Below are 111807 nucleotides of genomic sequence, written 5' to 3'. Positions count from 1 at the left end.
CCGCTTGCCGAGAAAAGCGGGCAGATCGTGGCAATCGGCGCCTGGATCATCGATGAAGCCTGCCGCTATCTCCGCGCGTGGAACGACGCAGGTTTCACCGACATCAATGTGGCGGTCAACGTGTCGGCGCGCCAGTTCCGCAGCGAGGAACTGGAATCCGTGGTGGAGAGCGCCCTTGTGCGCCATGGCGTCCCGGCGCGCCAGCTGACGCTCGAGCTGACGGAGAGCATGCTGGTGGATTCGCCTGAGCAGGCCATCGAACGGCTGCGCAGGATGAAGGGCAGCGGATTGCAACTGGCGCTTGACGATTTCGGCACGGGTTATTCCAGCCTTGGCTATTTGAGCCGCCTGCCGCTGGACCAGCTCAAGATCGACAAGTCGTTCGTGGTGGACATCGTGACCGATCGTAATGCCGCCAACATCGCCAGCTCGGTCATCGACCTGGCCCATCGCATGCAGTTGACGGTGGTCGCCGAGGGTGTGGAGACCGAAGAGCAGGTGGCCTACCTGGACCACAATCACTGCGACGAAATCCAAGGGTACTACTTTAGCCGGCCCGTGCCGGCCGATGAATTCACCCGGCAGCTGAGGGACGGGAAAACGCTTAAGAACGGGTGGCGGCACTAACCCCCCCCTGCACCTTTGCGGTGCACGATCCTCTCTGCGACGCGCCTCCGTAACGCAAAACATCCCACTTTGATGCGCACATCGCGCGCCGATCGGCAAAAAACGCCGTGAGCGCATGGCATGCCGATTGCTCAATAGCGATGGCAGGGCAATGGTGCCCTGCGTTGAGAGTCCACCGTTGGGCTCCCGTGCACTGAAATGATCGCTGCGTCGGCAGCTCGCGTGCACGCATCCGGATCGATATAACGATGCCAACGAATATCAACAGCTTCGGCCTCCCTCTGGAGCCACGCTCAAACAGCGAGCGCCAGCCAGTACTGGCAGCACACCCGACTATTCCCTTTGCCTGGCATGCAGGCACACCGTTCCGTACACATCATGCGACCGCGCGCCAGGCGCGCAGGGCGCACGCAGGTTATTGAAATCAGGACTGGGCGCATTACAGGTGCGTCATCAACATAGCGAAGAAGGAAGACTCATGAAGATCCTTGTAATTGGCCACGGCATGGTAGGACACAAATTTCTCGAAAGCCTCGACGCAGGCGGCTTGCGGGATGCCGAGGTGACGGTGTTGTGCGAGGAGCCGCGCCCTGCGTACGACCGTGTCCATCTCTCGGAATTCTTCTCCGGCAAATCGGCGGAAGATCTTTCTCTGGTGTCGCCGGGCTTCTTTGACAGGAACAACCTGCTGCTCAAGCTGAACAGCCGCGCCGCATCGATCGATCGTGAAAAGAAAACGGTCACGACCGCCGGCGGCGAGGTTCTGCAGTACGACAAGCTCGTCATGGCGACCGGTTCCTATCCCTTCGTTCCCGCCGTACCGGGCAAGGATCGCAAGGACTGCTTCGTGTACCGTACCATCGAAGACCTGGAAGCGATGCTGGAATGCGGCGCCCGCTCGAAGAGCGGCGTGGTCATCGGCGGCGGCCTGCTCGGCCTGGAATGTGCCAAGGCCTTGCGCGACATGAAGCTCGACACGCACGTCGTCGAATTTGCGCCGCGCCTGATGGCCGTGCAGGTCGATGACGGCGGCGGACGCGTCCTGCGCAAGAAGATCGAAGAGCTGGGTGTCAGCGTGCATACGCAAAAGAACACTGTCGAGATCGTCGATGGCGAGCAGGCGCGCCATCGCCTGGTGTTTGCGGATGGATCGCACCTCGAGACGGACATGATCGTGTTCTCCGCCGGCATTCGCCCGCGAGACGACCTGGCACGCCAGATCGCACTCACGCTCGGCCCGCGCGGTGGCATCGCCATTGACGGCAACTGCCTCAGTTCCGACCCCGACATTTATGCGATCGGCGAATGCGCCGCATGGAATGGGCAGATCTTCGGCCTGGTCGCGCCGGGCTACGACATGGCGCGCACCGCGGCGAAGCACATCGCGGGCGAGGCCGTCCTGTTTGCCGGCGCGGACATGAGCACCAAGCTCAAGCTGATGGGCGTGGACGTGGCGAGCATCGGCGATGCGCTCGGCAATACAGCCGGCAGCCGCGCCTACCAGTTCACCGACGAACGCAAGCAGGTCTACAAGAAGATTGTCGTCTCCGAAGACGGCAAGTACCTGCTGGGCGCCGTGCTGGTGGGCGATGCGGCCGAGTACGGCAGCCTGCTGCAGATGATGCTCAACAAGATCGAACTGCCGGAAGCGCCCGAATTCCTGATCCTGCCGCAAAGCGACGGCAAGGCGAAGCCGGGCCTCGGCGTGGAGGCGCTCCCCGCATCGGCGCAGATCTGCTCCTGCAACAACGTCTCCAAGGGCCAGTTGTGCGAAGCGGTAGCCGGCGGCGCGACCAATGTTGTCGAACTCAAGTCCTGCACCAAGGCGGGAACCGCCTGCGGCGGCTGCGTGCCGCTGGTGACGCAGGTGATGAAGGCCGAGATGAAGAAGCTGGGCCTTGCGGTCAACAACCATCTCTGCGAACACTTCGCCTATTCGCGCCAGGAACTGTTCCACCTGATCCGCGTAGGCAAGATCAAGACCTTCGAGGCACTGCTCGAAGCGCATGGCAAGGGCCTCGGCTGCGACATCTGCAAACCGGTTGCCGCAAGCATTTTCGCCTCCTGCTGGAACGATTTCGTGCTGAACAAGGATCACGCCAGCCTGCAGGATTCGAATGATTATTTCCTCGGCAATATCCAGAAGGACGGCACCTACTCGGTCGTGCCGCGCATGCCGGGCGGGGAAGTGACGCCGGATGGGCTAATGGCGGTGGCGCAGGTCGCCAAGAAGTACGGTCTGTACACCAAGATCACGGGCGGCCAGCGCGTCGACCTGTTTGGCGCGCGCGTCGAACAACTGCCCGCGATCTGGGAAGAGCTGATCGCTGCCGGTTTCGAATCCGGCCATGCCTACGGCAAGTCGCTGCGCACAGTGAAATCCTGCGTCGGCTCGACCTGGTGCCGCTACGGCGTCGACGACAGCGTCGGCCTGGCGATTGAACTGGAAAACCGTTACAAGGGCCTGCGCGCGCCGCACAAGATCAAGTTCGGCGTCTCCGGCTGCACCCGCGAATGCGCGGAGGCACAGGGCAAGGACGTCGGCGTGATCGCGACAGAGAAGGGCTGGAACTTGTACGTTTGCGGCAACGGCGGCATGAAACCGCGCCATGCCGAACTGCTGGCTTCCGACCTGTCGAAGGAAGAACTGGTGCGCTATATCGACCGCTTCCTGATGTTCTACATCCGCACCGCGGATCGCCTGCAGCGCACCAGCGTGTGGCGCGACAACCTCGAAGGCGGCCTCGATTACCTGAAGGATGTCGTCATCAAGGACAAGCTCGGCCTGGCGGCGGAACTGGAAGCCGACATGCAGCATGTGGTCGATACCTACGAATGCGAGTGGAAGAATGCGGTCACCAATCCCGAGACGCGCAAGCGCTTCCGCCAGTTCGTCAACAGCGACCAGCCGGACCAGACTGTCGTCTTTGTCGAGGAGCGCGGCCAGATCCGTCCCGCGAATGCGGAAGAACGCAAAGTCACCATTCCCATCATTGCCAAAGCAGCGTGAGGCCGAAACCATGAGCCACGAAAACAAAGCAACTACCTGGAGCGCGGTGTGTTCCGTCGACGACCTCGTTCCCAACACCGGCGTCTGTGCACTTGTCCAGGACCGCCATGTCGCGGTCTTCCATGTCAAGGATGGCACGGACCGCCTGTTTGCCATCGACAACTACGATCCCAATGCACAGGCAAGCGTGCTCTCGCGCGGCCTGGTCGGCAACCTCGGCGAGCGCATCGTCGTCGCTTCGCCGATCTACAAGCACCATTTCGATCTGCAGAATGGTCAGTGCCTTGAAGCGCCGGAAAATTCGGTCAACGCCTATCCGGTGCGCGTCGAGAAAAGAACCGTGTGGGTTGGCATCTAACCTGAATTCCATTTTGTCATCGTGACAGTGGTGCCCTTGCCCATCTCCGTGGCGATGTCGAAATCGTCCATCAGGCGTCGCGCGGCACCCAGTCCGATGCCCAGGCTGTTTCGTGTGGAAAAACCGTCGCGCAGGGCTGCGTTCAGGTTGGCGATACCCGGGCCTTTGTCTGCGACGACTACCGACAGCCCTCTGCGTTTTCCGTCTTGCAGCAGGCGCAGGTTTATCCAGGCCTGCTGCGCATGGAAGAGGGCGTTGGAAGCGATTTCCGACACAGCGGTGGCGACTTTCACCGAGTCCACCGCGTTCAGTCCGATTTCCCGTGCAAGGCGCTGGCCTTCCTTGCGCGCGCGAAGGAGGTCCACCTCGGATTTGATCATCAGCGTGATGCCTTCCTCATCCGTTGCCATGGTGCGGCAGGGTTACTTGAGATAGTGCAACGGGAAGTACAGCAGGGCAGCCATGCCGAGTGCGCCCAGGCAGGTGACCACGGCCACGATGAAACGGGACAGCCTGTCAGCCTTCGTTTCCTTGGGTGCCGGGAATTTGCCATCTTTCATATTTATCTCCATGACAGCAGTTTAGCCAAAAGCGCGCCGTCGAGATGACTTGACCGAGTCCGGCGGGAGTTATAATATGATGATCATCATATGAAATGAAATCCGCGTCATGACTTCCCCAACCCGTTCCAGCCGAAAGCAGGATTCATACGAGCGCATCCTCAATGCGGCGGCACGCGCGGTGCGCCAGGAGGGCTTTTCGCGCGTCGGCGTCGCGGACGTCATGCGCGAAGCCGGTTTGACGCATGGCGGGTTTTACGCTCACTTCAAATCGCGTGACGCCATGCTGGCCAAGGCGCTCGAACACGCGGGGCGTGCCAGTGCGGAGCGGTTGGCCCGGCGCATCGCTGTGCAGCGCGAGGCGGGCGTCAGCCCGTTCCGCGCCCTGGTGGAACGCTATCTGTCCGAATCGCATCTTTCTTCTCCTGAAACCGGCTGTCCGGTTGCGGCCCTCGGCTCCGAAATGCCGCGGCAGCAGGATGAATTGCGTGCAGCGTCGTGTGACCGGGTGCGCGGTCTGGTCGATACGGTCAAATCCACATTGCCGCCCGGGACGCCGGAAGATGCCGCGCTGACTGCGGCCAGTACCCTGGTCGGGGCGCTCCAGCTTGCCCGGACCCTGGGCAATAACGAGCAAGGCAAGGCCGTGCTCGCTGCGAACCGGAACACCTTGCTGCGCATGTACGACGAGCCGCCGCCGGCAGCCGGATGACGTTTCAGAACGGCCGCCGGGCACGGCGGTTTTTATTTCGCCAAAAATATGACGATCATCATATGATGGCGCCTCGATAGAAGGAATGATCATGGAAAAGCAGATTTCCGTCGCTCTCAACCCCGGCACGGCCCTGAGCGGCGAGGACGCGCGCAGTTCGCCCTGGCCTGTATTCTGGATCGCGAGCATTGCCGTATTCCTCGTTTCGCTGGACACGACGGTGCTGTATGCCGCGTTCGGCGCACTTCGCGAGGGATTTCCGGGCGCGACGCCGGCCGGACTTTCATGGATCCTGAATGCCTATACCGTCGTCTTCGCCGCACTCCTTGTCCCCGCAGGCGGTCTCGCCGATACGTACGGGCGGAAGCGGGTTTTCCTGTCGGGCGTGGCCGTGTTCCTGTTGGCCTCGGCGGCGTGCGGCGCGGCATCTTCCGTGGAATTCATGGTTGCTGCACGCGTGGTCCAGGCGATTGGCGCGGCGCTCCTGACGCCGTCATCGCTGTCGCTCGTGCTTGAAGCCTTTCCGAAGGAAAAACGCGCCGTCGTCGTCAGCATCTGGGGTGCGGTAGGCGGTGTCGCCGCTGCATTCGGCCCCGGCGTCGGGACGTTCATCGTCGATGCCTTCGGCTGGCCGTGGGCGTTCTACATCAACCTGCCGCTGGGAGCCATCTCCCTCGCATACGGCATCCGGCGCCTGCCGGCACTGAGCGGCGAAGGCAAGGGGCGCCGGGCAGACTGGTTCGGCGTGCTGCTGCTGATCGCCGGAGTCGGCGCGATCGCACTGGCGATCACGCAGTCGGAATCCCCTCTCTGGAGTGCGGCACAGGTGGCTTCGGCGGCGCTTGCCGGTTTTGCCATCCTCGCGGCATTCGTCGCCTGGCAACGCAAGGCGTCCTCGCCGGTGGTGGACCTGGCTCTGTTCCGCAACCGCACCTACAGCGCAGTGAATCTCGCCACGCTCGCGTTCGGTACCGCGTTCGCGATGATGTTCTTCGGCTATTTCGCCTTCATGACCGGGATCTGGCATTACAGCCTGCCGGTCGCCGGGATTGCCGTCACGCCGGGCCCGCTGACGGTTGTTCCCGTGGCGATCATCACGGGACGGCTCGCGGCGCGTTACGGCCACCGGCCATTCCTCGTCACCGGCGCGTTCATCTATGCCATGGCCGGCCTCTGGCAGCTTACCGTCCCGGGTACCGAGCCCGCCTATCTGACGCAATGGCTTCCCGGACTGCTGCTCAGCGGGATCGGTGTTGGCATGGTGCTGCCCAGCCTGTCCGGCGCGGCGGTCGCCAACCTGCCGCCGGCGCATTATGCGGTCGGGAGCGCCGTCAACCAGGCAGTGCGCCAGATCGGCACCGTGCTTGGAGTCGCATTCACTGTCGTATTTGTCGGACATGCGGGACTGGGCAGGTCCGATTTCGTACCGCTGTTCGGATTGCACGTTGCCCTTGCGCTGACCACCGGGCTGCTTTGCCTGGCCGTCAACACGCGGCCGGCTGCAAGGAGGGCATAAGGCGCCGAGGAGGAATAATCTGCGCACAAAGTAGAGGTGCTGCACGGAAATCCTCAATATACTGTCGCTTTTGGGAGCCCCCGCCACCGGGGGCTTAATCTCATCGTGATGCAGATTCAAAAGTGACAACGTATCAATACCGGGCTGCAGCTTGCGCGCTGGCGGCCGCAATTTCCATCCTTTTTCCTGGCGTATCCGCCGCAGCGGGACCGGTCGAACAGGTCCTCGACACATTGAAGGCCAATCCGGACTCCATGAGCGCGGTGCGCCTGCTGATCGGCAACGGCGCGCCGTTTTGCACCATCGGCTCGGAAGTCGACAAGGTCATCTTTGTTGACAACGATCGAACCTCCGTCCTTTACTCGCCTGCATTCCGCGCATGGCACGGCCGTGGTGCGGTAACGCGTTATACCGAGGCCAGGTCCAGCACAAAGGAGCTGTTTCAGGCGATGAAGGCCAGCCGGTGCCAGATCGTCGTCGAAAAGGCGCAAAACATCGTCGCACTCGTCAACGCACTCGACCAGGACGAGATGAGCTACTCCATCCTGCCGGCGCCGCTGGGACGGGAAGAGCTGGCGGAGGCCTTCGCCGCATCGCTCGGTTTTGCCAGTCACGCGGAGCTCGTCCTGGCGGGGCACATGATGGCCAACAGTGAGGAGCTGCGCGCGTATTCCCGGTTCGGCATCAAGACTGCGGCGGCGTACGACGAGGCGCTCGCGCGGATGCAGTTGCAGGGGTACAGCCAGGACAAGCTGCAGCTGCTTGCCTTCCTTGCCGACGAAGCCGAAGGCAACCGGCGCAACCTTGCGCCCGCAGCGATCAGGGAAGAGCGGATGGCAAAGCCTGCGGCAGCCGCGAAATAGTGCGCGCCTGCGTGTAACGATCTACTTGGACAAAGAATTCAAATGGCGGTTACGGAATGGTTCGGATGGTCGGTGCTGTGGCTCTTGCCATTGCTCTGGCGGCTGTCGAAGGCGTTTCTGCTCAAGGGCGTGCAGTTGCAGGGCCAGGGCAGCATCCGGCTATGGCTGGGCAGTGCGGCGGTCGTCAGCGCGAGCAGTGCGCTGGAAGCGTTCGTGCGCGGCGGCGATGGCGGGGGAAACAGCGTCCTTTTCGGGCAGGCGGTGGGCGGCATGGTTGTGGATGTCTTCGGCATGGCATTCGGCATCGTGCTCCTTCTCGCGACCATGGTCGTGACCTTGCCGTGGCTGTTTGGCCGTGGCGCGTTCGGATTCATCCCGCGCTTCTTCCGTTCCGGCGCGGCTTCGCCGGACACGCGCGAGAGAAGCAGCCGCGCTTCTGCGAGATACGTGCCGGAGAAACCAGCCCCCGCCGCGCCGGTTCGCGTCAATCCGCGCCCGTCTGCCGCGCCTGCTGTGCAGGGGAACGCTTCCTGGAAATTGCCGGCGACGTTCTTCGGAAAAGATGCGGTGCGCAAACGGCCCGAATCTCCGCCTGCTCCCAGCGAGAAGGGCGCTCCGGCCGCGCGCTCAACCGAGGAATGGGCTCCCTTCGAGCGCATCCGTCCCACCTCGGCCATGCTCGCGCGTGCCAAGGCGATGGAATCGGCCAAGGCCCGACAGGCGCAGCGGGAGCCGGTGCGCATCGTCGTTTCCCCTCCACATCCAGTGCGGCCGGTAGCGAGAGCGCCCGAGAGGGCGCCAATGCCGGACGTGGAAGTCAGGAATCCGGAACCGGTGCACATTCCGGTTGAGGACATCCTGCCTGCCGTGACGACGGTCCCCGTCATGGAATCCGAGGTACGGCAGGAACCGGCGATGGCTGTGGTGGAAGAGCCGCTTGCCGCCGAAGTGCGCGCAGCAGAAGTCATCGAGTGCATGACGGCGCCGCCGGCAATGCAGGAGGTGAATCAGGAGGCAAGCGTAGCGGTCATTCCCCCAACCGTATTGCCTGTGGCCCCACACGTGGCCATTGCTCCGCGCATACCGGCGGGAGAGTCTTTCGCATTCCAGGCGCCTTCGGAGATCGATGTCGACCTTCCCGGACTGGACCTGCTGGACAAGCATCCGGACGACATCGTCGAAATTTCTGCAACCGAGCTTGCAGAAACCGGCCGCCTGATCGAACAGCGGCTCAAGGAATTCAAGGTCCCGGCAACCGTCCTCGGCGCGTCCGCCGGCCCTGTCATCACGCGCTTCGAGATCGAACCCGCCGTCGGCGTCCGCGGCGCACAGATCGTGGGCCTGATGAAGGACCTGTCGCGCGCGCTCGGCCTGACGTCGATCCGCGTGGTCGAAACCATCCCCGGCAAGACCTGCATGGGCCTGGAGTTGCCCAACATGCGCCGGCAGATGATCCAGCTGTCCGAAATGCTTGCTTCCGATGCCTATCGCCATTCGCGTTCGCACCTGACGCTCGCGATGGGCAAGGACATTACCGGTACGCCCGTGGTCACCGACCTGGCGCGTGCGCCGCACATGCTCGTGGCGGGGACGACCGGTTCCGGCAAGTCGGTGGCGATCAACGCGATGATCCTGTCGTTGCTGTACAAGGCCACGCCGGAAGATGTCCGCCTGATCATGATTGACCCGAAAATGCTGGAGCTTTCGGTGTACGACGGCATTCCGCACCTGCTGGCGCCGGTGGTGACCGACATGAAGCTCGCGGCCAATGCGCTGACGTGGTGCGTGGCCGAAATGGAGAAGCGTTACCGGCTGATGTCTGCCCTCGGCGTGCGCAACCTGGCCGGCTTCAACCAGAAGATCCGCGACGGCAGGGCGCAGGAAAAGCATGTGACGAACCCGTTCTCGCTGACGCCCGACGCGCCCGAGCCGCTATCGACGCTGCCGACGATCGTCGTGGTCATCGACGAGCTGGCCGACCTGATGATGGTTGCCGGCAAGAAGATCGAGGAGCTGATCGCGCGCCTGGCGCAAAAAGCGCGTGCGGCTGGCATCCACCTGATCCTGGCCACGCAGCGCCCGTCCGTGGATGTGATCACCGGCCTGATCAAGGCCAATATCCCGACCCGCGTCGCCTTCCAGGTGTCGTCGAAGATCGATTCGCGCACCGTGCTGGACCAGATGGGCGCGGAGACCTTGCTGGGACATGGCGACATGCTGTTCCTGCCGCCCGGCAGCGGCTACCCGCAACGCGTGCACGGCGCCTTCGTGTCCGACGAGGAAGTGCACAGGGTAGTCGAATTCCTCAAGCAGTTCGGTGAGCCCGAATACGAGGAGGCCATCCTCGCTGGGGCGCCAAGCGAAGACGCTAACGGCGATCTCTTCGGGGACACCGGCGGCGCGGAATCCGACCCGCTCTATGACGAGGCCGTCGCCTTCGTCGTCCGCAGCCGGCGGGCTTCAATCTCCGCGGTGCAGCGGCAGCTGCGGATCGGCTACAACCGTGCCGCGCGGCTCGTGGAGCAGATGGAGACGGCAGGCCTCGTGTCGCCGATGTCGGCGAACGGCAGCCGCGATGTCCTTGTTCCGCCATCGTCAGGTTGAATGAATGTGGCTTCCCGGCTGCGGTGTTTTTCGGCTTTTTTGACCCGTAGCAAGGAAATCCGTAATAAGCAGCGAGGATTGTGTCGTTTCATTGCGCCAACAGTAGACTGCTGACGGAATACTCAGGAACCCACATATGAAAAAAGTGCTCAACTGCTTCCTTCTGTCGTTGTGTGCCGTCGCGTCGACCGCTTTCGCGGCAGAGCCCCAACAGGCCAGGCAAGTGGCAGAGGTGCAGAAGGACATCAACTCCATCGTTGCCACCTGCGAAAAGAAGAAGCTGCCCGCGGAGCAGGAAATCGAATGCATCGAGCAGGGCTTCCTTGAATTCATGGAAGAGATGGCCCAGCAGCGCGCCGCCTCGCTACGCTGATTCCGCAACAAATCCTTTCACGCATTCCGGCACGGCCAGTCTCGGCCCGGCATTTCTAGTCCATGCTGCCGCTGTGGTCATTTTGACCCAGATCAATGTTGCTCAAAAGTACCTGACCGTACACTTCCGGCAATGGCTCCGCTTTCACCATTGCCGCCGGCAAGTACATGAAACGCCCCTTTCTTTCCGCGCGTGAGTATCGGCCTCGATGCCCGACACGCGACGACCCCGCCAAGCGCCACCGGCGCTTCCGCACGGTTTCCGGCTTTCCATTGATCCATCTTTCGGGAGAACACACATGACGCAGGAAGACTTGAAAAAGCCGTTCGTGATCGAATGGCGTCAGGGGTTCAAGGTGAACATTGAGCAGGTGGACAACGAGCACCAGCACCTGTTTGCGCTGGTCAAGGCGCTGAACCTCGATTCGGTGCAGCAGACAGTGGAAGAGCTGCTGGATTATGTGGTGGTGCACTTCTCCAATGAGCAGGAACTGATGGAGAAGAGCGGCTATCCGGCCTTCGAGCAGCACCTGAAACTGCACGAGGATTTTGCCGGGCACGTCGCGGATTTCCTGGGCAGCAGCGATGCCTGGTCAGAGGAGCGCGTGCAGGAATTGCGCCGCTTCCTCAACAAGTGGCTGGTGGGCCACATCATGACGCATGACCTGCGTTTCGGTAAGTGGTATGCCGAGCACGCCGCCCCGGAAGGACAGCTTGAACAAAGACAGTTGTCACTTGCCGAGAAAGCGGCTGCCATCAAGCCGCAATTGCAGCCGCAGGAGCGTAGTGCGACGGAAGCAAAGCATCGCGGATTCTTCGCCACACTGTTCGGACTGCGCTGACGAGGGCGCGGACTGTCACGGACAGGACGGTAACAGCCTTCGCACGGCATCCAGCGCGCCCGGATCATCGGCGCCTGCCGCGTTCCGCGTAAACGCGCATCCGTAACTGCTGCTGCCCACGGTGGCCGGATCCAGCACCTCGTCGCCGCCCGGCTTGGTGCCCGCCAAGTCCCAGTTCACCAGCGCCTGGAAGGCTTCGACCTGTTCCGCGATCGTGAAGTCGCAATGTCCGGGTGTCCGGATCGCTCGCTGCACCAGCCACCGGTCGCTGCCGTTTGCGGCGGCCCGGCGTTTGTAGATCTGCTGCATGCTGAACGGGACGAACAGGTCCCCAAGTCCCGCCAGGGTGATGACTGGGACGTCGAACTGGCCGTTGACCTTCGGCACCCAGCGCAATCCGTCGGCGCGGCGCGGGTTGGCATCGGGTGCCGCAGCTACGCGCAGGATGGCCGCATTCATCGCCTGTTCTTCGGCAGAGAGTGCTGGGTCGCCGTCGAGCTGGTAGACGATGCCCGTGGTGTCGGCAATATTCTTGTTGAGGATGCCGTCGATGGTTCCATCGTCGCCGAACCTGCGCCATACCGGATCCTGCATCGGCTTGAGCCTGAAACTGTCCTCCGCAATCGGACGCGGTCCGCCGGTCAGGCTGACGAACGCCGCCATCAGCTTGCGTCCCTGGTCGGTAGGAACGGCCGGGAAGATGCGCCACAGCTCGCGCTTGATCCGGTCTTCCTTGCTTGCAAAGTCGGTCACGGGAAAAGTCGTGGCGGGAACGCCGGCAAGGTATTGCGCCGCCAGCTGGTAGGCGGTGGCGTAACCGAACAGGTCGGTATCGCCCACGTTTGCGCACATCGGCAGCGCGCCGTTGTAGCGCACCTTGTTGATCGCCGTGTCCAGGGTTTCCCGCTCGACTGCGGCGGCAGCGACATGGCCGCCCATCGAAGAGCCAACGATATAGGTCCGGGATGGCGCTGCCAGCGGCCGGTTGTTCTGCGCCGCGATCGCGGTGAAGGCGAGGGCGAGGGCATTCGTATCCTCGATGCCTGTCCGGACGTCATAGCCGTTCTTGCTGAAGGTCGACGCCGCCCAGGCGTAGCCGTTCTCGACCAGATGGCGGCGGATCGGAATGTCCTGCACCTTCAGCACCGGGTCCAGCCCGTCATAGCCATGTGCATACAGGACCAGCCGGCCGTTCCAGTTTTTCGGCACCTCCACGCGATATCCGGCGCCGTTCAGGACGCCGTGCCAGCGATCGGTTTCCGCCGCCACGCCCGGCATGGGACCGAACGGCAGGTGCGCCGGGTCGAGGGTATATGTCCTGGCTTCCTGCAGCCTCACCGGCTGGGCTCCTGCGACCGGTGCGGAAGGCGTCGCTGCAGGTTGCGCAGCGGCCGGAGAATCCGTCGCCGCCGCAGAAGACTCATCGTCCTCCTTGCCGCCGCATCCCGCGAACAGCAGGAGTGTCATGCACAAGGCCGTTGTTCTTTTCATTGTTCACCTTTGGTGTTGTCGGGTATGCGAACTCTCGTCCGGTCCCGTAAAGGTATTGAGGCGTGGAACCGCGGATTTATCCGGCGAGTCGGACAAGGGCTGACAATTGTCAAAGAGTGGTCCCGACGTGCTGCATTCAAAATATCGCCAGCTTGCTGCCTGTAAGCTTGCTGACAGGTAAGCGATGCTATTCTCGATACGATTTGCATGTGGACAACAACATACTGGACAAGGAGAAAGCAATGGCAACCTCGGCAGGAGAACGCATACCGGCAACCCTGATTCCCGGCGATGGCATCGGGCCGGAGGTGACCAAGGCGACGGTGGAGGTCCTGGATGCGCTGGGAGCACCCTTTGAATGGGAAACGCAGACGGCCGGGATGGCCGCCGTTGACGCCACCGGCGACCCGCTGCCCGATGCCACGCTGGAGAGCATCCGGCGCAATCGCCTCGCGCTCAAGGGCCCCCTGACCACGCCGGTTGGCGGCGGATTCCGCTCGGTCAACGTGCGCCTGCGCGAAGAGTTCAAGCTCTATGCCAACCTGCGCCCGGCCAAGACCATCATTCCGGGACGTTTCGAGAACATCGATATCGTCCTGGTGCGCGAAAACATCGAAGGTCTTTATGTCGCGCACGAGTATTTCGTGCCGGTCGGCGCCGACCCGAAGGCGGTCGCCGTTTCAACCGGCGTCAATACCCGCGAAGGATGCCGGCGCATCGCCCGCTTCGCGTTCGAGTACGCAGTGAAAAACGGGCGCAAGAAGATCACGATCGTGCACAAGGCCAATGTGCTCAAGGCGCTCACCGGCATCTTCCTCGAGGCAGCCCGCGAGGTGGCGAAGGATTATGCGGGGCGTGTCGAGGTGGACGACCGCATTGTCGATGCCTGTGCGATGCAACTGGTGCTCAATCCCTGGCAGTTCGACATGCTGCTCTGTACCAACCTGTTCGGCGACATTCTTTCCGACCAGCTGGCAGGACTGATCGGCGGCCTCGGCTTGGCGCCGGGAGCGAATATCGGTGAGCAGGCGGCCATCTTCGAAGCCGTGCATGGTTCCGCGCCGGACATTGCAGGGAAGGGCGTGGCCAATCCCGTTTCGCTCATGCTGGCGGCGGGCATGATGCTCGATCACGTCGGCAGGCCGGAACTTGCAACCCGTTTGCGCAACGCCATCCAGCAGACCCTGCTTGAGGACAACGTGCGGACGCGCGACCTCGGCGGCACGGCTTCTACCGCCGAATTCACGGCAGCATTGATCAAGCGGCTGTAACAAGACGGGGGCTGTTGCCCCCTATGCCGTCTTTCCTGTTGTCTGCGTGGCACCGCCAGACTGCTTCGCGGTGTCACTGCTCACGCGCGCCTTTCCGGGCGGCGTTCTCTTCGTGTTCCTGAATTCACTGTACTTGGTCCCGGTCTTGTCGGCGGGATACTTGTTCTTGGTGTTGGCAGCCATTGGCGTTCCTCATGGTGAAGTGCATTGCACGAAAATCATTAGTACGCCAGTCGGCTGGAAGGTTTCACACCGCCCCCTCAAGCCTGTTCCCGACATTTTTCGTATTGCGCACACGCTTTAGCGCCTCCGCAAACCTTGTATTCTTCGTGCAGGTAATATTCTCGGCACAATGCATTCTTCCCTGTGGACTATCAGGGCCATGCAGCAACGCTCCAGTTGCTTTCCGGAAGCGTATCAATGGAGCGTGATGAACAGGATGACGATGGATACGAACGACGCGGTCAATATCCTGCTCGTGGATGACGATCCCGCACAACTGCTGGCTTTGGATGCGGTGCTCGAGACGCTCGGGCAGACCTGCGTGCGCGCAGGTTCGGGCAGCGAGGCGCTGAAGCATGTGTTGCGGACCGACTTTGCCCTCATCCTGCTGGACGTGCGCATGCCCGATATCAGCGGATTCGACACGGCCCGGCTGATTCGTGACCATCCCAGGGCCAGCCATGTCCCGATCATCTTCGTCACCGCAGCCGACGACGACGACTTTCCGGTGGAAAAGGCCTATGCGCTCGGTGCGGTCGATTATCTGACCAAGCCGGTGATTCCCACCGTGCTGCGTGCCAAGGTCGCCTTCTTTGTCGACCTGCACCGGAAAACGCGGGAACTGGCGCGCATCGAGCGTGAGCGTCACGCCGCCGCGCTGAGCGCCAAGGATGAGCGTATTCACCTCATCCTCGGCAATACGAAAGAGTACGCCTTCATCGTGACCGATGCGCGAGGACGGATCGCGGAATGGGAGGGCGGCGCGGAGCGTATCACCGGTTGGTCCCCCGCGCAGGCGTTGGGCCGCTCGACTGATCTGATTTACACGTCCGACGATCGTGCAGCCGGATGTCCGCAGTACGAGATGGAGCGGGCGAGGCAGTACGGCCGCGCCGAGGGCAAGCGCTGGTACGTCCGCAAGGATGGATCGCGATTTTTCGCCGACGGTGTCACGGTCGCGCTGAAAGACCGGGTCGGTCAATTGCGCGGCTACGCCAAGATCTTCCACGATGCGACGAACGAGCGGCTGGCAGCCGATGCCCTGATGGCGAGCGAGAAGCGTTTGCGTCTGTCGACGGAAGCGGCCGAGCTGGGCCTTTGGGTCTGGGATTCCGCGACCGACCGGGTAGCGTGGGAGAACGAGCGGCTGTACGACATCTTCGGTTTTTCTCCCAAGGAGGCGCCGGCGGACATGACCGCCTTCATGTCCGGATTCCTGCACCCGGAAGACGCCCCGGCGCTCGGGCAGGCCATTGTCGATACGGTGGACGGTGGCGACCGGTTGCGTTTTCAGGGACGATTTTTTCGCAGGCCGGGCCGCGAGCTGCGCTGGATCGACATGACTGGCCTGCTTCAGATTTCTGACGATGGGGAATCGCCGCGCATCCTTGGGACGGCCGCCGATATCACCGACCGCAAGCGTGCCGAGGAAAGGCTGCGCGCAAGCGAGGAACGTTACCGCACGCTGTTCGAATCGATGGACGAGGGATTTTGCGTGCTTGAAATCCTGTACGACCGGCATGGACAGCCGGAAGACTACCGTTTCCTCGAACTCAATCCCGCCTTTGAAAAGCAGACCGGCCTCGTCGATGCCCTGGGCAAGACCATCCGCGAGCTGGTCCCGGACCACGATGCCCACTGGTTCGAAACGTACAGCCGCGTGGCGCTGACCGGGGAAGCGATGCGCTTCCAGGAGGAAGCCCGGGCAATGGGCCGCTGGTTCGACGTCTATGCGACACCTATCGGAGGAACTGGCAGCAACAAGGTTGCGCTGCTGTTTACGGACATCACCGCCCGCAAGCGCGATGAAGAAGCGCTGCGCCGCCTGGCTGAGGACCTGTCCACGGCGAATCGCCGCAAGACGGAATTCCTGGCGATCCTCGCGCATGAACTGCGCAATCCCCTGGCGCCGATCCGTTCCGGCCTCGAACTGATACGCCTTGCCGGCGATAGCGCGGAAACCGTTTCGCGGGTACGCGAAATGATGGACCGGCAACTCGGCCATCTCGTCCATCTGGTCGATGATTTGCTGGATATCGCACGCATTACGGGCAACAAGCTCGAACTCAAGATACAGCGCGCCGACCTGAAGAGCATGCTGAAAAGCGCGGTCGAAACCAGCCAGCCGCTGATCGAGGGTGGCGGCCACGTGTTTTCCGTCGACCTGCCGGACGAAGACCTGCTTCTTGATGCCGACCCGATCCGGATTTCGCAGGTGATCGGCAACCTGTTGAACAACGCGGCCAAGTACACGCCGCCGGGCGGCTTCATCAGCCTGTCCGCATCGCGCAAGGATGGCGAGGTGGAGATCGCCGTATCCGATACCGGAATCGGCATACCCGAAGAGGCGCTCGTATCGGTATTCGACATGTTCACCCAGGTGGGGCGCACCACGCACGGTGTCCACGGCGGTCTCGGGATCGGCCTCAGCCTGGTTCGCCGCCTGGTTGAGCAGCATGGCGGCACGGTGTCCGCGGCGAGTCCCGGCCTTGGGCAAGGCAGCACGTTCACGGTCCGGCTGCCTCTTGCTGCTGAAGCGGCAGCAACGGATGCTTCATCCGGCGCCAGCGTCCAGCCTTGCGCCGCAGCGCAGCCAAGGTCGCTCCGCGTGCTCGTCGTGGACGACAATGCGGACGCGGCCGGCACGCTGGCGGCGCTGCTCGAACAGGGCGGCCACACCGTCCGTCTCGCCGGCGACGGTTTCAAGGCACTGGAACTGGCGCGCGAGTTCCAGCCGGATATCGCCTTCCTCGATATCGGCATGCCGGGCATGAGCGGTTATGAAGTCGCGCTGGCTTTCCGTCAGTTGCCTGCCAACGATACCCTGGTACTGGTCGCGGTGTCCGGATGGGGCGCAGAGGACGACCGCGCGCGTTCAAAGGCGGCGGGTTTCAATCTTCATTTGACCAAGCCAGTGGCAATGGCAGAGATCGATCGCCTGCTGGTGGCGGTCATGTCGTCCGTGGCGATGACGGCGCAGTAGCAAAGCGACGTTCCCCCTCAACCCTGCTCGCCAAGCTGGTACTTCCGGATCTTGTCGTGAAGCGTGGTCTTGGCCACGCCCAGCGCTTCCGCAGTACGCGCAAGGCTGCCGCCGTTCCTGGCCAGGGCATCCGAAATCAGCGCGCGTTCGAAGGCGGCAACAGACTCTGCAAGCGGCTGCGGGCCGGACGGTATTTCCGTGGCGAATGGCGGGAAGCCGGCTTCGATGTCGAGCACGCAGCGGTCGGCCACGTTGCGCAGTTCCCGCACGTTTCCCGGCCAGTCGTAGGCCACCAGGCGGCGCAGGCGCGCCGGATCGGCGTCGGGTACCGGGCGGTCGTGGCGGGCCGCGCCCTGCAGCAGGAAATGTTCGAACAGCAGGGGGATGTCTTCCCGCCGCTCGCGCAGAGGAGGCAGCGGCAGGGTGGCGACATTGAGCCGGTAATACAGGTCGGCCCGGAAACGGCCCTGGTCCGACAATTCCTTGAGGTCGGCCTTGGTGGCCGCGATGACCCGGCAGTTCACCGGGATCGGGGTGTTGGAACCGAGGCGTTCCAGGCTGCGTTCCTGCAGCACGCGCAGCAGTTTGGTCTGCATGGCGAGCGGCATGGATTCGATTTCATCCAGGAAGAGGGTGCCGCCGCTGGCATGTTCGATCTTGCCGATGCGGCGCTTGCCGGCCCCCGTGTAGGCGCCGGCCTCGTGGCCGAAGATTTCGCTTTCGAACAGCGTTTCCGGCAGGCCGCCGCAATTGATGGCGACGAAGTTGCCCCCTGCACGCGGTCCTGCGTCGTGCAGGCAGCGCGCGACCAATTCCTTGCCGGTGCCGGTTTCGCCCGCGATCAGGATGTCGGCGGCGCTGTTGCCGAGGTCAGTCACCAGTTGCCGCACGCGCACCATGGCCGGGGCGCGGCCGATGAGGCGGCCTTCCAGCTTTTCCCGGCCCGCCAGGCGCGAGCGCAGGTGGCGCACTTCCAGCGTCAGGCGGCGCTTGTCCAGCGCGCGGCGCACCACTTCGACCAGGTAGTCCGGGGAAAAAGGTTTTTCGATGAAGTCGTGGGCGCCGTCCTTCATCGCCTGCACGGCCAGCGACACGTCGCCGTGGCCGGTGATCAGCACCACTGGGAGGTCGGGGTCGATGCTGCGCACTTCCTTGAGCAGGGCCATGCCATCCATTCCCGGCAGGCGGATATCGCTCACCACCACGCCGGCAAAATCGCGCGTGATATGGCGTCGTGCCTTTTCGGCGCTGTCGAAGCCGCTCACCGGAATGTCTTCCAGTTGCAGCGCCTGCTCGCATCCGAGGCGCACGTCCGGGTCGTCTTCGACCACCAGTACCTGCAATGCTTCCGTCATGTTGCTTGCCCTCCCGGGGCGGCGGGGATATCGAGGGTGAAGACGGCGCCGCCATCGGGGTGATTGCTCCCCGTCAGGGTGCCGCCGAAGTCGGCGACGATGCCGGCGGAAATGGCGAGGCCCAGTCCGAGGCCGCTGCCGGTTTCCTTGGTCGTGAAAAACGGTTCGAACAGGTGCGCGCGGACGGTGTCGCTGAGTCCGGGGCCGCGATCCTTGACCTGCAACAAGATGTGTTCGCCTTCGCGGCGGGCCGAGATCGACAGGGCGCCATCCGTCGCGCCTTCCATTGCATCCAGCGCATTACCGACCAGGTTGACCAGGATCTGTTCCAGCCGGTTGGCATCGCACCAGGCGTGGATGTCTTCTTCCGGCAGGTCGATGCAGGCGACAACCTGTGCCTGCCTGAAACGCTGTTCGAGCAGGAACAGGGCATTGTCGATCGCCCGGCGCAGGCTGACGGCCTGCGGCTGGCCCGAGGACTTGCGCGCGAAGGATTTGAGCTGCGCGGTGAGGTGGCCCATGCGGTCGACCAGTTCGTCGATGCGCTCCAGGTTGCTGCTGGCCGTCTCCTGGTTGCCGCGCGCGAGGAATTTGCGGGCGTTGCCGGACAGCGTGCGCAATGCGGCGAGCGGCTGGTTGAGCTCATGCGCGACGCCTGCAGCGAGCTGGCCGATGACGGCGAGCTTGCCGGCCTGGACCAGTTCGTTTTGCGCGGCACGCAGGGTGCGCTCGGCCTGAGTCCGTTCCGCGACTTCCTGCTGCAGGCGGGTATTGGCCGAAGACAGGTCGCGCGTGCGCTCGGTGACCTTGCGTTCCAGTTCGTCATGCGCTTTCTGCAACGCTGCCTGGTCGGCCAGCCGGTCTTTCAGGTGACGGCGCCGATCATTCAGCATGAGCGCGAGGATGAACAGGAAGGCCGCGCCCACAGCGGCGAGTGCAGCACGGTTTATGGCCGTGCCGCGCACCTGTTCCTGCGGCGAGAACACCGTGATGTTCCATGGCGTGCCGGGCAGGGCCTGCGTCTGGGCGAGGAAGGTGCCGGCAATCGGGAACATGGATACGGTCACCGGTTCCACCTTCGGCAACCGCACCAGCCGGGCGCCGTGATCCAGTTCGGCCATCTCGACCACGCCGAGCGGATTGAGCGCGCGCCGGTTGTATTGCTGTGTCTGGTCGAAGGCGCTGCGGGTGGCATCGTCCAGCGGCTTCAGGGTGGTGAATTTCCATTCCGGCACAGATGCCAGGATGACCACGCCGTTTTCGTCGGAGACCAGCGCCGGCGCCTCGACGGTCGCCCAGGATTTCTCCAGCTGCTTCAGTCCGACCTTGACCACCGCGACGCCGAGGGTGCCGTGATCGTCGGTCAGCGCGGAAGACAGGTAATAGCCGGGCTCTCCGCGGGTGGTGCCGATGCCGAAGAAACGGCCGGTCCCGGTATCCATGGCCTGGCGGAAATAGGGGCGGAAGGACAGGTCCTCGCCGAGAAAGCTGTCCGCACGGCGCCAGTTGCTGGACGCCAGCACCTTGCCCTTGCTGTCGAGGATGTAGATGGAAAGGGTGCCGGCCCGCTCGTTGAGTTGTTCCAGGTAGTGATTCACCTGCGCGGCCCGTTCCGGCGTTGCATCCGGCGTCTTCAGCAGTTGCAGGACGTCCCGCTCCAGTCCCAGCGTGGTGGGGAAATAGGCGTACTTGTCGATTTCCCGTTCCAGGCTGGCGGCGTACAGGTCCAGGCGGTGGCGCCCGGTCGTCTGCAACTCGGCCAGGCCCAGGGTCAGGCTGGTGCGGTAGGCGAACAGGCCGGCGCCGACAATGATGGCCAGAACGCCAAGAATCAAGGCGGAAAAACGGGGGAAGCGTTGTCTTTGAGGCATGTAAGGAAGGCGCGTTCGGATTTCCGAATTATGCCTTGAATGGGTACCCGCCCGGTTGCGCATCCAACCCGGGCGGGCCGGCTGAATCAGGCAGCCTTGACGAGTGCGACCGGTTCGGGTTCGGGAAGGATCTCATCCGCTTCCGCGACTTCCTCGCTGACCGGGTCGATGGCGTTTTCCCACTTGGCCACGACGGCGGTGGCGATCGCATTGCCCAGCACGTTGGTGACGGTGCGGCCCATGTCGAGGAAGTGGTCGACGCCGAGCACCAGCAGCAGGCCGGCTTCCGGCAGGCCGAACATCGGCAGCACGGCGGCCACGACCACGAGCGATGCGCGCGGCACGCCGGCGATGCCCTTGGAGGACACCATCAGCACCAGCAGCATGGTGATCTGCTGGCCCAGCGTCAGCGGCAGGTCGTAGGCCTGGGAGATGAACAGCGCGGCGAACGCGGTGTACATCATCGAGCCATCAAGATTGAAGGAATAGCCCAGCGGCAGCACGAAGCCGGTGACCTTGTCCTTGATGCCGAACTTTTCCAGTTGTTCCATCAGCTTCGGATACACGGATTCGCTGGAGGCGGTCGAGAAACCGACCAGCATCGGGCCGCGGATCAGCTTGAGCAGGCGGAACACGTCCTTGCCGAGCACGCAGTAGCCGGCCGTGATCAGCAGCAGCCAGAGTACGCCCAGCGCGAGGAAGAAGCTCGCCATGTAGCGGCCGTAGACGGCCAGGATGCCGAGGCCCTGGGTGGTGATGACGGCGGCGACGGCGGCGAACACGCCGACCGGTGCAAAGCGCATCACATAGTCGGTGACTTTCAGCATGACCTGGACCAGGTCTTCCGTGGCCTTCACCAGGCTGTTCGTGGTGCTGTTGTGGATCTGGCCCAGCGCGACGCCGAAGAACAGCGAGAAGATGAGGATCTGCAGGATTTCGTTATGCGCCATCGCGTCGAAGATGCTCTTCGGGAAGACGTGGGTGATGAAATCCTTCAGGTTGAGCGCCGCAGTCTTGAGGTTCGTGGCGGCGCCGACTTCCGGCAGCGGCACGCCTACGGAATCGCCCGGACGCAGTACATTGGCCATGACCAGGCCGATCGTGAGGGAGCAGAACGATGCGGCGATGAACCAGCCGAGCGCCTTGCCGCCGATGCGGCCGACCGCCTTGGCGTCGCCCATGCTCGCCAGGCCGGCCACCAGGGTGCCGAGGACCAGCGGCGCAATGATCATCTTGATCAGGCGCAGGAAGATGTCCGTGACGATGGAGAAGTAGCTGGCGATTTCTTTCGCAGCAGCCGGATTCGGCGCAAGCGAGTTGCCCACGTAGCCGACGGCAATGCCGGCAACCATGGCGATGCCAATCCATGTGGTGAGTTTGATCCTTTTCATCTTCAGAAGTCCTTCGCCGTCTCCGGGCAGTAGAAAGTCATACAGGAAATCCGTGGCGGTATCTTGGAACCACCGTCACGGGCTCGGGTGTGTTTCTACTGAGCAGGCTTCATGCCAGTGCCGGATATCGGAAGAGAAACTGTCAACTATCTGATTTTTTGAGGAAAAACTTTTTTGCGGCGTGCGGCGGGCTACGGATTTCCGAATGGCGAAGGGGGAAGGTGTTCGGATATCCGAACGGGGTGGCGCTATGACGGCTGTTCGCTCTTGCAGGCGCAGGCGGGAAGCTCGCAGACGAGCCCCGTGAACAAGCGGCTGAACTCCTCGGCGGGAACGGGTTTGCTTACCACGTACCCCTGGATTTCGTCGCAAGAAGTCGTCGACAGAAAACGCAGTTGTTCCACCGTTTCCACACCTTCGGCAACGACGTTCAGGCCGAGGGCGTGGGCGAGCTTGATGATGGACTCGGCCAGGATCAGCGGATTGACGTTCTGCATGTGTTCCTGGGCGAGGAAGGACCGGTCCAGCTTCAGGCAATCCACCGGAAACTTGCGGAGGTAGGACAGGGAGGAATAGCCGGTGCCGAAGTCGTCGATGCTCAACCGCACGCCCATGTCCCGCAACGCCTTCATTGCCTGGATGCCGGCTTCCGTGTCGGTCATCAACGCGCTTTCGGTGATCTCGAATTCGAGTATCGACCCATCCAGCCCGTGCAGTTCGAGCGCTTCCGTCACCTGCGCGACGATCCCGGGGGAATGCAGCTGCCGTGGCGAGATGTTGACCGACACGCGGAAAGGCCTTGCGCCTTGATCGATCCACAGCCGCGCCTGCCTCAGGGCTTCCCGCACCACCCAGGTGCCGATCTCGTTGATGAAACCGGTTTCCTCGGCCAAGGGGATGAATTCAAGCGGGGGAATCAGGCCGAGGGTCGGATGCTGCCAGCGGACCAGCGCTTCCATCCCGGTCAGGACGAAGGACCGGAGGCCGACGCGGGGCTGGAAATGCAGAATCAGTTCCTCGCGCTCGATCGCGTGGTGCATGTCGTTCATCAGGGCGAGACGGCGGCGGCTCTCGTCCTGCATCCGTTGCGTGAAGAAGCAGTATTGCGCGCCGCCTCCCGCCTTGGCGCGATAGAGCGCCGTGTCCGCGCAGGACAAAAGCTCGCTGCTGGACCCGGCGTCGTCGGGAAACATGCTGATGCCGATCGACGCGGAGGCGGCGATTTCCCGTCCTTCGACATAAATCGGACTAGACAATGCTGAGAGGATCTTTTCGGCGATCCGGTGCGCAGATGCGCGGCCGTGCCGGCAGTTGGCGAGCAGGATGAACTCATCTCCGCCCAGCCGCGCCAGCATGTCCTCCGGCCGCAGCGTCATGCGTATCCGGGTGGCGATTTCCTGCAACAGCGCGTCGCCGCACTGGTGACCGAAGGAATCGTTGACTTCCTTGAAACGGTCGAGGTCGATAAAGAACACGCCCTGGGGCGGTGCGCCGCGCCGGTCATGGATGCGCTCATTGAGCCTGGCGGCCATCTCGCCCCGGTTCGGCAGGTCTGTCAGCGAATCGCGCGTGGCCAGACGGTGCAGTTCACGGGCGGTCCGGACCTCGCGCGTGACGTCGCGCGCCGTCCCCCGGTAGCCCGTGCATACGCCGTCCTCGCAGAACGGTTCGCCGGAAATGCGGACATGCCGCACGATTCCCGGGTAGCCGTTCAGCGACACGGCGACGACGAGGTCGCGGAAGGGCTCGCGCGCGGCAAACCTGGCGGCAAACTCGCGCACGCCGGACTGGGCCTGATCGTGGACGGTATGCATGATGTGCGTTCCGAGGACTTCGTCGGGACGCAGGCCAAGGCGCGAGGAGATGCCTTCCGATACGAACGTGAAGCACCCGGCCGTGTCGAGCTCCCAGTACCAGTCGGTCGAGAGTTTCGTCAGGCTGCGGAAACGTTCTTCGCTCCGCGCAAGTTCCCGCTCGGCTTCCAGCTGCCTGGTGATATCCCGGGCGATCGCCACCATGCCGCGATACTCGCCGCTTTGCGGATCGCGCACCGCGCGCGTGCTGGTGCTGATCCAGAACCAGGCGCCGTCCTTGCGCTTCATGCGGACGGTGATCAGGCAACCGGGCTGGCTTGTCCAGGTGATCGCTGCCTTTGCCAGGTCATCCGGATGCAGGAAGCGGGACACGGGCTGGCCGATGAGTTCTTCCGGTTTGTACCCGGTGAATTCTTCATGCGAGGGTGAGACGTAGGCATACCGGTTCTGCGCGTCCGTATAGGACACCATGTCTCCCGCGTTTTCAGTCACAAGACGATGTTCGGCCTGGCTGCGCAGCAGCAGTTCGCGCATCGCATGATGGGCGGTGACGTCGACGATGGTGCCGGTGAAGCTGACCAGTTCTCCTGCCGGCGAAAAGCGCGGCGCCGCGGTGCTCGACACCCAGCGGATGCTGCCGTCCGAAGCGACGAGCCGGTACTCGATGCTGTATTTCTCGAGCCGTTCCCGCGCGGTGATGTTGACAGCACGCGCGCGAACCTGGTCCTCGGGGTGGATAAACCTTAACCAGTCTGCAATACGGAACGACCCGGGATCCACGACCGCGGCCGATTCGGGATCGAGGTAGAGAAAACGTCCGGACAAGTCCATTTCCCAGACGATGGTTTTGGCGCTATCGGCAAGGCGGCGCAGGGCCGTGTGTTCGTGTTCGTTCGACGGGAAAGGTGTTGTCATGGCCAGCTGAAGTTATCGCAGATGCAATACGGACAGGTGAACGTCGTAGTTGCGCGAACTTATCGCCGGGTACTATAAGGCAAATACCTTAATCGTGCTGGCGCGAGCCTCTGTTGCACAAGATGCAGCGAGCGCGGCAATCTGCCGCGCATCGGCCGGACGACCGAGCAGTTGCGGCACGGCGTTCGTCTCTTCCAGGAGTCGGACGACCGTCTCGACGAGGCTGGATTGCGAGAACCGGCGCTGGGAGAGGCTCGCGGAAATGCGCAGCGGAGGCAGTCCGGCCTGCGCCCAAGCGCGCTGCTGTTCACAGGCCGCGCGGATCAGCGGCATTGCTCTTCCGTTTGCCCGATGCGCCCGACTGGAAATGGGCCAATACGAAGCCGGTCATCGTATCCACCGCGGGATTGTTATGGTCTGCCCGCCACGCCAGGTTCAGCTCGGCAAAGATATTCGACTGCCACACCGGCTTGAACACCACATCCCGGAAGGGCAGGTTCATGGCCGACGCAGGCACGATGGCCAGGCCGACGCCGCCCCTGACCAGGGCGAGGATGGTGTGCGTCTGGCCGATATGCTGTACGTGGCGGGTCTGGATCCGGGATGACGCGAACAGGCCGACGACGAGATCGTAGAAATACTTTCCCTCGTGCGGCGCGTACATGATGAACGGTTCATCCTGCAGGTCTTCCGGCTGGACGGTCTTTTTCCGCGCCAGCCTGTGGTCGGCATGCAGGGCAAGCACCAGCGGATCGCGCATCAGCAGGCGCTGCTCGATGGATTTGTCGTTGACCAGCGGGCGGACGAAGCCGATATCGATCGCCCCCGAACCCAGGCCCTCCAGCTGCTCCTTCGATACCAGCTCCTTGAGCACGATGTCGATATGGGGCAGCGCCTGTTGCGCGGCTGAAATGATGCGCGGGAGCAGGTCGTAGCCCGCCACGGCGGTAAAACCGACCGTGACCCTTCCTGCCTCGCCTTTCTCGATCCGGCTTGCCAGCACCGCCGCCTGTTCCGCGTGGCGGAGAATCGACTGCGCATCCCGGTAAAACACCTGGCCGGCAGCCGTCAGCCGCACCGAGCGGCTGGTCCGTTCAAGCAGCTTGACTGAGAGTGCATGCTCCAGCAGCTGGATCTGGCGGCTCAGCGGCGGTTGCGTCATGAAAAGCCGTGCCGCCGCCCGCCCGAAATGCAATTCCTCGGCAAGGGTGACGAAGCAGCGTAGCTGAAAGAGTTCGAACATCGATATAAATCCTGAATCAATCAATTCAGTATCTAGCTTAGACTAATATCGTTCCATTCACTACACTTTCATCACTTGCAACAGGCATCACAGATTGATCACAGCCCCGATGAGAAAACAGATCCTGCAGAACGGCAGATTGCTGCCCGCACTCGAGTCGAGGCTCGCCGAGGAATTCGATGTGCACGGGTTGTGGAGCAAGACAGCGCCACAGGAATTCCTTGCGCAGCACGGCGCGCGCTTCTCTGGACTGGTGACTGCGGCGCCGGTCGGCGCGAGCGCGGAACTGATGGCTGCGCTGCCGAACCTCGAAGTGATTGCAAGTTTCGGCGTGGGCTTCGACAAGCTCGATCTTGAAGCTGCGAAGGAAAGAGGCGTACGCGTGTCGTACACGCCGGATGTGCTGAACGACTGCGTGGCCGACCTCGCATTCGGCCTGCTGATAGACGTCGCGCGCGGCATTGCCGCCGCGGATCGTTTCGTGCGCAGGGGCGACTGGACGAACGGGCGTTTTCCGGTGGCCTCGCGTGTGAGCGGAAAGCGGCTCGGCATTGTCGGCCTCGGCCGCATCGGGCAGGCCATCGCGAAGCGCGCAGCCGGATTCGACATGGATGTCGCCTACACCAATCGCGGCCCGGCACAGGTGTCGTACCGCTACGAGCCGTCGCTGGCGGCACGGAAGAAACACGGCGTGCGATGGGAGACCTCGTGCTGACCAATCTCCGGTCGTATTTCTCGACGAAGGAGCTGGTCACGCCACTGATCTGAACAATTACAACGAACTGCAATTCAACCAATTCAGGAGACATCAATGAAGAGATTCACCCTTGCAGCGATCGCCGCTGTCTGCACCTTCACTGCCGCATCCGCCGCGTTCGCGCAAAGCGCGCCCGCCAACTACCCCGGCAAGCCGATCAAGATCGTCGTGCCGTTCCCGGCCGGCGGTACATCCGACGTGCTGGCCCGCATGGTCGGGCAGAAACTGACCGAGGCCTGGGGCCAACCGGTGATCGTCGATAACCGTCCCGGCGCCAACGGCAACATCGGCGCGGACCTGGTCGCGAAGGCCGAACCCGACGGCTACACGCTGCTCCTGATGGACATGGGCAACCTGACGATCAGCCCGAGCTTGTATCCGAAACTGCCGTTCAACCCGATGGTGAACCTGACGCCGGTCGGGATGCTCGCCTACTCGCCGCACCTGCTCGTCACCAGTTCCTCGCTTCCGGTGAAAACCACCGCCGAGCTGGTCGCGCATTCGAAAGCGACCAAGGGTAAGCTCAATTTCGCCGCAGCAGCCGGTACGGGCAGCGCAGCGCACCTCGCAGGCGTGCTGTTCGCGCAGCGCACCGGAGCGGATTGGGGTTACATCCCGTACAAGGGCGGCGCACAGGCCATGACCGACCTCATCAGCGGCCAGATCGATGCAACCATGAACGGCATGGTGGCCACGTATCCCCATGTGAAGACCGGCAAGATCCGCCTGCTCGCGGTCTCCAGCAAGAAGCGCCTGCCGCAGTTGCCTGACGTGCCGACCGTCGGCGAGACCGTGCCTGGCTTCGTGTCCGGCAGCTGGCAGGGCGTGATGGCGCCGGCGGGCGTGCCCAAGCCGATCATCGCCAAGCTGAATGCGGAGATGGCAAAGATCGTGAAGATGCCGGACGTCGTGGAAAAGATGTCCGCGCAGGGCGCCGAACCCAACGTCACTTCGCCGGAAGAATTCTCCGCCTGGATGAAGTCGGAAATCGCTCATTGGGGCAAGGTCGTCGCCGACGCCAAAATCACGCTGGACTGATCCATCCGAATAACCCCGGGGGCTGGCACGACGGCCCCCCATCCCCGTCCACCTTCTCACGATGGCGCAACCGGCCAGGATGTTGCTCACCCTGCCGGCCAGGGGAATACACGCAATCAACCTACGTTAAAAGGCAAGCCATGCACCCTCAAGAACTGAAACGCATCCTCGAAAGCGGCCTGTTGTCCTTCCCGCTGACCGACTTCAACAACGAACTCGCATTCAACCCCGGTCGTTACGCCGAGCGCCTTGAATGGCTGATGCCGTACGGCGCCTCCGCGCTGTTCGCCGCCGGCGGCACCGGCGAATTCTTTTCGCTGGAACCGGGCGAGTATTCCGCGGTCGTCAAGACCGCCATCGACACCTGCCGCAACCGCATGCCCATCATCGCCGGCGCCGGCGGCGGCACCACGCTCGCGATCAAGTATGCGCAGGAAGCGGAACGCCTCGGCGCGCAAGGCGTCCTGCTGCTGCCGCATTACCTCACCGAAGCGAGCCAGGAAGGCCTGGTCGCCCACGTGGAAGCGGTGTGCCGCAGCGTCAAGCTGGGCGTCATCGTCTATAACCGCGCCGGTTGCCGCCTGACGCCGGAATCCCTGAAGCAGCTCGCCGACCGCTGCCCGAACCTGGTCGGCTTCAAGGATGGTATCAGCGATATCGAAGCCATGGTCGCCATCCGGCAGCAATTGGGCGAACGTTTCGCATATCTCGGCGGCCTGCCGACGGCGGAAGTCTTCGCGGGCGCCTACAAGGCGATGGGCGTGCCGGTGTATTCCTCGGCCGTGTTCAACTTCATTCCGCGCACGGCGATCGAGTTTTACAACGCCCATGCGGCCGACGACACCGAGACCACCAACCGCATCATCCGCGACTTCTTCCTGCCGTACCTGGATATCCGCAACCGCACGCAGGGCTATGCGGTCAGCATCGTCAAGGCGGGCGCGACGATTGCCGGCCATGGCGCGGGTCCGGTGCGACCGCCGCTGTCCGACCTGAAGGCATCGGAAGTGGAAGAGCTGCGCGCGCTGATCCAGAAGCTCGGCCCGCAATAAGCGCGAACCCACCTCATCAACTGGAAACATTCATGGCAATACTAGGTGAACTACTGATCGGCGGGACAGCCGTGCGCGGAACCGGCGGCATCGTCACCGCGCGTAACGCGCAGACCGGCGACGCCATCGGGCCGGAATTCGGCGGGGCAGGGGCGGAGCAGATTGCGCTGGCCTGCGCCCTGGCCGGCGAGGCATTCGATGCGTACCGGGAAACGACGCCTGCGGCCCGCGCCGCATTCCTCGAAACGATCGCGCAAAACATCCTCGACATCGGCGACGACCTGGTCACGCGCTGCATGGCCGAAACCGGGCTGCCGCGTCCGCGCATCGAAGGCGAACGCATGCGCACGGTCAACCAGCTGCGCCTGTTCGCCGGCGTGGTGCGCGACGGCGCCTACCTCGATGCGCGCATCGATCCGGCGCAGCCTGCACGCCTGCCCCTGCCGCGTTCGGACCTGCGCCTGCGCCAGATCGCACTCGGCCCTGTTGCGGTCTTCGGTGCGAGCAATTTCCCGCTCGCGTTCTCCGTCGCCGGCGGCGATACCGCATCCGCGCTTGCGGCCGGCTGCCCGGTGATCGTCAAGGCGCATTCCGCGCACCCCGGGACATCGGAGCTGGTGGGCCGCGCCATCCAGGCGGCGGTCAAGACTTGCGGCATGCCGGAAGGGACGTTCTCGCTGCTGTTTGTCAGCGGTTACGAGCTCGGACAGAAACTGGTTACGGACCCGCGCATCAAGGCGGTCGGATTTACCGGCTCGCGCCGTGGCGGCACGGCATTGATGCATGCCGCGGCGTCGCGTCCCGAACCGATTCCGGTGTATGCGGAAATGAGCAGCATCAATCCCGTCCTGCTTTTCCCGAACGCACTGGAAAGGCGAGGGCAGGACATTGCGAAGGCTTTCGTTGCTTCGCTCACGCTCGGCGCCGGCCAGTTCTGTACCAACCCGGGACTGGTGCTGGGCATCGAAGGCCCTGCGCTGGATGACTTCGTTGCGGCTGCCGGAAAGGCCGTTGCCGAAACAGCGGCTGCAACGATGCTGACGCCCGGGATTCATGATGCCTTCGCCTCCGCAGCCGAGAGGATGGGACAGCATCCGAAGGTGGACACCGTTGCGCGCGGCCAGTCAGGCGGACGCTACCAGTACCAGGCCGCGATCTTCTCCACGTCCTCGCAGGACTTCCTCCGCAACCACGATCTGCAGGAAGAAATGTTCGGCGCGGCTTCGCTCATCGTGCGCTGCCCTGGCGAGGCCGCCATGCGCGAAGTGGTGGATGCGCTGGAAGGGCAACTGACTGCCGCAATGCACATCGACGAGGAAGACCACCCGGCGGCACGCCGTTTCCTGCCTGTGCTGGAACGCAAGGTCGGACGCATCCTGGTGAACGGCTTCGGGACCGGGGTGGAAGTCTGCCATGCGATGGTGCACGGCGGGCCGTATCCCTCCACGGCGGACGGACGATCGACCTCGGTGGGCAGCCTGGCCATCGCGCGCTTCCTGCGTCCGGTCTGCTATCAGGACTTGCCGCAAGCCTTGCTGCCGCCCGCACTGCAGGACGGCAACGCGCTGGGCATTCCCCGCCGCGTGGATGGCAAGCCGGAATAGGTTCACGTTATCTGTTGCTGCCCGGACGGCCTGCCTTGTGCGCAGGCCGTACTTGCATGGCCATGATGAAAATGGTCGACAGAACCATACAACAAGAGGAAACAACATGTCTTCAGTCATTCTTGAAGAAGCAAGCTCGCCACCGATCCAGTAAGGTAGAGTCCGAATCCGAAGATCGCATGCGTGACGATGCTGTTGAAGCGCGCCGCGTTAGGACGTGGCGTGCGACTGGCGGCGATACCGGACCCCATGCCCGGCTGCATCAGCAGGAAGGGGGCCGCCACGGTGCCGAGCCCGACGATCAGCGCGGGACCGATCGTCGGCTGGCGCGCCCATTCGATTCCCCAGGCGCCGAGCAGCAGGGCCGCGAACGCGGTGCCGGTCAAATAATGGGCTGTCCATCCGATCAAACGCTCGCCGCGAACGGGCAGGGTGGCGGAAATGGGTTCATGACGAAAACGTCCGCGCGGCAGATAGGCGAGCCAGCGGCCCACCAGGCCATAGTCGGGTAAAGGAATGGCGAACAGGCGCTTGCGGACAAGCGTCCAGATATCCATCACCGCCGTTGCACCCGCTCCGATCGGCAGTGCCAGCACCAAATATTCCGCAAGCTCAGACATTTTTCCGCTCCTCCGCCAGGGGCGACACGGCGGTCACCATCCAGCATGCCGCGGTGTAGCGGACTTCCGATCCATGCACATAGGGTTCAAAGGCGGCACGGACTGTTTCGATGACCCGCGTGCGCGTCCGTTCATCCGCCTCCCGCAGCGCCAGTCCGACGGGACCGAGCAGGCTCAGGTAAGACACCAACTCCGCCTCGGGGAAAGTGCAGGCCACATCGATCGGCTGGATGTCGATCGCGGTCCAGCCGCTCTCCGCCAGGATGCGCTGAACCTTGTCCGGATCCGCGAACGCGAACTGTCCGGGCGCACCCGGCCGGCGGGCGGGAAGCTTGGGCAGGAGCGGCGCCGCGGCGCGCTCGGCCGTCGTCATGAAGGGGTTTTCCGCTGCGCTTCGCCACGCGGCGAACCGGAGTTCTGCGCCCTCGCTTGCTGCACGCCGCAGGTTCGCAAAGGCGCGGACGGGATCGTCGAAGAACATGACGCCAAAGCGTGAAATGATCGTGTCGAAGCTCGCGGCCTCGAAGGCACAGGTCTGCGCATCGGCGCAAATGAAACTTGCCGGAACACCATCCCGTTCCGCACGCGTCCTCGCGCTGGCGATCATCGGCTCGGAAATGTCGATGCCGACACAGTTGCCCTTCGGACCGAGCTTCCGGGCGGCCGCGATCGTGGTGCTGCCGGTGCCGCAACCGATATCCAGCACCCGCCTGCCGCTTACCGCGGAAATTGCTTCGACGAGCATGTCCTCGAACGGTTGGAACATCCGGTCGAGCACAGCTTGCGCCTCGACCCAGGCCAGTCCCGAGGGGCCGTTCCACAGCTTCGCTTGTTCGCTGACGGTCTGTTGCATGGCATCCATGATCTTCTCCTTTTGTGGCTTTCAAGTACCGGAAGCTGTATTGTGCAAGTTCAAGTCAACTTGAGGTCAAGGGGAAAATGCACATGGATATCACCGAGGTGGCGCGGGAGTCCGGCGTGCCGGCATCGACGTTGCGTTACTACGAAGAAAAGGGGTTGATTGTCTCCATCGGGAGGCGTGGCCTGCGACGAGTGTTCGATTCCGGCGTCCTGGAAAGGCTGGCACTGATCGCGCTGGGGCGCGCGGCCGGTTTTTCGCTCGATGAGATCGCGCACATGTTTGCGCCGGACGGCAAGCCGGATATCGACCGGCAGTTGCTCGCTGCCAAGGCGGAGGAGCTGGACAGGACGATCCGCAAGCTGAGCGCGATGCGTGACGGCTTGCGGCACGCCGCTGCCTGCAAGGCGCCCAGCCATATGGAGTGCCCGACCTTTCGCCGGATCCTCGCTGCGGCGGGATCCGGCGCTATCGGTGGAGGGCGAAGGAAGGGGGATCGGATCGGCAAGAGGTGAGCCTCGCCAGTTACGCATCCTGGCCGGCAGATTGAAACGCCTGGCCTGAATGGCGCGCCAGTTCGATGAACGATCTCATATAGTCGATATCGGCATCGGTGTCGCGCGTCCCCAGAAATATATGTTTGGCGATGCCCTGCCGTCCCAGCCGAACCGAGGCGATGGCCGCTTTCCCGGCATATTCAGCAGCCAGCCAGCCCGGCAAGGCTGCCACGCCCCGGCCGCTTGCCACCATCTGCAGCATGATATCGGTCGTTTCGATCACCTTGCGTTTCCTGGGCATGCAGCCGGCGGGTAACAGGAACTGGCTGTAAATATCCAGCCGCTCGATCTCGACGGGATAGGTGATAAGAACTTCTTCTGCGAGCTGCTTCGGCTGGATATAGGCTTGTCCAGCCAGGTGATGATGCCGGCCCACGACCAGCACTTGTTCATAGTCGAAGACCGGCTCGAAGCACAGCCCCGGCCTGGGCAACGGGTCCGGCGTGACAAGAATGTCGATTTCATACCCGAACAGGGCGCCGATGCCGCCAAATTGAAATTTCTGCTTGACGTCCAGATCTACGTCCGGCCACTTGGCGAGGAAAGGAGATACCACTTTCAGCAGCCACTGGTAACACGGATGGCATTCCATGCCGATCCGCAAGGACCCGCGCTGGCCTTCCGCATATTGCTGCATGATCTGCTCCGCATGTTCCAGTTGCGGCAGCAGCCGGTTGGACAGGCCCAGCAGGTATTGTCCCGCCTGGGTGAGGCGCAGATTGCGTCCCTCTCTTTTCCAGACAAGAACGCCCAGTTGCTGCTCCACTTTCTTGATCGTATGGCTGAGCGCCGATTGCGTCAGGCATAACACATCGGCGGCGGCCGTCAGTGAGCCTTGCCGGTCAACTTCCCGGATTACGGCCAGGTGGATACGCTCAAGCATCAATAATCCTATGAATGAAAGTAATGGATCAATGAAATAATGCCACTTTTTTTCATTGATTGAAAATTCTATGATGAGCGCCATTCATATCAGGAGCGATTCATCATGGTGACGACACACAATCTTGGTTTCCCTCGTATCGGCGCAAAGCGCGAATTGAAATTCGCACTGGAGAATTATTGGAAAGGGCTGTGGTCGCGGGATGAGCTGGTAGCGGCAGGCGCGCAACTGCGTCAACTGCATTGGCAAGATCAGGCGACGCTGGATTTCGTCCCGGTCGGCGATTTTTCGTTCTACGACCAGGTCCTCGACATGAGCTTCACGCTGGGCAATATCCCTGAACGCGTACGCAATCTCGAAGGAAACGTGCTCGACAATTATTTCCGTGTCGCCCGCGGCCGTTCCGCAAAGGATTCCGGCTGCGGTTGCGTCCACGCGGGCGAGATGACCAAGTGGTTCGATACGAATTATCACTACATCGTGCCGGAGTTTACCGCCGGGACGGAATTCTCTCTCGACGCATCTCGCTTGCTGGACCAGATCGATCAGACGCGTCAGCTTGGCGTGAATGCCAAATCGGTCATCATCGGGCCAGTGACCTATCTGTGGCTGGGAAAGGCCAAGGATGGTTCCGACAAGCTGGCGTTGCTGCCGCGCTTGCTGCCGGTTTACGCGGCGTTGCTGGAGCGGTTGGCCGAGCAAGGTATCGAGTGGGTGCAGATTGACGAACCGGCGCTGGTGACGGAATTGAACTCTGACTGGCAGCGCGCATTTGTCACTGCCTATGAGGCGCTGGGGAATAGCAAGGTGAAGCTGCTGTTGGCCACGTATTTTGGCCAATTGCAGGACAACCTGGCGTTGGCTTGCAAGCTGCCGGTGCAAGGACTGCATATCGACGCCATTAACGCCCGCGAAGAAGTGGATCAGGCCGTACGGCAACTGCCGGCGGATAAAGTGCTGTCGCTGGGGGTGATCAATGGCCGCAATATCTGGAAGACCGACCTGCATGCGACGCTCCAATGGCTGGAGCCGCTTCATGCGGCCTTGCTCAACCGCTTGTGGATTGCGCCGTCCTGCTCCCTGTTGCATGTGCCGGTCGATCTGGACAGCGAACAAAAACTGGATGGTGAAATCAGCTCCTGGCTCGCATTCGCCAGGCAGAAGCTGGATGAGTTGCAGATTCTGGCCAAGGCCTTGAACAAGGGGCGCGTGTCGGTGCAGGAAGCGCTTGTCGCGAACAATGCGGCAATTGAAAGGCGGCGCATCTCCAGCCGCGTGCACAATCCCGCGGTCAAGGCAGCAGTCGCCGGGATTGATGCCGCGATGGGAAAGCGCGCCGTCGCATACGAATTGCGCGCAGCGAAGCAGGCCGCCTTGCTGAAGCTGCCGGCTTACCCGACGACGACCATCGGTTCATTCCCGCAAACGGCCGAGATCCGGCAGGCGAGGAACCGGCGCAAGCAAGGCGAACTGGACGAAACGGCGTACAAAGCCGCAATGGAGGCAGAGATCGCGCGTTGCGTGCGTGAGCAGGAAGCACTCGGCCTCGACGTTTTTGTGCATGGCGAAGCAGAACGCAACGACATGGTCGAATACTTCGGCGAACAGCTCGACGGTTACGCATTCAGCCAGTTCGGCTGGGTGCAGTCCTATGGTTCCCGCTGCGTGAAGCCGCCTATCCTGTTCGGCGACATCAGCCGCCCGAACCCCATGACCGTGGACTGGACAAGGTATGCGCAGTCGCTGACCGACAAGCCGATGAAGGGCATGCTGACCGGGCCAGTCACCATCCTGAACTGGTCATTCGTCCGCGACGACCAACCGAGATCGGTGTCCTGCTACCAGTTGGCGCTGGCGATGCGGGAGGAGGTGCTTGACCTGGAGAGGGCTGGCGTGCGCGTCATCCAGATCGACGAAGCCGCGTTGCGTGAGGGTTTGCCGCTGCGTCGTTCGCAGTGGAACGATTATCTGCAATGGGCGGTGGAGTCTTTCCGCATCACGGCGAACGGCGTGCAGGATGAAACCCAGATCCATACGCATATGTGCTACTCGGAGTTCAACGACATCATCGCGTCGATCGCCGACATGGATGCGGACGTGATCACGATCGAGACTTCCCGTTCCGACATGGAACTGCTCGAAGCGTTCGATCATTTCAACTATCCGAACGAAATCGGCCCGGGTGTCTACGACATCCACTCTCCGAACATCCCGAGCCAGGAGCATATCGTGCAATTGATGCGCAAGGCGGCGGAACGCATTCCTGCCGAGCGCCTCTGGGTCAATCCGGACTGCGGATTGAAGACGCGCGGCTGGGAAGAGGTGATTCCGGCTCTGAGGAATATGGTTGCAGCGGCGAGAACGCTTCGCGAGGCGGCCTGACTGATTCTCAGCCCGCCGTCGTTTCCTTCAGCCCGCCGCCCAGGGACCGGTACAAGTCCACCGCATTCGTCAGCCGCAGCAGCCTCGCCTGCACCAGCGCCTGCTCCGCCGAAAACAGTTCGCGCTGGGCATCGAGCACGTCGAGCGCGCTGGCCACGCCGTTCTGGTAACGCAGTTCCGCCAGCTTCATCCGCTCCCGCTGCGCGTCCAGAACACGTGCCTGCGCATCGATCTGTTCGTCGATGGCGCCGCGCGCGACCAGCGCGTCGGCAACCTCGCGGAAAGCCACCTGGATCGCCTTCTCGTAATCGGCCACTGCGATGTCCTTGCGCACTTCGGCGATGTTCAGGTTGGCGCGGTTGCGGCCGGCGTCGAAGATGGGCAGGACGAGTTGCGGCACGAAAGACCAGGTGCGGGTGCCGGCATCGAACAGGCCGGACAGCTCGCCGCTGGCGCTGCCGACGCCCGCCGTCAATGAAATCCGCGGGAAGAAGGCCGCGCGCGCGGCACCGATGTTGGCATTGGATGCCTTCAGGCGTTGTTCGCTGGCCCGGATATCCGGACGGCGCGCGAGCAGGTCGGACGGCAGGCCTGCCGGCAGTTCGGCGACGATGCCTTGCGACGACAGGGGAAGGGCTTGCGGCAGGTCGTTCAAGGGCCGGCCCACGAGCAGCGTCAGCGCGTTGAGAGCCTGGGCGCGCTGGCGCTGCAGGGTTGCCAGCGACGCGCGGGCGCTTTGCACCAGGATTTCATTCTGGCGCAGGTCGAGCGCGGACGATGCGCCGACTTCGAAGCGTTGCTGTGCAAGCTTGTAGGCGGATTCGCGCGACGCGAAGGTGCGGCGGGCAAGTTCCTCCTGTTCCGCCAGCGCTCGTTCCGACAGGTAGGCCTTTGCGACTTCGGCAACGAGACTGATATGTGCCGCGCGCCGGGCTTCCTCGGTCGCCAGGTATTGCGACAGGGCGGCGTCGTTGAGGCTGCGCACGCGGCCGAAGAAATCCAGCTCGAATGCCGGAATCGACAGGCCGACCTGGTAGGCGCTGCCGACGACCGACGTGCCGGTGGGCGAGGTCGCCGCCGAGGTGCGCGACCGCGAACCGGATGCTGTTCCCGAGACGTTTGGCAACATGTCCGCGCCGGTGATGTTGTACTGCGCACGGGCTTCTTCGATGCGCAATGCGGCAATCCGCAGGTCGCGGTTATGCGCCAGCGCGGCGTCGACCAGGGCTTGCAGGCGCGGGTCCTGGAAGAATTCGCGCCAGCCGCTGTCGGCGGTGACGTAGGCGATCTGACCGCCCTGCGGTGCGGCTTCCGCAGGATAGGCGGTCGCAATCGGCGCATCGGGCCGGTCATGCACCGGGGTCAGCGAGCAAGCCGACAATACGGCGGCAGCCAGCAGCGGCAGGGTGAGTTGCGGAATGTTCAACTTGTTCATGCTCCTTCTCCCTCGGCGCTGACATGGTGCGAGTGGGCAGCCCAGAAACGGTTCTGGCGCTCGCTGCCCTTGAAAACACGGCGGACCACGACGAAAAACACCGGCACCATGAACACGGCCAGCACCGTGGCAGTAATCATGCCGCCCATGACGCCGGTACCGATCGCACGCTGGCTGGCAGAACCGGCCCCGGTCGCAATCACCAGCGGCAGGACGCCGAGGATGAAGGCGAGCGAGGTCATGACGATCGGACGGAAGCGCAGCTTCGCCGCTTCGAGCGCCGCCGTCACGGCGTCCTTGCCTTCGGCCTGCAAGTCTTTGGCGAACTCGATGATCAGGATGGCGTTCTTGGCGGACAATCCGATGATGGTGATCAGGCCGACCTTGAAATAGACGTCGTTCGCCATGCCGCGCATGGATACGCCGAGCAGTGCGCCGAGAATGCCCAGGGGCACGACCAGCATCACCGACAGCGGGATCGACGTGCTTTCGTACAGCGCGGCCAGCACCAGGAACACCGCCAGCAGCGACAAGGCCATGAGCATCGGCATCTGTGCGCCGGAAATCTGCTCTTCGCGCGACTGGCCGGTCCATTCGAAGCCGAAGCCGGGCGGCAGCTGGTTCACGAGCTTTTCCATTTCAGCCATTGCTTCGCCGCTGCTGTGGCCGGGCGCCGCCTGGCCGGCGATCTTCATCGCCGGATAGCCGTTGTAACGCACAACCTGCACCGGACCGGTGATCCACTTCAGCGTCGTGAAGGTCGCCATCGGCACCATCTCGCCGGCGACATTGCGCACGTAGAGCTGGCGCAGGTCTTCCGGCTGCATGCGCTGCGACGGCTCGGCCTGCATGATCACGCGCTGCTGGCGGCCTTCGTTCGGGAAGTCGTTCAGGTAGGACGAGCCGAGCGCTGCGGTCAGGGTGGCGTTGATATCGGCGAAGGCCACGCCCAGCGCACTTGCCTTGTCGCGGTCGATGTCGACCTGCAGTTGCGGTGCGTCTTCCAGTCCTTCCGGACGGACGCCGGCGAGGATGGGGCTCTTCGCCGCCATGCCCAGCAACTGGTTGCGCGCCGCGAGCAACGCGTCATGGCCACGGCCGGTACGGTCTTGCAGGCGGAAATTGAAGCCGGTTGCGTTACCCAGTTCCGGGATCGGTGGCGGGTTGAGTGCGAACACGATTGCATCCTTGATCTGCAGCAGCACGCCCATCGCCTTGCCGGAGATCGCATCCGCGGTATTGGCGGCGTCGCGCTCGCTCCAGTCCTTCAGCGGAACGAAGGCAATGCCCGCGTTCTGCCCGCTGCCGGAGAAGCTGAAGCCGGTGACGGCGACGGTATGCTCCACGCCGGGCTGCTTCAGGAAATAGCCTTCCACCTGCTTGACGACGTCGAGCGTGCGGTTGGCGCTCGCGCCCGGCGGCAGCTGGATGTTGGTCAGGATGTAACCCTGGTCCTCGTTCGGCAGGAAGGAGGCCGGCAGGCGCATGAACAGCAGGCCGACGCAGGCGACGATGACGCCGTAGACAAGCATGTAACGCGTGGTCTTGCCCAGCATGCCGACCACGATGCGCTGGTAGCTGTTGGTCGTGTTGTTGAACTTGCGGTTGAACCAGCCGAAGAAGCCTTTCTTCTCATGGTGATGCCCGGCTTCCACCGGCTTGAGCAGGGTGGCGCACAAGGCCGGCGTAAGGGTGAGCGCCATGAGGGCGGAGAACGCCATCGAGGCCACCATCGACAGCGAGAACTGGCGATAGATCGCGCCGACCGCACCGCCGAAGAAGGCCATCGGGATGAACACCGCGATCAGCACCAGGGTGATGCCGACGATGGCGCCGGTGATCTGGCCCATGGCTTTCCTGGTCGCGGCGGCGGGGGAGAGTCCTTCCTCGCTCATGATGCGTTCCACGTTCTCGACGACGACGATGGCGTCGTCGACCAGGATGCCGATGGCCAGCACCATGCCGAACATGGTCAGCACATTGATCGAGAAGCCGAACGCATACATGGCGGCGAAGGTGCCCATCAATGCCACCGGCACCACGATGGTCGGGATCAGCGTGTAGCGGATGTTCTGCAGGAACAGGTACATCACCAGGAACACCAGCAGCACCGCTTCGAGCAGCGTCTTGACCACTTCCTCGATGGAGATCTTGACGAACTTGGAGGTGTCGTACGGGATGTCGTATTGCACGCCGGCCGGGAAGAACTTTTGCAGTTCTTCCATCTTCGCGCGGACGAGGCTGGCCGTGCCGAGCGCGTTCGCGGTGGGCGAGAGCTGGATGCCGATAGCCGAGGACTGCTTGCCGTCGATGCGCGCGGATGTGGCGTAGGCCTGGCCGCCGAGTTCGACGCGGGCAACGTCACGCAGGCGGATGACCGAACCGTCCGTATTGGCGCGGAGAACGATATTGCCGAACTGCTCTGGACTGGATAGCTGGCCGGTGACGACAATGGGCGCCGTCACCTGCTGCGTGCCGGGGGAGGGCAGTTCGCCCAGCGTGCCGGAGGCGACCTGCGCGTTTTGCGCGCGGATCGCGTTGGCGATATCCGCAGGCGTGAGTTTGAAGCCGACCAGCTTTTCCGGATCGATCCAGACACGCATCGCGCGCTCGGTGCCGAACAGGATCGCTTCGCCAACGCCGTCCACGCGCTTGATTTCGTTGAGCACGTTGCGCGACAGGTAATCGCCCAGCGCGACCGGGTCCATGCTGCCGTCCTTCGACGACAGGGTGACCACCATCAGGAAGTTGCTGCGCGCCTTGGTGACCTGCACGCCCTGCTGCATCACGGACTGCGGCAGGCGCGATTCGACGCGGCGCATCCGGTTCTGCACTTCCACGGCCGCAAGGTCGATGTTCGTGCCTGGCTTGAAGGTGGCGGTGATCTGCGCCTGGCCGTTGCCCTGGCTCTGGGATTCCATGTACTGCAATCCCGGTGCGCCGTTCAGTTCCTGCTCGATCAGGCTGGTCACGCTGTTCTCGAGCGACTGGGCGGTCGCGCCGGGATACATCGCGGTGACGACTACCGACGGCGGTGCGATCGTCGGATATTGCGCCACCGGCAGTCCGGTAATGGACAGCGCGCCGGCGATCAGGATGAAGATGGCGAGCACCCAGGCGAACACCGGGCGCTCAATGAAGAATTTTCCCATTCGCTTGCTCTCTTATTGATTGACAGGCTGCGCCGTGTTTTTGACCTCGGATTGCGCCACCGGAGGATGTCCGGCCTGCTTCCAGGGGACGGCATTGACGACGGCGCCGGGCGGGGCTTTCTGGAACCCCTCGACGACGACGCGTTCGCCCGCCTTCAGCCCCTCGCTGACGATCCATTTGTCGCCGGCGGCGGTGTCGGCCTTGACCGGGCGCGGCGCGACCTTGTTGTCCTGCCCCACGACCATGACGACGGCCGCATTGGCTTGGCGCTGCACGGCCTGCTGCGGCACGGTGATCGCGTTTTCCTGCACGGCCTGTTCCACGCGCGCGCGGACGTACATGCCGGGCAGCAGGAAGCGCTCCGGATTCGGGACGACGGCGCGCAGGGTAATCGCGCCGGTGCTCGGGTCGACGGTCTGGTCCGAGAACAGCAGCTTGCCGGCATGCGGATAGACCTCGCCGTCTTCCATCACGATGCTGACCTTGACTTCATTCTTGCCGGCCTTCTGCAATTTGCCGTCGCGCATGGCGCGCTGCAGCTTCAGGGCTTCGGACGCGGGCTGGGTGATGTTGACGTATAGCGGGTCGAGCTGCTGGATGGTGGCCAGCGGCGTCGCCGCACCCTGGCCGACAAGGGCGCCCTCGGTGACAAGCGCGCGTCCGATGCGGCCGGAAATCGGCGCATTGACTGTCGCGTAGCCGAGGTTGAGGCGCGCGGTTTCCAGCGCAGCCCTGGCCGATGCCACATCGGCGGCGGCCTGTTTCTGCGCGGTCAGCGCATCATCATATTCCTGCTTGCTGATGGCATTGGTCTCGACCAGCGGCTTGTACCGCTGGGCCTTGAGCGTGGTCTGGGCAAGGTTCGCCTCCGCTTTTGCCAGGACGGCCTGCGCGCTGCTGGCCGCCGCCTGGAAAGGGGCGGGGTCGATGCGGAACAGGACATCGTTCGCCTTGACTTCGGCACCTTCGCGGAAGATGCGCTGGGTGACGATCCCGGCAACACGGGCCCGTACTTCCGCCACGCGGGTCGCTTCGAGACGGCCGGGAAGTTCGTTGGTCAGCGCAACGCGCTCGGGCGCAACGGTGACGACAGCGACTTCCGGCGGCGGCATGCCGCCCGGTGCCTGGGCCTGGGCGCTGCGAATCTGCTCTCCGCAGCCGGTGAGGGCCGCCACGGCAAGGGCGATAGCGGCGATGGAGGCATTCTTTTGATGTGCAGTCATGGAATTCTTTGAGAAAGATTATCGAACGGCACCTTTTTGCTGGCCCTGGCCGGCTGTGCGCGGTACCTTTTCGCTTCAACAGGCGTATTATATATACGTGCGTGAATGTATGTTTGTATCGATTTGTGTCGTTATGTTTTTGCAAGGAAACAAATATGGCGAGAAAGACCAAGGAAGAGGCACTTGAAACGCGCAACCAGCTACTGGATGCCGCCGAGGATGTGTTTTATCGGCTCGGTTACGCCCGTACGACCCTGGACGCCGTCGCGGAAGCCGCCGGCATGACCCGGGGGGCGATTTACTGGCACTTCAAGAACAAGAGCGACCTGTTCAACGCCATGTGCGATCGTGTGCATCTGCCGATGGAGCAACTCGCCGAAACGGTCAACCAGGAGACAGCGGGCGATCCGCTAGACCACATGCGCAAGGTTGCCGTGTTCTTTCTCAAGGAATGCGACCAGAATCCGCATTTCCGCAAGATCATTGAAATCCTGTGGAAGAAGACAGAGTTCGTGGATCCGACGGATGTGATGTATATCCGGCAGCAAGAGGCAGCGTTGAACGGAAGGGAGCATATCCGCAAGTCGCTCACCCGCGCCGTCGAAACCAAACACCTGTCGCCGGAAACCGATATTCGGCTTGCCGGCGTGCTCTTGCAGGCGAGCATAGAAGGGATTTTGCAGAACTGGCTATTGGAGCCCGATTACTTTTCGCTTGCCGAAGAGGCGGAACGGCTGGTCGATGCATGCTTCGACATGATACGCAGCGCAGCCAGTCTCAGAAAAACAGCGCACCAGATGCGCCTCGAAAAAGGCGCTTGACAATTATCATCCGGTCACAGTTGTTCACACAGGAGGGCGCTTGCGTTCCTGATATGAATCACAATTGGTCGAAACAGGGCTCGGATCGGGTATTTCGCCTAAGTCATTGATTCCACGGATGTATTTCTTTTGCTTAATTCTTGGGCAAATTATCGGAAAGCGCGAAAAATAGGGGTTGATGAAACACAAAAGGGGGTTATTCACAAACTTATCCACAGGAAATGTGGATTGTTGGAAAAAAACCTTTGTCGACAATGACTTATGGCAATTTCTTAAGCGAGTGAGAGAGTTGATCGCGCCCCCGGATCGGATTCGGCCTGACTGTACAGGAGCCAGGGTCGGACCTGGACAGTCAGGGTAGGCGCGCCCTAATGGCTCGTCCCCGCCGAGCGCGTGACCTTGTTATAGACATTGTATTTGCCTGACGGCTTGTTCATCGGGAGGCGCTTGACCTCCTTCAAGGTATTGGCGTCATAGATGACAAGTGCGCCATCCGTGTCCCAGACGCTGACCAGCGCATATTTTCCGTCGCGTGTGAACTCGGTGTGCGCGGCAACCTTGCCCGGGCTTGGACGCAACTCGGCGACCACTTCTAGCGTCTGCTTGTCGAGAATCTGCATGACGTCGCGGTGCGACGTGCTGTTAAATGCATCAACCCAGGCATGGCGCGCATTTTCATGGCTGCGCATGAAGAAGCCGGGACCTGCTGTCTTGACCTGCTTGACCGTCTTCCAGGATTTCATGTCAACCACCGTCACCACACCTTCCTTCAGGTTAGGCGTAGCCAGCACCGGCCGGCCCTGGTAATCCCAGGTGATGCCGGAACCGAGGTGCGGCATGCCGGGCAGGTCGATGCTGGCGACCTTGCGCTTGAGGTCGAGGTCAACGATCTGGCTGCGTCCTTCCCGCGAGGTGCCAATCAGGTATTCGTAGGTGCTGTTGAAGAAGAAATCGTCAAGGTAGTCTTCCAGCTTGATGCGCAGCGGCGGGAACGGTCCCTGCACTGGGATGCCTTCGCCCAGCTTGTAATCGTGCACGAGTCCGGCATAGACCGGCGGCGCCTTCTCGTCGTAGCTCATTTCCCATACCTCGGGAATGTCCTTGAGGGCCGCGACGAAGCTCTTGCGCGGCGCCGCGTCGTAGACCGCCGACACGCGCGAGGTCTTGCCCTTTTCGTCTTTCACCTCGATGACCCGGATCGGCGTCAGGTCGCGCGTATCCAGCGCGACCAGCGTATGGGGCAGGTAATTGGCGACCATCGCGAAACGGCCGTCACTCGATATGGCAAGGTTGCGGGTGTTGATGCCGGCACGGACCTCGGCGACCAGCTTCAGGTTCCAGATGTCGTACTTGGCGATCCAGCCGTCACGCGACGCGAAATACACGTAGCGCCCGTCCGGCGAAAATTTCGGACCGCCGTGCAGCGCGTAGCGCGTCGGGAAGCGGGTGATCGGCTCGAACTTGTCACCGTCAAGGATGGTGGCGTGGTGATCGCCGAGTTCGACCACCACGAACAGGTTGAGCATATCCGCGTTGAACACCGGCTTGTCGTCCAGGCTGCCGGGCTGCTGATGCTGGATGCGGGAAGCGCGGATCTCGTCCATGCCCCATGCCGGCGTCGTCGCCAGCGGGGTATAGATCAGGTCGGTCAGCGCCGCCACCTCGCCGGCGCTCAGTTTGCCGGAAAAGCCCGGCATTTGCGTGGCAATCCGGCCTTCGGTGATGGTCGTAATCGCCGCCGGCTTGCGCAGCCGTTCCAGGTTGCCGGGCAACAGCGCCGGGCCGGTGCCGCCAAGACGGTCGGCGCCATGGCACGCGGCGCAATGCGCCTGGTACAGGCTCGCGGTGTCCGGCGCGGCCCAGGCCGAGCCATACCATAAGGCCAATGCTGCTGCGACACCGGTCAACAATGTGCGCCCGATCATGATGCGCTCCCTGCACGGATCTTGAAATACGGTTTCAGCTGTACGCGCTCGCGCTCGCCGGACAGGCCGATTTCCTCGTCCGACATGTAGCACGCCGGGTCTTCCTGCCACGGGTCGCCGGTCAGCTGCAAGGCGCGCACCCGGGTGTTGCCGCCGCATACGTCGAAATAACTGCACTCGCCGCAGCGTCCCTTGATCTTGCGCGGGCTAGCTTTCAGCCCCGCCATCAGCGGGTCGGAAGTGTCGGCCCAGATCTCGGAAAACTTGCGGTCCCGCACATTGCCCAGGTTGTGGTGCCACCACATCGTGTCGGGATGCACGTTGCCGAGATTGTCGATGTTGGCCACATTCACGCCCGAGGAGTTGCCGCCCCATTGCGCCAGCTTGGCGCGCAAATGCGCTTCGCGTTCGGGCATGCGGCTTCTTACCCATTGCAGCAGGTAGACGCCGTCCGCGTCGTTGTTGCCCGTCACGAATTCCTTTTGTCCGCCGCGCTGCACATCGTCCCAGCAGGTGTCGAACAGCAGGTCCATGGCATTGCGGGTGGTTTGCAGGAACGCGTCGTGTCCGCGATTCTTGTTGCCGCGGCCGGCATAGTTCAGGTGCGACAGGTAGAACTTGTCGATGCCCTCGTCGTCGATCAGCTTGAGCAGGGCCGGCAGGTCGTGCGCATTGTCCTGGGTCAGCGTGAAGCGCGCGCCGACCTTGATGCCGGCGTCGCGGCACAGCCTGACACCCTCCAGCGAGGCGTCGAAGGCGCCTTCCTTGCGCCGGAAGACGTCGTGCGTGGCGCGCATGCCGTCCAGGCTGATGCCGACATAGTCGAAACCGGCGGCGGCAATCGGATCGATGTTGCTCTTGTCGATCAGCGTCCCGTTGGTGGACAAGCCGACGTAGAAGCCCATCTTTTTGGCGCGCTGTGCGATATCGAAGATATCGGGGCGCAGCAGCGGCTCGCCGCCGGACAGGATCAATACCGGCACGCGGAAAGCACGCAGGTCGTCCATCACGGCATAAATTTCATCCGTCCGAAGTTCGCCGGCAAAATCCTTGTCGGCCGAAATGGAGTAGCAATGCTTGCAGGTCAGGTTGCAGCGCCTGATCAGGTTCCAGATCACTACCGGGCCGGGCGGATTGCGCGTCGGGCCGAGCGGTGTGGGAGCGGCGATTTCTCGCATGTACTGGCTGATACGGAACATGTCGTTTCCTTTACCTTTACCCCGGCAGTCGCAGGCCGGTTTTTTTCAAAATTCGGGTGCTGTACAGCACATCATGGCCGCGCACGTGGTCGCCCAGCAGCGCCTTGATCTGCGCGATCTGCACTTCCACTTCCTCGCGCGTGCGTCCATGCACCATGGCGAACAGGTTGTACGGCCACTGCGGCAGATGGCGCGGACGGCGATAGGAATGCGTGACGAAGTCGAGCCGGCCCACTTGTTCGCCCAGCGCGTCGACGTGCTCGTCCGGCACGTCCCACACCGTCATGCCGTTGTTGCGGTAGCCGATCGCATAGTGGTTCGGGACCACGCCGATACGTCGGATCACGCCCGACGCCTGCATGCGCCGCACGCGCGCCATGACCTCATCGGCATCGAGGTTCAACTGTTCGGCGATCGCATGGTAAGGGCGCGCGGTCAGCGGCAAGCCCTGCTGCGTGGCGACCACGATCGCGCGGTCGACTGCATCGATGACTGGCGGTTCGCTCATGGCTAGACTTTCAATTTCATTTCGACGAAGTACTCGCGCGACTTCGGGAAGTTGAATACCTTGCATCCGGTGTCTGCCTCGATCCTGGCTATCACCGTTGCAATCTCTCCGGGGGTCTCGGTGGCGATCACGAACCACATGTTGAGCTCGTGGGTGCGGGCATAGTTGTGCGCGATTTCCGGCAGGGCATTGACGCGCTCGGCGACGCGCTCGAACTCGCCTTCCGGTGCATGCAGCGCCGCCAGCGTGAAAGCGCCGCCCATGCGCTCGATCTGGAACATCGGACCGATGCGGGTCAGTACGCCGCTTTCGCGCAGATGCGCGAGCCGCGCCAGCAGTTCATCTTCCGCAATGCCAATGCGCTGCGCCGCTTCCAGGTACGGCCGCTCGCACACCGGCAGGCCACCCTGCAGGTTGTTGATGATGGCGCGATCGATCTCATCCATGAGCAGCCTCCGCCGGCACCGCGTAATGCGCGCCGCATTGCTTGAAACGGCGGCTGCTGAACAGCACCTCGCGGGGGAATGCGTCCAGCCCGCAAGCCTCGGACAAGGCGGCCAGGCGCGCGCCAACCTCGACGCGGTCCTTGCCATGGATCATGCAGAAAAAGTTGTACGGCCATTCGGGCAATTGCCGCGCGCGGCGATAGCACAGGCTGACGCGGCCGCTGGCTGCGACGTATTCGCCGACCCGGCTGACCACTGCGTCAGGCACATTCCAAACCGCCATCGCGTTCGCGGTGTATCCCAGCTCGTGATGCCGCACGACGACGCCGAAGCGCTTGATGGTGCCTTGCGCCTGCCAGCGCGCGATGGTGTCGAGCGCCTGTTCTTCGCTCAAGCCCAGGCACGCAAACGGCCGGGCCACGAACTGCAGGCCGCCCTGCAGCGAGGCGACGAGGACTTGTTCGTCGGCATCCAGGCTGATTTCGGCAGGGCGAATGGCGGCTGCGGCCCGCGGCGTGGAGGAACGTCCGGATGCTGTCAGGTCGAAACCGAGGTCAATGTGATATTGCTCGCGCATCGGCAGTTTCAGCACCGGCCCGCATTGGCATGCGCTTTCGACTTCCTGCAATACCGCGTGCAAGCGCTCGGACGAGCAGGCGGTCACGACGAACCACAAGTTGTACTCGTGTTCACGTTCGTAATTGTGGTTGACTTCCGGGATTGCGCTGACCTGGCGGGCGACCTGTTCCAGGCGCTCTGCCGGCACCCGCAATGCGGCAAGGGCGCTCGCACCGATCGCATTGGCCTGGAACACCGCACCGACGCGGCTGACCGCACCGGATTCCTGCAGACACTGCAGCGTTTCGATGACAGTTTGCTCATCGCTGCCGAGTTTTTCCGCCAGTGCCGCAAACGGGCGCGGCAGCAAGGGGAAATCGCGTTGGAAGGAATTCAGCAGTGAAAATTCAAGATCGCTGAAGGGAGATGTCGGCTCGGGGTGCATGACGCGGTTGTTTCCTTCTCTCATCGAAACCAGGATCGGGCTACGCCCGAACGCCTGTATTTCGTGTTGGTGGAAGCATGCCGGAGGGGAAGCGCCAATTCCTTAATTCACGTCAACTTTTCCCGAACGGCTCGGGCCCGCGCCGGGCGAGGGCGCGGCGGTTCACAAACCGGTGCGATGCGCGCGTGGCGTGAAGAAGATGCCGCTCGGCTTGTCGGAGGGCAGTTCTGTCATCTGTTCGAAGGTTTCGGAGTCGTAGATTTTCACGCGATCCTCATCGCGCACCGATACCCAGATGTGCTCGCCGCGCGGCGTGAATTCCATGTGCAGCACACCCTTGCCAGGCTTGAGCGTCTTGATGATCTTGCGGCTGGGGACATCGATCACCTGCACCACTTCGTTATGCGGGAAGGCATAGTTCACCCATACCTGCCGATTGTCGGGACGTGCCACGACGAAAACAGGTTGGCCATGCACCGGAATGCGGCCGACTTCCTTCCAGCTGCCCTGGTCGACCACCAGCACTTCATTGCGGCCGACTGCCGGCACCAGCAGTTCCGTGCCGGTCGCCGCCCATCCTTCGAGGTGCGGCATCTTGTACACCGGCAGCTTCTGCTCGCCCTTGCCGTAGCCGTTGAGCACGCGCTTGACGCCGTCCTTCTGGTTCCACATGTCGAGCATTGCCAGTCCATCTTCACCAAACAGGCCGGCGAGATAAAAGCGGCCATCAGCGGTAATCATGCCGTCATAGGGCTCCTTGCCGATGTTCTTGAATTTGGTGACCACGGGACTGGACGGCGCCTTCATGTCGACCAGCCAGATCTCGCCTGCCTCGAACAGGCTGAACAGGAAGCGGTTGCCGGGCAGATCGACCAGGCCGATCACCTTGGACGACTTGCCGCTGTCGTCGATCGCGGGAATCTCCGCGACGAGATCGAGCGTACCGGCATTGAAAAACTTGACGCCGCCCGGTGTATAGTTCGCCACGCCGATCAGTTTGCCGTCCTGCGAGATCGCGCCGCCGATGCTGTTTCCGCCCTGGATCACACGCTTGACGATGCGTTGCTCCAGCATGTCGATCTTGGTCAGTCCGCCGTCGCGGCCGAACACATAGGCGTAGCGTTCGTCGCGCGAAAAATTGACGGATGCGTGGGACAGATCGCCGAGACCGGTCACCTGCGCGAGGCGGGTGCGGTTGGTGGTCTCTACGATCTGCACACTGCCGGTGGCGCGCTCGATCACCACGCCGAGATCGCCCGTGCTGCGCAATTGCGGCGCCGCACATCCGGCGAGAACAGCCGCGCAGGCGATTCCTGCCAGTAGGCGCCCCCACTTGCGCAGGGCAACAGAAAAATCAGCGCGCATCGGGCAATCCTTTCTTCAACATATCAACAATCCAGCCTGCCTCTTCCTCCGTCATGAACGGATTCCAGGGTGGCATGGTGGTGCCGTAGCGGCCTTGCATGATGGTTATTGCGAGGCTGTCGCGGTCTTTTCCTTCGAGTGCTTGCGGCGTCAGCGGCAGGCCGAGTCCGCCTTCCATGCGCAGCCCGTGGCACGAGCCGCAATCCTGCACGACGAGGTTCAGCAGTTCCGCGCGCCGCGCAGGAGCGGGTTCTGCCCGCGATGCCGGCGACAACAATGCCAGCACGAGGGGCGCGCCAAGGCAGGAGAAGGCGATGAGTTTTCTCATGGCTCGACTTCGATGATGCCGATCATTTCGGGATGGGGATCGCAGATGTACTTGTAGACACCGGGTTTGTCAAAGGTGCGTTGCCAGGATTCGCCGGGAAACAGGCGCTCTGACTGTGGTTCGCCGTCTGGCTGGAAACGCACCGAATGACTGGTGCGTTTTTCGCTGTTGGTCCACTTGACTGTGGTGCCGGGCTTGACCTTGACCCATTGCGGCGCGAAGGCCATCTTGTCAATGCGCACTTCCACCGTCTGGCCCGCTTCTGCCAGTGGAATGGAAAACGCAATCATGGCAATGGCTGCCGCGGATGCCGCCTTGAGCATGATTGCCAGTCTTTTCGTATCCATCATCGACCCGTTTCAATCGACCGGCGGTCTATCAGGGATAACCGCCGCGTTTTTTCTTGTTCTGCTTCCTGTGCTGCGAATGCGGCGGATGCGAAACCGGTTTTCACATCCGCCGAGGGAACCCACTTCGCAATCAGTCAGCCTTCACCGCGTTGATGGCAGCCTTCGCGTTGTCCAGGCCGAGGGTATAGCCGAACGACACGTAGTGATAACGGCCTACGGTATGGTCGTCATGGATCGCGAAGCCGAAGTTGTACAGCTTGCCCGATTCCAATTTGACGTCGCCTTCGCCGCCGGCGAGCTTGCGCTTGAAGTCGACAGTCCAGGTGTCGCCCTTCAGTTCGCCCTTGGCTTCGACCAGTGCCTTGCCGCCTTCCATCACGCGCTTGTCGGCGATGTGGCCGTCGACTGCCTTCTGCCCCTTGCCGCTCTTGTACTGGAGCAGGTCATAGAACTTGCCGGCGCCGACATTGCCGTCCTTGACGTACTTGGTCTTGTTGTCATCCTTGATGCCGGGCATGGTGCGCACGTCGTTGTGGCAGGTCGCCCAGCAGCCGCCGGTATTGTCATACTCGAGAGTACTCTGCTCTTCCAGCATGAACGCCACCTTGACCGGGTTGGCGGCGTCCATCTTCTTGCCGCTGGCGAAACCGGTGTTCGTCCACGTAAAGCGCAGGTACAGATGGGTGCCGTCATGCGCCGCCTGCACGTTGACCGGAACGCTGCCCGGCTTGCCCTTGATCGGTTCCGGTTCGAGGATCGTGTTCTTGGACTGCGCGCCCGAGACGATCTTCTTGCCGAATTCGACGGCTTCCTCGGTGCCTTTCTTCGGATCGACGTGGCAATCGACACAGGCGTCGCCCTTCTTGACCGCCTTCGCGCCGCCATGCTCGGTGCCTTTCAATACCCATTCCATGCCCGAGGAGCCTGGATAAAACACCGTGATTTTCTTCGACGGTGCCTTGCTCGCGTCGGCAGCAAACGCCGCGCCGGCGCCCAGTGCCATAATCAGTCCCAGGGACGAAACAGCAATCATAGACTTGTTCATCGTGTTCCTCTTCTCAAGTTGATTTCTCATTCAATAATCTTTGGAGGTGCGGCGGTTCAGGAGTCCTCGTCGTCTTCAGGCATGTTCTTCGGCTTCTGGTGCGCGATGCCCTTGTGGCAATCGATACATGTCTGCTTGTCGCGCACTGCGTTCTCATGCTGCTTGCGCGCACGCTGCTGCTGCTTGTCGCCATTCATGCCGTCGAAGCTGTGGCAGTTGCGGCATTCGCGCGAGTCGCCCGCTTTCATCCGTGCCCATTCGCGCGTGGCCAGTTCCAGGCGCTTTGCTTCAAACTTTTCCTTGGTGTCGATGGTGCCGGTAATCTTGCCCAGCACTTCCCTGCTGGCCTGGATCTTGCGCACGAGCTTGTGCGACCAGTCTCTTGGCACGTGGCAGTCCGAGCAAAGGGCGCGCACACCGGTGCGGTTCGAGTAATGGACGGTCTGCTTGTATTCCTGGTAGACCGTGTTTTTCATTTCATGGCAGCCAATGCAGAACTCCAGCTGATTGGTCGCTTCCATGCCGGTATTGAAGCCGCCCCAGAACAGGATGCCGGCAATGAAACCGCCGCCCAGCAGGGTCAGTATCGAATAGCGGACGCTCGGCTTGCGCAGCGTGGCCCACCAGCCGCCGAATGAGTTTTTTTTGTCTGACATGGCTACTCCTTGTTGCGTATGAGCCTGGGTCGATGCGTTGTTGTCTGCCACTACCCTTGGCGCATTGCGTATTTATCTTTTCTTCCTCAAATGCCTTGTAAGGCCCGAAGAGCGCCTGCTCTCCGGGCATCATCACGATTAATAGATGTCGTGCTGGGTGTTCAGGATGTTGAACTTGCCGGTCGGCGTGATCAGCTTCGGATCCTTGATCACGTGCTTCAGCTTGCGAGTCTTGTCATCCAGGATCACGATCGCGGACGGTTCGGTCTTGCCGGCCCACAGCGAGAACCAGACTTCATCGCCCTTTTCGTTGTACTCGGCGTGTACCGTGCGCTTGATCGCCTTGCTTTCCGGCAGGCCGGCCATCTTGGCGACGTTGATGACTTCAGGTCCCTTGGCCAGGTTCTTGATGTCATACACGGTGACCGATTCGGCCAGTTCGCGTTCCGGATTCAGCGGAGCGTCCGCCCACAGGTTGTTGGACTTCGGATGCGTCTTCACGAACAGCGAACCGCCGCCGTGATTCTTCAGTTCCTCGACCACTTTCCATGCGTTCTTCGGATGCTTCACAGGATCGGTACCGATCAGCGAGATCACATCGGCGCCCAAGTGCGAGGTTGCCCACACCGGACCGAATTTCGGATGCACGAAGTTGGCGCCGCGACCCGGGTGCGGTTTGGACTTGGTATCCACCAGTCCGGCCAGCTTGCCGAGCTTGGTGTCGACAACCGCAACCTTGTTCGATGCATTGGCCGCCACCAGGAAGTAGCGCTTGGTGGCGTCCCAGCCGCCGTCATGCAGGAACTTGGCGGATTCGATGGTCGTTTCCTTCAGGTTCTTGATGTCGGAGTAGTCCACCAGCTTGATCATGCCGGTTTCCTTGACGTTGACCACCCATTCCGGCTTGTGCGGAGTCGCAACGATGGATGCGACACGCGGTTCCGGATGGTATTCGCCATCGTGGGTCTGGCCACGGGTCGACACGATCTTCAGCGGCTTCAGGGTGTCGCCTTCGGTGATCACGTATTGCGGCGGCCAGTAGGAACCGGCGATCGCGTACTTGTCTTCGTAGCCCTTGAACTTGGACGTCTCAACCGAGCGTGCTTCGATACCGGTCTTCAGGGTAGCGACGATGGTCGGCTTGTCGAACCACATGTCGATCAGATCGAGCTTGCCGTCGCGGCCAATCACGTATACATAGCGGCCCGATGCGGACACGCGGGAGATGTGCACGGCGTAGCCGGTCTTGACGATGCCCCAGATCTGCTTGGTGTCGCCGTCGATCAGCGCCACTTCGCCGGTGTCGCGCAGGGTCACCGAGAACACGTTCTTCAGGTTGACCTTGTTCAGCTGCTTCTTCGGACGATCTTCCGGCTTGATGTGCAGCTTCCAGCTGTCCATCATGGCCTTCATGCCGAACTCGGGCGGTGCATCCGGCGTCATCTGGATGTAGGTCGCCATCATCGAGATTTCCTCTTTGGTGAGGATATCGTCGAAGTTCACCATGCCGCCTTCAGTACCGTAGGCAATGATTTTTTCCAGACGGCCCTGGCCCAGCTTCGCGGAGTTTTCCGGTTCCAGGTTCTTGCCGGTGGCGCCTTTACGCAGGATGCCGTGACAACCGGCGCAGCGCTCGAAATAAATCTTGCTTGCCGCAGCTTTCTGTTCTGCTGAAAGAGTCGGTTCGTCGGCGGCGTGCGCCATCCCGGCCATCAACGGCAATGCTGCAAGCACTGCCGTCAGGGGACGGGAAACGGACTTCATGTAACTCATGTTGATACCTCCCTTATTAGGATGATTAACTACCTCTGATGAGGCTGCCTGCATTTATGTCGCAACGTTGAAGTCGTGACACGAATTGACGACTCTTGTTTCTTGGGTAGCGGTAGGTTGCGCTTCAACAGTCCTTATTTCCTTAACTCGTATCAATTTTTTTTGGACTGTCCAGGGATAGATTGATGACCGTTGCAAAAGAAAACCTCTAAGGCATCGAAGGAGCATCCATGAGCAAGCGTCCACCCGTCTTTCATTCGCTATATCGGAGCTCCGGTCGCCTGCGTGCCGGCACTGTATATCTTGTCGGCGCCGGTCCGGGCGACCCCGATCTGCTGACGCTGCGTGCAGCCGAACTGCTGCGTCATGCCGACGTCGTGGTGTACGACCATCTGGTAGGAGAAGGCATTCTTGATATGGCGAATGCGGCCGCCGAACGGATCTATGTAGGCAAGAAGAAAAACCTGCACCTCGTGCCGCAGGATGGGATCAACGCGCTGCTGGTGAGCTTGGCAAAGCAGGGTAAAAGTGTGGTGCGCCTGAAAGGCGGCGATTCGTTCATTTTCGGGCGCGGCGGCGAGGAAGCCGAAGTACTTGTCGCCGAGGGTATCCGTTTTGAAGTCGTTCCCGGCATTACCGCTGCCAGCGGTGTGACGTGCTACGCCGGCATTCCGCTCACGCATCGCGAGTATGCGCAATCTTGCATATTTACTACGGGCCACCTGAAGGACGGCAGCCTCGACCTGGATTGGGAAACGCTGGCAAGGCCGCGCCAGACGGTAGTGATTTACATGGGGCTGTCCGCGTTGCGCGAAATCTGCACGCGGCTGGCGGAGCATGGGCAGCGGCGGGACATGAAGGTCGCCGTGATCGAACGCGGTACTACGTCACGGCAGCGCGTTGCATGCGGAACTCTGGAAACGATTGCCGATATCACGACGGCGATGGGATTGGAGTCACCTTGCCTCATCGTTGTCGGGGAAGTCGTCGGGCTGCGTCAAACCTTGCATTGGTTTAGCGAGGAAGCCGGAGAAGAGACCCTTGTGGCGACAAAGTCTGCTTGCATCGATCCGAAAGATATCGATGCCATCAACGTTGCCAACTAAGGCATCGCCGATGATCGTTGGCGAGGTGGTCTCGCTATACGCAAAATTGCGGCAGCAGCACACCTCGGCTCACATCTCCATTCCCGATGCCGCAAATGCTTCGATAGCGTATTCGTAAAAGCGGTTCGAGGCGCTCACAGCGCGGAGATGATGCCGGCAGCGCCGGAAACGATCAGGCTGGCGGCCCATACCCGGTCGAGGTTGAACCAGGCGCGCCGCAGGAAGCGCAAGCCGAGGTAGCGATATGTCGCCCATGCCATTCCCATTCCGGCAGCCAGCATGGCAAGCGTATGGATCGTGGCCACCAGCAGCGCGACATGAATGCTGGAGCGTGCCAGATAGTCCATTACCGTGGCATGCCCTGCGATTCCCGTTTCAGCCGGCCCTGCAGTGCACAGCCCGAGCATGAACGGCACAAGCATCAGGCCCGCGCCATGCAATGTGGCGATCAGGAACGACCACCAGGCGAGCTGCGTCGGCCGGATCCGCGACAGGAATCGCGGGTGGCCGCGCGCGATGAGCATGCGGATGCCGAAGGCGAGCACCAGCACGCCGGCCGCAAGCCGGACCTGCAGATTCCATGCCAGATACCAATCGAGCCAGGCGAACGGCACCAGCACAACAGCCATCGCCAGAAAATGCCCCGTAGCCAAAGGCAGCAATGTCGCGAAGACAGCGCTTGCCCGGCGCACGGTCATGCCGTTGGCGACGGCCAGCGGCCATCCCATTGCCGGATTGAAACCGTGGTACAGACCCAGTACAACGATCGTCATCCACAGCGATGCGGTTGCGTTCAAGCCGAGGGGTAGCAGAATGAGTCGGTGGAACAGTCGCCACCCTGCAGCCGGATCTGGTGTGCCCCATAGTCCGGCCCGAAGTCGACATAGAAATCCGAATCCAGCTTCATACCGCCGCCCGGACTCACCTTGCACATCACCTGCACACCCGGCACGCCGTCGGGATAGAACTGCCTGTCCCAGGTGCTGTACAGTGAATTGGTGAAATAGACCCGCTTGCCGTCGCGGCTGATCTCGGTCATCTGCGGACCGCCGCGGAACGGCCTGCCGCTCGGATGCGCGGTATTGCGCGCGATGCCGCCGATGCGTACGCTGCCGGCCAGCTGCGGCTTCATCGGATCGGTCACATCGTATTGCCGCAGCTCGCCGGTGCCCCAGCAGGCCACGTAGAGATAACGGTCGTCCAGTGAGAGGTCGATGTCGCTGATCAGCGGCGGCACCGCGCCGAAGCCCTTGAGAAGAGGCGGCAGCTTGTCCGCATCGGCCGGTTCGGCGGGGATGACCGCGGTTTTCCTGGCATGGAAGCTGCCGTTCTCGCGGTACCAGGTCCAGATCGATGCTTCCAGGTTGGTCGTGTCGATAACCACGCCGACGAAGCCGTATTCCCGCGTCGGGTCATGCGCCGGGCGAACCTCGAGCGGCATCTGGTGGTTGGCGCCGAAGTCGATGGTCTGCACATGACGGCGGTCGCGCAAGTCCCAGAAGTGCAGGGCGTGGCCGTATTTGTTGCCGAGCAAGTCTTCTGCGACGATGCCGTTTTCGAATTGCGGCGGCAGCCCCCATTCGCTGGACACCATGTAGTCGCGCGGAAGATTCCACCAGAAATCGTAGTGAAGTTTCTGCGGGCCACGATCGATTTCCCAGCGCCCGAGGATGTCGAAGCTCTGGCAATCGAGGATGAAGATCCCGGGCGGGCCATCGGTACCGCTCTCGCCGCCGCCGAGCGTGCTTATGTAGATGCCCTCGGGGCCGCAGTGGACGGTGTGGGGGCGCGAGTAGCCGGTCTTGCGCATCACTTCTTCCGGTTCGATAGTCTTCACCAGCGTCGGCGCGGCAGGATCGGGGCGCGTATCGATGATGTAGATGCGGGACGATCGGATTCCCGGAACGATCAGATAGCGCCGTTGCAGTGCTGCATGGGCCGATATCGGCGAGAGCGCGGAGCTGCACGCATTCCAGCCGAAGTGATGAAATTCGTCTCCCGTAAACGGCATGTCGAGCCGGTTCAGCACCGAGCCATAGGTTGACGACTTCGGATCGACATCCACCACGGCAAGGGCATCGGGCCGGGACCGGTCCGGAGAGAGCAGGGCGGTATAGGACAGGTGTTCCGCTTCGGCTTCCATCGCCAGTTTTGGCGATGGGTAGAAGCTGGGGTCGGGACGCAATGTTTCCAGCATGACCGTTCTCCTTCATGAGGCCGCAGCAGGCGTCATATGCGGGATTTTCATCGTGTATGCCGGTCATGCCGAAGTCAAGCCAAGACGTCGTGCGCATGATCTGCGTCGATTGCGCTTCGATTCATCGTGTTGCCGCTGCACGCCCTGGCATTCAAAAGTATGGAAAGACTACCTATACTGAATTTGTGCTTTCAGTACTGCGAGGGGTTGCCATGCGACATCGACTTTATTATTTGCTTCCGGATATGGAAAGTGCGCGGCATACGCTGGATGATTTGCTGCTGAACCGGATCGAGCAAAGACATATTCACTTTCTTGCCAGAGGGGCGTTGCCGGAAGGCATGCCGGAAGCGAACTTCCTTCAAAAAACCGACGTGGTTCACGGTGCCAAGGCCGGCATGCTTACCGGCGCGGTGCTGGGAATGGCCCTGGGTTTTCTGCTGGTCTACTATTTTTCGCTTTCGTCAGGAGCACTGACGGTGACGGCTACTACCCTGGTCGGGGTTCTGTTCGGCGGCTGGGCGGCGAGCCTTGTCGCGGCGGCCATCCCGAACACACGGCTTGCGGCATTCTTCCCTGAAATAGAAAAGGGAAGGGTGCTGTTGATTGCCGATGTGCCTGCGCGGCGTATCGAACAAATCGAAAAGACACTCGCCGAACGTCATCCGGAAATCAACTTCCGCGGCGAGGAACCGACTATTCCGGCTTTTCCATAATTCGTCGACACAGGGAGCGATGTAACGTTGCAAACGGCATGCACCTCATGCCGGCAGGAGATGATTATGGAATTGCATTTGCATTCGCATCATCTGGAGCATCGCCGCCCGGACTGGGTTGCCGCGGCAGCTTCAGGCTTTGTGGCCGGCGCAATCCTGATGGTGCTGGAATTGTTCTGGTCGGCCATCGTTCAGGACAGCAATCCGTGGGTCACATCGCACAAGATTGCCGCGATCGTTCTGGGGACTGACGTGTTGCGATCCGCCGACTTCAGTGTCGGCATCGTGGGCGTCGCACTCATCATTCATTATGCGCTGGGCATTGCTTTCGGGGTTGTCCTTGCTTCGATCATTGCACCGTTCCGTTTCGATTCAAGTATCGGTATGGCGTTGTTGGTAGGCGCCGTATTCGGCTTGCTACTGTATCTGATCAATTTTTATGTCTTGACCAGCGTTTTTTCCTGGTTTGCCGACATGCGCGGCTGGGCAACCCTGATTGCGAACCTGCTTTTCGGGATGGCACTGGCGGTGATGTACATGAAGCTCGAGCGCCCCGAGATTGCTCGATAGCGCCGGTTCTTCTCCGGATCTGATTGCGCTTACCGGCTACGCTGCCGGGAAAGAGGATCGATATGGTCATGGCTGTCGCGCTCATCGTGATAGTCGCCGCCTCTCTGGTGTTTCATATTGCCAGTCCATGGTGGATCACGCCGCTCGCCTCGAATTGGCAGACGATGGACGACACGCTTGCCATCACCTTGCTGGTCACCGGCATCTTCTTCATAGGCATCAATCTTTTTGTGGCATTCGCACTTTGGCGATACCGTCACCGGGACGGCATGCGGGCGGCTTACGAACCCGACAACAGAAAAGTGGAGCGGCGGCTGCTTGTCGGCACGACGGTCGGCATCATGGCGCTGCTGGCCCCAGGCCTGTTTGTGTATGCGGACTATGTTCGTGCACCGGACGATGCGCTTGTCGTTGAAGTGCTGGGCAAACAGTGGGAGTGGCATTTCCGCTTTCCCGGCGCCAGCGGCAAACTCGGCATGACCAACATCAGTCATGTCACCGCGTCCAATCCTTTCGGGCTCGATCCCAAGGATCCGGTCGGCCAGGACAATCTCCTCGTCGCGGGCGATTTGCATCTGCCTCTCAACAAGCCGGTCAAGGTATTGTTGCGCTCGCAAGATGTGCTGCACGATTTTTACGTGCCGCAATTCCGCGCCCGCATGAATATCGTGCCTGGCATGGTGACCTCGTTCTGGTTCACGCCGACCAGGGCAGGCCGCTATGAAATCCTGTGTGCCCAGTTATGCGGTGTCGGCCACTACAACATGCGCGGCTACGTGGTCGTGGAAGATGAAGCGACCTTCCTGAAGTGGCTCGAAGCGCAGCCGACCTTCACGGCCACCCTGGACAAGCCGCGTGTCGCCATGGCGGCGGGAGGCCGCGATGCACTGCCGGCACAGGGGCAGGCACTGGCCCAGGCAAAGGGTTGTATCGCCTGTCATTCGACCGATGGCAAGCCCGGTGTCGGTCCGACATGGAAAGGCTTGTACGGCAAGACGGAAACCATGGCCGACGGGTCCTCAATCCGCGTTGACGATGCTTTCCTGAAAGATGAAATCCGCAATCCGCAGGCGCGCGTGGTGAAAGGCTTTGCATCGATCATGCCAAAGGTTGATCTGACCGATGACGAACTGGCCGCGCTTTCAGCCTATATCCAGTCCCTTGGAAGTCCGGGGCAGCCGCCTGCAAAGTGAGGAGGAACACACCATGGATTACGCTCACGGTTCGCAAAGCTTCTGGACCAAATATGTCTGGAGCCAGGACCACAAGGTGATCGCGATCCAGTATGCCTGTACCGCCATCGCGGTCGGCCTGGTCGGCGTTGCGCTGTCCAACCTGATGCGGCTGCAGCTCGGGTTTCCCGGCCGTTTTGAATTCATCGATGCGCAACGGTACTATCAGTTCGTCACCATGCACGGGATGATCATGGTGATTTATCTCCTCACCGCCTTGTTCCTCGGCGGCTTCGGCAACTACCTGATCCCGCTGATGGTCGGCGCGCGCGACATGGTTTTTCCGTTCCTGAACATGCTCAGCTTCTGGGTCTACCTGCTGTCGGTACTGGTGCTGCTCGCCAGCTTCTTCGTGCCGGGCGGCCCCACCGGCGCCGGGTGGACGCTCTATCCGCCGCAGGCCATTTTGCCCGGCACGCCGGGCTACGACTGGGGCATCATCCTGATGCTGGTATCGCTGGTGATCTTCATTGTCGCCGCCACCATGGGCGGTTTGAATTATGTGACGACAGTGCTGCAGGCACGCACCGAAGGCATGACCCTGATGCGCATGCCGCTGACGGTCTGGGGCATTTTCGTTGCAACGATTCTTGCACTGCTGGCGTTTCCTGCGTTGTTCGTAAGCGGCGTGATGATGCTGCTCGACAAAACGCTGGGCACCAGCTTTTTCATGCCATCGCTGGTATCGATGGGACAGGTGACCAATTACAAGGGCGGCAGTCCGCTGCTGTTCCAGCACCTGTTCTGGTTCTTCGGCCATCCGGAAGTCTATATCGTGGCGCTGCCGGCATTCGGCATCGTGTCCGACCTGATCAGCGTGCATGCACGCAAGAGCATCTTCGGCTACCGCAACATGGTGTGGGCGATTATTGCCATCGGCTTGCTGTCGGTCGTGGTCTGGGCACATCACATGTTCGTCAGCGGGATGAATCCGTACTTCGGTTTCTTCTTCGCCACCACCACACTGATCATCGCCGTGCCGACTGCAATCAAGGTGTACAACTGGCTGCTGACGCTGTGGCGCGGCGACATCCATCTTTCCGTGCCGATGCTGTTCGCGCTGGCCTTTGTCAGCACCTTCGTCATCGGCGGATTGACCGGCCTGTTCCTTGGCAACGTCAGCGTGGATATCCCGCTATCCAACACTTACTTCGTGGTTGCGCATTTTCATATGGTGATGGGCGTGGCGCCGATTCTCGTGGTCTTCGGCGGGATCTACCACTGGTTCCCGAAGGTCACCGGCCGCATGCTCGACGACCGGCTCGGCAAGTTCCATTTCTGGATCACTTTCCTCGGCACCTATGCCATCTTTTTCCCGATGCATTACCTCGGCGTCCTTGGCATGCCGCGCCGCTACTACGCGTTCGAGCACTATGACTTCATCCCTCAGTCGGCGCATGACTTGAACACATTCATCAGCGTGGTGGCATTGATCGTTGGCACTGCGCAACTGCTCTTTGTTTTCAACCTCGTATGGAGCGCATTTCGCGGCAGGAAGGCCGACGGCAATCCATGGCGCGCAGCATCGCTCGAATGGCAAACGCCGCAGACTCCGCCCGGCCATGGCAACTGGGGACCGGCATTGCCGGTCGCCTATCGCTGGGCTTATGCGTATAGCGTACCCGGCGCACCGCAGGATTTCATTGCTCAGAATGCCGCGCCGGAAGCAGGCGGATCCGAACCCGAACCCTATGGCGGCAAGGAGGCTTTGGCATGACTACACCTTTGATGGTTCTCTCGGCGATGGATGACGGCGATCATGCCCCCGCTCGCGGCGCGACCGGTTGGGATAGCGGCCGCCGGGAACCTGCCGCCGGCGTGGCGCTGTGGATATTCATGGCGGTGGCAACATCCTTGTTTTCACTGTTCATCGCATCGTACGTCATGCGCATGGAGGGAACGGACTGGTCCGTGATCGCCATGCCATGGCAGCTGTGGCTCAGCACTGCGCTGCTCATTGCCGGTAGCGCAAGCCTGCAAATGGCCAGCGCCTTCGGAGGCCGCAGGCGCTGGAACGGTGCGCATGCCCTGCTGCTGGCGGGTGGAATTTGCGCGTTCGCCTTTCTGGGCGTGCAGCTCTGGGCATGGCAGGCACTCCTGGCGAATCACGTGGTTCCGGCAGGGAATCCGGCCGGCAGTTTCTTCTATCTGTTGACTGCGATGCATGCTCTGCATGTCGCAGGCGGATTGGCCGGGTGGGGCGTTGCATTGTCCGGCTTTCATCGGCAGGTTGACTCGGTTCGTGTCGCGCGGCGCATGACACTGTGCGCCCGCTACTGGCATTTCCTGCTGGCGGTGTGGCTGGTGCTGTTTGGCACACTTGGCTGGCTGACGCCGGAAGCGGTGCGCTTCATTTGCGGCACGCGCTGAAGACAAGGCTACGGAGGCGGTATGAGCGCGCAGTTGTCTCCATCGAAGGATGCATCGGTTTCGCCGGGCGGATGGCGCGGACTGGTGGCCGACTGGTCATCCGACAAGGAAGTCTTCTCGGTATCGTGGGGCAAGGCGATGATGTGGATTTTCCTGCTTTCCGATACCTTCGTCTTCAGTTGCTTCCTGACCGGTTACATGACGGTGCGTGTTTCGACGCCGGCACCGTGGCCGAACTCCAGCCATGTGTTCGCATTGGATATCGGCGGCGTCGAGGTGCCGCTGATTCTCATTGCCATCATGACGTTCGTGCTGATCACCAGCAGCGGCACGATGGCAATGGCCGTCAATTTCGCCTACCGGCGCGATCGCCTGCGCACCGCAGTATTGATGATGGCGACGGCTGCGTTCGGCGCCTTGTTTGTCGGTATGCAGGCCTTCGAATGGACCAAGCTGATCGTGGAAGAGGGCATCCGTCCATGGGGCAATCCGCTGGGGGCGGCGCAGTTCGGCGCCACCTTCTTCATGATCACCGGTTTTCACGGCATGCATGTGTCGGCCGGCGTGATTTACCTGCTGATCGTGGCGCTTCGCGTGCTGCGCGGGCGATACGAGAAAAGCGGCAATTACCAGATCGTCGAGATCGCCGGGCTCTACTGGCACTTTGTCGACCTGGTCTGGGTATTCATTTTTGCGCTGTTTTATCTCTGGTGAGGCTAGCCATGAGTTCTCCCGGCGGACAACAACATCCGGTCAGCCTGTACCTCAAGATCTGGGGATTGCTGTTTGTGCTCAGCACCTTGTCCTATCTGGTTGATTATTTTCACTTTCAGGGCTACCTGCGATGGGCCCTGATTATCGTCTTCATGTTGCTGAAAGCTGGATTGATCGTCGCGATTTTCATGCACATGGCCTGGGAGCGCATGGCATTGGTATACGCGATCCTTGTTCCGCCGCTGTGCCTGCTGGTCCTGGTGGGGCTGATGGCGTCGGAGGCGGATTACACCCTGGTCACTCGGCTGTCGTCCTTTCGGTGAGACACCTGCGGGAGCCGATAACCGGAAAATCCACCGGACTCAGTCGCCCGCGCTTTTCATCTGTGACTGCAGGTAGTTCTGCAGCCCGACATCCTTGATCAGAGTCTGCTGGGTTTCGAGCCAGTCGATGGAGCCCTCGCAGTGCTCCAGCAGTTCTTCCAGCAGATCGCGGCTGACATAGTCATGGACGACCTCGCAATTGGCGATGGCCTGCACCAGCAGCTGGTGATGGGTCTTTTCGTGGCGGAGATCGCAATCAAGGCATTCCGCAGCGTCTTCGCCGATCAGCAGTTTGCCCAGGTCCTGCAGGTTGGGCAGGCCTTCCAGGAACAGGATCCGTTCGATCAGCTCGTCCGCTTCTTTCATGACGCGGATGGATTGCTTGTACTCGTACTTGCCGAGCTGTCCCAGCCCCCAGTGCCCGAACATGCGTGCATGGAGAAAATACTGGTTGATCGCGGTCAGCTCGTTCTTCAACACCTTGTTGAGGAGGGTCAGGATCTGCGCATCGCCTTTCATCGCTTGCTCCTTCAGGTCGTAGCAGAAGAGGACGAGCCCATCTGGCTTTGCTGGTAGTTCTGCAGGCCGACGAGTCCGATCAACCGGATTTGCTGCTCGAGCCAGTAGGCATGGTCCATTTCGGTATCTTCCAGCTGCTGGACGAGCATGTCCCTCGTCACGTAGTCCTTGGCCGACTCGCATGCGGCGATGGCTTTCTTCAATTCGCCGACGACGTGGTATTCGACATCCAGATCCGCTTGCAGCATCTCCGGGACGGTGCTCCCCACCTTGAGAGCCTGCCGTTTGCTCAGATCCGGCGTGCCCTCCAGGAAAAGAATGCGCTGGATCAGCAAGCGCGCATGGTGGCGCTCATGGTCGGATTCGTGGAGGCTGTGCTCGGCGAGATGCGGAAAGCCGAAGTTGGCGTACATCTCACCATGGATCAGGTACTGGTCGACTGCGGTCAGTTCACCGGCAAGAAGGCCGTTGAGAATATCAATGATCGCCGTATCGCCTTTCATGGGTGCTCCTGATGAGTAATTTATCCATTAAGCGTGGCATGCGGCAGGGTCATGGTCAAGGTACGCCATGCATTTCGTTATTGATTCTCATTTTGGATTAGGACGCAGACCGCTTGAGATCCGGAAGCGATGGCGGCAACAAGGCTTCATTGGAAGGAGAGGCGAAGCAGTCGGGCTAATGACTAATGGCAAACGAAAGAACTTCGTCGCCCGCCTTTGTCAGCCGCACGCGTTCTTCCTGTTGCCAGGTTTGGTAATACGCCGTCTTTACTGGCCATACTTCGTCGGCGCGAACGAAGCGGTTTGCAATTGGGTATGCATTTGCTTCTCAGGCGATAAACGGGGAAGGTGCATAAAGGTTTTTCGAGAGAAATAGCCTCGGTCATTTGCGGGCCCGAAAATTTAATTTCCGTTTCAATTAAGCAAGTATTTTGTAACCAAGTGCAACCGACGGAGGGACTGGATTCGCCAAGTCTCCAAACATTTTCTCCGCGCAACATCACGCCCCGCCTCAAAAACACGACGTTCTTCTTTTCTCTTCCCCGCAAGATCCGCTCGCTTCTCGAATACTTATAGTCGACAAGTATCGTTGCCAATTTTCAATTCAGTGCCTAAATTCATTTTTGTTGCTGGAAACCAAGCTGATGATTTCGGGTCTTGCGTAGCATGGTCAACTGCTTTCCTCAACGCAAGCAGATGACACGAGTCTCACAGGCGCGACTTGCAGTGGCAAGACCAGCGGCCTGACTTTCCATCCCGACCAGAAGATTTCACTAATTGAGAAAAGGAATCGCCATGAACAACCAATCCATCCACGTCACCTCATCCGCTGCAAAATTCATCAGTGGCGGTATCGGATTTCCGCGTGCCGGCACGACGAAGGTCGAACGCTTTCCGTTCACCATCCGGGTTGTCCAAAGCGAGACCGATCTCTTCAAGGCGATCCGCGTGCGGCACTCCGCATACTCCCGCCATCTTCCCGAACTGGGCGATACCTTGAAGGAACCTGAGGCGCTCGACTATGACAGCGCCGCCGTCGTGCTGCTTGCCGAATCCAAGCTGGACGGCTCCCCGCTGGGAACGGCGCGCATCCAGACCAATATGGAGCGTCCGCTGTGCGTCGAACGCTCCATCGTTCTGCCCGCATACATGCAGGGAGAACGCCTTGCGGAAGTCACACGCCTGGGCGTGGAGAGCGGCCGCGTTGGTCGCCTGGTGAAGATTGCACTGGTCAAGGCCAGCTTCATGTATTGCGAGCTCAATCGCGTACGGTGGGCCATCGCCGCCGGGCGCGCACCCATCGACAAGCAATATGAGGCGCTCCTGTTTTCCGACCTCTACCCGGAGCAGGGTTTCGTACCGTTGCAGCATGCCGGTAACATTCCGCACCGTGTCATGGCATTCGAAATCGGTACCGGCCATGCGCGCTGGACTGCGGCCAAGCACCCTTTGATCGACTTCTTCAGTCATACTGATCACCCCGATATTTCCGTCGATCGCCGGGAAACCCTGAGTGGATCGACAGTGTCTGACAAGCAGAAACCTGCCTTTGCGTCGACACCGTTGCCGCAGTAACAGCGGCGATTGGGGGCGTCCACAAGAAGGATGCATCCAAGGCCATTTTTTTACCGCAACACTATTTCGTTTGATCCGGATGCGAACGCATATCCAACTTCCGAACGGTGCCAAAGGCATGAAGGAATCGCTTCGTCAGCTGCTCGCCGCGATGTCCTTTTATCTCGTTCCGCTGGCGATTGCAGTGTTTTCCGTCATCGCGCTCGCGCTTTGGAACAGCCAGTATCGCGCCGAGCCGGATCGGCCGCTGCGTGTGCACGTCGTCCAGTCAGCAGCCATTCAAGCCCCCAATGAAGCGCTTGCGCGGCTCGCCGCTGTCGAGCCGGTGTATGAGTACGAGACGAAGCTGTCGGAAGCGCCGGTGTGGTTTTCGCTGAAACGATCTTTCGATACGAAAACCCCAACCGTCATCGAGTTCCCGTCACGCCACGCCGTAGAGATGGTGTGCTGGAATGGGGAAACCCTGGAGCTGATCGGCAAGTCCACCAAGTCAAATGCCGAAGGCGGACTGGCGCCAGCCAAGAGCGGCTTCACGCTGCAATCGTCCGCGGCCCAGGCGGTATGCCGTGCCGAGTTCGTCGGTCCGGCAAGGCTGACGGCACTGCAGTGGTCGCAGCCGCAGTTTGCGATGTCGGAAGCGCACTTCCATCGCAAGTCCGGATTGCTCGATGGCGGGCTGGTGGTACTGGCGATGTTCGTACTGATGATTGCGCTCATCAACCGGGAAAAGCTCTACGTCCTGTTCGCCGTCTGGCTGTGCCTGAACTTGCGTGTGGGCGCGCTCTCCGCCGGCTGGGACGTGCAATGGCTGGGCCAGCATGTGCCGGAAGAGTGGCTATTGCCGATGCGCACCGTGACGATCGCGCTCTATGCCCTCGTCACGCTGGAGCTGTATTCGAAGCTGTTCGAGGAGCAGATTCCGCGCACCCGCTTTGCCCGTCCGCTGTCCATCACGCACTGGATGTGCCTGCCGCTGCTGGCCGCGGCGGTCTTCCTTCCGTTCAGGACCTTCCTGCCCGTCATGTGGCTGCTGGCCGGGGCAGGGCTGCTGGTGATGGTCGCCAGCCTGCTGGGCATACTCGCCCGCACGCGTTCCATGGTCGCGTTCTGGCTGGTTGCTGCATTCGGCGTGACTTTCATGTCCAGCCTGTCCGAAGTGATTGCCGCCGCTCTCGGCGTCCGCGATTTCGTCGGCGTGGTCAATAGCGTGACCGCTGCACTTGCCTCAAGCCTGCTCGCAGCCCTGGCAATTGCGGAACGCATGCGCCAGGAGCACGACCAGCGCGTCGAGGCACAGCGCGAACTCGAGCATACCTACCAGGTCATGCCCATCGGCCTGTTTTCCCTGGATACCCAAGGCAATGTCTTGAGCTGCAACCCGGCCCTGCGCGACATGATCGGCATGGACTGCGCCGACCAGAAGCAGTGGATGCGGCATTTCACGCCGGACACCTGGACGACGCTGCACGAGAGCGTGCACCGCCAGAGCGACGCGGAGATGGAAGTCTGGAACGCGGACGGAAGCCGGCGCTACCTGCTGAAGGCGACGTTGTCGCGCGGGAAGATCGAAGGGTTCCTGCAGGACATTACCGAGCAGGCCAAGGCAACCGAGGACCTTCGCTTCATGGCCAACAACGACCCGCTGACGAAGGTGTACAACCGGCGCGGCATCGAACAGATCTTCAACCTTGCCGAGGGCATGGGCCGGTCGATGACGCTGGGTTATCTCGACCTGGACCGTTTCAAGCTCATCAACGACCTCTTTGGCCACGCCGCCGGCGACGAAGTGCTCAAGCAGGTCTGCGAGCGCATCTCGTCCATCCTGCCAACAAGCCACAAGATCGGGCGCGTGGGCGGCGACGAGTTCCTGATCGTGATGCCGGACACGGGGATTCCGCTTGCGTCCCTTATCTGCCAGGGGATCGTCACCGGTCTCGGCAAGCTGCCATATCGCGTCGGCGACAAGGCATTCCACGTGCGCGGTTCGATCGGCCTGATCGAGGTTAGCCCCGGCATGTCGATAAAGGAAGCGGTGTCGGCCGCAGACCGCGCGTGCCGCGAGGCGAAGGCGCGGCAGGGGGAGGGACTGGTTGTCTACGAACGGAATGCATCCGCCTTCCACGAGCGGCAGGCAGAACTCGACCTGGTCGAGCAGTTGTCGCACGGCGATGCCACGCGGCACCTGTTTCTCGAAATGCAGCCCATCATGGCCTTCAACAACCCGTGCGGATCGCTCAATTTCGAAGTTCTGCTGCGCATGCACGGCCCGGACAATAGCGTGATCACTGCGGGCCGCATCATTGACGCGGCCGAGAAGAGCGGCCTGACCGGCATGATCGACCGCTGGGTGCTGGCGACGACGCTGCAGTGGATCGAAGAAAATCTTCCTGCCTTGCAGAAGACCCAGTTCATCTGCATGAACCTGAGCGGCGCATCGCTCAACGATGAACACTTTATCCAGGATACGCTCGTCACCCTCGAAGAGTATCCGGTCGGCGCACGCTATCTGTGCATGGAAATCACGGAAAGCGTGGCGCTGCACGACCTCGACAACACCCGCCGCTTCATCGACCAGATCCGAAGCTGCGGCGTGCGCGTGGCATTGGACGACTTCGGAGCCGGTTACACCTCGTTCTCCTATTTGAAGGAACTGCCTGCCGACGTCCTGAAAATCGACGGAAAGTTCGTCCAGAACATCAATGCGCATCCGGCCGACGTGGCGATCGTGGAGGCGATCGTAAAACTGGCGATGAACCTTGGCATGAAGACGATTGCCGAATGGGCCGAGGATGCCGCCACCGCAAGAACGCTGGCAGAGATCGGTGTCGACTATGTGCAGGGCTTTGTCGTCGCCCGCTCGCAGCCGGCACAGCGGATTATCGAGGCGGACTCGGCGGCAAGCTTCATCATCGACGGGGAAATGCTGGCGCTGATACAGGATCTGGAGGATTCGCGAAACAATTATTCGCCCGGTTCCGGCAAGGTGCTGAGCTTTCGGGATATAAGCTGAGATCCCTGCCTATGCCTGTAACTGCGTCGCAGTCCACATGGCCCTGCGTATTTCCGCAAACGGCTGCGCCGTCCGCACGCGGTCGATCCACCATTGGAGCGCGGCGCCTTCGTCTCCGGTACGCCACGCCAGATAAAAGGTTTCATCGGGCTTCGGCTCTTGTACTTTCTTTTCGACCAGCAAGCCGCTTTCGATTGCCGGTCGGGCGCAATCCTCGGGCAAAAAGCCGAAGCCAAGACCGGCAACCTGGAATTCATATTTTGTAAGCATGTCCGGCACGGACAGCGTGTCCTGGCCAAACAGGAGCCCGACGGTGCGCGCTTCCAGCTGGCGTGCCGAATCGGACACGGAAACGGCGCGGTAGTCGTGCAGGTCGGTCTTCGAAAGAGGCCGTCTTGCCTTTGCCAGCGGGTGCGCCGGGGAGACCGCAAATACAAATGCTATTGTCCCGATCGGCTCGGCCGTATAGCCGCCACCGGAGGGGCCTTCTCCCGCCGCGCCGATCAAGAGATCGACGCGCCGGTCCAGCAGCGCCTCCCATGTACCGGACAAGGCCTCCCGGACAATCCGCAACCGCGTCTGGTCCGCGACAGCGTAGAACGCCTCGATATCCTTCCTCAGGCCGATCGGGGAGAGCAGGGAGTCCATTCCGATGGCGAATTCTGTCTCCCAGCCATCCGCGACACGCCGGACACGGCACTCCAGGTCGCCCGCCGCCTTGAGCAGGTAGCGGCCTTCCTTCAGCAATTCCTCTCCTGCCGGCGTAAGCACGACCTTGGGGCCGGACCGCTCGAACAACTGGACGCCGAGGTCGTCCTCGAGCTTGGACACGGTGTAGGAAATCGTCGACGGCACCCTGAACAATTCCTTGCCCGCTGCAGAGAAGGAGCCGCGCCGTGCGATTGCATCGACGATTTGAAGGGCTTCAAGGCTTAGTCTGAGTTTCATTTTCGAAAATTTCGAAAGAAGAGCGGTAAATTTTCCGTTTTTTATTCTCGATGTTGATCCCCATAATACAACTCGTAGGGCGTTTTGGTTGCAAGTGAGTATTCGACTGGCTCGAATATTGAAATCAGAAATTGTTGAACAGGACAAGGAGTGAAACATGCTGAAGATTCGCAAAGGTAACGACCGCGGCGTAGCCGACTTCGGCTGGCTGCATTCGCAGCACACCTTTTCTTTCGGGCATTACCACGACCCGGAGCACATGGGTTTCGGGCCATTGCGCGTGATTAACGACGATCGGGTAGAGCCGGGCTACGGCTTCGATCCGCACGGCCACAAGAACATGGAAATCATCTCCTATGTTCTCGATGGTGCGCTCGAACACAAGGACAGCATGGGGAATGGTTCGGTGCTGCGTTACGGCGATGTGCAGCGCATGAGCGCGGGTACCGGGGTGGTGCATAGCGAATACAACCATTCGCGGGAAGAGCCCGTGCATTTCCTTCAGATCTGGATCATGCCGGAGACCGCCGGCGGTGCTCCCGGATATGAAGAGAAGCACTTTGATGCCGAATCAAAGAAAGGACAACTGCGCCTGATCGCATCGCAGGAAGGCCGCGACGGGTCGGTATCGCTGCGCCAGGATGCGGCGATCTACGCATCCATCCTGGATGGTGATGACACACTCGAATACCGGATCGAGGGCGGCCGCAATATCTATGTGCATGTGGCACGCGGCAAGCTGCTGGTAAACGGCATCGCACTGGCGGCGGGAGATGCATTGAAAGCCACCGACGAGACGCTTGTCACGCTGTCCGGGGCAGAAGCTGCGGAAGTCTTGTTGTTCGACTTGCCGGATTAATGCCCTCGAACGCGCCCCTGCCGGGATGGAGGGGCGCGCTTGTCCTCAGCGCATTGCGCGATGCGTTCAGACTGTAGTCCGGTTGCCCCACTTGCCATGCACATTGCAGTCCGTGACTGCCAGCAGCTTGTCGCCCGCCTTGAGCCGCTGCACGAAGGTCACGGCCGGCAGCGATGCGTCGGCCAGGGCCTTGTTCATCGTGTGTTCGGCAACCAGCTTGCCGTTCAGGTACAGCGCGATCGCACCGATGTAATGCTCGTTGGTCGCCTCGTGTCTGGCCTGGACGGTGACACGATAGAACTCGCCTGGCGGCGTCTTGCCGTACGCGACCGCCTTGCTGTCGACTTTCTCCAGCGCGATGGATGGCGTGTGCGAGGTTTCCTGCCCCGGTTTCAGATTCGTCGGATCCTCGGCGAACTTCACTTCCTTGATGTCGTCCGCAGCCAGTGCCGGACGGGCCAGCGATGGACCGACGGCGGCGAATGCCGCGCCGGCGAGGGCGCTCCTGACGAATGAGCGGCGAGTCTCGTTTTGCATGTGTATTGCTCCTTGTGCGTAATTGGAATGGGGACGCGCCGCATATGGCTGCGTCGAAGCGGCTAGTGCAGGCAGCGTGCCAGTGCCGCGCAAGGCGTATGCGGTGACGCGGAAGTGATTGAATAAACAGGGGAAATTTTCAATGGCGGAGGTGCCGGCCTGCCATCCGGTCACGGTGCTGTCGATGGTTTTGTTGCGACACTCCGGGGCGTTCCGTTCGGCCGGGCACAACACGTTCAGCCGCGATTCCGGCCATTCCATCCGTTCGCAGTGCATCGCTTTCCGAATTTGCGTGCCTGTTTCGCATTAATGCTTTTAAATGCGAATGATTCTCATCATACTCTGTCGACTCAACGCATTTCGCTCCGCTTCAAGAGAGTTGCTTCCTTGACATCGAAGGGGATACCCATGTGTGATCACGATAAGAGTCAACCACAGGCTGCTGCACTGTCAGCGTCACTGCCGATGCTTTCCCGGGGGACGCCGCATACCCGGCATCCAGGTCCAGGCAATTAGCGCTGTGGGACGAATCCCTGCAGCAGGGTAACGGCGTAGCGGGCGCCCTGTGGGCGACGCTGTCGCACCCGCGTTGCGACGAGGAGCTGTGCGAGAAGGTATGCCAGGACATCCACATGTTCCAGCACCAGATGGGGGCCTGCAACCGTGCCGACCTGCAACGGCTGGAGCAGTTGCAGGAGGAAAACGCGACTCTGCGGCGCGAGCTGGCGGAGCAGAAGGAGCGTCACTTGCTGTCGGCCGCGGGCCGCACCGCCGAGATGAATCGCATGAATGCCGATCTCTTGCGCTTGAGAGGGCAATTGATCGCCCGCGATTCCGCACTGGCTTTACTGCAGGAAGAGCTTGCATCGCTGCATGCCGCGGTGCCGGGCTTGCAGGCGCGGCTGGAACTCCTCCAGCACATGGAAGCATTGCAGTTGCGGACACAGGAGCTTGAGCGGATCCGGACCGAATGGCAAAAGCGTGCCGAACAGGAGATTGCGCGTGTGCAGAAGCTGGAAGAGCAGGTCGCCGTCATGCGCCGCCGGGAAGAACAGCGGGAAGCGGCAGCAGGATCGGACGATCCCGCCTCCCTTGCCGACTTGCGCGACAAGTCCGTGCTGTGCGTGGGCGGGCGCACAGCCAGCGTGCCGGTATACCGGCAGTTGATCGAATGCACGGGCGGCCGTTTCCTGCACCATGACGGCGGCGAGGAAAACAATCCCGCGCAGTTGGAGGCCAGCCTGGCGGCGGCGGACCTCGTGATCTGCCAGACCGGATGCATCAGCCATGACGCCTACTGGCGTGTGAAGGATCATTGCAAGCGCAGCGGCAAGCGTTGCGTATTCGTCGACAAGCCCAGCGCCAGCAGTCTCGAGCGTTGCCTGCGGGGACTCGGGCAATGTGAAGGGCATGAGGGAGTCGAGGGTATCCAGTCTGGCGGTTGAGCAGGTGCCGATGTTCCACCGATACGGCCGTACAGCATGCAATGCGGTCTCGACATTGCCGTCATGACCCTGTTGGTTCAGCTCCTTGCATGCATCGTGCTTGACATTACTTGCCTAGGCAAGTAAATTAAACAAGTGCTTCAGGAGTGTGGAATGGAACTATCCAGTCTTTCCGATGGTGTTCGGTCGTGCAGCAGGAACGGCCTCGGCTATCTGGTCAACTCGGTGCGTAATGCGCTGTACGCTGCCCTTGAGCAGGATCTCGCAAGACTCAATCTCACTGCAGCGCAACTTGTCGTTGTGATCGCCATCGCGCGGGACCAGATCCAGACGATCGGCGAGCTGGGGGCGTATGCGGGAATCGACATGGGCGCCATGTCGAGGCTGATTGGCAGGCTCGAAGAAAAAGGGATCGTGCGGCGCACGCGCAGCGAGTCGGACAAGCGGGCGATGCTCGTCGAGTTGACGCCCTCCGGACGCCGCCTGTACCCGCAGATTGAACCTATCCTGGTCGGCATCAACAGCCGTTTCCTGCAAGGTTTTTCGCCCCAGGAGTCGGAACAGTTGCAGAAAATGCTCGAGCGCCTGCTTGCCAATGCGAATCGATTGCCCCCGGGTCTGCAAGGAGCGGCACGTGACGAATGATCATATGAACATGCCGGAACATGTCTGGCAGGTCGGCCGCTTTTGCTTTCCCGTCAGCGGACCGCGATCCCGCACGCTGGTCGTCGGCATCCTGAACGTCAATCCCGATTCGTTTTCCGATGGCGGGCGATTTGACTCTGTCGAAAAGGCTGTAGCCCGCGCAGAGGCAATGATCGCGGAGGGCGCCGACATGATTGAAATCGGCGGCGAGTCGACCCGGCCCGGCGCTGCCTCCGTATCGAGCACCGAAGAACAGCGCCGGATCCTTCCCGTCATTGCCGCCTTGCGCGACTGCGGTGTGCCCATCGCGGTCGATACATTCAAACCCGATGTCATGCGCGCCGCGCTCGCTGCCGGGGCCGACATGATCAATGACGTGAGCGGATTTCGCACGGCGGAATCCATGCAGGCGGTGCGCCAGGGCGACTGCGGACTGTGCATCATGCATACCAATGGCCCTGCGGACAAGCTGCATGCTCCTTCTCCTGCAAAGAATGTCACGAACGAAGTCAGGCAATTCTTCTACCAGCGCGTGCGCGCAATGGAAGAGGAGGGAATCGCAAGGAACCGGTTGTGCATCGATCCGGGATTCGGCTTCGGAAAGACCGTCGCACAGAATCTGGCGCTGCTGTCCGGCATTGACTACATCAAATACGATCTTCACGTCCCGCTGCTGGCCGGCCTGTCGCGGAAATCCATCCTGGGCGAGATCACCGGAAAACCGGTGCACGCGCGCCTTGCAGCCAGTATCGCAGCAGCCCTGGCAGCGGCAGCACACGGCGCAAGCATCGTCAGGGTGCACGACGTTGCGGAGACGGTGGATGCGCTCAAGATATGGCAAGCTGCTGCGTAACGGTTGTCCGCGTCATACCTTAAAGATATCGCCGCGGACCCAAATGATATTGGACGGTCCAGGCGTGTCCCAATACCATGGCTTCATCATCTGTTATCGGCGAGCGTGTCGCCCAGCATCCCGGGCGCTGCGAGCGCGCTGTTTCCTGAACCGCCGCACAGTCCGCACTCTTGTCATCCATGATCGATAAAATCTTTCCATCCCTGTCCGCCGCCGTCGCCGGTATTCACGACGGCGCCACGGTCATGATCGGCGGCTTCGGAACCGCCGGCATGCCGGCGCAGCTGATCGACGCGCTCATCGAGCAGGGCGCGCGCGAACTCACCATCATCAACAACAATGCCGGCAACGGCGACACCGGCCTCGCGGCGCTGCTCAAGGCGAAGCGGGTGCGCAAGATCATCTGTTCCTTCCCGCGCCAGACCGACTCGCATGTTTTCGACGAGTTGTATCGTCGTGGCGAGATCGAGCTCGAACTCGTCCCGCAAGGCAACCTGGCGGAGCGGATTCGCGCGGCGGGCGCCGGCATCGGCGGATTCTATACGCCGACCGGTTATGGCACGCTGCTCGCGGAAGGCAAGGAATGCCGGGAAATCAACGGCCGGAACTATGTCTTCGAATTGCCGCTGCATGCCGACTTCGCGCTGATCAAGGCGCTCAAGGCAGACCGCTGGGGCAATCTCGTGTACCGCAAGACCGCACGCAACTTCGGCCCGATCATGGCGACGGCGGCAAAGACAGCCATCGTCCAGGTGGACAGCGTGGTGCCGCTGGGCGAGCTTGATCCCGAAGCCGTCGTCACCCCGGGCATCTTCGTGCAACGCGTAGTGCGCGTAACGGACAAGGAGCAAGCATGAAACGGCTGACACGAGACGAAATGGCGCAGCGTGTGGCGCGCGACATACCCGAGGGTTCCTATGTCAACCTCGGCATCGGTGTACCGACGCTTGTCGCGAACCACATCGGTGACCGCGAGATCATCCTCCACAGCGAGAACGGCGTGATCGGGATGGGGCCTGCGCCGGCTCCCGGCGAGGAGGATGGTGACCTGATCAATGCCGGCAAGCAGTTCGTGACGCTGCTGGCGGGCGGAGCCTACTTCCACCATGCCGACTCGTTCGCCATGATGCGGGGCGGCCATCTCGACTACTGCGTGCTTGGCGGATTCCAGGTCTCCGTGCGCGGCGACCTGGCCAACTGGCATACCGGCGCACCCGGCGCCATCCCCGCCGTGGGCGGCGCGATGGACCTGGCGATCGGCGCGAAGAAGGTGTTCGTGATGATGGAACATCTGACCAAGCAGGGCGAGAGCAAGATCGTGGCGCAATGCACCTATCCGTTGACCGGAATGAACTGCGTCAGCCGCATCTACACCGACCTGGCGATGATGGAGGTCGCCGAGGATGGCCTGCACGTCCGTGAAATCTACTCTGACATCGGCTTCGAGGAACTGCAGGAACTGAGCGGCGTGCCGCTCGTTGACAGCACGGCACAGGGAGGCACAGGACGATGTGCGTAGGAGTAGGGCAGGGAATTGCCGTTGCAATCGAACGCGTTCAGACGAGGAAATAATGCCTGTTGCCGAACTTGGTGATACCCGTATCCACTATCGCATCGAGGGCGAGCAGGGCAAGCCCGTGCTCGTCCTGTCGAACTCGCTCGGCACGAACCTGGAGATGTGGGCGCCGCAGGCCGGCAAACTGAGCGAGCATTTCCAGGTCTTGCGGTATGACACGCGGGGGCATGGCCAATCCGGCGTGCCGGCCGGCCCTTACACGATGGCGCGGCTTGCTGCCGACGTCGTCGACCTGCTGGATCATCTCGGCATTGCCAGGGCGCATTTTTGCGGGTTGTCCATGGGCGGAATCACGGGCATGCGGCTGGCGCTGGATTTCCCGGATCGCATCGACCGTCTCGTGCTCTGCAATACCGCTGCATTCATCGGACCGCCGGAAAACTGGACTGCGCGCGCGGAGAAGGTGCGTGCGGAAGGCATGGGCGCGATCGCGGATGCCGTGGTGGCGCGCTGGCTGACGCCCGACTTCGCGCAGACGCATCCGGAAATGGTTGCCGGAATGCGGAACATGCTGGTCGCAACCAGTCCCGAAGGATACGCAGCCAACTGCTGCGCGGTGCGCGACGCCGACTTGCGCGAGGAAGTCAAAAACATCGCGGCACCCACCCTGGTCATCGCCGGCAGCGGCGACATTCCGACCCCACCGTCGGACGCTGCATATCTTGCCGGCACCATTTCAGGCGCGCAGTATGTGGAGCTGGAAGCGGCCCACATATCCAACCTGCAACAGCCCGCGCGCTTCACCGAAGCTTTGCTGGCTTTCCTGAAGCCCTGAAGGACGATGCGGCATGAATCCGTGCCGCATCGATAAACCGTTGCAAGTCCGGGTTGGCGTCGCCGGCCCGCGTGTTCATGATGACCGGTGACGCCACGTCTTTCTCATGCAGCGGGCGGTAGACGATATCGTCCCGCTGCAATCGCTGCACCGAGCCCGGCACCAGGGTGACACCCAATCCCGCCGCGACGAGGCCGATTGCCGTCTGCATTTCATTGGCATCCATCACGTTTCTCAGGTTCAAGCCCCGCAGGCGGAAATGCTGCAGCACCTGGTCGGCATAACTTGGGCGCGGACGCGCCGGGTAGAGAATGAACGGTTCGGAGGCGAGCATGGCCAGTGTAATGTGTCTCTCCTTGATCAACGGATGATTGCTCGGCAGCGCGACGGCCAGCGGTTCCTGCGCAATCACTTCGCATACCAGTTGCGGATCGTCCAGCGGCAGGCGGCCGAAGCCGGCATCGATGCGGCCCGCTTTCAAGGCTTCTGCCTGCTGGATGGAGGTCATCTCCGACAGCACGACTTCAACGCCTTCGCTGTCTTCCCTGAAGCTCCGGATCAGCCCCGGGAGGAAGCCGTAGAGCGCCGACGGCACGAAGCCGATACCGAACCAGCGCCGCTGGCCGACGCTGATGCGGTGCGTCGCCGCCTTGACCTCGTCGAGCCTTGCCAGCACCTGCGTGCATTGCTCCAGAAAGAACACGCCGGCCTTGGTCAGTGCCAGCGGCCGTGCCTCGCGGTCGATCAGTTCCGCACCGAGCTCGTCCTCCAGCTGCCGGATCTGGCGCGACAGCGGCGGCTGGGCGATGTGCAGCTGCTCCGCCGCGCGCGTGAAATTGAGGGTGCGCCCGAGCACTTCGAAGTAGCGCAGTTGCCGCAGTTCCATCGATACCTCCTGAGTATGGCGCAGGACGGAAATGATATTGGACGCGTGAGGATGCCGCACCTAACATGCACTTATCCCGCTTGGACTTTCTGATCCCATGGACTCTAACATCAAACCTGTTTCCGTCACATCGCTCGAAGCCGTGATCGTCGACCTGCCGACCATACGCGAGCACCGCCTGGCGATGACGACCATGCGCACGCAGACGCTGGTCATCCTGCGCCTGAAATGCGCCGACGGCATCGAAGGCATCGGCGAGGCGACGACCATCGGCGGACTCGCTTACGGCGACCAGAGCCCGGAGTCGATCAAGCTCACGCTCGACCGCTATGTGGCGCCGCTGGTCGTGGGCATGGATGCCCGCAGCGCCAATGCGGTCATGGCGCGTGTCGGCCAATCGGTGCAGGGCAACGCGCTTGCCAAGTCGGCGCTCGAAACCGCCTTGCTCGACGCCCAGGGAAAACGCCTCGGCGTACCGATGCACCAGCTTCTCGGCGGCGCGGTGCGCCAGTCGGTTCCGGTGCTGTGGACGCTCGCCAGCGGCGACAGCGCACGCGACATCGCGGAAGCGGAGCAGATGCTCGAGCTGCGCCGTCACAAAGTATTCAAGCTGAAGATCGGCAAACGCGAACCACGGGATGACGTGAAGCATGTCGCCGCAATCAAGGCCGCACTGGGCGACCGCGCCGAGCTGACGGTCGACGTCAACCAGGCATGGAGCGAGGCCACCGCTTACCGCTTCATTCCCGAACTGGAAACCGTCGGCGTGATGCTGGTCGAACAGCCGATCGCGCGCGGGAACCGCCGCGGACTGGCGCGACTTGCGCAGCGTTTCGACGTGCCGATGATGGCGGATGAAGCCGTCCATTCCGCCTTCGACATGTTCGATTACGCGCGCGATGAGGCCGCGGATATCGTCGCGCTGAAGATCGGCAAGTCGGGCGGGCCGCTCGGTGTGCTGCGCACTGCCGCCGTCGCGGATGCGGCGGGTATCGGCTGTTATGGTGGCACGCTGCTGGAAGGGAGCATTGGGAGCCTCGCCTCCGCGCATGCGTTCGCCGCGTGCGAAACGCTTGAGTGGGGCACCGAATTGTTCGGCCCCTTGCTGCTCAAGGACGACATCGTCGTTGAACGTCCGAGCATCGTGAATTACGAACTTGCCTTGCCCCAGGAACCCGGCCTCGGCCTGGCGCTGGACGAGGACAAGCTGGCGCATTACAGCAGAAAGCACTAAGGAGATAGTCATGTTGTTTCTGGTCCGGATGGATGTAGACATTCCGCGAGACATCGCGCCGCAGGTCGCCGACGATATCAAGGCGCGCGAGAAGGCGTATTCGCAGGAGCTGCAGCGCAGCGGCAAGTGGGTGCACCTGTACCGGGTGGTCGGGGAGTACGCGAATTACAGCGTTTTCGACGTCGAATCCAATGACGAACTGCACGCGATCCTGTCCGGGCTGCCCTTGTTCCCCTTCATGAAAATCAAGGTGACGCCGCTGGCAAAACATCCGTCCTCGATCGCCTGAACCAATACATCTACCTACTGGAGATAGCATGAAATCCGCAATCGCAAAAATTCTTTCCGCGAGCGTGCTGGCGTGTACCGCATTCGGCGCCTCCGCCAACGACAACTTCCCGAACCGTCCGATCAAGTGGGTCGTCCCGTTCACGCCGGGCGGCGCGATGGACAGCATGGCGCGCGCCATCGGAGAGCGGCTTGCGCAGAACGTCGGGCAACCGGTCGTCATCGAGAACCGGCCGGGCGCCGGCGGCACCATCGGTTCGGCACTGGTGGCGAAATCCGAGCCGGACGGGCACACGATGATGATCGTCTCGATCGGTCACGCGGTGAACCCGGCGCTGTATCCCAAGCTGTCCTACGATCCGGTCAAGAGCTTCGAGCCGGTGAGTCTGGTGGCGATCGTGCCGAACGTCCTCGTGGTCGGCCCCGGCGTGAAAGCGAACAATGTGAACGAGCTGATCGCGGCCGCGAAGGCGCAGCCCGGAAAACTGACCTACGCATCGGCCGGCAACGGCACGACCATCCACCTCGGCGCCGAGCTGTTCAATGCCATGGCCGGCGTCGACATCATGCACGTCCCGTACAAGGGCAGCGCGCCGGCAATGACCGACCTTCTCGGCCGCCAGGTGGACATCATGTTCGACTCCGTGTCGTCTGCCAAACCGCACATCGACTCGGGCCGCCTCAAGGCGCTCGCGGTGACCACGACGAAGCGTTCCAGCGTCCTGCCGAACGTGCCGACGCTGAATGAAGCAGGCGTGAAGGGGTATGAACTCAACGGCTGGTATGCGGTGTTCGTTCCTGCAAAGACCCCACGCCCGATCGTGGACAAGCTCAACGCGGAAATCACCAAGGCCATCAAGCATCCTGACGTTGCTAAACGCTTTGTGCAACTGGGCGCCGAACCGGTCGGATCCTCGCCGGAGGAGCTGGCGAAGTATCTCGGCTCGGAAATCCCGCGCTGGTCCGAGATCATCAAGGCGAGGGACATCAAGGCGGATTGAGTTCCGTGCGGCACCGGATTGAAAAACATGGTAGTCTTCATGGAAATCTAGTTACACGAATTCGGCGCCACGCCGAACTTCGATCGGGAGAGAACGCCGGGAGACCGGCGGCGCCGAAGGAGCAACCGCCCCGGAAACTCTCAGGCAAAAGGACCGATCGGATCAATGAACTCTGAAGAGCTGCCGGAAGTCGTCGCCCGGCACACCGCAGGAGCAAGCACCACTTCCCAGTGGCGTGAATCTCTCAGGTACCAAACAGAGGGGGCGTACGTTGCGCATGTCGCGCACGTGCCTCAACCCCATGACCTGTTTGGAGCCAGCACCCATGAAATCCATCGCAGTGATCGGCGGCGGTATTACCGGCGTCACGACCGCTTACGCCCTCGCCAAACGCGGCTTTGCCATCACCCTGTTCGAAAAGCACCGCTATGCGGCCATGGAGACGTCGTTCGCCAATGGCGGGCAACTCTCCGCGTCCAACGCCGAGGTATGGACGCACTGGAGCACCATCCTCAAGGGCCTGAAGTGGATGCTCAAGAGCGATGCGCCGCTGCTGGTCAATCCCAAGCCGAGCTGGCACAAGCTGTCCTGGTTTGCGGAGTTCATCGCCAACATTCCGCAGTACCGCCAGAACACGATCGAAACCGCGCGCATGGCCGTTGCCGCGCGCGAGCACCTGTTCGCGTGGGCCGCGGCGGAAGGCGTGGATTTCGACCTCAAGAAAGAGGGCATCCTGCACATCTACCGCGACAAGAAAGGCTTTGACCATGCCGGCGAAGTATCCAAGCTGCTGGCCGCCGGCGGACTGCCGCGCCGCGCGGTGACGCCGGACGAGATGCGTGCCATCGAACCGACGCTGGCCGGCAGCTACTATGGCGGCTACTACACCGAGAGCGACTCCACCGGGGACATCCACAAGTTCACGGTCGGACTGGCCGCGGCCATTGAACGCCTCGGCGTGCGCTGCGTGTACGGGCAGGATGTGCTGGCCCTGCAAAGCGACGACGAGACAGCCAGCGTGGTTGTCAGCGACGGCATTTCCGGCACTTCGCAGACGCACCGCTTCGACGGCCTGGTCGTCTGTGCCGGGGTGAACAGCCGCGCGTTCGCGGCCCAGCTGGGGGATCGCGTCAATATCTATCCGGTCAAGGGCTATTCCATTACCGTCAACCTGCTCGATGAGCGGAGCCAGGCAGCGGCACCAACGGTCAGCCTGCTTGACGACGAAACCAAGCTCGTCACCAGCCGGCTGGGCGCCGACCGCTTCCGGGTGGCCGGCACCGCCGAATTCAACGGGTACAACAAGGACATCCGCGCCGACCGCATCCGCCCCTTGATCGACTGGGTCAACCAGTGCTTCCCGGATGTGAACACACGGCAGGTGGTGCCATGGGCGGGACTGCGTCCGATGATGCCGAACATGATGCCCCGCGTCGGCCGCGGGCGGGCCCCGAACGTGTTCTACAACACCGGCCACGGCCATCTCGGCTGGACGCTGTCGGCCGTCACCGCCGACATGATTGCGGGCGTCGTGAAGGGCAGTTTCGACGCGCGGACCTACGTTCCATTGCAATTCCAGGGCGCGTGACCGTCAACTTTCCAGAAGGCCGTGGCTGTCGCCCGATCCGAGGGACAGCCAAAATTAATTATTTCAGTAGCAGGAGCGTAAAACATGCAGTTCACGACAAAAATGATTCCGTTGGCAGGCGCAGTGGCGTTTGCTTTTGCAGGTGCAGCATCGGCACAGGAAGTGGTCAGGATCGGCCACGTCGGCCCGATCTCCGGCGGCATCGCCCACCTGGGCAAGGACAATGAAAACGGCGCCCGCATGGCGATCGACGAACTGAACGCCAAGGGCGTGACCATCGGCGGCAAGAAGGTCAAGTTCGAGCTGCTGGCCGAAGACGATGCCGCCGATCCGAAGCAGGGAACTGCAGCTGCACAGAAGCTGGTCGATGCCAAGGTCAATGGCGTGGTGGGTCACATCAACTCCGGAACCACCATCCCGGCATCGAAGATTTACCACGACGCCGGCATCCCGCAGATCTCCCCGTCCGCGACCAACCCGAAATACACGCAGCAAGGCTTCAAGACCGCCTTCCGCGTGGTGGCCAACGACATCCAGCTGGGCGGCGCGCTGGGCCGTTACGCGGCCGAGCAGATCAAGGCAAAGAAGGTGGCTGTCATCGACGACCGTACCGCCTACGGCCAAGGGCTGGCACAGGAATTCATCAAGAACGTCAAGGCCAAGGGGGTGGAGATCGTTACGCAGCAGTACACCAACGACAAGGCGACCGACTTCAACGCGATCCTGACCGCGGTCAAGGCCAAGAAGCCGGACACCATCTTCTTCGGCGGCACGGACCCGGTGGCCGGGCCGATGCTGCGCCAAATGAAGACGCTGGGCATCAACGCCAGGTTCATCGGCGGCGACGGCATCTGCTCCGAGCAGTTGGTCAAGCTGGCCGGGGACGCGCTGGCCGACGGCCAGGTGGTGTGCGCCGAGGCAGGCGGTGTGGAAGAAAATCAGAAGAAGGGCATGGAAGAATTCCGCGCCGCGTTCAAGAAGAAGTTCGATACCGAGGTGAAGCTTTATTCGCCGTACACCTACGACGCGGTGATGATCCTGGCCGAAGCAATGAAGAAGGCCAACTCGGCCGAGCCCGCGAAATACCTGCCGGAACTGGCCAGGACGAAGTACAAGGGCGTGATTGGCGAGATCGAGTTCGACGCCAAGGGCGACATGAAGAACGGCACGCTGACGCTGTACACCTTCAAGGGCGGCAAGCGCACCCAGATCGCCGTTGTCCGGTAATCACGCCCCCGGTCGCAGTTGCTTGTCAGCGCAGGCGAATGACCACCGCCCGGTCCATTCCGACGGGCTTGCGCCAAGGGCCGCTGAACCACAGCGCGCCCACGGCGGCGGTGATCGCGAGGACGGATCCCGCGGTAAAGAGCGTGACGGCGAGGATGAGCGCCCCCACGACCAGGCTGAGGAAGGAGACGACGATCAGTCCGACGCTGGAGGAGGCGAGGAGGGTGTATTGGGAAAGTGTCATGGCCGTCATTCGGGTTTGTGGATGGACGGAGTGCCGTCCCTGTCCGTTACGGATTGGCATGATGCACAGGCGCCTAGTTCGTTTTAGCACAACGATGACAACCGGCAAGCCGATCGCGCAGCGGCTGTTGCTGCCGTTGATATAAAACTGACGATGTCCGTCACGAAAAGTTCTGCCGCGGCGTGCAAACGGGCGACGGCGGCTTGCGGGAAAGACCTTTCTGTTCAAGTGGGCATGCCGCCGCTCATTCCAGTTCCGGCAGCAATTTCCTGATCGATTCGAAGGTGAGGTTGATGTGGACCTCCAGCGCCGCCCTGGCGCGCTTGACGTCGCGCGCCAGCGCCGCTTCATAGATGGCGCTGTGCTCGGCGTGGACGTCCCGTGCCACGGAACGATGTGAAATGACCGTGTGCCGGTAACGTTCCGACTGGCGGTAGAGCAGGCCGATCAGGTAGCGCAACCAGCGCGAATCGCATCCGCCGATCAGTGCCTCATGGAAGTCGCGGTTGCGCGCCTCCCATTCCCGCACCGTGCCGGTCTCCCGTTCGCCGAGCTTTTCTTCCGACTTGCTGAGCTTGTGGAAGGCGGCGACGAGTGCGGCTTCCCAGTCGTCATTGCCGGCGATGATGGACTGTCGAAGCGCCTCGCCTTCGACGAGGATGCGGGTGCGGGTGATGTCTTCCAGGTCGGACATCGACATGGGAGCGACATGGAAGCCGCGCTGGCCTTCGCTGACGACGAGGGCGTCCGACAGCAGCAGCGACAAGGCCTCGCGCAATGTGCCTGCACCGACGTTGTAACGGTCTTTCAGGTGTTCGACGCGCAGCTTTTCACCCGGCGGCAGCCGCCCTTCGATGATGTCGCGGCGAAGCTGCAGGTAGGTGCCCTCCGTGAGGGTGCTCGGTTCGGTGTCGGCGTCGGCAAACGCAGCGTTGAATTTTTGTGAGTGAAGCATGGGGTGTTACTCCTCCGACGGAGTCGTATCCTTGTTGCGTTTGAGTCGGTAAGTCAGTTGCGGACGGGTGAGGCCGAGCAGGCGCGCGGCGCCGGCCAGGTTGCCGCCGGAGCGGTCCACCGCTTCCTGGAGCAGCAGGCTTTCCACCTCGTCCAGCGACAGGCCGCTATTGAGGATGGCGTCGCACAGCCTTGCCTGTTCCGGGCCTTCGTCCACGGAAAGTTCTCCCTGCTGCGACAGGCCGATACCTTCCGGCGCGGAACCATCCAGGCTCGGAAAAAGGTGGTCGAGCTCGATCCAGCCGTCGGCGGGTGCGAGAATGATGCCGCGCTCGATCATGTTTTCCAGCTCCCGCACGTTGCCCGGCCATTGATAGGCTTTCAGCGCCTTCATCGCCTTGTCGGTGATCCCGGCGACACGCTTGCCGTGCACGGCATTGAACTTGTCGATCATGGCATTCACGAGCGGCGGTATGTCGAGCGCGCGCTCGCGCAGCGGCGGAATGGAGATCGGATAGACATTCAGTCGGTAGAACAGGTCAGCGCGGAAGCGGCCGTCCTTGACCGCCTGCATCAGCTCGACGTTGGTCGCCGCCACGATGCGGACGTCGACCTTGCGCGTCCGGTCGTCGCCCAGGCGCTCGATCTCGCCTTCCTGCAGCACGCGCAGGATCTTGGCCTGCGCCGCAAGCGGGAGTTCGCCGATCTCGTCGAGGAAGAGGGTGCCGCCTTCCGCGCGTTCGAACTTGCCGGTGCGCGAAGCGTGGGCGCCGGTGAACGCGCCTTTCTCCACCCCGAACAGTTCCGATTCCACCAGGTCATGGGGGAGGGCGGCGCAGTTGATGGCGACGAAGGGGCGCCCGGCGCGCAGGCTCATGTCGTGGAGGGCGCGAGCGAATCGTTCCTTGCCCACGCCTGTTTCACCGGTCAGCAGGACGGTCACGTTGGTCTTGGCGGCTTTGACGACGAGTTCGTAGGCCCGCTGGAAAGCGGTTGAACTGCCGATCAGGTTTTCCATCTGGCGCTGCTGTTCGATGGACGAGCGCAGCACTTCCACCTGCGTTTTCAATTCAAGGAGGCGCGAGACGATGGAATCCGCTTCGTAGTAGGGCGTGTGTTCCGCGGCGTCGTGCCATTCCTCGACCGGCTTCCCGATGATGCGGCAGTGCGATGCGCCGCAGGCCACGCACTCCACTTCCTTGAACAGGATGAAGCGTCCCATGAAGGCGGTTGTGTACCCCGACGCGTAGCCGAGCAGCATCCAGCACACCGGGTCCTTCTGCGGGCCGAACTCCTTCACATGCGATTCGGCCTCCCAGGAGTTGTCCCATTCGAACTCGCCGAGGAAAGTGCCGGCCGCGACATCCATGTCGATGCGCACGGGCTTGACCTTCACGCTGCCCTCCAGCATGTGGAGCTGTGGGCCGACCACGAAGGCGTCGATCGGGTTCTGGTCGCCGCGCAGCTTCCGCGCCAGTTCCGCGTCGCGCATGCCTGAGGCGTAGCCCATGCGCGTCAGCACGCGGCGGGCGTGTTCGGGGCCGACAGAGCCAAGCAATTCCTTGCGCAGGCCGGCGAGGGCGGCCGTGTGGACCAGCACCATGCGGTGTTCCGCCAGCCAGATCGTGCCGTCTTCCGCGGAAAACCGCACCAGGCGACGCAGGTCGAGGTCCTTCGGATATTTGATCATTTCAGCCCGCCTTTTCAAGTCAGGACGGCCGCGCTTTCCGAGAAGGGTGCAGCCAATAATCTCGAGATTCTACATGATCATCAGAAATTATTGATCATTTGGTGATACGGGAAATCGGATTTGATCATTTCAGCAGTTGACCCGAATCAATTCTCGCCTTGCGGCGTCGCAGCATTAATTTTTACTCTGGAACGGCTTCTTGGCGGGAAGGCTCGCCAGCACTCAAGACCGTCCTCCACGCACCGCAGCAAATTAAATAATCTCGAGATTTTTTGGTGTGCTCCTACATTTTGGCACGCTGGTTGCTAAATGATCCCCATCAAACAAGAAAGTGGTGGAGACATGGGCAACGACGCTTTTGACACGGCGCGCAAGTTCGTTCGCGTCATCGAGAAGAGGGAAAACGGCATGGTCGAGTTCGAGTTCGCCATCGGCGAGCCGGAACTCTTCGTCGAACTCCTGTTGCCCGGTCACGCATTCGCCGAATTCTGTTCCGCCAACGCCGTCACCGTCCTCGACGGGCCTTCGCCGCCGACCGGCGCCGAGGCCTCCGAGTGGGACTGGAACCTGCGGCAGGCCACACACCAGCGCTTCAAGTAAGTCCGAACCCGGCACCGGGTTCCGGGCCGGCCATTACAACAGGAGGAGTCCGCAATGCAAATTGACCTACGTACCGTCAGCATCAAACCGCTGCGCCAGACGTACGACAACGTCGCCCGCCGCATCGGTGGCGACAAGCCGGCGTCACGCTACCAGGAAGGCACGCTCGACGCGCAGGCCACCGCCAACTTCCATTACCGCCCGCTGTGGGATCCCGACCACGAACTGTTCGACGTCACCCGCACGGCGATCAGGATGGCGGACTGGTACACGTTCAAGGATCCGCGCCAGCTCTATTACGGCACCTACACATTGGCCCGCGCCCGCATGCAGGAAACCGCGGAAGGCGATTTCGAGTTCGTCGAATCGCGCGGCCTCGCAACGGCCCTGCCGGAAGTGACCCGCAAGCTGGCCCTCGATGTGCTGCTGCCGCTGCGCCACCTGGAGTGGGGGGCCAACATGAACAACTCATTCATCTGCGCCTACGGCTACGGCACCGCGATCACCCAGCCCTGCATCTACCAGGCGATGGACCACCTCGGCATCGCGCAATACCTGACCCGCACCGGCCTGCTGCTGGAGGACGAAACCGCGCTCGATGCGGCGAAGGAAGCCTGGCTCGCTGATCCGAAGTGGCAGGAGTTGCGCCGTTACGTCGAAGACAGTTTCGTGGTGAAGGACTGGTTCGAACTCTTCGTCGCGCAAAACCTCGTCCTCGACGGCCTGCTGTATCCGCTGGTGTACCAGCACATCGATAACGCGATCTCCGGCCGGGCCGGCCCGACAGTCTCCATGCTTACCCGCTTCCAGACCGAGTGGTTTGCCGAAACCCGCAAGTGGGTCGACGCCAGCATCAAGACGGCGGCAGCGGAATCGGCGGAGAACAAGGCGCTGCTGTCGCAATGGGCAAAACAGTACCGCGACAAGACGATGAACGCACTCGCACCGCTGGCAAGGCATGCGCTTGGCGAACAGGCCGACGCCGTCATGGCCGAGCTGCAGGAAGAATTCAACGCCCGTGCCGCCAAGGCCGGCCTCGCGCTGTAAGGAGACATGATGTCCAACGTATTCATCGCATTCCAGACCAATGAAGAGACGCGCAGCATCATCGACGCGATCGCCGAAGACAACCCCAACGCTGTCATCAACGAGCAGCCCGCCATGGTGAAGATCGATGCCCCCGGCAGCCTGACCATCAGGCGCGGCACCGTGGAAGAGAAGCTTGGCCGCGACTTCGACCTGCAGGAACTGCACGTGCACCTGATCACGCTGGCCGGCCACATCAGCGAAACCGACGACGAATTCACGCTGAGCTGGAAGCACTGAGCCAGCACATCAAGGAGACAAGACATGGACATGAAAGCGACCAAGAAGCTCGGCCTGAAAGAGCGCTACGCCGCGATGACGCGCGGCCTCGACTGGGAAACCACCTACCAGCCTATGGATGCCGTCTACCCGTACGACAAGTTCGAGGGCATCAAGATCCACGACTGGGACAAGTGGGAAGACCCGTTCCGCCTCACGATGGATGCCTACTGGAAGTACCAGGCGGAAAAGGAGCGCAAGCTGTACGCGATCCTCGACGCCTTCAACCAGGGCAACGGTCATCTCGGCGTGACCGACGCGCGCTACATCAATGCGCTCAAACTCTTCCTGACCGGCGTGTCGCCACTGGAATACATGGCGCATCGCGGCTTCGCCCATGTCGGCCGCCAGTTCCGCGGCGCCGGTGCGCGCGTGGCCTGCCAGATGCAGTCGCTCGACGAGATGCGCCACTTCCAGACGCAGATCCACTCGCTGTCGAACTACAACAAACACTACAACGGTTTCCACGACTGGCGCCACATGCATGACCGCGTCTGGTACCTGTCCGTGCCGAAGTCCTTCTTCGACGATGCGATGACGGCCGGTCCGTTCGAATACATGGTCGCGATCGGTTTCTCCTTCGAATACGTGCTGACCAACCTGCTGTTCGTGCCGTTCATTTCCGGCGCGGCCTACAACGGCGACATGGGCGCGATGGCCTTCGGTTTCTCGGCGCAGTCGGACGAAGCGCGCCACATGACGCTCGGCCTGGAGATGATCAAGTTCATCCTCGAACAGGACCCGGACAACCTGCCGATCGTGCAGAAGTGGATCGACAAGTGGACCTGGCGCGGCGTGCGCATGCTGACCCTGGTCGGCATGATGATGGACTACATGCTGCCCAAGCGCGTGATGAGCTGGAAGGAAGCCTGGGAAGTGTATTTCGAGGAATCCGGCGGCGCGTTGTTCAAGGACCTCGCGCGTTACGGCATCAAGGTGCCGAAATGCGTCGAGCAATGCACCATCGACAAGGAGCACATCTCCCACCAGGCATGGGCGACCTTCTACCAGTACGGTGCCGCGGCCGACTTCCATACCTGGATGCCGACGCCGGAAGAGATGGACTGGCTCTCCGCCAAGTACCCGGACACCTTCGACAAGTACTACCGCCCGCGTTTCGAGCATTGGGCGGAGCAGGCCAAGCAGGGCAAGCGTTTCTACAACAAGACGCTGCCGATGCTGTGCCAGTGCTGCCAGATCCCGATGCTGTTCACCGAGCCGGACGACCCGACCAAGATCTGCTACCGCGAGTCCGACTACAAGGGCGAGAAGTATCACTTCTGCTCCGACGGCTGCAAGGAGATCTTCGACAACGAGCCGGAGAAGTACGTCCAATCCTGGCTGCCGGTGCACCAGATCTACCAGGGCAACTGCTTCGAGCCGGACGTCAATCCGGGGGCGGAAGGCTTCGATCCGCTGATGGAGGTGCTGCGCTGGTATCGGCTGAACTTCGGGCGCGACAACCTGGACTTCGAGGGATCGGAAGACCAGAAGAACTTTGCGCAGTGGAAGCAGATGGCGACGTCGAATACATAGAAGCTCCCCTCTCCCGCCCGCGGGAGAGGGGGTATCAAGTGCGCGACAACACACGAGGAGACAAAACATGCCAGTCACAGCAGTCAAACCCTACATCGGCGAAGTCAAGGACAGCGCCGACAAATTCCACGGCAACCAGTTGCTCTACATCGGCTGGGAAGACCACCTGATGTTCTGCGCGCCGTTCGCCTTTCCGTTCCCTCCCGCGATGCGCTTCGGCGACATCGTCGAGAAAGTCCTGCCAGGCGCTTTCGGCGAACACCCGGATTTCGAGAAGGTGGAGTGGAGCAAGGCCGAATGGCTCAATTCCGGCAAGCCGTGGACGCCTGACGTCAACAAGTCGCTCGCCGACAACGGTCTCAAGCACAAGGACGTGATCCGCTTCCGCACCCCGGGCCTCACCGGCATCAAGGGTTCCTGCAGCTAAGAAGGAACCGAGCCCTTCGAGCAAGAGAGAATGACATGAGCTACCAGCTGACCATTGAACCGCTAGGCCAGACCATCGAGGTGGAAGACGGGCAGACCATCCTCGATGCCAGCCTGCGTGCCGGCATCTACCTGCCGCATGCCTGCTGCCACGGCCTTTGCGCAACCTGCAAGGTGGAGGTCGTCGACGGTGAAGTCGACCACGGCGAGGCATCCAATTTCGCCCTGATGGATTACGAGCGCGAGGAAGGAAAAACGCTGGCCTGTTGCGCCACGCTGCAATCCGACGTTGTCCTGGAGGCCGAGATCGAGGTCGATCCGGACGCGCAGAACCTGCCGGTCAAGGATTTCCACGGCACGGTGACCCGCATCGAAAACCTGACGCCGACCATCAAGGGTGTGTGGATTGCCCTCGATGAACCGGAGGGCATGGCGTTCCAGGCGGGCCAATACCTGAACCTGCACATCCCGGGTGAAAGCCTGACGCGCGCGTTCTCGCTGGCGACCCCGCCGTCCGGCAAGGGAGAAATCGAACTGAACATCCGCATCGTCCCCGGCGGCAAGGCGACCACCTGGATCCACGAGACCTTGAAGGAAGGCGACCAGGTGAAGCTGAGCGGACCATATGGCCGGTTCTTCGTCCGCAAGTCGGCCGGTCAGCCGTCGATCTTCCTGGCAGGCGGTTCCGGCCTGTCGAGCCCGCGCTCGATGATCCTCGACCTGCTGGAAGAGGGGTCGCCGCTGCCGCTCACGCTGGTCTACGGCGCCCGCAACCGGGAGGAACTGTACTACCACGATGAGTTCGCCGCACTGGCGGAGAAGCATCCGAACTTCAGCTACGTGCCGGCGCTGTCGCACGAGCCGGAAGGGAGCGCATGGACGGGATTCCGCGGTTTCGTGCACGACGCGGCAAAGAACCATTTCGACAATGACTTCCGCGGCCACAAGGCCTACCTGTGCGGCCCGCCGGTCATGATCGACGCCTGCATCACGACCCTGATGCAAGGCCGGCTGTTCGAGCGCGACATCTACACCGAAAAGTTTTTCTCGGCGGCGGATGCGCAGCAGGTCAGGAGTCCCTTGTTCAAGAAGATCTGACATGACCACTTTCACCGTCACGATCGAGGATACCGGCGAGACTTTCCGCTGCTCGGACAGGCAGTCCTTGCTGGTCGGCATGGAATCGCTGGGCAAGAAGGGCATACCGGTTGGTTGCCGCAGTGGCGGCTGCGGCGTCTGCAAGATTGCGGTGACAGCCGGGGATTATCAGAAGCGCAGGATGAGCCGCGAGCACGTCACCGAGGAAGAAGAGGCGCAAGGCACCCTGCTGGCCTGCCGGGTCGTGCCGGCCAGCGATGTCAGGCTCAAGGTAGTAGGGATGATGAAGAAGAACGTGTGCCGGCAGGCTTGCACGTCCGAATGATGATTGTTTTGTTTAACCAGTCTGTACATAGGAGGAGATAACCATGGCAATGACAGGCGTTTTGCGTCCGGGACATGCGCAGTTGCGCGTGCTGGATATGGAAGAATCGGTCAAGTTCTACACCGAGGTGATGGGCTTGCTTGAGGTAGGGCGCGACGACCAGGGCCGCGTGTACTTCAAGTGCTGGGACGAGCGCGACCACCACAGCGTGGTGCTGCGCCAGGCAGACCGCGCGGGCATCGATTTCTTCGGCTTCAAGGTGCTGAACAAGGACGTGCTCAACAAGTACGAGCGCGACCTGAAGGAATACGGGGTCAAGACCGAGCGTATCCCTGCGGGCGACCTGCTGGAAACCGGCGAGCGCGTGCGCTTCCAGATTCCTACCGGCCATACGATCGAGCTCTACGCGGAAAAGAAGGATGTCGGCAACGGCATGTCCTACACCAATCCCGAAGCCTGGGTGCCGAACATCCCCGGCATTGCTCCGATCCGCATGGACCATGCGCTGCTGTACGGCGGCGACATCGACGGCGCGCATGACCTGTTCTCGAAGGTCTTCGGCTTCTCGCTGGTGGAGCGCATCAAGCTGGAAGACGGCAAGACCGACCTCGCCATCTGGCTGACCTGCTCGACCAAGGCGCATGACGTCGCCCTGGTGCGCCACGGCGAGGACAACAAGCTGCACCACCTGTCCTTCCGCCTCGAAAGCTGGGAACAGGTGCTGCGCGCCGCCGACCTGATGTCGATGCTCCGTGTGTCCATCGACGCCGGCCCGACTCGCCACGGCGTGACCCGCGGCACCACGATCTACTTCTTCGACCCGTCCGGCAACCGCCTGGAAACCTTCTGCGGCGGTTACGACTTCTATCCGGACATGCAGCCGATCACGTGGACCTGGGACGAGGTGGGGGCCGGCGTGTTCTACCACGACCGCAAGCTCAACGAGCGTTTCCTGACGGTGGTGACCTGAGATGGACGTCCGGACTGCCATCCCCGGCATCACCTGGGAAGCAGCCAGCGCCGCCGCGCAAGCGGCGGTGCGGCACGCGGAAAAGAACGGCTGGCGCATCAACGTCGCGGTGGTCGACCGCGGCGGCAACCTGATGTCCTTCCTCCGCATGCCCGGCGCCTTCCTGCACTCGATCAACATCGCGATCGACAAGGCCTACACGGCGGCAGGCTTCGGCTTTTCGACCAAGGACTGGATGGCGGCCGTCGGCCATGACGACGGCATGAAATTCGGCTTCTCCGCGCAACCGCGCCTGATCGTCTTCGGCGGCGGCTTGCCGATGCGCGTGGAGGAGGGCGGCGAATGGATAGGTGGCATCGGTGTGTCCGGTGCCTCGGAAGCCCAGGATGAAGAATGCGCGCGCGCCGGACTCGCGGCGGTCGGTTTGCAGTCCTGACACAGATTGAAAGCAACGGAGAAAACTTAAATGAAGCAGATCAACAATTTCATCAACGGCGAATTCGTCTCGACCGCGAAGCTGTTCGACAAGCGATCGCCGCTGAACAACGCGGTGATCGCAAAAGTCGCCGAAGCCGGCCAGGCGGAAGTCGATGCCGCCGTGCAGGCCGCGCGACGGGCGCTGTCCGGGCCGTGGGGCAAGATGGCGGTCAACGAGAGGGTTGATCTGCTCTATGCCGTGGCGAACGAAATCAACCGCCGCTTCGACGAGTTCCTGGACGCCGAATGCGCGGACACCGGCAAGCCGCGCAGCCTTGCCAGTCATATCGACATTCCGCGCGGCGCGGCCAATTTCAAGATCTTCGCCGACGTGGTGAAGAACGTCCCGACGGAATTCTTCGAAATGGCGACGCCGGACGGCCGGGGCGCCCTGAACTATGCCACCCGTTCGCCTGTCGGCGTCGTCGGCGTGATCTGTCCGTGGAACCTGCCGCTGCTGCTGATGACCTGGAAGGTCGGCCCGGCCCTGGCCTGCGGCAATACCGTGGTGGTGAAGCCGTCGGAGGAAACGCCGCAGACCGCTGCGCTCCTCGGCGAAGTCATGAACAGCGTCGGCATGCCCAAGGGCGTCTACAACGTCGTGCACGGCTTCGGCCCGAATTCCGCAGGGGAATTCCTGACCACGCACCAGGGTGTGAACGCCATCACCTTTACCGGCGAGACGCGCACCGGCGCGGCCATCATGAAAGCCGCCGCCGAAGGCGCCCGCCCGGTGTCGCTGGAAATGGGCGGCAAGAATCCCGCGATCGTCTTCGCCGATTGCGATTTCGAAGCCGCGATCGAAGGCACGCTGCGCTCCGCCTTCGCCAACTGCGGCCAGGTGTGCCTGGGCACGGAAAGGGTGTATGTCCAGCGCCCGATCTTCGAGAAGTTCGTCTCCGCGCTGAAGATCGGTGCCGAGGCGATGAAGATCGGCGTGCCGGACGATCCGGACACCGGCATGGGCCCCTTGATCAGCCTCGAGCACAAGGCCAAGGTCCTGTCGTACTACAGGAAGGCCGTCGAAGAAGGCGCAACCGTCGTCACCGGCGGCGGTGTGCCCGACATGCCCGGCAATCTCGCCGAGGGCGCGTGGGTGCAACCGACCATCTGGACCGGGCTGACCGACGATGCCGCAGTCTGCCGGGAAGAGATCTTCGGCCCGTGCTGCCACATCTTCCCGTTCGATACCGAGGAAGAAGTGATCCGCCGCTCCAACGACACCACCTACGGCCTAGCCGCCTCGGTGTGGACTACCAACCTGCAGCGCGGCCACCGCGTCGCCGCAAAGATCGAAGCGGGCCTGGTCTGGGTCAACAGTTGGTTCCTGCGCGACCTGCGCACGCCGTTCGGCGGCGCCAAGCAATCGGGCATCGGACGGGAAGGCGGCGTGCATTCGCTCGAGTTCTATACCGAGCTGAAAAACGTCTGCATCAAGCTGTGATCGGGAACGCCATGAACGCCAATCCTGAAATCGCTTACAGCATCCGCGCCAACGGCATCCTGACCAACTTTCACGACACAGGAAACGGTTTTCCGGTCCTGTTGATCCACGGTTCGGGCCCGGGCGTCTCCGCCTGGGCCAACTGGCGGCTGACCATGCCGGAACTCGCCAGGCGCTGCCGCGTGATCGCGCCCGACATGGTGGGGTTCGGCTTTTCGGAGCGGCCGGACGGCATTGCGTACAACCTGGACACCTGGGTCGCGCAAGCGGTCGGCCTGCTCGACGCGCTCGACATCCGGCAGGCGGACGTTGTCGGCAACTCCTTCGGCGGCGCGCTGGCGCTGGCGCTGGCCATCCGCCATCCGAAGCGCGTGCGCCGCCTCGTCCTGATGGGCAGCGTCGGTGTGCCTTTCCCGATCACCGAGGGCCTGGACGAGGTATGGGGCTACCAGCCGTCGTTCGAATCCATGCGGAAGATGCTCGACATCTTCGCCTGGGACCGCGCCCTGGTGAACGACGAACTCGCCCAGGTGCGTTACGAGGCAAGCATCCGTCCCGGCTTCCAGGAATCGTTTTCGGCCATGTTCCCCGCGCCGCGCCAACGCTGGGTGGATGCCATGGCGAGCCGCGAGCAGGACATCCGCGCCTTGCCGCACGAAACGCTGATCGTCCACGGCCGCGAAGACAAGGTCATTCCCTTGTCGAACTCGCTCACCCTGGCGCAATGGATAGCACGTTCCCAGCTGCATGTGTTCGGCCGTTGCGGCCACTGGACGCAGATCGAGCACGCCGCGCGCTTTTCCCGGCTGGTGGGCGACTTCCTGACTGAACCCGCCCAATCCTGATTTCACTTTTTCGGACACGACAATGGACAAGACACTGATCAACCAGCTCGGCGACGAGCTCTACAACGCCCTCTGCAGCCGCGAGGTGCTCACGCCGCTCACCGAGCGCCATCCGGACATCACGATCGAGGATGCGTACCACATCCAGCAGCGCATGAACGTGCGGCGGCTGGAGAAGGGCGCGCGCGTCGTCGGCAAGAAGATCGGCGTGACCAGCAAGGTGGTGATGGACATGCTCAACGTGCACCAGCCCGACTTCGGCTACCTGCTCGACACGATGATCTACAACGAAGGCGAAACCATCCCGATGGATACGCTGATCCAGCCCAAGGCGGAAGGCGAGATTGCATTCGTCCTCAAGCGCGACCTCATGGGACCGGGCCTTAGCAACGCCGACGTGCTGCGCGCGACCGAATGCGTGATGCCGTGCTTCGAGATCGTCGATTCCCGCATCCGCGACTGGAAGATCAAGATCCAGGACACGGTGGCTGACAACGCGTCCTGCGGCGTCTTCGTGCTCGGCGACCGCGCGGTCGACCCGCGCAAGGTCGACCTGACGACCTGCGGCATGGTCCTCGAGAAGAACGGTGAGATCGCTGCGACCGGCGCGGGCGCGGCGGCCTTGGGCAGTCCGGTCAATGCCATTGCATGGCTGGCGAACACGCTCGGCAAGCTGGGCATTCCACTCAAGGCCGGCGAAGTGGTCCTGTCCGGCTCGCTCGCGGCGATGCTCCCGGTCAAGGCCGGCGACAACCTGCGCGTCACGATTGGCGGCATCGGCGGCTGCTCGGTGCGTTTCAACTAATCCCGAAGGAAAACGGCAATGAAGAAAATCAAGTGCGCACTGATCGGTCCGGGCAACATCGGCACCGACCTGTTGTACAAGCTGCAACGCAGCCCGGTGCTGGAACCGGTGTGGATGGTCGGCATCGACCCGACTTCCGATGGCCTCAAGCGTGCCGCCGAGATGGGCTTGAAAGTGACGGCGGACGGCGTCGACGGACTGCTGCCGTACGTCGAGCAGGACGAGATCCGGATCGCTTTCGACGCGACTTCCGCCTACGTGCACGCGGAGAACTCGCGCAAGCTCAACGAACTCGGCGTGATGATGATCGACCTGACGCCGGCCGCCATCGGTCCGTATTGCGTGCCGCCGGTCAACCTGCTGGAGCATCTGGGCAAACGTGAAATGAACGTCAACATGGTCACCTGCGGCGGCCAAGCCACCATCCCGATGGTCGCGGCCGTCTCGCGCGTGCAGCCGGTCGCCTACGGTGAAATCGTCGCCACCGTGTCGTCCCGCTCGATCGGTCCCGGCACCCGCAAGAACATCGACGAATTCACCCGCACTACCGCCGGCGCGGTCGAAAAGGTCGGCGGCGCGAAGAAGGGCAAGGCGATCATCATCGTCAACCCGGCCGAACCGCCGCTGATCATGCGCGACACCATCCACTGCCTGACCGAGTCGGAACCGGACCGCGACACAATCACCGAATCGGTCCACTTGATGATCAAGGAAGTGCAGAAGTACGTGCCCGGTTACAAGCTGGTCAACGGCCCGGTATTCGACGGCAACCGCGTGTCGATCTTCATGGAAGTCGAAGGGCTGGGCGACTACCTGCCGAAGTACGCCGGCAACCTCGACATCATGACCGCCGCCGCCGCGCGCACCGCGGAAATGTTCGCCGAAGAAATCCTCGCCGGAAAACTCACGCTTCAACCTGTTGCCGCATAAGGAACCACCATGACACTCAAAGGCAAGAAAGTCACCGTCCATGACATGACCCTGCGCGACGGCATGCATCCGAAGCGCCACTTGATGACGCTGGAGCAGATGAAGTCCATCGCCCAGGGCCTGGACGCCGCCGGCATCCCGCTGATCGAAGTCACGCACGGCGACGGCCTGGGCGGTTCCTCGGTCAACTACGGCTTCCCGGCCCATTCCGACGAGGAATACCTGGGCGCGGTCATTCCGCTGATGAAAAAGGCCAAGGTATCGGCCTTGCTGCTGCCGGGCATCGGCACCGTCGAACACCTGAAGATGGCGCGCGAACTGGGCGTCGACACGATCCGCGTCGCCACCCACTGCACCGAGGCGGATGTGTCCGAACAGCACATCGGCATGGCACGCAAGCTCGGCATGGATACCGTGGGTTTCCTGATGATGAGCCACATGGCGCCGCCGGAAAAAATCCTGGAGCAGGCGAAGCTGATGGAAAGCTACGGCGCCAACTGCATCTACTGCACCGATTCCGCCGGCTACATGCTGCCGGAAGACGTCAAGGCGCGCATCGGCCTGCTGCGCGAGAAGCTGAATCCGGAAACAGAACTGGGCTTCCACGGCCACCACAACCTGGCCATGGGCGTCGCCAACTCCGTGGCGGCCGTCGAATATGGCGCCAACCGCATCGATGCGGCGGCAGCGGGATTGGGCGCGGGCGCGGGTAATACGCCGATGGAAGTGTTCATCGCCGTCTGCGCGCGCATGGGTATCGAAACCGGCGTCGATGTGTACAAGATCCAGGACGTGGCCGAAGACCTGGTGGTGCCGATGATGGATTTTCCGATCCGCATCGACCGCGATGCGCTCACGCTCGGCTATGCCGGCGTGTACGGCTCCTTCCTGCTGTTCGCCAAGCGCGCGGAACAGAAATACAAGGTGCCGGCACGCGACATCCTGGTCGAAATGGGCCGGCGCGGCATGGTCGGCGGACAGGAAGACATGATTGAAGACACGGCACTGACGCTCGCCAAGGCGCGCGGCCTGGCCGCATGAGAGAAGGAACAAGGGAATGAAACTCGACAGGAACACCATCGACAGACTCGCGGCGCATCTCGAAACCTGCGAGCTCGAAGCGCGCGACACGCTGAAGATCACCGACGAATATCCGGACATGGACTGGGATGACGCCTATGCAATCCAGGACGAGATCAAGCGGCGCAAGGTGGCGCGCGGCGCGCGCATCGTCGGCCTCAAGGCCGGCCTGACCTCGCACGCGAAGATGAAGCAGATGGGCGTGGAAACGCCCGTGTTCGGCTTCCTCGCCGATTACTTCGCCATTCCGGAAGGCGGCGAGGCGAAAATGTCCGAACTGATCCACCCGAAGGTCGAACCGGAGATCGCGTTCGTGACCAAGGCGCCGCTGCGGGGCCCCGGCTGCCACATCGGCGCGGTGCTGGCGGCGACCGATTTCGTGATGCCCGCGATCGAAGTGATCGACTCGCGCTACCGCGATTTCAAGTTCGACCTGAAGAGCGTGGTCGCGGACAACTGCTCCTCATCGCGTTTCGTGGTGGGCGGCCGCATGGCACCGGTCGACAACCTTGACCTGCGCACGCTCGGCGTCGTCATGGAGAAGAACGGGCGGGTCGTGTCGCTTGGCGCGGGGGCCGCCGTCCTGGGCCATCCCGCGGCGGCCATCGCCATGCTGGCCAATCTGCTCGGCGAACGCGGTGAAGAGATTCCTGCCGGCACGCTGATCCTGTCCGGCGGCATCACCGAAGCCGTGGCGGTCGAGGCAGGCGACAATGTCACCCTGCGCATCCAGGATCTCGGGTCCGTCAATATGCGCTTCAGCTAAGGAGAACACCATGCCCATCTGCCAGATCCACCTGCTCGAAGGCCGCACCGTCGAGCAGAAGCGCCTGCTGATCCAGAAAATCACCGAAGCCATGCACGAGGCCATCGGCGCCAAGCCGGAATCCGTGCGCGTGATCCTTACCGAGATGCCGAAGGAACACTTCGGCATCGGCGGGAAGAGTGCAGGGGAGTTGGGGCGGTAGCACGTCGGGCCAAGGCGAACCCTGCAGGCCGATGCTTATTGCCGCAGGGTTCGCCTGAGCGAAAGAACGTCCTCGCCCGCCATCGTCAGCCGCAGGCATTCTTCCTGCTGCCAGGCACGGTAATACGCCGTCTTCACTGGAATGAGCGTCCTCGGGTGCGGGATCGCGACCCATACATTGCGTCCGTCGCCTTTCGACAGCCGCTTGTGGAACTGGGGTGTAAAGTCGATAGCCATGGTTGCTCCCACTGCATGCCGGACCGGCATGGATCAGGAGTGGCATTGTAGGGCGGCGCTCGCCTGGGGCGAACGAATTGTTTCGCAATTGGATATGCGATTCGACGTTGTGCCGCCGTTGTCCGGCGAGGCGTCCGGCCACGGCAACCAGGCGGCCCACTTCCTTGCCGGTGTCTTAGGATCGGCTGGTACAATCCGGTGCGCGCTTTGTCGACCTGCCGATCAATCCACTCAACCCCCATGCCAACACCTATCGTCGATGCCAACTACCGGTTCATCGCGGCCTACAACGAAGTCAATGCGCGCGTGGCGCAACGGCAGCAGGCGCTGACGCTCTACGTCAGCTTGATCGTCAGCCTCCTTGCCGCCCTCGTTGCACTCCGTCCATCTTCCGCTGCGGCACCGGCGCCCGTCGAATGGCTGATTCTCGGCTTTCCGGTCGCGTCAATCTGCTTTGCGCTGCTCAATTACAAGGCTGAACGCGCCATTACCAATCTGCGCACCTTTCTCTCGGTCCTGGAAAAGCTCGGCGGAGCCAGCGAACATCTCCCGAGCTACAACACCGACCCGATGTGGTCGCGCAATGCCAACAAGGCCCGCCGTTACCATGACTATGCGGTCGCGGTGCTTGTTGCGGGCGGCAACCTGCTCGGCCTCGGCGCCGCGCGCGCGATTTATCCGCAACGCTTCGCGGAAACCCCGGGATTCATGGTCTTGTCGGCCGCACTCGCATTCGCCGCGCTCCTGGTTGTGCTGCTGACGCCGCGCTGGAGCTACGCACCGGAATAAGCGTCCGTCACGGATGCTAAGCCATCGGCTTTCCGGGGCGATCTCGACGGTGGCGCCTTGCGGTGCAGCCTGCGACATATCGCATCTTTTTTGCACTGCGAATTGACATTTATCGGTCTGGCTCCCAGAGTCTATGGAGAAAATCTGTAAAACAAGACAGATGCAAGGAGATCGCCATGTCAGACGTTGCCCACACCCCGCCATCTGTTCCGCCCGCTCCGGAAGAAATTTCCGACTCTTCCCTGATGCCTGAACTCCGGTCCGTGGGCCTGGGCGCGCCGTTCCGCTGGCTGGCCGCCGGGTTGAAGGACATGGGGGCGACACGGCTGCGTGCTTCCTTTTACGGCCTGGTGTTCATGCTGATGGGGTTTGCGATTGCGGCGGTGTATGAAACCCGCTGGCAACTGACAATGGGGCTGACGGCCGGATTCTTCCTGGTCGGGCCATTCCTCTTCTGCGGCATTTACTGGCTGTCGCGGCAACGCGAACGTGGTGAGAAACCCAGCCTGACGGCCTCCCTGTTCTGCTGGAAGGACAATCCGGCGTCAATCGGCTTCTTCGCTGCGATCCTGACCTTCCTGATGGTGGTATGGGCGCGCGTGTCGGTCGTGATCTTCGCTCTGTTCTCCACCAGGGATTTCCCGACGATGCAAGGCGTGCTTTTCCAGATCTTCTCAATGACGAACATCCCGTTCGTCGTTGTATGGTTCGGCGTCGGCTTTGTTTTTGCCTCCATCGCATTCGCCATATCGGTTGTTTCGGTACCGCTCATGCTGGACCGGAACACGGACACGATGATTGCGCTGTTCACCAGCGTGCGCGTGTTGTGGAAGAACGCGCTGCCGCTTTATCTGTGGGCTGCGCTGATCGTCGCCCTTGTCGGTGCCAGCCTGCTGCTGTCCTTCATTCCGTTGTTGCTTACTGCGCCGCTGGTCGGGCATGCGACCTGGCATGCCTATCGTGACCTGGTTGCCCAGCCCGGCAGGGCGGGGAGCACGCAGTAAGTGGAATACAAGCGAACGGCTCTGGCGAAGGATGTCCACCCTGTTTTTCGGATGCTGTTCAACCGTGGGCAGATCGAAGAGTGGCGCTTACGCTCCATGCGACGCGGCGTTAAGCTGGAGTCGGGATGACGAGCGACAATCCAGCTTAAGTGAACCGTAGCGAGCTTGCCCATGCCTGATTGCGGAATATTGCTGATCTTGCATCGACTCAGAAGGTTTACTTTTTAAGACGACTGGTCATATAATTTACCCATGGCACGCATCGCAGGAAAATCCAACGTCCCCAACCAGCTGATCGACGCCGGTCGCGAGCTGTTCTTGACCCATGGCTACAACGCCACGGGCATTCAGCAAATTACCGATCTTGCCAGTGTGCCCAAGGGGTCGTTCTACAACCACTTCGACAGCAAGGAAGCATTCGCGGCAACGATCATCGACCAGTACGCAGAAGAATTGCGGAAGAACTGGTCCGAGATGATGCGTGCTGCGCCGCCTGAACCGCTGGCGGCAATACGGTATGCATTTGCACAGTTGATCGCACGCCACGAATCCAATACCTGCTGGAAGGGCTGCCTCATCGGCAATTTCGCCGCCGAGATGGCGGAAGCCAGCGACCTGTGCCGTCAAAGGCTGGCGTCGGCCATGGAAGGTTGGCGCGCCGCCTTGGCGAAGCTGATCCGGCAGGCGCAGGAGGCGGGCGAAATACGTGCGGACATGAATGCATCGGCAACGGCGGCACTCGTCTGGGACGTGTGGGAAGGCGCCATATTGCGCATGAAAGTAGAGCGGTCCACCGTGCCGCTGCGCGAAAGTACGGACCTGGTTTTGAATCACCTTTTGCGGCCGGCATGAGCGGCCGCATCCATCACCTCAACTGACAGGCAGGGAGAATATGAGCAAGCAAACCGAGCAATTCCTCGCAGATGTCCTGTTCCAGCCGGTCGCGCTGGGCAAGCTGCAGCTCAAGAACCGGATCGCCATGGCGCCGCTGACGCGCAACCGCGCGGAGGCCGGCAATGTTCCGGGAGCGATGACGATCGAATACTATGCCCAGCGCGCAGGCGCCGGCCTGATCATCGCCGAGGCAACGCAGGTATCCGACACCGCCCAGGGATATGCCAGCACGCCGGGACTGCATACGCCGGAGCAGATCGCCGGCTGGAAAAAAGTCACCGATGAAGTGCACAGCCGCGGCGGCCGCATCTTCGTGCAGCTGTGGCATACCGGCCGCATGTCGCACACCGCCTTCCAGCCCGATGCCCAGGCGCCGGTAGCACCGTCGGCCATCGCGGCAAAGGCAAAAACCTTTGTGCCGGGCGCCGGCTATGTCGATACCTCTGTGCCGCGTGCACTGGCGACGGAAGAGATCGCAGGGATTGTCAATGATTTCCGCACCGCGGCGGCCAATGCGATCGAGGCGGGCTTTGACGGCATCGAAATCCATGGCGCGCACGGCTACCTGATCGACGCCTTCCTGCGCGATGGTTCGAACAAGCGCACCGACCAGTACGGCGGCAGCATCGAGAACCGTGCCCGCTTCCTGCTCGAAGTCATGCAAGCCGCAATCGACGAAATCGGCGCCGACCGCGTCGGCATCCGCATCTCGCCGGTATCGCCGGTCAACGATTCCTCGGAAAGCGCGCCGCAGCCGCTGTTCGAGTATGTGGTGCGGGAGCTGGAGAAGCTGCATCCGGTGTACATCCACGTGGTGGAAGGCCACACCGGCGGTCCGCGCGACAATGCGCCGTTCGATTACGAAGCGCTGCATCGCCTGTATTCCGGTACCTGGATGCTGAACAACGGCTATACCAAGGAGATGGCGGTAGAGGCGATTACAAGCGGTCGCGCGGATGTCGTGTCGTTCGGCCGGCCATTCATCACCAATCCGGACCTGGTGCGCCGCTTCCGTGAAAGCGCGCCGCTCAACAACCTGTTCGAGGATGCCCCGCTCTATGGCGGTGTCGGGCCGCACGGCTATATCGATTATCCTGCGCTTGCGGATTAAGCCTCTCTTGAATTCCGGCGGCCATTCGGAAACGATGGCCGCCGTTCAAGCATCAAGTTCAGTCCCGCAGCATTTGCTGGCATTGCGGTCTCAAGCAGATCCGCGGTCGCCAACCGGTCTGAACAAGGTCACCACGCTGGCTGTGACCAGTTACCTTCGTCCCGTTTGCGCTGAATCAGTTTGATCAGGCGTTGTGTTGCCGGCGACAGGTAGGCGTCACGACGGTAGGTCAAGCCCATCGGACGGTGCATGGTCGTCAAGGGGAAAGGCACCTCCATCAAATGCGTTCTGCCCGTGTGCAGGTTCAGGTGCGAGGCGAAACCCAATAGCCCGGTTTCCTCGACCAGGGGCAGGATCATGTTCAGCACCGTGGGCGAGATCTTTACCCTTGGCCGGGACAAACCGTGGCTGTCAAAGACGCTGTCCAGCCATTGGCGGCTGGCGACAGTTGGGGCAGGCAACACCCATTCGTATTCAAGCAGCGTCTCCAGCGTGATTTCCCTAGAAAAGATCTCATGCCGCGGACTGGCCATCACCACCATCTTGTCCTGCACGATCTCCTCGGAAACGAATGCGGCATTGGTTTGTGTGACCGGTCCGAGCACCAGGTCGAGCTCGCCGGCGCGCAGGCCCTCCAGCATCACGTCATTCATCGATACCTTCAATTCAATCGTGACCTTGTTGGCCTCGACGAGGAGTTCCTTGCACACCTGGGTCAGGAAGTGTTCGGCGAGCGTCGGGGTGCAACCCAGGCGGATGTGCCCCTCGACACCCTTGGCATAGTCACTGATTTCCCGGGCGGTTTCGTCCATCATCACGCCCATCTGCCGGGTTCGCGCCAGGAGCACTTCGCCAACCGGGGTCAGGCGCAAACCCCGGCCGACACGCTCGAACAGCTTGGCGTCCAGCTCTTCTTCCAGGCGATCGATGCATTTCGTCAATGCAGGCTGGGTGCGGAACAGGCGTTCGGCGGCCCGTCCCAGGTGTCCCTCCTCGGCAATGGCTTCGAAATACTTGAGATCCCGGAAATCCATGACATATTCCTCATAGTTATGGAAAGTCAAAAAAAAGAAAATATACATTATGGATTTCAGTTCGTACACTTCCTCTCCAGATAGCCCGTCACCTGGATGGTGGGCCCATACAAGGAGACACTGATGCAAGCCTTTAAAGATGTACGCCGAACCTCCCTCGTCGAGGAGATTTTCATGAAAGCAATCAAGCACGTGCTCCCGCGCGTGGCGATTGCAGTCTGTTCCGTTGCCGCCGTCTCCGCCAGTGCCGCGGATGCATATCCTGCCAAGCCGATCCGCATGATCGTGCCGTTCCCGCCGGGCGGCGGCACCGATATCCTCGCGCGTGTCGTGGGAAATAAATTGGCGGAAACCAGGAAGTGGACCGTCGTGATCGACAACCGCCCCGGAGCAGGCGGCAACATTGGCATCGACCTCGCAGCGAAATCGCCCGCGGACGGCTACACCATCGTCATGGGGCAGACCAGCAACCTCGCCGTCAACGCCACGCTGTACTCCAAGCTGCCCTACAACCCGGAAAAGGATTTGACACCGATTACCACGGTGGCGACGGCTCCCCTGGTGCTTGTGGTGCCGGCGAACTCGCCATTCAAGACCATCGCCGACGTCATTGCCGCGGCCAAGGCCAAACCGGGCGACATTACCTTCGCTTCCCCCGGCAACGGGACTGTCGCGCACCTGACCGGCGAAATGATGCAGAAGGCAGCGGGAATCAAGTTGCAGCATGTTCCCTACAAGGGCTCGAACCAGGCAATCACCGACCTTATCGGCGGGCAGGTCCAGCTCTACATGTCTTCGATTCCTTCGGCGATCGCCCAGATCAAGGGCGGAAAAATCCGTGCCATCGTCGTAACCTCCGCGAAGCGCGCCGATGACCTTCCGCAAATTCCAACCCTTGCCGAATCGGGCTACAAGGACTTCGACGCGACCACCTGGTTTGGCTTCCTGGCCCCTGCGGGCACGTCGCCCGCCGTCATCGGCATGTTAAACGCCGAGATCAATAAGGTCCTGAAGCTGACGGACGTCATTGAAAAGATCGGTTCCGAAGGCGGCGACGTCACCGGCAGTACGCCGGAGCAATTCGCGGCATTGATCAAGTCCGACATCGCCAAGTGGGGCCGCATCGTCAAAGAGTCCGGCGCAAAGATCGACTGACCCGGCCGGCTCCTGACGCACCGAATACAGCGCCGGGCTTCCTGCGCCCGGTCATCGCTTGACCAACATATCCAACAGATCGAGAAGCAAAATGACTGAACTCACCAACCCATTGCCGGATGTCGTACGGGAGATCGAACGCGTGCCGGCGGATGTCGTCGCCCAGGCGGCCAAGTTCCAGGCAGCCATCCTGGCCGATGTCAACGGACGCCGCGGGGCGCTGCATGGACGCATCTCGCCCGTGTCGCCGACGATGAAAGTCGCGGGCCCGGCCATTACCGTCGATGTCCGTCCCGGCGACAACCTGATGGTCCATGCCGCCATGGCGATCGCCCAACCCGGCGATGTCCTCGTCATTGACGGCAAGGGCGACCAGACGTCGGCGCTGATGGGCGCAATCATGATGAACCAGTGCAAGGCCATGGGGCTTGCCGGCGTCGTGGTCGACGGCGCCATCCGCGATGTGGAAGAACTGCGTGAACTGGGATTCCCGGTGTTTTCCTTCGGTTCAAACCCGAACGGCCCGACCAAAGCCGTGTCGGGTCGCGTGAACTGGCCGGTCACGGTCGGTGGCGTGTCGGTGAAGCCGGGCGACCTGATCGTCGGCGACGCGGACGGCGTGGTGGTCATCGAGCGCGAAAAGGCGGCGTCGCTCCTGGCACCGGCTGCAAAGAAGCTCGACGACGAAACCAAGCGCATTCAAGGCATCCTGGAGCGCAAGCAACTGCGTCCGGGCTGGCTGGATGGTGCACTGCGCACCGCCGGCGTCCTGAAGGAAGGCGAAACGCTATGAACGGCGCGCACAAAGACGTCATCCTCGTCACTGGCGCCGACCTCGCGGCCGAAGCAGTCGCCATGCTTGGAGACTATGAACTGGTTTTTGCGGGCAAGGCGCCCGACGAAGACTGCCTGGTTGCGTTGTGCGAAAAGCATCAGCCGGTCGCGATCATCGTGCGTTACGGGAAGATCCCGGCACGCGTGATGGACGCCAGCAAGAAGCTGCGCGTGATTTCCAAGCATGGAACCGGGATCGATACCATCGATACCAAGGCCGCAGGCGAGCGCGGCATTGCGGTCAAGGCCGCCGCCGGGGCAAACGCGCCAGCCGTCGCCGAGCACACATGGGCGCTGATCTTTGCCTGCGCCAAGGAAGTCGTCTACCTGGACCAGCGCATGAGGGCAGGGCACTGGGACAAGGCGACCCACAAGAGCCTCGAGCTCAAGGGCAAGACGCTTGGCCTCATCGGCCTCGGTGCGATCGGGCTGCGCGTGGCCGAAGTCGGTGCCGCCCTTGGCATGAAGATCATTGCCCATGATCCATATGCCAGGACCACCCCTGACGGCGTGAGCAACTGTCCACTGGCAGATCTCTACAGGGAAGCCCATGTCGTGTCGCTGCATTGTCCGCTGACGGCGGACAACAGGAACATGATCAACCGGGAAAGCATCGCCATGATGCGCGACGGCGCCATCATCGTGAACACCGCGCGCGGCGGCCTGATCAACGAAGCCGACCTGATCGAAGCCCTGAACGCCCGCAAGCTGCGCGCGGCCGGCCTCGACAGTTTCCAGACCGAGCCGCTCGTGGGCGAACATGCCTTCAGCAAGGTCCCCAACGCCATCCTGTCGCCCCACATCGGCGGCGTGACCACGGACGCCTACATCGGCATGGGAACCGGCGCCGCCGGCAACGTGCTTGCCGTTCTCGACGCAGCTACGCCAACCTGAAAAAGAAGCGGGGATCCAACCCGCTCAAGTTCAACTTTCCAATACTGGATGAGACACCATGTCTATTCGCACTCTGCTCGCAGCGTCGATCGCTGCGCTTGCCTCCCTGAACACGTACGCAGCCGGCTACCCGGAAAAGCCGGTACGAATTGTCGTTCCCTACTCGCCCGGCGGTGCAGTTGACGTCGTCGCGCGCAAGGTCGCGCAGAAACTGCAGGAGCAGACCGGACAACCGTTCGTGATCGAAAACAAGCCGGGCGCGACCGGAACCATCGGAACCCAGGCCGTCGCGCGGGCCGAGCCGGACGGATACACGTTGCTCGCCATCGACAATACCTACTCGGTGCTGCCCTATGTGTTCAAGAAACTGCCGTGGGATCATGCCAAGGCGCTGACCCCCATTACGGTGGCGGCGTTCACACCAGTGGTGATCGCTGTACGCGGCGACTCGCCTCACAAGGACCTGAAATCCCTGGTGGCCGACGGCCGCGCCAACCCCGCGAAGCTCACTTACGGCACCGGCGGCGCCGGCAGCGCACCGCATTTCTCCGCCGAGGCGTTTGAACTGGCGGCCGGTGTCCAGTTCATGCACGTACCGTACAAAGGCGCGGGCGAAGCCATGACCGGTCTCATCTCCAATCAGATCGACATGCTGTTTGTCTCGACGCCGTCCGCAAGCTCCCAGATCAAGGGCGGCAAGGTGAAGGCGCTCGCGGTGAGCGGCAACAAACGGCTTGATGCCTTCCCGGCTATTCCGACCTTCGCCGAGGCCGGCTTCCCGGCATTTGGCGTCGTCAACTGGTCGGGCCTGGCCGCGCCGGCCGGAACACCGGACGAGGTCGTCAAGCGCCTGCATACCGAAGTCAGGAAGGCGCTTCAAACTCCGGACATGAAACAGTTCCTTGCATCGATGAGCGCGGAACCAGGGGGCATGGAACCTGCGGCATTCAGCAAGCTGATCAGTGAAGAGACCGCGCGCTGGCAGCCAGTCGCGGCCAAGGCCAACATCGAACGTCAATGAGCAAGCGCCATGTTTCTGCTCCAACAGCCGCTGGTAAGGACGGCGGAAACCTCTACGTCCATGCCGGACGAATTTCGAAAGAAGGGTACGCCCTCAGTGTGGGCCAATGCCAATCGCGGCGGCGCCCATATCGACTCCTTCCTTGAAGGGCCGGTGTTCGACGACGAAGGCAACCTCTTCGTCACTGACATTCCATTCGGACGCATCTTTCGCGTTAGCCCGCAGGGACAGTGGACGCTGGTTGCCGAATATGACGGCGAACCGAATGGCATGAAGTTCCTCGGTAAGTCGAGCCTTCTCATCGCCGATTACAAGAATGGCCTGGTCAATCTCGATGTTGCGAGCGGAAAAGTTGAACCTTACCTGGAGCGAAGGAATACGGAGCGCTTCAAAGGGATCAACGACCTGGTGTTCGATTCGAAGGGAAACCTGTACTTCACGGATCAAGGACAGACCGGGATGAGCGACCCCACCGGAAGGGTTTTCCGGCTCAGCCCATGCGGGCGGCTCGACGCGCTGATCACCAATGGGCCAAGTCCCAACGGAATCGTACTGTCCCCTGACGAGAAGTTTCTTTATGTGGCCATGACACGCGGGAACAGCGTCTGGCGCATGCCCCTGCTTGATGACGGCTCCGTCGGAAAGGTGGGGCAGTTTTTCACATCCTACGGCCCCAGTGGACCGGATGGGCTTGCGATGGATACGGAGGGACGCCTGATTGTCGCCAATCCCGGACTCGGCTACGCATGGGTGTTGAATCACCGTGGCGAGCCGGTCGAAGTCATTCGCAGTCCCCTGGGCGCATCGCTCACCAATATCGCGTTCGGAGGAGCCAACCGTATGACCGCATTCTTCACCGAGTCTGTGTCCGGCAGCGTATTGCAGGCGGAAATGTCGGTTCCCGGCAGTCCGGTCCATCGGCGTATCCAATGAGCGAAGGCTGGTTCTTTATGCCGTGAAATCGGCGCAATTTTTCTGATAAATCAAAAAGGGAGAGGCTGAATGAAGCAAAAACTGACGGTGATGGCGATCGGTGCCTTGATGGCTTCCGGCGCCGCCGCACAAACCAATGTCCAGATCTATGGCATCGCCGACATCGGCGTCGAATATCTCACCAACGCTGGCGGTACGCCGGCAAACGGCGAAAACCTGGTTCGCGTGGCAAGCGGCAACCTGTCGGGATCGCGTATCGGTTTCCGCGGCACCGAAGACCTCGGTGCCGGACTCAAGGCGATTTTCACGCTGGAGAACGGCTTTGAAGCGGATACCGGAGCGTTGGCGCAGGGCGGACGCCTGTTCGGGCGCAATGCATTCGTCGGGCTGCAGTCCGGCCTGGGCACGCTGACCTTCGGCCGCCAGCAGAATGCGCTGTACGACCTGATGATCAAGTATGACCCGATGACGTTCTCCGCGCGCTATTCCGCGCTCATGCATGACGCGACCTTCACCGGCCGCATCGACAACACCGTCAAGTACACCGGCAATGTTGGCGGGTTCACCGCGCAGGCATTTTATAGCTTCGGCCGCAATCTCGATGGCGAGGTTGCCGGCAATTCCCGCGTCTCGCGGAACATCGGGGGCGGGGTGAATTATGCAAACGGTCCGTTCGGCACCGGTGTCGCGTATGACCAGTTCCAGGGCAATACCATCGCGACACAAGGCCAAAGTGCAAAGCGGATCATGGCTGGTGCCAGCTATGCCCTCGGTGATGTCAAGCTCTTCGGCGCGTACCGCTGGCTCAAGGACGAAATCGTTGCCGCAGGCACGCCGGCAACGCGTGCGGACATGTACTGGATCGCCGCCTCCTACAAGGCGACGCCTGCGCTCGTCGTCAACGGCGCAGTGTACCGGACCGATCGCAAGGGGTCGCAGGCCGATCCGACCAGCTATGTCCTTTCGACCGTCTACTCGCTGTCGAAGCGCACGGATGTCTATGGCAATCTCGGCTTGTCCCGCAACAAGTCGGGATCGAACCTTGGCTTGAGCGGATTCGGTTCGACGATCCTGGCGGGAGAGAACCAGACGGGTGTCCTCCTGGGCGTACGTCACCGTTTTTGATTCCTTGCCGCTCGATATGCCGCGCGCGTCTCGCGCGCGGCGAAATTGCAGTTCAATCCAAAAAGTTGGAGACACAGTGAATCCATCCCATTCGACCGACACCCGGCCGGTTCCCTGCGGAGGCATCCGATGACCTCTGCCATTAAAGGTCCGCGCGACTTCTGGACCGGTATCTGGTATGCCGCCTTTGGCAGCGCGACCGTCCTGACAGGAAGCGAATACGGCCTGGGTACCGCCACCCGGATGGGCCCGGGCTATTTCCCTGTGATGCTCGGCAGCCTTCTCGTCGTCATCGGGATCGTCTCCTTGATCAGGTCGTTCTTGCGACGTGGCGAGCCCATCGGAAAGTTTGCCTTGAAACAGGCGGCCCTGATCCTGGGATCCGTATTGCTTTTTGGCCTGCTCGTGCGTCCCGCAGGCTTGGTGATTGCGCTCATTGTGCTGGTCGTCGGCGCGTCCTTTGCCAGCGAAAAATTCAACTTTAAAACGGCGCTGCTTTTGTCCGCAGGACTGGTCGCGTTCAGCTCGCTGGTCTTCGTCAAGGGGCTCGGCGTGCCCTTGCCTTTGTTCGGTTCGTGGTTTGGCGCGTAAGGAAAGATCGAAATGGAATTGCTTGCGAATCTCTCGCTCGGTTTTGACACCGCGCTGACGCTCACCAACCTTGTCTACTGTCTTGGCGGCGTCTTCCTTGGCACCGCGATTGGCGTTCTTCCAGGCCTCGGTCCGGTGGCGACGATTGCGATGCTCCTGCCCGTCACATTCGGCCTTCCGCCGGTCTCGGCACTGATCATGCTCGCCGGGATCTTCTATGGCGCGCAGTACGGGGGATCCACTACCGCCATCCTGGTGAACCTCCCGGGTGAAGCGGCATCGGTCGTCACCGCGCTCGACGGCTACAAGATGGCGCGAAAGGGCCACGCCGGCAAGGCGCTGGCGACGGCCGCCATCGGGTCTTTCATCGCCGGGACAATTGCGACCCTGCTGATCGCCCTGTTTGCACCGCCCTTGGCGGAAGTGGCATTGAACTTTGGCCCGGCGGAATACTTTGCGCTGATGGTGCTTGGCCTGGTCGCCTCCATTGTCCTTGCGCACGGATCGCTGCTGCATGCCGTCGGCATGATCGTCGTCGGTCTCATCCTTGGCCTGGCGGGCACCGACGTGAACTCGGGCACCGCACGTTTCAACTTCGGCCTGCCCGAGCTGTCCGACGGCATCGGCTTTGTGACCGTTGCCATGGGCATGTTCGGTATCGGCGAAATCATCCGCAACCTCGAGCACGATGAGCACCGCAGCGTCATGATCAGCAAGGTAACCGGGCTGATGCCGACCAGGGAGGATTGGAAAGCGATCATCGGACCGATCCTGCGCGGCACCGGGCTGGGTTCCTTGCTCGGGATCTTGCCTGGCGGAGGCGCACTGCTGGCCTCGTTTGCCGCCTATTCGTTCGAAAAGAAATACTCGAAGAATTCGGCGCAGTTCGGCAATGGCGCCATCGAAGGCGTCGCGGCACCGGAGGCCGCGAACAACGCCGGCGCCCAGACCTCGTTCATTCCGATGCTGACGCTCGGAATCCCCTCGAATCCGGTCATGGCGCTCATGGTCGGCGCAATGATCATCCAGGGAATCCAGCCGGGACCGGCGGTGATGACCGAGCAGCCTGCGCTGTTCTGGGGGCTGATTGTCTCGATGTGGATAGGCAACGTATTCCTCGTCATCCTGAACCTGCCGATGATCGGCCTTTGGGTCAAGATGATCACCGTTCCCTACCATGTCTTGTATCCGGCCATCCTCGTTTTCTGCGGTATCGGGGTCTTCAGCTTGAATAACACCGATTTCGACATCTTCCTGATGGTCCTGTTCGGCGTGGTCGGGTACTTTTCCTCCAAGCTCGGCGCGGAACCGGCGCCCATGTTGCTTGGCTTCATCCTCGGCCCCATGATGGAGGAATACCTTCGCCGCGCCATGCTGCTGTCCAAGGGCGATGCCACGGTCTTCATCTCGCGTCCGCTCAGCGCCGTCCTGCTGTCGCTGGCGTTGGCCGCAATGGCAATGGTCTTGCTGCCGGCGATGCGCAAGCGGCGCGAGGAAGCGTTTCAGGAAGAATGACGAGAGGCGAGGGCGGTCCCAATGCAGGCGCCCGGCCAATGTGCCGGGGCCGTGTCGTGGAGCCGCCGAGGATCAGGCAGCGGCGGCCCTGGCGGCCGCATTGGCCGTCTTCCGCCGGTGCGTCCCGGCAAGCACGGCAAGTTCACCGACAATGCCGCGACGGAAGGCGAGCACGCAGACGATAAAGATCAGGCCGGTAACGATGGTGACTGACTCACCAATCGAGCGGAACCACTCGATGCCGGTCACCACTGCCATCCAGTTGCCGAAATCGCCGAGCTTGTTTTCCAGGGCGATGATGACCACCGCGCCAACGATGGGCCCGGTAAGCGTGCCGAGACCGCCGACCAGCGTCATCAGAACCACCAGACCTGACATCGACCAGTGTACGTCGGTGAGCGTTTCAAAACCCAGCACGACGGTCTTGAGCCCGCCCGCGAGACCCGCAAGCGCGCCGGAGAGTACGAAGGCCAGCAGCTTGTAACGGTGCACGTCATAACCCAGCGAGACCGCACGCGGCTCGTTTTCCTTCACCGCTTTCAGGACCTGGCCAAAGGGTGAGTGGACGATGCGCATGATCATTGCAAACGCGCCCACAAAGATCGCGAGAACCAGGTAATAGAGCACCATGTCATTGCCCAGGCTGATCGCGCCGAGGAGGTTGCCGCGCGGCACGCCCTGCAGTCCATCCTCGCCACCGGTGAAGGGCGCCTGCAGCGCAACGAAGTACAGCATCTGCGCCAGAGCCAGCGTGATCATCGTGAAGTAGATGCCCTGGCGGCGGATAGCGAGTCCGCCCATGATCAACCCAATCAGTGCGGCCACCGCCATCCCCGCCAGCAAGCCAAGCTCGAACGGCCATCCCCATACCTTCAACACATGGCCGGCAACATACCCCGCGCCGCCGAAGAAGGCGGCATGGCCGAAGGACAGCAATCCCGTAAATCCGATCAACAGGTTGAATGCGCAGGCAAACAGGGCAAAGCACAGCACCTTCATCAGAAAGACCGGATAGATGAACGTCGGTGCGATCAGCGCCGCCAGGAGGACAATGCCGTAGGAATATTTCTTGTTCATGCGGAACTCCTTATTTCTCTTTGCCAAACAGTCCCGCAGGACGCAGCATGAGGACAATGGCCATGATGATGAATACCACCGTGGCCGACAGTTCTGGATAAAACACCCGGGTAAGGCCTTCGATCACGCCAAGGCCCA

109 protein-coding genes and 1 riboswitch (2 of these 110 only partly in view) are annotated in these 111807 nt (G+C 61.8%); of the genes, 68 read left to right on the top strand and 41 right to left on the bottom strand.

Annotated features, from left to right (window positions below):
• The 3 genes from AC3WOY_RS00810 to nirD form a co-directional block, all read left to right on the top strand.
• Positions 1–627, top strand: the 3' end of a protein-coding gene (locus AC3WOY_RS00810; protein ID WP_492420377.1) for an EAL domain-containing protein. It extends 2277 nt beyond the left edge of the window; 627 of the gene's 2904 nt are visible here — the last part of the coding sequence; its start codon lies beyond the left edge, outside the window; the stop codon is at positions 625–627.
• A gap of 478 nt (positions 628–1105) precedes the next feature.
• Positions 1106–3637 (top strand): nitrite reductase large subunit NirB, encoded by a 2532-nt coding sequence (nirB, locus tag AC3WOY_RS00805; protein WP_492420376.1) that lies wholly within the window; start codon positions 1106–1108, stop codon positions 3635–3637.
• Positions 3638–3647: 10 nt separating this feature from the next.
• Positions 3648–3995 (top strand): nitrite reductase small subunit NirD, encoded by a 348-nt coding sequence (gene nirD, locus AC3WOY_RS00800; RefSeq protein WP_492420374.1) that lies wholly within the window; start codon positions 3648–3650, stop codon positions 3993–3995.
• Here nirD and AC3WOY_RS00795 read toward each other — a convergent pair.
• Entirely contained in the window at positions 3992–4405 is a 414-nt protein-coding gene (locus AC3WOY_RS00795) for an anti-sigma regulatory factor (protein ID WP_492420372.1), read from the bottom strand. The genes nirD and AC3WOY_RS00795 overlap by 4 nt on opposite strands.
• A 12-nt stretch (positions 4406–4417) precedes the next feature.
• Entirely contained in the window at positions 4418–4555 is a 138-nt protein-coding gene (locus AC3WOY_RS00790; RefSeq protein WP_492420371.1) for a hypothetical protein, read from the bottom strand.
• 109 nt (positions 4556–4664) lie between these two features.
• Between AC3WOY_RS00790 and AC3WOY_RS00785 the strand changes: the two genes are divergently transcribed.
• The 6 genes from AC3WOY_RS00785 to AC3WOY_RS00760 all read left to right on the top strand — a co-directional run bounded on the left by AC3WOY_RS00785 (position 4665) and on the right by AC3WOY_RS00760 (position 11464).
• On the top strand, positions 4665–5267 hold the full coding sequence (locus AC3WOY_RS00785; protein WP_492420369.1) for a TetR/AcrR family transcriptional regulator: 603 nt from the start codon (positions 4665–4667) through the stop codon (positions 5265–5267).
• Positions 5268–5358: 91 nt separating this feature from the next.
• Entirely contained in the window at positions 5359–6783 is a 1425-nt protein-coding gene (locus tag AC3WOY_RS00780; protein ID WP_492420367.1) for an MFS transporter, read from the top strand.
• 122 nt (positions 6784–6905) lie between these two features.
• On the top strand, positions 6906–7646 hold the full coding sequence (locus tag AC3WOY_RS00775; protein ID WP_492420365.1) for a hypothetical protein: 741 nt from the start codon (positions 6906–6908) through the stop codon (positions 7644–7646).
• A gap of 42 nt (positions 7647–7688) precedes the next feature.
• Positions 7689–10250, top strand: coding sequence for a DNA translocase FtsK (locus AC3WOY_RS00770; protein WP_492420363.1), 2562 nt, complete (start codon positions 7689–7691; stop codon positions 10248–10250).
• A gap of 136 nt (positions 10251–10386) precedes the next feature.
• Positions 10387–10623 (top strand): hypothetical protein, encoded by a 237-nt coding sequence (locus AC3WOY_RS00765; protein WP_492420361.1) that lies wholly within the window; start codon positions 10387–10389, stop codon positions 10621–10623.
• 298 nt (positions 10624–10921) lie between these two features.
• A complete protein-coding gene (locus AC3WOY_RS00760; protein WP_492420359.1) occupies positions 10922–11464 on the top strand; it encodes a bacteriohemerythrin in 543 nt (180 codons plus the stop codon).
• A gap of 15 nt (positions 11465–11479) precedes the next feature.
• Here AC3WOY_RS00760 and AC3WOY_RS00755 read toward each other — a convergent pair whose 3' ends face one another.
• Complete coding sequence (locus tag AC3WOY_RS00755) at positions 11480–12955, bottom strand: alpha/beta fold hydrolase (protein ID WP_492420357.1); 1476 nt, start codon at positions 12953–12955, stop codon at positions 11480–11482.
• A gap of 242 nt (positions 12956–13197) precedes the next feature.
• On the opposite strand from AC3WOY_RS00755, the gene AC3WOY_RS00750 reads away from it, so the two are divergent.
• Positions 13198–14226, top strand: coding sequence for an isocitrate/isopropylmalate dehydrogenase family protein (locus AC3WOY_RS00750; RefSeq protein WP_492420355.1), 1029 nt, complete (start codon positions 13198–13200; stop codon positions 14224–14226).
• A 21-nt stretch (positions 14227–14247) separates the two neighbouring features.
• Here the strand turns inward: AC3WOY_RS00750 and AC3WOY_RS00745 are convergent, their stop codons facing one another.
• Positions 14248–14409: a hypothetical protein gene (locus AC3WOY_RS00745; RefSeq protein WP_492420353.1), complete on the bottom strand. Its 162-nt coding sequence runs from the start codon at positions 14407–14409 to the stop codon at positions 14248–14250.
• Positions 14410–14656: 247 nt separating this feature from the next.
• Here AC3WOY_RS00745 and AC3WOY_RS00740 point away from each other — a divergent pair, with 247 nt between their 5' ends.
• Positions 14657–17431 (top strand): response regulator, encoded by a 2775-nt coding sequence (locus AC3WOY_RS00740; protein WP_492420351.1) that lies wholly within the window; start codon positions 14657–14659, stop codon positions 17429–17431.
• Between the two features lie 17 nt (positions 17432–17448).
• Here AC3WOY_RS00740 and AC3WOY_RS00735 read toward each other — a convergent pair whose 3' ends face one another.
• The 6 genes from AC3WOY_RS00735 to AC3WOY_RS00710 all read right to left on the bottom strand — a co-directional run bounded on the left by AC3WOY_RS00735 (position 17449) and on the right by AC3WOY_RS00710 (position 26020).
• Complete coding sequence (locus AC3WOY_RS00735; RefSeq protein ID WP_492420349.1) at positions 17449–18786, bottom strand: sigma-54-dependent transcriptional regulator; 1338 nt, start codon at positions 18784–18786, stop codon at positions 17449–17451.
• Positions 18783–20657 carry a sensor histidine kinase gene (locus AC3WOY_RS00730; RefSeq protein WP_492420347.1) on the bottom strand — a complete coding sequence of 625 codons (1875 nt, stop codon included), beginning with the start codon at positions 20655–20657 and terminating at the stop codon, positions 18783–18785. Before AC3WOY_RS00730 ends, AC3WOY_RS00735 begins: the two co-directional genes overlap by 4 nt.
• A gap of 86 nt (positions 20658–20743) precedes the next feature.
• Positions 20744–22048 carry a dicarboxylate/amino acid:cation symporter gene (locus tag AC3WOY_RS00725; protein ID WP_492420345.1) on the bottom strand — a complete coding sequence of 435 codons (1305 nt, stop codon included), beginning with the start codon at positions 22046–22048 and terminating at the stop codon, positions 20744–20746.
• Between the two features lie 248 nt (positions 22049–22296).
• Entirely contained in the window at positions 22297–24777 is a 2481-nt protein-coding gene (locus AC3WOY_RS00720) for a sensor domain-containing protein (RefSeq protein ID WP_492420343.1), read from the bottom strand.
• A gap of 72 nt (positions 24778–24849) precedes the next feature.
• Positions 24850–25110, bottom strand: a complete 261-nt coding sequence (locus AC3WOY_RS00715; protein ID WP_492420341.1) for a hypothetical protein — start codon at positions 25108–25110, stop codon at positions 24850–24852.
• Entirely contained in the window at positions 25085–26020 is a 936-nt protein-coding gene (locus AC3WOY_RS00710; RefSeq protein WP_492420339.1) for a LysR family transcriptional regulator, read from the bottom strand. The genes AC3WOY_RS00715 and AC3WOY_RS00710 overlap by 26 nt, the downstream gene beginning before the upstream one ends.
• A 109-nt stretch (positions 26021–26129) precedes the next feature.
• On the opposite strand from AC3WOY_RS00710, the gene AC3WOY_RS00705 reads away from it, so the two are divergent.
• The 4 genes from AC3WOY_RS00705 (at position 26130) to AC3WOY_RS00690 (ending at position 30471) form a co-directional block, all read left to right on the top strand.
• The gene (locus AC3WOY_RS00705; protein ID WP_492420337.1) at positions 26130–26735 is read left to right on the top strand and encodes an NAD(P)-dependent oxidoreductase; all 606 of its coding nucleotides are present in this window, start codon (positions 26130–26132) and stop codon (positions 26733–26735) included.
• A gap of 96 nt (positions 26736–26831) precedes the next feature.
• The gene (locus AC3WOY_RS00700) at positions 26832–27815 is read left to right on the top strand and encodes a Bug family tripartite tricarboxylate transporter substrate binding protein (protein WP_492420335.1); all 984 of its coding nucleotides are present in this window, start codon (positions 26832–26834) and stop codon (positions 27813–27815) included.
• Between the two features lie 140 nt (positions 27816–27955).
• Complete coding sequence (kdgD, locus tag AC3WOY_RS00695) at positions 27956–28867, top strand: 5-dehydro-4-deoxyglucarate dehydratase (RefSeq protein WP_492420333.1); 912 nt, start codon at positions 27956–27958, stop codon at positions 28865–28867.
• 32 nt (positions 28868–28899) lie between these two features.
• Entirely contained in the window at positions 28900–30471 is a 1572-nt protein-coding gene (locus AC3WOY_RS00690) for an aldehyde dehydrogenase (NADP(+)) (RefSeq protein WP_492420331.1), read from the top strand.
• A gap of 116 nt (positions 30472–30587) precedes the next feature.
• On the opposite strand, the gene AC3WOY_RS00685 is transcribed toward AC3WOY_RS00690, so the two are convergent.
• Positions 30588–31091, bottom strand: a complete 504-nt coding sequence (locus AC3WOY_RS00685) for a DUF2938 domain-containing protein (RefSeq protein WP_492420329.1) — start codon at positions 31089–31091, stop codon at positions 30588–30590.
• A complete protein-coding gene (locus AC3WOY_RS00680; protein WP_492420327.1) occupies positions 31084–31953 on the bottom strand; it encodes a class I SAM-dependent methyltransferase in 870 nt (289 codons plus the stop codon). The genes AC3WOY_RS00685 and AC3WOY_RS00680 overlap by 8 nt, the downstream gene beginning before the upstream one ends.
• 77 nt (positions 31954–32030) lie before the next feature.
• Here AC3WOY_RS00680 and AC3WOY_RS00675 point away from each other — a divergent pair, with 77 nt between their 5' ends.
• Positions 32031–32465, top strand: a complete 435-nt coding sequence (locus tag AC3WOY_RS00675; RefSeq protein ID WP_492420325.1) for a helix-turn-helix domain-containing protein — start codon at positions 32031–32033, stop codon at positions 32463–32465.
• Between the two features lie 10 nt (positions 32466–32475).
• Here the strand turns inward: AC3WOY_RS00675 and AC3WOY_RS00670 are convergent, their stop codons facing one another.
• Positions 32476–33390 carry a LysR family transcriptional regulator gene (locus tag AC3WOY_RS00670; RefSeq protein WP_492429119.1) on the bottom strand — a complete coding sequence of 305 codons (915 nt, stop codon included), beginning with the start codon at positions 33388–33390 and terminating at the stop codon, positions 32476–32478.
• A 105-nt stretch (positions 33391–33495) separates the two neighbouring features.
• Here AC3WOY_RS00670 and metE point away from each other — a divergent pair, with 105 nt between their 5' ends.
• Positions 33496–35772 (top strand): 5-methyltetrahydropteroyltriglutamate--homocysteine S-methyltransferase, encoded by a 2277-nt coding sequence (gene metE / locus AC3WOY_RS00665; protein ID WP_492420323.1) that lies wholly within the window; start codon positions 33496–33498, stop codon positions 35770–35772.
• 7 nt (positions 35773–35779) lie between these two features.
• Here metE and AC3WOY_RS00660 read toward each other — a convergent pair whose 3' ends face one another.
• Genes AC3WOY_RS00660 through AC3WOY_RS00650 form a run of 3 tightly spaced genes read right to left on the bottom strand, consistent with a single transcriptional unit; the run spans position 35780 to position 41583 of the window.
• A complete protein-coding gene (locus AC3WOY_RS00660; RefSeq protein WP_492420321.1) occupies positions 35780–37207 on the bottom strand; it encodes an efflux transporter outer membrane subunit in 1428 nt (475 codons plus the stop codon).
• Positions 37204–40359 carry an efflux RND transporter permease subunit gene (locus tag AC3WOY_RS00655; RefSeq protein WP_492420319.1) on the bottom strand — a complete coding sequence of 1052 codons (3156 nt, stop codon included), beginning with the start codon at positions 40357–40359 and terminating at the stop codon, positions 37204–37206. Before AC3WOY_RS00655 ends, AC3WOY_RS00660 begins: the two co-directional genes overlap by 4 nt.
• 12 nt (positions 40360–40371) lie before the next feature.
• Entirely contained in the window at positions 40372–41583 is a 1212-nt protein-coding gene (locus tag AC3WOY_RS00650) for an efflux RND transporter periplasmic adaptor subunit (protein WP_492420317.1), read from the bottom strand.
• Positions 41584–41738: 155 nt separating this feature from the next.
• On the opposite strand from AC3WOY_RS00650, the gene AC3WOY_RS00645 reads away from it, so the two are divergent.
• Positions 41739–42404: a TetR family transcriptional regulator gene (locus AC3WOY_RS00645; protein ID WP_492420315.1), complete on the top strand. Its 666-nt coding sequence runs from the start codon at positions 41739–41741 to the stop codon at positions 42402–42404.
• Positions 42405–42772: 368 nt separating this feature from the next.
• Here the strand turns inward: AC3WOY_RS00645 and AC3WOY_RS00640 are convergent, their stop codons facing one another.
• The 11 genes from AC3WOY_RS00640 to AC3WOY_RS00590 form a co-directional block, all read right to left on the bottom strand.
• Positions 42773–44329: a cytochrome D1 domain-containing protein gene (locus tag AC3WOY_RS00640; RefSeq protein ID WP_492420313.1), complete on the bottom strand. Its 1557-nt coding sequence runs from the start codon at positions 44327–44329 to the stop codon at positions 42773–42775.
• Positions 44326–45528: a heme d1 biosynthesis radical SAM protein NirJ gene (gene nirJ, locus AC3WOY_RS00635; RefSeq protein ID WP_492420312.1), complete on the bottom strand. Its 1203-nt coding sequence runs from the start codon at positions 45526–45528 to the stop codon at positions 44326–44328. The genes AC3WOY_RS00640 and nirJ overlap by 4 nt, the downstream gene beginning before the upstream one ends.
• Positions 45529–45544: 16 nt before the next feature.
• Positions 45545–46036 (bottom strand): siroheme decarboxylase subunit beta, encoded by a 492-nt coding sequence (ahbB, locus tag AC3WOY_RS00630; protein ID WP_492420310.1) that lies wholly within the window; start codon positions 46034–46036, stop codon positions 45545–45547.
• 2 nt (positions 46037–46038) lie between these two features.
• Positions 46039–46482 (bottom strand): Lrp/AsnC family transcriptional regulator, encoded by a 444-nt coding sequence (locus AC3WOY_RS00625; protein ID WP_492420308.1) that lies wholly within the window; start codon positions 46480–46482, stop codon positions 46039–46041.
• Positions 46475–47485 carry a siroheme decarboxylase subunit beta gene (ahbB, locus tag AC3WOY_RS00620; protein WP_492420306.1) on the bottom strand — a complete coding sequence of 337 codons (1011 nt, stop codon included), beginning with the start codon at positions 47483–47485 and terminating at the stop codon, positions 46475–46477. Before ahbB (AC3WOY_RS00620) ends, AC3WOY_RS00625 begins: the two co-directional genes overlap by 8 nt.
• 162 nt (positions 47486–47647) lie before the next feature.
• Entirely contained in the window at positions 47648–48850 is a 1203-nt protein-coding gene (locus tag AC3WOY_RS00615) for a cytochrome D1 domain-containing protein (RefSeq protein ID WP_492420304.1), read from the bottom strand.
• Entirely contained in the window at positions 48840–49178 is a 339-nt protein-coding gene (locus AC3WOY_RS00610; protein WP_492420302.1) for a c-type cytochrome, read from the bottom strand. Before AC3WOY_RS00610 ends, AC3WOY_RS00615 begins: the two co-directional genes overlap by 11 nt.
• Positions 49175–49528 carry a cupredoxin domain-containing protein gene (locus AC3WOY_RS00605; protein ID WP_492420300.1) on the bottom strand — a complete coding sequence of 118 codons (354 nt, stop codon included), beginning with the start codon at positions 49526–49528 and terminating at the stop codon, positions 49175–49177. The genes AC3WOY_RS00610 and AC3WOY_RS00605 overlap by 4 nt, the downstream gene beginning before the upstream one ends.
• Before the next feature lie 130 nt (positions 49529–49658).
• Positions 49659–50573 carry an ethylbenzene dehydrogenase-related protein gene (locus tag AC3WOY_RS00600; RefSeq protein ID WP_492420298.1) on the bottom strand — a complete coding sequence of 305 codons (915 nt, stop codon included), beginning with the start codon at positions 50571–50573 and terminating at the stop codon, positions 49659–49661.
• A gap of 56 nt (positions 50574–50629) precedes the next feature.
• Entirely contained in the window at positions 50630–51229 is a 600-nt protein-coding gene (locus tag AC3WOY_RS00595; protein WP_492420296.1) for a NapC/NirT family cytochrome c, read from the bottom strand.
• Positions 51230–51367: 138 nt separating this feature from the next.
• Entirely contained in the window at positions 51368–52993 is a 1626-nt protein-coding gene (locus AC3WOY_RS00590) for a cytochrome D1 domain-containing protein (RefSeq protein ID WP_492429117.1), read from the bottom strand.
• 239 nt (positions 52994–53232) lie between these two features.
• Here AC3WOY_RS00590 and cobA point away from each other — a divergent pair, with 239 nt between their 5' ends.
• The gene (cobA, locus tag AC3WOY_RS00585; RefSeq protein WP_492420294.1) at positions 53233–54108 is read left to right on the top strand and encodes a uroporphyrinogen-III C-methyltransferase; all 876 of its coding nucleotides are present in this window, start codon (positions 53233–53235) and stop codon (positions 54106–54108) included.
• 134 nt (positions 54109–54242) lie between these two features.
• Here cobA and AC3WOY_RS00580 read toward each other — a convergent pair whose 3' ends face one another.
• Both AC3WOY_RS00580 and AC3WOY_RS00575 read right to left on the bottom strand, forming a co-directional pair.
• On the bottom strand, positions 54243–54881 hold the full coding sequence (locus AC3WOY_RS00580) for a hypothetical protein (protein WP_492420292.1): 639 nt from the start codon (positions 54879–54881) through the stop codon (positions 54243–54245).
• 20 nt (positions 54882–54901) lie between these two features.
• A complete protein-coding gene (locus tag AC3WOY_RS00575; protein WP_492420290.1) occupies positions 54902–56305 on the bottom strand; it encodes a selenium-binding protein SBP56-related protein in 1404 nt (467 codons plus the stop codon).
• Between the two features lie 56 nt (positions 56306–56361).
• Here AC3WOY_RS00575 and AC3WOY_RS00570 point away from each other — a divergent pair, with 56 nt between their 5' ends.
• The 7 genes from AC3WOY_RS00570 (at position 56362) to AC3WOY_RS00540 (ending at position 62230) form a co-directional block, all read left to right on the top strand.
• On the top strand, positions 56362–57021 hold the full coding sequence (locus tag AC3WOY_RS00570) for a DUF1269 domain-containing protein (RefSeq protein WP_492420288.1): 660 nt from the start codon (positions 56362–56364) through the stop codon (positions 57019–57021).
• A 66-nt stretch (positions 57022–57087) separates the two neighbouring features.
• Positions 57088–57591: a hypothetical protein gene (locus AC3WOY_RS00565; protein WP_492420286.1), complete on the top strand. Its 504-nt coding sequence runs from the start codon at positions 57088–57090 to the stop codon at positions 57589–57591.
• A 62-nt stretch (positions 57592–57653) separates the two neighbouring features.
• Entirely contained in the window at positions 57654–58784 is a 1131-nt protein-coding gene (locus AC3WOY_RS00560; protein WP_492420284.1) for a cytochrome c oxidase subunit II, read from the top strand.
• Positions 58785–58797: 13 nt separating this feature from the next.
• Positions 58798–60540: a cytochrome c oxidase subunit I gene (gene ctaD, locus AC3WOY_RS00555; protein ID WP_492420282.1), complete on the top strand. Its 1743-nt coding sequence runs from the start codon at positions 58798–58800 to the stop codon at positions 60538–60540.
• Positions 60537–61193, top strand: a complete 657-nt coding sequence (locus tag AC3WOY_RS00550) for a cytochrome c oxidase subunit 3 family protein (RefSeq protein WP_492420280.1) — start codon at positions 60537–60539, stop codon at positions 61191–61193. Before ctaD ends, AC3WOY_RS00550 begins: the two co-directional genes overlap by 4 nt.
• Before the next feature lie 21 nt (positions 61194–61214).
• A complete protein-coding gene (locus tag AC3WOY_RS00545; protein WP_492420278.1) occupies positions 61215–61907 on the top strand; it encodes a heme-copper oxidase subunit III family protein in 693 nt (230 codons plus the stop codon).
• Between the two features lie 8 nt (positions 61908–61915).
• Positions 61916–62230 (top strand): cytochrome C oxidase subunit IV family protein, encoded by a 315-nt coding sequence (locus AC3WOY_RS00540; RefSeq protein ID WP_492420276.1) that lies wholly within the window; start codon positions 61916–61918, stop codon positions 62228–62230.
• Between the two features lie 39 nt (positions 62231–62269).
• On the opposite strand, the gene bfr (AC3WOY_RS00535) is transcribed toward AC3WOY_RS00540, so the two are convergent.
• Positions 62270–62749 carry a bacterioferritin gene (bfr, locus tag AC3WOY_RS00535; protein WP_492420274.1) on the bottom strand — a complete coding sequence of 160 codons (480 nt, stop codon included), beginning with the start codon at positions 62747–62749 and terminating at the stop codon, positions 62270–62272.
• 11 nt (positions 62750–62760) lie between these two features.
• The gene (gene bfr / locus AC3WOY_RS00530; RefSeq protein ID WP_492420272.1) at positions 62761–63252 is read right to left on the bottom strand and encodes a bacterioferritin; all 492 of its coding nucleotides are present in this window, start codon (positions 63250–63252) and stop codon (positions 62761–62763) included.
• 795 nt (positions 63253–64047) lie between these two features.
• Here bfr (AC3WOY_RS00530) and AC3WOY_RS00525 point away from each other — a divergent pair.
• Positions 64048–64827 (top strand): hypothetical protein, encoded by a 780-nt coding sequence (locus AC3WOY_RS00525; protein WP_492420270.1) that lies wholly within the window; start codon positions 64048–64050, stop codon positions 64825–64827.
• A 118-nt stretch (positions 64828–64945) separates the two neighbouring features.
• Positions 64946–67837 (top strand): putative bifunctional diguanylate cyclase/phosphodiesterase, encoded by a 2892-nt coding sequence (locus AC3WOY_RS00520; RefSeq protein ID WP_492420269.1) that lies wholly within the window; start codon positions 64946–64948, stop codon positions 67835–67837.
• A 9-nt stretch (positions 67838–67846) separates the two neighbouring features.
• Here AC3WOY_RS00520 and AC3WOY_RS00515 read toward each other — a convergent pair whose 3' ends face one another.
• Positions 67847–68785, bottom strand: a complete 939-nt coding sequence (locus tag AC3WOY_RS00515) for a LysR substrate-binding domain-containing protein (RefSeq protein ID WP_492420267.1) — start codon at positions 68783–68785, stop codon at positions 67847–67849.
• Positions 68786–68942: 157 nt separating this feature from the next.
• Here AC3WOY_RS00515 and AC3WOY_RS00510 point away from each other — a divergent pair, with 157 nt between their 5' ends.
• The gene (locus tag AC3WOY_RS00510; protein WP_492420266.1) at positions 68943–69644 is read left to right on the top strand and encodes a pirin family protein; all 702 of its coding nucleotides are present in this window, start codon (positions 68943–68945) and stop codon (positions 69642–69644) included.
• A 66-nt stretch (positions 69645–69710) separates the two neighbouring features.
• Here AC3WOY_RS00510 and AC3WOY_RS00505 read toward each other — a convergent pair whose 3' ends face one another.
• Complete coding sequence (locus AC3WOY_RS00505) at positions 69711–70181, bottom strand: desulfoferrodoxin family protein (protein WP_492420265.1); 471 nt, start codon at positions 70179–70181, stop codon at positions 69711–69713.
• Between the two features lie 632 nt (positions 70182–70813).
• Between AC3WOY_RS00505 and AC3WOY_RS00500 the strand changes: the two genes are divergently transcribed.
• The 6 genes from AC3WOY_RS00500 (at position 70814) to pcaD (ending at position 75475) form a co-directional block, all read left to right on the top strand.
• Positions 70814–71626 carry a DUF2325 domain-containing protein gene (locus AC3WOY_RS00500; RefSeq protein ID WP_492420263.1) on the top strand — a complete coding sequence of 271 codons (813 nt, stop codon included), beginning with the start codon at positions 70814–70816 and terminating at the stop codon, positions 71624–71626.
• Between the two features lie 153 nt (positions 71627–71779).
• Positions 71780–72271, top strand: a complete 492-nt coding sequence (locus AC3WOY_RS00495; RefSeq protein WP_492420261.1) for a MarR family winged helix-turn-helix transcriptional regulator — start codon at positions 71780–71782, stop codon at positions 72269–72271.
• Positions 72261–73124, top strand: coding sequence for a dihydropteroate synthase (folP, locus tag AC3WOY_RS00490; RefSeq protein ID WP_492420259.1), 864 nt, complete (start codon positions 72261–72263; stop codon positions 73122–73124). Before AC3WOY_RS00495 ends, folP begins: the two co-directional genes overlap by 11 nt.
• A 179-nt stretch (positions 73125–73303) precedes the next feature.
• On the top strand, positions 73304–73981 hold the full coding sequence (locus tag AC3WOY_RS00485; RefSeq protein ID WP_492420258.1) for a 3-oxoacid CoA-transferase subunit A: 678 nt from the start codon (positions 73304–73306) through the stop codon (positions 73979–73981).
• Positions 73978–74643 (top strand): 3-oxoacid CoA-transferase subunit B, encoded by a 666-nt coding sequence (locus AC3WOY_RS00480; RefSeq protein ID WP_492420256.1) that lies wholly within the window; start codon positions 73978–73980, stop codon positions 74641–74643. The genes AC3WOY_RS00485 and AC3WOY_RS00480 overlap by 4 nt, the downstream gene beginning before the upstream one ends.
• Positions 74644–74695: 52 nt before the next feature.
• A complete protein-coding gene (gene pcaD, locus AC3WOY_RS00475) occupies positions 74696–75475 on the top strand; it encodes a 3-oxoadipate enol-lactonase (protein WP_492420254.1) in 780 nt (259 codons plus the stop codon).
• Here pcaD and AC3WOY_RS00470 read toward each other — a convergent pair.
• The gene (locus tag AC3WOY_RS00470; protein WP_492420252.1) at positions 75441–76361 is read right to left on the bottom strand and encodes a LysR family transcriptional regulator; all 921 of its coding nucleotides are present in this window, start codon (positions 76359–76361) and stop codon (positions 75441–75443) included. The genes pcaD and AC3WOY_RS00470 overlap by 35 nt on opposite strands.
• A 97-nt stretch (positions 76362–76458) precedes the next feature.
• Here AC3WOY_RS00470 and AC3WOY_RS00465 point away from each other — a divergent pair, with 97 nt between their 5' ends.
• The 5 genes from AC3WOY_RS00465 to AC3WOY_RS00445 all read left to right on the top strand — a co-directional run bounded on the left by AC3WOY_RS00465 (position 76459) and on the right by AC3WOY_RS00445 (position 81699).
• Positions 76459–77595 (top strand): muconate/chloromuconate family cycloisomerase, encoded by a 1137-nt coding sequence (locus AC3WOY_RS00465; RefSeq protein ID WP_492420251.1) that lies wholly within the window; start codon positions 76459–76461, stop codon positions 77593–77595.
• 10 nt (positions 77596–77605) lie between these two features.
• Positions 77606–77884, top strand: coding sequence for a muconolactone Delta-isomerase (gene catC, locus AC3WOY_RS00460; protein ID WP_492420249.1), 279 nt, complete (start codon positions 77606–77608; stop codon positions 77882–77884).
• A gap of 28 nt (positions 77885–77912) precedes the next feature.
• Complete coding sequence (locus AC3WOY_RS00455) at positions 77913–78884, top strand: tripartite tricarboxylate transporter substrate binding protein (RefSeq protein ID WP_492420247.1); 972 nt, start codon at positions 77913–77915, stop codon at positions 78882–78884.
• 74 nt (positions 78885–78958) lie between these two features.
• Positions 78959–79050, top strand: a riboswitch (glycine riboswitch).
• 159 nt (positions 79051–79209) lie between these two features.
• Positions 79210–80472 carry a D-amino acid dehydrogenase gene (locus tag AC3WOY_RS00450; protein WP_492420245.1) on the top strand — a complete coding sequence of 421 codons (1263 nt, stop codon included), beginning with the start codon at positions 79210–79212 and terminating at the stop codon, positions 80470–80472.
• A gap of 84 nt (positions 80473–80556) precedes the next feature.
• Positions 80557–81699 carry a branched-chain amino acid ABC transporter substrate-binding protein gene (locus AC3WOY_RS00445; RefSeq protein ID WP_492420243.1) on the top strand — a complete coding sequence of 381 codons (1143 nt, stop codon included), beginning with the start codon at positions 80557–80559 and terminating at the stop codon, positions 81697–81699.
• Between the two features lie 25 nt (positions 81700–81724).
• On the opposite strand, the gene AC3WOY_RS00440 is transcribed toward AC3WOY_RS00445, so the two are convergent.
• From AC3WOY_RS00440 to AC3WOY_RS00430, 3 genes are read right to left on the bottom strand one after another with little or no spacing between them, the layout of a single operon-like run.
• The gene (locus tag AC3WOY_RS00440; RefSeq protein ID WP_492420241.1) at positions 81725–82171 is read right to left on the bottom strand and encodes a hypothetical protein; all 447 of its coding nucleotides are present in this window, start codon (positions 82169–82171) and stop codon (positions 81725–81727) included.
• A gap of 16 nt (positions 82172–82187) precedes the next feature.
• Positions 82188–82898 (bottom strand): GntR family transcriptional regulator, encoded by a 711-nt coding sequence (locus tag AC3WOY_RS00435; protein ID WP_492420239.1) that lies wholly within the window; start codon positions 82896–82898, stop codon positions 82188–82190.
• A 6-nt stretch (positions 82899–82904) separates the two neighbouring features.
• Positions 82905–84587, bottom strand: a complete 1683-nt coding sequence (locus AC3WOY_RS00430; RefSeq protein WP_492420237.1) for a sigma 54-interacting transcriptional regulator — start codon at positions 84585–84587, stop codon at positions 82905–82907.
• A gap of 342 nt (positions 84588–84929) precedes the next feature.
• Between AC3WOY_RS00430 and AC3WOY_RS00425 the strand changes: the two genes are divergently transcribed.
• The 16 genes from AC3WOY_RS00425 to thmT all read left to right on the top strand — a co-directional run bounded on the left by AC3WOY_RS00425 (position 84930) and on the right by thmT (position 97456).
• Entirely contained in the window at positions 84930–85187 is a 258-nt protein-coding gene (locus tag AC3WOY_RS00425; protein WP_492420235.1) for a phenol hydroxylase subunit, read from the top strand.
• 54 nt (positions 85188–85241) lie between these two features.
• Complete coding sequence (locus AC3WOY_RS00420; RefSeq protein ID WP_492420233.1) at positions 85242–86234, top strand: aromatic/alkene monooxygenase hydroxylase subunit beta; 993 nt, start codon at positions 85242–85244, stop codon at positions 86232–86234.
• Positions 86235–86243: 9 nt separating this feature from the next.
• Positions 86244–86513, top strand: a complete 270-nt coding sequence (locus AC3WOY_RS00415; RefSeq protein ID WP_492429115.1) for an MmoB/DmpM family protein — start codon at positions 86244–86246, stop codon at positions 86511–86513.
• Positions 86514–86537: 24 nt separating this feature from the next.
• Positions 86538–88088 (top strand): aromatic/alkene/methane monooxygenase hydroxylase/oxygenase subunit alpha, encoded by a 1551-nt coding sequence (locus AC3WOY_RS00410; protein WP_492420231.1) that lies wholly within the window; start codon positions 86538–86540, stop codon positions 88086–88088.
• Positions 88089–88155: 67 nt separating this feature from the next.
• Positions 88156–88515: a phenol hydroxylase subunit P4 gene (locus tag AC3WOY_RS00405; protein WP_492420229.1), complete on the top strand. Its 360-nt coding sequence runs from the start codon at positions 88156–88158 to the stop codon at positions 88513–88515.
• 35 nt (positions 88516–88550) lie between these two features.
• Complete coding sequence (locus AC3WOY_RS00400) at positions 88551–89612, top strand: NADH:ubiquinone reductase (Na(+)-transporting) subunit F (protein WP_492420227.1); 1062 nt, start codon at positions 88551–88553, stop codon at positions 89610–89612.
• 1 nt (position 89613) lies between these two features.
• Positions 89614–89937, top strand: a complete 324-nt coding sequence (locus AC3WOY_RS00395; RefSeq protein WP_492420225.1) for a 2Fe-2S iron-sulfur cluster binding domain-containing protein — start codon at positions 89614–89616, stop codon at positions 89935–89937.
• A 43-nt stretch (positions 89938–89980) separates the two neighbouring features.
• Positions 89981–90907 (top strand): catechol 2,3-dioxygenase, encoded by a 927-nt coding sequence (locus tag AC3WOY_RS00390; protein WP_492420223.1) that lies wholly within the window; start codon positions 89981–89983, stop codon positions 90905–90907.
• A gap of 1 nt (position 90908) precedes the next feature.
• Positions 90909–91343 carry a GlcG/HbpS family heme-binding protein gene (locus AC3WOY_RS00385; RefSeq protein ID WP_492420221.1) on the top strand — a complete coding sequence of 145 codons (435 nt, stop codon included), beginning with the start codon at positions 90909–90911 and terminating at the stop codon, positions 91341–91343.
• A 30-nt stretch (positions 91344–91373) separates the two neighbouring features.
• Positions 91374–92828 carry a 2-hydroxymuconic semialdehyde dehydrogenase gene (locus AC3WOY_RS00380; RefSeq protein ID WP_492420220.1) on the top strand — a complete coding sequence of 485 codons (1455 nt, stop codon included), beginning with the start codon at positions 91374–91376 and terminating at the stop codon, positions 92826–92828.
• An 11-nt stretch (positions 92829–92839) separates the two neighbouring features.
• A complete protein-coding gene (locus AC3WOY_RS00375) occupies positions 92840–93673 on the top strand; it encodes an alpha/beta fold hydrolase (protein ID WP_492420218.1) in 834 nt (277 codons plus the stop codon).
• Between the two features lie 22 nt (positions 93674–93695).
• Entirely contained in the window at positions 93696–94478 is a 783-nt protein-coding gene (gene dmpE / locus AC3WOY_RS00370; RefSeq protein WP_492420216.1) for a 2-oxopent-4-enoate hydratase, read from the top strand.
• 18 nt (positions 94479–94496) lie between these two features.
• Positions 94497–95408 (top strand): acetaldehyde dehydrogenase (acetylating), encoded by a 912-nt coding sequence (locus tag AC3WOY_RS00365; RefSeq protein WP_492420214.1) that lies wholly within the window; start codon positions 94497–94499, stop codon positions 95406–95408.
• Positions 95409–95417: 9 nt separating this feature from the next.
• The gene (gene dmpG / locus AC3WOY_RS00360; protein ID WP_492420212.1) at positions 95418–96449 is read left to right on the top strand and encodes a 4-hydroxy-2-oxovalerate aldolase; all 1032 of its coding nucleotides are present in this window, start codon (positions 95418–95420) and stop codon (positions 96447–96449) included.
• Between the two features lie 16 nt (positions 96450–96465).
• A complete protein-coding gene (gene dmpH, locus AC3WOY_RS00355; RefSeq protein WP_492420211.1) occupies positions 96466–97254 on the top strand; it encodes a 2-oxo-3-hexenedioate decarboxylase in 789 nt (262 codons plus the stop codon).
• A 10-nt stretch (positions 97255–97264) separates the two neighbouring features.
• Complete coding sequence (thmT, locus tag AC3WOY_RS00350) at positions 97265–97456, top strand: 2-hydroxymuconate tautomerase (protein ID WP_088707154.1); 192 nt, start codon at positions 97265–97267, stop codon at positions 97454–97456.
• A gap of 35 nt (positions 97457–97491) precedes the next feature.
• Here the strand turns inward: thmT and AC3WOY_RS00345 are convergent, their stop codons facing one another.
• Positions 97492–97692 carry a hypothetical protein gene (locus tag AC3WOY_RS00345; protein ID WP_492420208.1) on the bottom strand — a complete coding sequence of 67 codons (201 nt, stop codon included), beginning with the start codon at positions 97690–97692 and terminating at the stop codon, positions 97492–97494.
• A gap of 240 nt (positions 97693–97932) precedes the next feature.
• On the opposite strand from AC3WOY_RS00345, the gene AC3WOY_RS00340 reads away from it, so the two are divergent.
• The 4 genes from AC3WOY_RS00340 (at position 97933) to AC3WOY_RS00325 (ending at position 101490) form a co-directional block, all read left to right on the top strand.
• On the top strand, positions 97933–98481 hold the full coding sequence (locus AC3WOY_RS00340) for a hypothetical protein (protein ID WP_492420206.1): 549 nt from the start codon (positions 97933–97935) through the stop codon (positions 98479–98481).
• 176 nt (positions 98482–98657) lie between these two features.
• A complete protein-coding gene (locus tag AC3WOY_RS00335) occupies positions 98658–99485 on the top strand; it encodes a DUF2189 domain-containing protein (protein WP_492420205.1) in 828 nt (275 codons plus the stop codon).
• 252 nt (positions 99486–99737) lie between these two features.
• Entirely contained in the window at positions 99738–100337 is a 600-nt protein-coding gene (locus tag AC3WOY_RS00330; protein WP_492420204.1) for a TetR/AcrR family transcriptional regulator, read from the top strand.
• A gap of 40 nt (positions 100338–100377) precedes the next feature.
• Positions 100378–101490: an alkene reductase gene (locus tag AC3WOY_RS00325; protein WP_492420202.1), complete on the top strand. Its 1113-nt coding sequence runs from the start codon at positions 100378–100380 to the stop codon at positions 101488–101490.
• Positions 101491–101618: 128 nt separating this feature from the next.
• Here the strand turns inward: AC3WOY_RS00325 and AC3WOY_RS00320 are convergent, their stop codons facing one another.
• Complete coding sequence (locus AC3WOY_RS00320; protein ID WP_492420200.1) at positions 101619–102524, bottom strand: LysR family transcriptional regulator; 906 nt, start codon at positions 102522–102524, stop codon at positions 101619–101621.
• Positions 102525–102698: 174 nt separating this feature from the next.
• On the opposite strand from AC3WOY_RS00320, the gene AC3WOY_RS00315 reads away from it, so the two are divergent.
• The 8 genes from AC3WOY_RS00315 (at position 102699) to AC3WOY_RS00280 (ending at position 110592) form a co-directional block, all read left to right on the top strand.
• The gene (locus tag AC3WOY_RS00315; RefSeq protein ID WP_492420198.1) at positions 102699–103679 is read left to right on the top strand and encodes a Bug family tripartite tricarboxylate transporter substrate binding protein; all 981 of its coding nucleotides are present in this window, start codon (positions 102699–102701) and stop codon (positions 103677–103679) included.
• Positions 103680–103770: 91 nt separating this feature from the next.
• Entirely contained in the window at positions 103771–104472 is a 702-nt protein-coding gene (locus AC3WOY_RS00310) for an RraA family protein (RefSeq protein ID WP_492420196.1), read from the top strand.
• Positions 104469–105407, top strand: coding sequence for a hydroxyacid dehydrogenase (locus tag AC3WOY_RS00305; RefSeq protein ID WP_492420194.1), 939 nt, complete (start codon positions 104469–104471; stop codon positions 105405–105407). Before AC3WOY_RS00310 ends, AC3WOY_RS00305 begins: the two co-directional genes overlap by 4 nt.
• 58 nt (positions 105408–105465) lie before the next feature.
• Positions 105466–106428 (top strand): Bug family tripartite tricarboxylate transporter substrate binding protein, encoded by a 963-nt coding sequence (locus AC3WOY_RS00300; protein ID WP_492420192.1) that lies wholly within the window; start codon positions 105466–105468, stop codon positions 106426–106428.
• Between the two features lie 9 nt (positions 106429–106437).
• Positions 106438–107361 (top strand): SMP-30/gluconolactonase/LRE family protein, encoded by a 924-nt coding sequence (locus tag AC3WOY_RS00295; protein WP_492420190.1) that lies wholly within the window; start codon positions 106438–106440, stop codon positions 107359–107361.
• A 69-nt stretch (positions 107362–107430) separates the two neighbouring features.
• Complete coding sequence (locus tag AC3WOY_RS00290) at positions 107431–108486, top strand: porin (protein WP_492420189.1); 1056 nt, start codon at positions 107431–107433, stop codon at positions 108484–108486.
• A gap of 129 nt (positions 108487–108615) precedes the next feature.
• The gene (locus AC3WOY_RS00285) at positions 108616–109077 is read left to right on the top strand and encodes a tripartite tricarboxylate transporter TctB family protein (protein ID WP_492420188.1); all 462 of its coding nucleotides are present in this window, start codon (positions 108616–108618) and stop codon (positions 109075–109077) included.
• Positions 109078–109089: 12 nt separating this feature from the next.
• On the top strand, positions 109090–110592 hold the full coding sequence (locus AC3WOY_RS00280) for a tripartite tricarboxylate transporter permease (RefSeq protein ID WP_492420187.1): 1503 nt from the start codon (positions 109090–109092) through the stop codon (positions 110590–110592).
• Between the two features lie 72 nt (positions 110593–110664).
• Here AC3WOY_RS00280 and AC3WOY_RS00275 read toward each other — a convergent pair whose 3' ends face one another.
• Together AC3WOY_RS00275 and AC3WOY_RS00270 are read right to left on the bottom strand one after the other, a co-directional pair.
• Complete coding sequence (locus AC3WOY_RS00275) at positions 110665–111669, bottom strand: branched-chain amino acid ABC transporter permease (protein WP_492420185.1); 1005 nt, start codon at positions 111667–111669, stop codon at positions 110665–110667.
• A 10-nt stretch (positions 111670–111679) separates the two neighbouring features.
• Positions 111680–111807, bottom strand: the 3' end of a protein-coding gene (locus AC3WOY_RS00270; RefSeq protein WP_492420183.1) for a branched-chain amino acid ABC transporter permease. The gene runs 757 nt beyond the window's last position; the window shows 128 of its 885 coding nt (coding positions 758–885); the start codon falls outside the window, past its right edge — the gene reads right to left on this strand; its stop codon occupies positions 111680–111682.

The organism is Noviherbaspirillum sp. FW303-A3, from assembly GCF_058788695.1.
This window is presented reverse-complemented; position numbering and strand designations above follow the sequence as displayed.

Bases quoted from the DNA above. Each gene is read 5' to 3' on its own strand.
- AC3WOY_RS00390 (WP_492420223.1), top strand. From the start codon at position 89,981: ATGGCAATGACAGGCGTTTTGCGTCCGGGACATGCGCAGTTGCGCGTG.
- AC3WOY_RS00655 (WP_492420319.1), bottom strand. From the start codon at position 40,359: ATGGGAAAATTCTTCATTGAGCGCCCGGTGTTCGCCTGGGTGCTCGCC.
- nirB (WP_492420376.1), top strand. From the start codon at position 1,106: ATGAAGATCCTTGTAATTGGCCACGGCATGGTAGGACACAAATTTCTC.
- ahbB (WP_492420310.1), bottom strand. From the start codon at position 46,036: ATGAGCGAACCGCCAGTCATCGATGCAGTCGACCGCGCGATCGTGGTC.
- metE (WP_492420323.1), top strand. From the start codon at position 33,496: ATGGTGACGACACACAATCTTGGTTTCCCTCGTATCGGCGCAAAGCGC.
- AC3WOY_RS00425 (WP_492420235.1), top strand. From the start codon at position 84,930: ATGGGCAACGACGCTTTTGACACGGCGCGCAAGTTCGTTCGCGTCATC.
- AC3WOY_RS00380 (WP_492420220.1), top strand. From the start codon at position 91,374: ATGAAGCAGATCAACAATTTCATCAACGGCGAATTCGTCTCGACCGCG.
- bfr (WP_492420272.1), bottom strand. From the start codon at position 63,252: ATGAAAGGCGATACGGCGATCATTGATATTCTCAACGGCCTTCTTGCC.
- AC3WOY_RS00595 (WP_492420296.1), bottom strand. From the start codon at position 51,229: ATGTCAGACAAAAAAAACTCATTCGGCGGCTGGTGGGCCACGCTGCGC.
- AC3WOY_RS00455 (WP_492420247.1), top strand. From the start codon at position 77,913: ATGAAATCCGCAATCGCAAAAATTCTTTCCGCGAGCGTGCTGGCGTGT.
- AC3WOY_RS00385 (WP_492420221.1), top strand. From the start codon at position 90,909: ATGGACGTCCGGACTGCCATCCCCGGCATCACCTGGGAAGCAGCCAGC.
- AC3WOY_RS00700 (WP_492420335.1), top strand. From the start codon at position 26,832: ATGAAGAGATTCACCCTTGCAGCGATCGCCGCTGTCTGCACCTTCACT.
- dmpG (WP_492420212.1), top strand. From the start codon at position 95,418: ATGACACTCAAAGGCAAGAAAGTCACCGTCCATGACATGACCCTGCGC.
- AC3WOY_RS00605 (WP_492420300.1), bottom strand. From the start codon at position 49,528: ATGATGGATACGAAAAGACTGGCAATCATGCTCAAGGCGGCATCCGCG.
- AC3WOY_RS00525 (WP_492420270.1), top strand. From the start codon at position 64,048: ATGAACAACCAATCCATCCACGTCACCTCATCCGCTGCAAAATTCATC.
- cobA (WP_492420294.1), top strand. From the start codon at position 53,233: ATGAGCAAGCGTCCACCCGTCTTTCATTCGCTATATCGGAGCTCCGGT.
- AC3WOY_RS00790 (WP_492420371.1), bottom strand. From the start codon at position 4,555: ATGAAAGATGGCAAATTCCCGGCACCCAAGGAAACGAAGGCTGACAGG.
- kdgD (WP_492420333.1), top strand. From the start codon at position 27,956: ATGCACCCTCAAGAACTGAAACGCATCCTCGAAAGCGGCCTGTTGTCC.
- AC3WOY_RS00780 (WP_492420367.1), top strand. From the start codon at position 5,359: ATGGAAAAGCAGATTTCCGTCGCTCTCAACCCCGGCACGGCCCTGAGC.
- AC3WOY_RS00300 (WP_492420192.1), top strand. From the start codon at position 105,466: ATGTCTATTCGCACTCTGCTCGCAGCGTCGATCGCTGCGCTTGCCTCC.
- dmpH (WP_492420211.1), top strand. From the start codon at position 96,466: ATGAAACTCGACAGGAACACCATCGACAGACTCGCGGCGCATCTCGAA.
- AC3WOY_RS00680 (WP_492420327.1), bottom strand. From the start codon at position 31,953: ATGGATGCCATGCAACAGACCGTCAGCGAACAAGCGAAGCTGTGGAAC.
- AC3WOY_RS00325 (WP_492420202.1), top strand. From the start codon at position 100,378: ATGAGCAAGCAAACCGAGCAATTCCTCGCAGATGTCCTGTTCCAGCCG.
- ahbB (WP_492420306.1), bottom strand. From the start codon at position 47,485: ATGCACCCCGAGCCGACATCTCCCTTCAGCGATCTTGAATTTTCACTG.
- AC3WOY_RS00410 (WP_492420231.1), top strand. From the start codon at position 86,538: ATGGACATGAAAGCGACCAAGAAGCTCGGCCTGAAAGAGCGCTACGCC.
- ctaD (WP_492420282.1), top strand. From the start codon at position 58,798: ATGGATTACGCTCACGGTTCGCAAAGCTTCTGGACCAAATATGTCTGG.
- AC3WOY_RS00650 (WP_492420317.1), bottom strand. From the start codon at position 41,583: ATGACTGCACATCAAAAGAATGCCTCCATCGCCGCTATCGCCCTTGCC.
- AC3WOY_RS00590 (WP_492429117.1), bottom strand. From the start codon at position 52,993: ATGAAGTCCGTTTCCCGTCCCCTGACGGCAGTGCTTGCAGCATTGCCG.
- AC3WOY_RS00710 (WP_492420339.1), bottom strand. From the start codon at position 26,020: ATGTTCGAACTCTTTCAGCTACGCTGCTTCGTCACCCTTGCCGAGGAA.
- AC3WOY_RS00435 (WP_492420239.1), bottom strand. From the start codon at position 82,898: ATGCTTCACTCACAAAAATTCAACGCTGCGTTTGCCGACGCCGACACC.
- AC3WOY_RS00545 (WP_492420278.1), top strand. From the start codon at position 61,215: ATGAGCGCGCAGTTGTCTCCATCGAAGGATGCATCGGTTTCGCCGGGC.
- thmT (WP_088707154.1), top strand. From the start codon at position 97,265: ATGCCCATCTGCCAGATCCACCTGCTCGAAGGCCGCACCGTCGAGCAG.
- AC3WOY_RS00740 (WP_492420351.1), top strand. From the start codon at position 14,657: ATGAACAGGATGACGATGGATACGAACGACGCGGTCAATATCCTGCTC.
- AC3WOY_RS00500 (WP_492420263.1), top strand. From the start codon at position 70,814: ATGTTCCAGCACCAGATGGGGGCCTGCAACCGTGCCGACCTGCAACGG.
- AC3WOY_RS00540 (WP_492420276.1), top strand. From the start codon at position 61,916: ATGAGTTCTCCCGGCGGACAACAACATCCGGTCAGCCTGTACCTCAAG.
- AC3WOY_RS00640 (WP_492420313.1), bottom strand. From the start codon at position 44,329: ATGATCGGGCGCACATTGTTGACCGGTGTCGCAGCAGCATTGGCCTTA.
- AC3WOY_RS00505 (WP_492420265.1), bottom strand. From the start codon at position 70,181: ATGCAAAACGAGACTCGCCGCTCATTCGTCAGGAGCGCCCTCGCCGGC.
- AC3WOY_RS00305 (WP_492420194.1), top strand. From the start codon at position 104,469: ATGAACGGCGCGCACAAAGACGTCATCCTCGTCACTGGCGCCGACCTC.
- AC3WOY_RS00285 (WP_492420188.1), top strand. From the start codon at position 108,616: ATGACCTCTGCCATTAAAGGTCCGCGCGACTTCTGGACCGGTATCTGG.
- dmpE (WP_492420216.1), top strand. From the start codon at position 93,696: ATGGACAAGACACTGATCAACCAGCTCGGCGACGAGCTCTACAACGCC.
- AC3WOY_RS00515 (WP_492420267.1), bottom strand. From the start codon at position 68,785: ATGAAACTCAGACTAAGCCTTGAAGCCCTTCAAATCGTCGATGCAATC.
- AC3WOY_RS00275 (WP_492420185.1), bottom strand. From the start codon at position 111,669: ATGAACAAGAAATATTCCTACGGCATTGTCCTCCTGGCGGCGCTGATC.
- AC3WOY_RS00625 (WP_492420308.1), bottom strand. From the start codon at position 46,482: ATGGATGAGATCGATCGCGCCATCATCAACAACCTGCAGGGTGGCCTG.
- AC3WOY_RS00575 (WP_492420290.1), bottom strand. From the start codon at position 56,305: ATGCTGGAAACATTGCGTCCCGACCCCAGCTTCTACCCATCGCCAAAA.
- AC3WOY_RS00430 (WP_492420237.1), bottom strand. From the start codon at position 84,587: ATGATCAAATATCCGAAGGACCTCGACCTGCGTCGCCTGGTGCGGTTT.
- AC3WOY_RS00755 (WP_492420357.1), bottom strand. From the start codon at position 12,955: ATGAAAAGAACAACGGCCTTGTGCATGACACTCCTGCTGTTCGCGGGA.
- AC3WOY_RS00405 (WP_492420229.1), top strand. From the start codon at position 88,156: ATGCCAGTCACAGCAGTCAAACCCTACATCGGCGAAGTCAAGGACAGC.
- AC3WOY_RS00400 (WP_492420227.1), top strand. From the start codon at position 88,551: ATGAGCTACCAGCTGACCATTGAACCGCTAGGCCAGACCATCGAGGTG.
- AC3WOY_RS00495 (WP_492420261.1), top strand. From the start codon at position 71,780: ATGGAACTATCCAGTCTTTCCGATGGTGTTCGGTCGTGCAGCAGGAAC.
- AC3WOY_RS00715 (WP_492420341.1), bottom strand. From the start codon at position 25,110: ATGCCGCTGATCCGCGCGGCCTGTGAACAGCAGCGCGCTTGGGCGCAG.
- AC3WOY_RS00645 (WP_492420315.1), top strand. From the start codon at position 41,739: ATGGCGAGAAAGACCAAGGAAGAGGCACTTGAAACGCGCAACCAGCTA.
- AC3WOY_RS00290 (WP_492420189.1), top strand. From the start codon at position 107,431: ATGAAGCAAAAACTGACGGTGATGGCGATCGGTGCCTTGATGGCTTCC.
- catC (WP_492420249.1), top strand. From the start codon at position 77,606: ATGTTGTTTCTGGTCCGGATGGATGTAGACATTCCGCGAGACATCGCG.
- AC3WOY_RS00690 (WP_492420331.1), top strand. From the start codon at position 28,900: ATGGCAATACTAGGTGAACTACTGATCGGCGGGACAGCCGTGCGCGGA.
- AC3WOY_RS00485 (WP_492420258.1), top strand. From the start codon at position 73,304: ATGATCGATAAAATCTTTCCATCCCTGTCCGCCGCCGTCGCCGGTATT.
- AC3WOY_RS00615 (WP_492420304.1), bottom strand. From the start codon at position 48,850: ATGCGCGCTGATTTTTCTGTTGCCCTGCGCAAGTGGGGGCGCCTACTG.
- AC3WOY_RS00395 (WP_492420225.1), top strand. From the start codon at position 89,614: ATGACCACTTTCACCGTCACGATCGAGGATACCGGCGAGACTTTCCGC.
- AC3WOY_RS00330 (WP_492420204.1), top strand. From the start codon at position 99,738: ATGGCACGCATCGCAGGAAAATCCAACGTCCCCAACCAGCTGATCGAC.
- AC3WOY_RS00770 (WP_492420363.1), top strand. From the start codon at position 7,689: ATGGCGGTTACGGAATGGTTCGGATGGTCGGTGCTGTGGCTCTTGCCA.
- AC3WOY_RS00725 (WP_492420345.1), bottom strand. From the start codon at position 22,048: ATGAAAAGGATCAAACTCACCACATGGATTGGCATCGCCATGGTTGCC.
- AC3WOY_RS00705 (WP_492420337.1), top strand. From the start codon at position 26,130: ATGAGAAAACAGATCCTGCAGAACGGCAGATTGCTGCCCGCACTCGAG.
- AC3WOY_RS00520 (WP_492420269.1), top strand. From the start codon at position 64,946: ATGAAGGAATCGCTTCGTCAGCTGCTCGCCGCGATGTCCTTTTATCTC.
- AC3WOY_RS00465 (WP_492420251.1), top strand. From the start codon at position 76,459: ATGGACTCTAACATCAAACCTGTTTCCGTCACATCGCTCGAAGCCGTG.
- AC3WOY_RS00570 (WP_492420288.1), top strand. From the start codon at position 56,362: ATGCCGGTCATGCCGAAGTCAAGCCAAGACGTCGTGCGCATGATCTGC.
- AC3WOY_RS00610 (WP_492420302.1), bottom strand. From the start codon at position 49,178: ATGAGAAAACTCATCGCCTTCTCCTGCCTTGGCGCGCCCCTCGTGCTG.
- AC3WOY_RS00420 (WP_492420233.1), top strand. From the start codon at position 85,242: ATGCAAATTGACCTACGTACCGTCAGCATCAAACCGCTGCGCCAGACG.
- AC3WOY_RS00340 (WP_492420206.1), top strand. From the start codon at position 97,933: ATGCCAACACCTATCGTCGATGCCAACTACCGGTTCATCGCGGCCTAC.
- AC3WOY_RS00415 (WP_492429115.1), top strand. From the start codon at position 86,244: ATGTCCAACGTATTCATCGCATTCCAGACCAATGAAGAGACGCGCAGC.
- AC3WOY_RS00750 (WP_492420355.1), top strand. From the start codon at position 13,198: ATGGCAACCTCGGCAGGAGAACGCATACCGGCAACCCTGATTCCCGGC.
- nirJ (WP_492420312.1), bottom strand. From the start codon at position 45,528: ATGTTCCGTATCAGCCAGTACATGCGAGAAATCGCCGCTCCCACACCG.
- AC3WOY_RS00765 (WP_492420361.1), top strand. From the start codon at position 10,387: ATGAAAAAAGTGCTCAACTGCTTCCTTCTGTCGTTGTGTGCCGTCGCG.
- AC3WOY_RS00310 (WP_492420196.1), top strand. From the start codon at position 103,771: ATGACTGAACTCACCAACCCATTGCCGGATGTCGTACGGGAGATCGAA.
- AC3WOY_RS00670 (WP_492429119.1), bottom strand. From the start codon at position 33,390: ATGCTTGAGCGTATCCACCTGGCCGTAATCCGGGAAGTTGACCGGCAA.
- AC3WOY_RS00745 (WP_492420353.1), bottom strand. From the start codon at position 14,409: ATGGCTGCCAACACCAAGAACAAGTATCCCGCCGACAAGACCGGGACC.
- AC3WOY_RS00550 (WP_492420280.1), top strand. From the start codon at position 60,537: ATGACTACACCTTTGATGGTTCTCTCGGCGATGGATGACGGCGATCAT.
- nirD (WP_492420374.1), top strand. From the start codon at position 3,648: ATGAGCCACGAAAACAAAGCAACTACCTGGAGCGCGGTGTGTTCCGTC.
- AC3WOY_RS00315 (WP_492420198.1), top strand. From the start codon at position 102,699: ATGAAAGCAATCAAGCACGTGCTCCCGCGCGTGGCGATTGCAGTCTGT.
- AC3WOY_RS00795 (WP_492420372.1), bottom strand. From the start codon at position 4,405: ATGGCAACGGATGAGGAAGGCATCACGCTGATGATCAAATCCGAGGTG.
- AC3WOY_RS00445 (WP_492420243.1), top strand. From the start codon at position 80,557: ATGCAGTTCACGACAAAAATGATTCCGTTGGCAGGCGCAGTGGCGTTT.
- AC3WOY_RS00510 (WP_492420266.1), top strand. From the start codon at position 68,943: ATGCTGAAGATTCGCAAAGGTAACGACCGCGGCGTAGCCGACTTCGGC.
- AC3WOY_RS00335 (WP_492420205.1), top strand. From the start codon at position 98,658: ATGTCAGACGTTGCCCACACCCCGCCATCTGTTCCGCCCGCTCCGGAA.
- AC3WOY_RS00685 (WP_492420329.1), bottom strand. From the start codon at position 31,091: ATGTCTGAGCTTGCGGAATATTTGGTGCTGGCACTGCCGATCGGAGCG.
- AC3WOY_RS00450 (WP_492420245.1), top strand. From the start codon at position 79,210: ATGAAATCCATCGCAGTGATCGGCGGCGGTATTACCGGCGTCACGACC.
- AC3WOY_RS00760 (WP_492420359.1), top strand. From the start codon at position 10,922: ATGACGCAGGAAGACTTGAAAAAGCCGTTCGTGATCGAATGGCGTCAG.
- AC3WOY_RS00375 (WP_492420218.1), top strand. From the start codon at position 92,840: ATGAACGCCAATCCTGAAATCGCTTACAGCATCCGCGCCAACGGCATC.
- AC3WOY_RS00320 (WP_492420200.1), bottom strand. From the start codon at position 102,524: ATGGATTTCCGGGATCTCAAGTATTTCGAAGCCATTGCCGAGGAGGGA.
- AC3WOY_RS00730 (WP_492420347.1), bottom strand. From the start codon at position 20,657: ATGCCTCAAAGACAACGCTTCCCCCGTTTTTCCGCCTTGATTCTTGGC.
- AC3WOY_RS00660 (WP_492420321.1), bottom strand. From the start codon at position 37,207: ATGAACAAGTTGAACATTCCGCAACTCACCCTGCCGCTGCTGGCTGCC.
- AC3WOY_RS00470 (WP_492420252.1), bottom strand. From the start codon at position 76,361: ATGGAACTGCGGCAACTGCGCTACTTCGAAGTGCTCGGGCGCACCCTC.
- pcaD (WP_492420254.1), top strand. From the start codon at position 74,696: ATGCCTGTTGCCGAACTTGGTGATACCCGTATCCACTATCGCATCGAG.
- bfr (WP_492420274.1), bottom strand. From the start codon at position 62,749: ATGAAAGGCGATGCGCAGATCCTGACCCTCCTCAACAAGGTGTTGAAG.
- AC3WOY_RS00295 (WP_492420190.1), top strand. From the start codon at position 106,438: ATGTTTCTGCTCCAACAGCCGCTGGTAAGGACGGCGGAAACCTCTACG.
- AC3WOY_RS00580 (WP_492420292.1), bottom strand. From the start codon at position 54,881: ATGACGATCGTTGTACTGGGTCTGTACCACGGTTTCAATCCGGCAATG.
- AC3WOY_RS00345 (WP_492420208.1), bottom strand. From the start codon at position 97,692: ATGGCTATCGACTTTACACCCCAGTTCCACAAGCGGCTGTCGAAAGGC.
- AC3WOY_RS00735 (WP_492420349.1), bottom strand. From the start codon at position 18,786: ATGACGGAAGCATTGCAGGTACTGGTGGTCGAAGACGACCCGGACGTG.
- AC3WOY_RS00560 (WP_492420284.1), top strand. From the start codon at position 57,654: ATGGTCATGGCTGTCGCGCTCATCGTGATAGTCGCCGCCTCTCTGGTG.
- AC3WOY_RS00565 (WP_492420286.1), top strand. From the start codon at position 57,088: ATGGAATTGCATTTGCATTCGCATCATCTGGAGCATCGCCGCCCGGAC.
- AC3WOY_RS00600 (WP_492420298.1), bottom strand. From the start codon at position 50,573: ATGAACAAGTCTATGATTGCTGTTTCGTCCCTGGGACTGATTATGGCA.
- AC3WOY_RS00280 (WP_492420187.1), top strand. From the start codon at position 109,090: ATGGAATTGCTTGCGAATCTCTCGCTCGGTTTTGACACCGCGCTGACG.
- AC3WOY_RS00480 (WP_492420256.1), top strand. From the start codon at position 73,978: ATGAAACGGCTGACACGAGACGAAATGGCGCAGCGTGTGGCGCGCGAC.
- AC3WOY_RS00675 (WP_492420325.1), top strand. From the start codon at position 32,031: ATGCACATGGATATCACCGAGGTGGCGCGGGAGTCCGGCGTGCCGGCA.
- AC3WOY_RS00785 (WP_492420369.1), top strand. From the start codon at position 4,665: ATGACTTCCCCAACCCGTTCCAGCCGAAAGCAGGATTCATACGAGCGC.
- AC3WOY_RS00720 (WP_492420343.1), bottom strand. From the start codon at position 24,777: ATGACAACACCTTTCCCGTCGAACGAACACGAACACACGGCCCTGCGC.
- AC3WOY_RS00365 (WP_492420214.1), top strand. From the start codon at position 94,497: ATGAAGAAAATCAAGTGCGCACTGATCGGTCCGGGCAACATCGGCACC.